Genomic DNA, 115,343 nt, shown 5'->3' with positions numbered 1-115,343 from the left:
ACTCCGGCACCAGACCCAGCTGGATCGAGCCCTTGAGCATCAGCATCAGGCGATTCTTGTGTGGCTGGCACACGCCCGTGAGGCTGTTGAAGCTGATGTTGCCAGGGCGGTAGAGATTGACCCGGACCCCAAGCTCTCGCGCCCGTTCGAGGATGCGCTCGCCAACCCATTTGGACAGGTTGTAGCCGTTCTTGATGTAGATGGGGGGTGTCGGTGCGGCCGGCAACTCAAGCACTCGGCCGTCGGCGGATATCGTGCTGGAGGCCGAGAGCGTCGAGACGAAATTGAAGATTTTTTTGCTGCGTCCTTCGCACAGGCGCAAACATTCGAAAATCGGCTCGACGTTGTCCCTCGCCAGCGACTCGTAATCGAGGACGTGATTGACGTTGGCGGCGTTGTGCACCAGCGCGCCAAATTCTCGATCCAGGCGCTGATAAACCTCTGCTGCCAAACCGAGTTCCGGTCGTGTGATATCGGCCGCGTGAACCCGTACCCGGCTCATATCCAGGTGCTCCAGATGGTTCTCCCGCAGCGCCTGGGCAAAGCGCTCGTCCGCCGATTGCCCATTGCCGTCGCGCACCAGGCAGGCGACCTCGCTGGCCCCCCAGGCCAGCAACGCCTCGACGATGTGTACACCGACAAAACTGTTGGCGCCTGTGACGATCACCTTGTGCACATCGCCCATGCGACTGATGGGCAGAGGCTGAATATCCAGTTCGCGGAAGGCATCGCGCAGGGCCTGTTCGCTCAGCACTTCTTCGCTGCCGGAGCCGCGTACCAGTGTCGCCAGTTTCGTGATGGTGGGCAGTTCGATGAAGCGGTTGATCGAGATGCTGCGCCCGAACTCTTCACGCAGTCGCAGGAGCATGCGCGATAGCAGGATCGAGTGCCCGCCCAGATTGAAGAAGCTTTCGTCGGTGGGAATGTCGCTCGCCGGCAGCTCCAGCAACTCGGCCCAGATGTTCAGCAGCAGGGTTTCATCGGCATTGACGGGCAGGCGCCGTGGAGGGTTATCGGTGACGCTCACCGGCAGCTCCAGCAACGCCTTGCGGTCGACCTTTCCGTTGCTGGCGTAAGGCATGCTTGCCAGTTCCGTCCATGCAGCGGGGTGCATGTAGTCCGGCAGGTGCTGTGCCGCGTGGGCCTTCAACGCCTGGCGAGCGGCGCCTGGGAGGTCTTCCCGGGGTTGGGCAAGGAAGGCCAGAATCCGTCGCTGGCTATCAACGACCACGGCAACCTGGCGGTACAACCGGCTGTCGCGCAGGCAGCGCTCAATCTCTTCCGGCTCGACCCGGAAGCCGCGAATCTTCACCTGATTATCACGCCGACCGCACAACTCGATCCCTTCATCTGTCCACTTCGCCATGTCCCCGGTGCGATAGACGCGCAGGGACTGGCCATCAGGCAAGTTCAGGTCCAGATAACGCTCAGCGGTTTGCTGCGGGTTGTTCAGGTAGCCCAGGCACACGCCCGGGCCAGCGATGTACAACTCACCGACAGTCTGCTCGGCCACCGGTTGAAAGTCATCATCGAGAATAAACACCTGACTATTGGCGATCGGCGCACCCAGCGAGCGGTTGTTGTCGCCTGCCTGAAGCCGCCGCGCGGTAATCAGTACCGTGGCTTCGGTGGGCCCGTAGAGGTTGTAGAGCTTGCCCTGACGGCTCAGTTGTTCGATGACCCACGGCTCGCACACATCGCCGCCGGTCATCACACGGTCCAGGCACTGCAACTGCTCCAGCGGCAGGATGCTCAACAAGGCAGGCGGTAAAAAGGCGTGGCTCAGTTGCCGATGACGAATCAGCTCCACCAGTTGCAGTGGATCGCGGCGTTGGTCCTCGTCGGGCACGATCAGCTCGGCGCCTTGCAACAGGGTCGGGAAGATGTCGATCAGCGATGAGTCGAAACTCAATGAAGAAAATTGCAGCACCCGGCTATGGCTGGTCAGCTGCACATAGTCGGCGTACCAATGGGTGAAGTGCGTGAGGTTGGCCTGGCTGAGCAACACGCCCTTCGGGTGACCGGTGGTGCCTGAGGTGTAGAGCGCCATGCAGGGTGCATCGGGGTCGGGGCGTTGGTGCATCAAGGGTTGAGTGAGATCCACGTCGCGGTAGTCGATACTCCCGATGTCCAGCCCCGGCATCTCCCTCGCCAGGGGATGCTCGCCATCATGCAGCAGCAACACCGCACCGGCGTTCGCCAGAATGTACTGCTGACGTTGCAGTGGATGGCTCGGTTCCAGCGGCAGGTACACTGCGCCGCTGCCCAGGATCGCCAGGATTCCGGCATACAGCGCGCTGCATTTGGGCAGGCAGATCCCGACGACTACCGGACCTTGATGCTGATCCAGCAGCGGTCGCAAACGTTGCTGGATGGCGCGGCTGTAGGCGTACAACTGGCGATAGTCGAGCGTTGTGCCGGCAATGCTCAAGGCCGGACGGTCGGCGCTCTGGATGCACTGTTGTTCCAGCCGCTCGATCATTGGCGTTTGCGCGAGTTGCTGCAGTCGTGGGTCGGCGGTGGCATTGAGGCGATGCACGAACGCGAGGCTGTCCAGGAACCGCAGGTTCTCGATGCGCTCGTAGCGGGCAGGTGCGGCGGGTTCGGCGTGTCGGAAATAGTCGGCATCCCGCGAGTAGCGGCTGACCAGCAGCGCCACGTGCTCAACCAGTGCTGTCATGGCCTGCATACGCAACGCCTGGCCGTTACCCGACGGCTCATCGGCAATGGGTACACGACTCAGCAGCGTTGAGCCATGGCAGCACAACAGGTCCAGCGAAGGCAGGCCTGACGCCTGTGGCATGCCGAGCCCCAATTGAAATGTCAGCCGTGGCGCCTGAGCAGTGAACTGAAGCGACGTGCCATCGTCGATCAGCAGATCCACAGGCCCAGGCATTTCGTCGAGTGCGGATACCCACGTCAGTGAATGACCGTGTTGTTCGAGTTCCAGCGCCAGGTTGGTCATGGCCTGGCTTTGTCCGTTGAGCAAGATGTCGAGACGTCTCATGGTGGGCTCCTCGTCAAACCAGGTAGTCGCTGAGGGCGGTTTGTACGCACGGCGATTCGAGCAGTGAACTGCTGTGGAAAAACCGCACAATGTTGGCCACCAGCGGGTGATGGCGATTGATCGGGAAGGCCAGTGCCGACATTTCGTTCTTGAGTGCGTGGCGCGCCGCGTCGTTGGTCTGCAGTGCGTCGATCAAGCGGAAGTCGAAGGATTTCTGGATGTCGTTGGTCAGGTAATGGCCAATGAACACCGGCAGGATCTGCGCGATGCAATGGCGGTCGTCTGCACTAGCCGTATGCCAGTAAATGCGTACCAGTCGTGCCCAAAAACCGGAATGGCGCCCCTCGTCCAGCAAGTGATCGGCCATCAGGCCCTTGATCGATTGCTTGACCGTGTCGTCCTTGGCGAACGCGGCAACATCGCCGGTCACTGTGTTTTCGGCGATGGCCACGCAGATCAGTTCTACAGCGCTGCGCAGGTGCTCCGGTGCGAGTGCCACGGCCACCGGTATCGCTCGGCTCAGTTCGATCTCATCCGGCAATTCAATGGGGGTGATGCCGGTCAACGCGATGGTCTGCTGCATGAAATCCATCGCCACCAGTGCGTGGTAATCCTCGTCCACCACGACAGTCATGGCGTCGTAGCGGCAGGCGAACGGGAACTCGACCGCGAAGCGATTCTTGGCGATGCTGCGGGCGGTCTTGTCGACGATCTCGGTTTCGAAAATCACCACATCGTTGATGAACTTGTAGAGCGTCTGCACCAGGGCGAAGTCGCGCAGCTGCGGACATTCGCGCAGAAAGGTTTCGCTCAGCACCAGCGGTTGACGGCTCAAGGGGTAGATCAGTTTGTCGTCGTTCTCCAGCACGCGTCGCGGGCGTGTGCGGATGGTCGCGCGACTTTCCCAGGCGTCGGCGAAGGATTGGTAGTCGACGGCGTTCATGCGCTCACCTCCACGACCGATTCGTTGATGCTCAGGCGCAGTCCGTCCCACAGGGCAATACGACTTTCCACGGCAGCGATGGCGCTGGCATACACGTCCTCCTGCCGTTGCGGGTCGCCATCGACCAGTCGCGACAGGAGCTTTTCCGCTGCCGGGCCGTGGTCCTCGGAATCGACTTCAATGTGCCGTTCGAGGTAGTAACGGAAGGTCGGCGCCTGTTCGGTGCCGATGCCCCAATCGTCGAGGATGCGCTGGAACATCTGCGGGATAACGCTCTCGCGACCGTGCAGAAACGCCGCCGCAACACAGTGACCCGGTGCATGCAGTGCGGTGTGCAGCGTATGGCGAACGAAATGTGCAGCCGCCGGGTCGACATTGATGCATTTCAAGGCCAGGTCGTAACTCACGCCTTCCTGTTGCAAGGCCACGAAGCGTTCGATGGCATCGGTGCAGGCGCCGACTTCGCGCATTGCATCCAGATACAACTCGAAGTGGCTGTAATGACCCTGGGCCGGGCGATCATCCGACTCCTCACCCAGCACGATCTCGTTGATCAACCGAGCGGCCTGGGGATCCTGCGGCGGCAGCCAGGGCAGTCGCACGCAAGTCAGCTCCTGTTGCAGGCGCTTGGTCAGTGACATGAAGTCCCATACGGCAAAAACGTGGGTTTCCATGAAGCGTCTCAGGACCGGCAGCGAATGTATTTCAGAGAAAATCGGGTGTTCGCCAAGTTCGGCTTTTATTTGAATAAGACGTTCTTTAGTTGGTTTCATGGATGGGCCTGTAAGTGATTCGGGGTGAGAAGTAATCAAGCACTTAAGTTCGCTTAAAGTTTTTCAGGGCGAACGGGTACCTCAAACGAATTGATCTTTTTCAGTGCTGGATATGCCGTGTAACTGAGGTGCTGCTGCCGCTTGTGGTTGGCAGCGAAGAAAAACTAATACACATATAAAGTGTCAATCAAGTTGTTTTGGTATTATTTTGATATTCAACTTTTTCGAAGTTGATAAGTTCCAATAAAACTTTCCATGTTGGTTTTATTTTGGCGTAGTTACTCCTTCCGGCTTATATAAGTCAGAATTGAATAAAGAGTGAATGCCTCACTCGAAGTAACTTTTTAGTTGGCGTCGTTGGGGGATGTCTGAGGGGGTGGAAGTGGGTCGTGATTGGTGCCGATCCTTCCGTTCCCGTGATGAGGCTCCTTCCTTCGCTTCTGGGGATGGGGACTACGCCATTCGCACGGAACGTCCCCGGTTTTATTGTGTCCTTGGCACCCAGAGTGGGCGCAAATGGAGGCGGCCGCCAATACCGAGACAGCATGCAATCGTTGCTATGGCCAGGTTTGCAGGCGGCGAGGCGTTGGAGCGTGATATAGCGCCGCGAGGGTGGTGTGGTTTGGGCGCAGGGGATTTGTAATCAAATTATTCGTGGGGCACATTCGGGGAAATGTGCATCAGGCGAGGCAAGCACCTTCGGTGCGCCTCGCCTGGACTTGCCGCTACGAGTTACCTGGACGTGTTCTTGGCCCGGACTTCAGGGCTGTTGAGGTAGCGCGTAATGACCTCGACCGCTCGGTTCAGGTGGTGTTCGAGCAGCTTCACGGAGCGTTCGACGTCCCGGTCTTCGGCGGCCCGTAACAATGCCTGGTGGTCGTCCTGGGACAGTTTGCCCAGGCCCATGGCTTCCAGGTTGAAACGCAAGAACCGCTCTTCCTCGATCAGGCCGTCTTCGACCAGTCTCAACAGCCGGCGATTGGGTGCCCGGCTGTAAAGCACCATGTGGAACAGGCGATTGAGCCGGCCGATTTCGGTGTAGTCGCTTTCCATTTCGAGTTCATCGATGTAACGGGCAGCCTGTTCGAGATCTTCGTCCTGGAGCAGTGGCACCGAGAGACGCAAGGCTTCGGACTCCAGCAGGATGCGCAGCGCGTAGGTTTCCACGGCGTCGCCCTGGATCAGCGGCGCGACCACGGCGCCCTTGTGGGCAACCACATTGAGCAACGATTGTGCTTCGAGCTGGCGCAAGGCTTCGCGTACGGGCATGCGGCTGACGCCGAACAGGTCGGCGAGGTCTTGCTGGCGCAGGGCCGCGCCGCAAGGAATGCGCCCGTCGAGTATGGCCGCGCGCAGGGTTTCTTCGATCACCGACCGTGCCAGATGCGCGGGAATGGGCCCGTTGACCTTGATACTGCTTAGAGGGTTGGGCTTTTGTGTCACTAAACGCACCCTGAATGACGGAATATTTTTTGGATCCAAATGACACTAGTAACTGCCTGACGGCTTGTCAAACAAGCGAACGAGTGCCTTTCTTGCAGTTTAGCGCGCCGCCAATGATCTCACCGTGCCATTGTCTTTTTCCGGTCTAACCTTCACCATTCGAACGACTCCCTCCTGCCTACCCAGGATGCCTCGCATTGGCGGCAAGTTTAACGATCCCCCGGATTTTACGCTGGCTGTGCGGCGCATTGCTGCTGGCTGGCGTGATGTTGGGCAGTTTGAGTGCCGATTGGGATTTTTCCCTGATCAGCCGGCGGGCGCAGGCATTGTACGGACCTTTGGGAGAAGGTCAGCAGCGCATTAATGATTGGCAATACTTGTTGGCCAGTCAGAAGCAGATCGGCGAGTTGGAACAACTCAATGTGGTCAATCGCTTCTTCAACAAACAGCTGCGATATGTCGAAGACATCGATCTGTGGCATGAAGTCGACTACTGGGAAACCCCGATCGAAGCCCTCTGGAAAGGCGCCGGCGACTGTGAAGACTACGCTATTGCCAAGTACTTCAGCCTGCGTCACCTCGGTGTAGCCAGTGAAAAGCTGCGCATTACCTACGTCAAGGCACTGACCCAGAACCGCGCGCACATGGTGCTGACCTACTACTCGAGTCCGGAAGCCGAGCCTCTGGTGCTCGATAGCCTGATTGATGCAATCAAGCCCGCCAGCCAGCGAAAGGATTTGCTGCCGGTCTACTCTTTCAATGCAGAAGGGTTGTGGCTACCGGGTACCAAGGGCAACAAAAAGGTCGGCGATACCAAGCGTCTTTCGCGCTGGCAGGATGTGTTGAAGAAAATGCAGGCCGAAGGATTCCCGGTCGAGACGACTAATTAGGAGCAGGTGCTCAGATGTCTTTGTTCAAACAGCTGTTGATTGCTATCTGTCTGTTCCTGGTGGTCGCCTTCACCGGCAGTTTCATGGTCAGCCTGGAGAGCTCGCGCACTCAGTATGTCAACCAGTTGCGCTCCCATGCTCAGGACGCGGCGACGGCGCTGGCGCTTTCCCTGACACCGAATATCGACGACCCGGCGATGGTCGAGTTGCTGGTCAGCTCGATTTTCGACAGCGGTTACTACGCGAGCATCCGCGTGGTCGATCTGAAGACCGACCAGGCCCTGGTTGAGCGCACGGGCATTCCGGCGGTCAACAACGTTCCGGACTGGTTCGTCAAACTGATCGGCCTGGAGCCCGCCGGTGGTGACGCGATCGTCAGCCGTGGCTGGGAGCAGGCTGCCCGGGTCGAGGTGGTCAGCCACCCGATGTTCGCACTGGCCAAGTTGTGGCAAAGCGCTTTGGGCAGCCTGAGCTGGTTGCTGCTATGCGGCGCGGTCAGTGCGGTACTCGGCGCGCTGTTGCTGCGTCAGCAATTGAGACCGCTGGATTACATGGTCAAGCAATCCCACGCCATCGCCCGGCGGGAATTCCTCAGCCTGCCGGAACTGCCGCGCACTCCCGAACTTCGCCGGGTCGTACAGGCCATGAACCAGATGGTCGAGAAGCTCAAGGCGCTGTTTCAGGAGCAGGCGGAGCGTAGTGAAAAACTGCGGGTCGAGTCCTATCAGGACTCGTTGACCGGGTTGGCCAACAGGCGTTATTTCGAGATGCAGCTGAATGCGCGGGTGAGCAACCCGGAGCAGGCCAGTTCTGGTTATCTGCTGCTATTGCGGGTCAAGGATCTTGCCGGCCTCAATCAGCGTCTCGGTGGCCAGCGCACCGATGACGTGCTCAAAGCCGTCGGCGAGCAACTGTCTCGCGAGTGCGCCAAATATCCGGAAACCCAGAACCTGGTCACTCGTATCCGCGGTGGCGAATTTGCCGTGCTGGCGCCGGGGCTGGTGCGCGAAGAAGCGCTGCAACTGGCACAAAACCTCGACAGTGCCTTGGCCAGTCTGCACGCTACCGGCGCCACTGATGTGGCTGCCGTGGCGTCTATCGGCCTGGCACCTTTTGCTCACGGCGACTCGCCGCAAACCGTGCTCAGCCTCGGTGATCAGGCGCTGGCGCAGGCCGAAGGCCAGGGCGAGCAGAACTGGGCCTGTATCGAACACAGCCTCTCGGCCAGTGTCGGCGACGATCACCACGCCTGGCATCGAATGCTTGACCAGGCGCTGACACAGCGGCGCTTCGAACTGTATTTCCAGCCGGTAGTGGCTGCCCAGGACACGCAACTGGTACTGCATTACAAAGTGTTGTCGCGACTGCTCGACGAACAGGGCCAGACCATCCCCGCCGGGCGTTTTCTGCCTTGGCTGGAGCGCTTCGGCTGGACGGCGCGCCTGGATCGGCTGATGCTCGAACGGGTGTTGGAGCAAATGAGCGAGCATGAGGAGTCGCTGGCGCTGAATCTGTCATCGGCTACCCTGGGCGACCCGCAGGCGCAAAACAAAATCTTCGAGATACTGCGTGCGCATTCCAATTTCGGCCCGCGCCTGACCCTGGAGATTGGCGAAGAGCAACTGCCTGACCAGGCGGTACTGGAGCAGTTGACCCGGCGCCTGCGCGAACTCGGCTTCTCACTGAGCCTGCAACGTTTTGGCGGACGCTTCAGCATGATCGGCAACCTGGCACGGCTGGGGCTGGCGTACCTGAAGATCGATGGCAGCTACATTCGTTCGATCGATCTGGAGAGTGACAAACGCCTGTTCATCGAGGCGATCCAGCGCGCGGCACACAGCATTGATTTGCCGCTGATTGCCGAGCGGGTCGAGACTGAAGGCGAGTTGTCGGTGATTCGCGAGATGGGGATATACGGCGTTCAGGGCCAGTTGTTCGGCGAGCCCAAGCCCTGGGGCTGATTTGATCGCTCCCACGTAGCGCGCGGGAATGATCGGAGGGGCGCGTCAGATCAGTCCGGTCTCTTCATCATCGATCAATTGGCTCAAGCCACCCAAGGCTTCACGGGCCTGGTTTCGATCCATGAGTTTAGCCTGGGCCGCCGCCGGCAGGTCGGTGACGCGGATCACGCCTTTCTGGGTCAGCACCTGAATCAAGTCATCGAGTACCCGGATCATTTCCAGGTCACTTTGCTTGAGCTGTTTGAGGCTGTTCTCCACCGCAGCGTTGGCAAACCAGGTCTGGATTTCATGATTGTCGGCCGGCAGCGTTTCCGTGGCCTCGGCATAGGCGGCGGGTTCCACGCGTACCAACAGGCCCTGCGCATCGCGTTGCACGTAAAACATTGAGCATCCCTCAGAATTGAACCAGCGTCGTGCTGTCAGCAGCATAGGTCAACCGCATGCCAGTATGTGGCGCAGCGACGGAATCGTCACCGGGCAGTGGACGCAAACGTGACGGCCGCCCCATAAGGAACGGCCGTTTTCGTGCATCAGCTGTTGTTGTGATCGATTTTGATGGTCGGGTCGCTACCGGCAATCAGGTTGTGCAGGTTGGCGCTTGACCAGTTATTGCCTTCCAGCTTGATCGTCACGTCCGGCGTGGCCGCTGCGGCGTTGCCCGAGTTGAACTGGCCGGTCGAGCTGACTTGCAGCGACGACACGCCATCGACCGTGGTGATCTTCAGGAAGTTGTCGATGGTACTGCCGGTTTCGCCCTGCAACAGATCGCGCAGGTCGATCCGGTCACCTTCGCCGGCCTTGAAGTCCTTGATCACGTCGCTGCCGGTGTCGCCCGCTTTCCAGACGAAGGTGTCACCACCGGAACCACCGATCAGGATGTCGTTGCCCTGTCCGCCCATCAACGTGTCGTTGCCGGTGCCGCCGAGCAGGCTGTCATTGCCCTTGCCGCCGTCGAGGGTGTCGCTTCCGCCCGAGCCGAACAGGATGTCATTGCCCGCACCGCCCAGCAGGGTATCGTTGCCGTCATGGGCACCGGACACATCGAACGCGGTGTAATGCTCAGTGATGTACTGGTGCACGTTGCTGGTGGTGACTTTGCTGACGTCCACGCCGGATTGCTGCGCCACGAAGGCTTGTATCGCCTGGTAACCCTCGCCGGCAATGCCGTTGAAGCTCACCAGATCGCCGAACAGAAGGTCGTTGCCGTCGCCACCGCTGACGGTATCGTTGCCCGGCATTGTCGCTTCGGTGTGGCCGATGATCGAGTTGGCCAGATCCTTCGGATCGATGTTGGTTTGCGGCGTGGTATCCGAGTCGTACGGCTTCAGGTCGTTGAGGCTCACGTCGCTGTTAAGACCAATGGCCTCGACATTCGACAGCTTGCTCAGCAGTGTGAAGCTGCTGGTGGAGTTGCTGATGGTGTCCCCGTCGGTGCTGTTGCCGTCGCCGTCACGACCCGAGAACTCGTAAGTGCCGTCGCCCTGGGCATGCAGATAGCCGAAGTCCTTGGAGGACCAGCTACTTCCATTGCCGTTGCCATTGCCATTGCCATTGCCGTTGTTGCCGTTGCTGGTCTTGGTCCAGACCGTCACGTAGCCCGAGGCGCTAATGTCGATCTGGTGCGTGCTGTCGGGGACCAGGCTGATCGCTTTACCCAACTGATAGTTGCTGGTGGTGACCAGGCTATCGAGTGTTGTGCTGCCATACAGGGTCGGGTTGGTCGACTCGCCGCTCTGGTAGTAAGTCGGCTTGCCGTCAGTAATGAAGTACGTGAGGTTCTTCGCCCCGGTGTTGGCCACGGCGTCCGCACTCTGGAACCAGTTGGCCGTGGTTTTGAACACGTCCTCGTAGTTGGTGCCGCCGCCGGATGACATCGAGTCCAGGATCGTCTTCAACTGAGTCAGCGCATTCGGGTCTTTGAGGTTCACCGACACCGACTTGTTGACCTGGGTGTCGAAGTCCACCAGGAAGATGTTCACCGTACCCGAGTTGCTGCCCAGGCTTTGCTTTAGTGTGTTGAACACAGACGTCAGCGAGTCCTTGGCCGAGTTGATCGACGAGGAACTCATACTGCCGGAACTGTCGACCATGAACGCGATGTTGTAGTTGGTGCCTGGCACCACGGTCAGGCCGCCGATGTCGGCGACGATGATGTCGTTGCCGTCGGTGCCGGTGACCGTGTCATTGGCCGCCGTGGCAGTGACGGCGTTGTAGACCGCCGGATACACAGTCACAGGAATTTGCGAAGTGCTGCTGGCCGAACCACCCAGGGCCTCAGTGGAGGTCGAAGTCACGGTCAGGTTGAACTGGCCGTTGTAATACGATGGTGGCGTTACGCTCAGAGAGCCTAGGCTCCAGCCCGTCACGTTGGCCTCGCCACTGGTCGCAGTGACCGTGAAGGTATGTCCCGCGCCGTCGGTGAGCACCGAGCCGGTCGGCATGCCGCTGATCTTCAGGCTCAGGCTTTCCGAGCCATCGGTGTCGGTCAGCGCGGTCGTGATAGCGGACAATTTCACACTGCTGCCTTCGGCGCCGGTGTTGAGTTTGTAGCCGTCGTAGTAGCCCTCGCCATTGCTGCCGTGCAAGTCGGACACGGTCACGCCGGCATTCACCAGATCCGTCACGCCCGTGTAAATCGGTACGCCGGCACTGCTCAGGTCGATCGGCGTGCTGCCATTGACCGACAGGTTGACGTCATAGTTACCCGGGCCGCTCTGGTTGTGGTGGTAGATGTCCAGGGTGTAGTAGCCGCTGGTGGTCGGGGTGAACGAACCATTGAGGTTGCCGCCCGCGCCCCAGGTGATCGCGGCGACGTTCTTGCCGCCGATGGTCACCAACAGGCTGTCATCGCCAACACCGCTGAAGGTGTAGGTCTTGCCGGCTTCGAGGTAGATCAGGCCCGAGGTTTTCGACGCCGTACCGGCGGTCACGTTAGCGTCGGACTGCACGTTGGTCACGGTGCCTTTGGAGTTTGCTGTGCCAGCGGCGTCGATCACGTTTTTCAGCGTGGTCGAGTCCGCGCCGTTGCCGCTGGTACCCAGGCCCGACAGACCGGTCCAGACTTCCTTGATCAATCCGGTGGACTTCACGCTATTGTCGGCAACGCTCAGGGTCGGGGCATCCGCCACCGGGGTGATGCCGATCTTGATCGTGCCGGTGTTGCCCAGTGCCTGGCCGTCGGTTGGCTGGAACTGGAGTTGCGCGTAATCAGCCTTTTGATCGCCAGTGCCGGGGCCATAACCGTTCGCGCCCGACTCGTTGGCATCCGGCATGAAGCGCAGTTTGCCAGCGTCGATGTCGGCTTTGCTGAAGGTCTGGTTGGCGGCGACATCTTTCCAGGTCGAACTGTCCAGATACTGCAGTTTGCCCTCGCCCGGCAGCTGGGTGATTTTCACGCCCAGGCCGGTGGCGGGGCTGTCGACGTCGCTGACGCCGAAGGTCGACCAGCCGAGAATCAGCGGCGTGTCTTCGGTGCCGGTGACGTTGACCGGTGCTGCGACCGGTGCGTCATTGACCGCCACCACATTGACCGTGGTGGTCGCGGTGTTGGAGTAATTGCTGCCATCGGTCACCTTCACGGTGATGGTCCGCGGTACGGTGCTTGGGTCTTCACTGTTGTTGGTGAAGGTGATGTTCTTGATGCGCTGAATGTAATCGGCCAGCGTCGCAGTACCGGTCAAGGTCAGTGTGATCGTGCCAGTCTGGTCATTGCTGTTGATGATGATGCCGTTGACGCTGTTGCCCAGGTTCAGCGCATCGCCTGGCTGACGGTTGGTCAGCACGACGGTTGCACCGGTCAGCATGGTGCTGTCCGGATCGGTGATGCTCAGGTCGAGATCGCCGATCGACACGCCAGGACCGGCGGTGTTCTCGGTGAACGTCACCTTGTAATCGGCCCCGGTAGCGCCGCTGGAGTTGTTGGCGTCGAGGTCCAGCACTGGCGGTGCATCGTTGTCGATGATCGAAGTGCTGACGCTGCCATTGGACGAACTGATCGCCAGATTCTCGAAGTTGCCACCAGTGACCGAATCGATCTTGACCACGAAGTTTTCGGTGCCTTCGGTGATCTTGTCATCGATGGTCGCGACGTTGAAGTTGGCACTGCTGGCGCCCGCCGGGATCTTCACGGTGTACACGCCGGTGAAGTCCGAACCGTCGGCAGCGGTACCGCTGTAGACGATTTTCAGCGTCACTTCGGTCTGGGCCGGGTTGGTCAGGCTGACGGTATAACTCGCCGCCTGGCCTTCGGTTACCGAAGTGCTGCCGCTGATGCTGGCAGTGGTGGTGTCCTGGAAGTCACTGACGCTGGTCGACACTGGCGTCTTGTCCATGCCGAGGGCTTCAAGGTTGCCGCCGCTGGCGGCCTTGATCGATTCGGTAACGGTTGGCGCGCCGATGTAGACATCGTTGCCCACGGTGACCGGCAGGCTGCCGGAGCTCTGGCCGACGGCGATGGTGATCAACTTGCCGCTGTCCAGCGTGACGGTGACCGGCGTGTCGTGTGCAGTGACAGGGATGCCATTCTTGTCGGTGATGGTCGCGGTATACGTGATCGTACCGTTCTCGCTCACCGATGGGGTCGCAGTCAATTTCACGGTGGTGGCGTCGTTGACGTCGGTAACTGTGGTGTTCACCGGGGTCTTGATCGGGTTGATCGCTTCAAGGTTACCGCCGGCCGCGTCCTTGATGGATTCGGTGACAGTGGTTGGACCTTTGTAGACGTCGTTGCCGACGGTGACCGGCAGGGTGCCGGAGCTTTGGCCGACGGCGATGGTAATGACCTTGCCGCTGTCGAGGGTCACGGTGACCGGCGTGTTGTGTGCGGTCACCGGGGCACCGTTCTTGTCGGTCAGGGTGGCGGTGTAAGTGATGGTGCCGTTCTCGTCCACGCTCGGGGTGGCGGTCAGGGTCACGGTGGTGCTGTCGTTGACGTCGTTGACCGTGGTGTTCACCGGGGCTTTCACCGGGTTGATCGCTTCCAGGTTGCCGCCGTCGGCCGATTTAATCGACTCAGTAACGGTGGTTGGACCTTTGTAGACGTCGTTGCCGACGGTGACCGGCAGGCTGCCGGAGCTCTGGCCGACCGCGATGGTGATCACCTTGCCGCTGTCGAGGGTGACGGTGACCGGCGTGTTGTGTGCGGTCACCGGGGCACCGTTCTTGTCGGTCAGGGTGGCGGTGTAAGTGATGGTGCCGTTCTCGTCCACGCTCGGGGTGGCGGTCAGGGTCACGGTGGTGCTGTCGTTGACGTCGTTGACCGTGGTGTTCACCGGGGTTTTCACCGGGTTGATCGCTTCCAGGTTGCCGCCGTCGGCCGATTTAATCGACTCAGTAACGGTGGTTGGACCTTTGTAAACGTCATTGCCCACCGTGACCGGCAAGGAGCCGGAGCTCTGGCCGACGGCGATGGTAATCACCTTGCCGCTGTCGAGGGTGACGGTGACTGGCGTGTTATGCGCGGTCACCGGTTGGCCCTGGGCATCGGTCAGGGTGGCGGTGTAGGTGATGGTGCCGTTTTCGTCCACGCTCGGGGTGGCGCTCAGGGTTACGGTGGTGCTGTCGTTGACGTCGGTGACCGTGGTGCTGACCGGGGTTTTCACCGGGTTGATCGCTTCGAGGTTGCCACCCACTGCATCCTTGATGGATTCGCTGACAGTGGTTGGCCCCTTGTAAACGTCGTTGCCGACGGTGACCGGCAGGCTGCCGGAGCTTTGGCCGACGGCGATGGTGATGACCTTGCCGCTGTCCAGGGTCACGGTGACCGGACCGTTCTGCGCGGTCACCGGTTTGCCCTGGGTATCGGTTAGGGTCGCGGTGTAGGTGATGGTGCCGTTTTCGTCCACGCTCGGGGTGGCGGTCAGGGTCACGGTAGTGGAGTCGTTGACGTCGTTGACCGTGGTGGTCACTGGCGTTTTCACCGGATTGATCGCTTCGAGGTTGCCACCGTCGGCCGATTTAATCGACTCAGTAACGGTGGTTGGCCCTTTGTAAGCGTCGTTGCCGACGGTCACCGGCAGGCTGCCGGAGCTCTGGCCTTCGGCGATGGTGATGACCTTGCCGCTGTCGAGGGTCACGGTGACCGGACCGTTCTGCGCGGTGACCGGTTGGCCCTGGGCATCGGTCAGGGTCGCGGTGTAGGTGATGGTGCCGTTTTCGTCCACGCTCGGGGTGGCGGTCAGGGTCACGGTAGTGGAGTCGTTGACGTCGTTGACCGTGGTGGTCACTGGCGTTTTCACCGGATTGATCGCTTCGAGGTTGCCACCGTCGGCCGATTTAATCGACTCAGTAACGGTGGTTGGCCCTTTGTAAGCGTCGTTGCCGACGGTCACCGGCAGGCTGCCGGAGCTCTGGCCTTCGGCGATGGTGATGACCTTGCCGCTGTCGAGGGTCACGGTGACCGGACCGTTCTGCGCGGTGACCGGTTGGCCTTGGGCATCGGTCAGCGTCGCGGTGTAAGTGATGGTGCCGTTTTCGTCCACGCTCGGGGTGGCGCTCAGGGTCACGGTGGTGGTGTCGTTGACATCGGTGACCGTGGTTTCTACCGGGGTCTTCACCGGGTTGATCGCTTCGAGATTGCCACCCACCGCGTCCTTGATGGATTCGCTGACGGTGGTCGGCCCTTGGTAGACGTCATTGCCGACGGTGACCGGCAGGCTGCCGGAACTCTGGCCTTCGGCGATGGTGATGACCTTGCCGCTGTCGAGGGTGACGGTGACGGGACCGTTCTGCGCGGTCACCGCGGCGCCGTTCTTGTCGGTCAGGGTGGCGGTGTAGGTGATGGTGCCGTTCTCGTCCACGCTCGGCGTGGCGGTCAGGGTCACCGTGGTGCTGTCGTTGACGTCGTTGACCGTAGTGGTGACCGGGGTCTTCACCGGGTTGATCGCTTCGAGGTTGCCGCCCGTTGCGTCCTTGATGGATTCGCTGACGGTGGTCGGGCCTTGGTAGACGTCGTTGCCGACGGTGACCGGCAGGCTGCCGGCGCTCTGGCCTTCGGCGATGGTGATCACCTTGCCGCTGTCGAGGGTGACGGTGACGGGACCGTTCTGCGCAGTGACCGGTTGGCCCTGGGCATCGGTCAAGGTCGCGGTGTAGGTGATGGTGCCGTTCTCGTCCACGCTCGGCGTCGCGGTCAGGGTCACCGTGGTGCTGTCGTTGACGTCGGTAACCGTAGTGGTGACCGGGGTCTTGATCGGGTTGATCATTTCCAGATTGCCGCCGTCGGCCGATTTAATCGACTCGGTAACGGTGGTTGGACCTTGGTAGACGTCGTTGCCGACGGTCACCGGCAGGCTGCCGGAACTCTGGCCTTCGGCGATGGTGATCACTTTGCCGCTGTCGAGGGTGACGGTGACCGGGCCGTTCTGCGCGGTGACCGGTTGGCCCTGGGCATCGGTCAGGGTCGCGGTGTAAGTGATGGTGCCGTTTTCGCTCACTGATGGGGTGGCGGTCAAGGTCACGGTGGTGGTGTCGTTGACGTCGGTAACCGTGGTGCTGACCGGCGTTTTCACCGGGTTGATCGCTTCCAGGTTGCCACCCACCGCGTCCTTGATGGATTCGCTGACGGTGGTCGGCCCTTGGTAGACGTCATTGCCGACGGTGACCGGCAGGCTGCCGGAACTCTGGCCTTCGGCGATGGTGATGACCTTGCCGCTGTCGAGGGTGACGGTGACGGGACCGTTCTGCGCGGTCACCGCGGCGCCGTTCTTGTCGGTCAGGGTGGCGGTGTAGGTGATGGTGCCGTTCTCGTCCACGCTCGGCGTGGCGGTCAGGGTCACCGTGGTGCTGTCGTTGACGTCGTTGACCGTAGTGGTGACCGGGGTCTTCACCGGGTTGATCGCTTCGAGGTTGCCGCCCGTTGCGTCCTTGATGGATTCGCTGACGGTGGTCGGGCCTTGGTAGACGTCGTTGCCCACCGTCACCGGCAGGCTGCCGGAACTCTGGCCTTCGGCGATGGTGATCACTTTGCCGCTGTCGAGGGTGACGGTCACCGGGCCGTTCTGCGCAGTGACCGGTTGGCCCTGGGCATCGGTCAAGGTCGCGGTGTAGGTGATGGTGCCGTTCTCGTCCACGCTCGGCGTGGCGGTCAGGGTCACCGTGGTGCTGTCGTTGACGTCATTGACCGTGGTTTCCACCGGGGTCTTGATCGGGTTGATCACTTCCAGATTGCCGCCGTCGGCCGATTTAATCGACTCGGTAACGGTGGTTGGCCCTTGGTAGACGTCGTTGCCGACGGTGACTGGCAGGCTGCCGGAACTCTGGCCTTCGGCGATGGTGATCACTTTGCCGCTGTCCAACGTCACGGTGACCGGACCGTTCTGCGCGGTGACCGGTTGGCCCTGGGCATCGGTCAAGGTGGCGGTGTAGGTGATGGTGCCGTTCTCGTCCACGCTCGGGGTCGCGGTCAAGGTCACGGTGGTAGTGTCGTTGACGTCATTGACCGTGGTGGTCACTGGCGTTGTGTTGGGCGACACCAACTCCAGGTTGCCACCTACGGCGTCCTTGATGGATTCGGTGACGGTGGTTGGCCCCTTGTACACGTCGTTGCCGACGGTGACTGGCAAGCTGCCGGAACTCTGGCCTTCGGCGATGGTGATCACCTTGCCGCTGTCCAACGTCACGGTCACCGGACCGTTCTGCGCAGTGACCGGTTGGCCCTGGGCATCGGTCAAGGTCGCGGTGTAGGTGATGGTGCCGTTTTCATCCACGCTCGGCGTGGCGGTCAAGGTCACGGTGGTGGTGTCATTGACGTCGTTGACCGTGGTGGTCACTGGCGTGGTGTTGGGCGACACCAACTCCAGGTTGCCACCTACGGCGTCCTTGATGGATTCGCTGACAGTGGTCGGACCTTTGTAGACGTCATTGCCCACCGTCACCGGCAGGCTGCCGGCGCTCTGGCCTTCGGCGATGGTGATGACCTTGCCGCTGTCGAGGGTGACGGTGACGGGACCGTTCTGCGCGGTCACCGCGGCGCCGTTCTTGTCGGTCAGGGTGGCGGTGTAGGTGATGGTGCCGTTTTCATCCACGCTCGGCGTCGCGGTCAAGGTCACGGTGGTGTTGTCGTTGACGTCGTTGACCGTGGTGCTGACCGGCGTTTTCACCGGGTTGATCGCTTCCAGGTTGCCACCCACAGCGTCCTTGATGGATTCGCTGACGGTGGTTGGCCCCTTGTACACGTCGTTGCCGACGGTGACTGGCAAGCTGCCGGAACTCTGGCCTTCGGCGATGGTGATCACCTTGCCGCTGTCCAACGTCACGGTCACCGGACCGTTCTGCGCAGTGACCGGTTGGCCCTGGGCATCGGTCAAGGTCGCGGTGTAGGTGATGGTGCCGTTCTCGTCCACGCTCGGCGTCGCGGTCAAGGTCACGGTGGTAGTGTCGTTGACGTCATTGACCGTGGTGGTCACTGGCGTTGTGTTTGGCGACACCAACTCCAGGTTGCCACCTACGGCGTCCTTGATGGATTCGGTGACGGTGGTCGGACCTTTGTAAACGTCGTTGCCCACGGTCACCGGCAGGGTGCCGGAGCTTTGGCCGACGGCGATGGTGATGACCTTGCCGCTGTCGAGGGTGACGGTGACCGGCGTGCTGTGCGCGGTCACCGCGGCGCCGTTTTTGTCGGTCAGTGTGGCGGTGTAGGTGATGGTGCCGTTTTCGTCCACGCTCGGCGTGGCAGTCAGGGTCACGGTGGTGCTGTCGTTGACGTCGTTGACCGTGGTGGTCACTGGCGTGGTGTTGGGCGACACCAACTCCAGGTTGCCACCCACTGCGTCCTTGATGGATTCGGTGACGGTGGTCGGACCTTGGTAGACGTCATTGCCGACCGTGACCGGCAGGCTACCGGAACTCTGACCTTCGGCGATGGTGATGACCTTGCCGCTGTCCAACGTCACGGTGACCGGACCGTTCTGCGCGGTGACCGGTTGGCCCTGGGCATCGGTCAGGGTGGCGGTGTAAGTGATGGTGCCGTTCTCGTCCACGCTCGGCGTCGCGGTCAAGGTCACGGTGGTAGTGTCGTTGACGTCATTGACCGTGGTGGTCACTGGCGTGGTGTTGGGCGACACCAACTCCAGGTTGCCACCCACTGCGTCCTTGATGGATTCGGTGACGGTGGTCGGACCTTGGTAGACGTCATTGCCGACCGTGACCGGCAGGCTACCGGAACTCTGACCTTCGGCGATGGTGATGACCTTGCCGCTGTCCAACGTCACGGTGACCGGACCGTTCTGCGCGGTGACCGGTTGGCCCTGGGCATCGGTCAGGGTGGCGGTGTAAGTGATGGTGCCGTTCTCGTCCACGCTCGGCGTCGCGGTCAAGGTCACGGTGGTAGTGTCGTTGACGTCATTGACCGTGGTGGTCACTGGCGTGGTGTTGGGCGACACCAACTCCAGGTTGCCACCTACGGCGTCCTTGATGGATTCGGTGACGGTGGTCGGACCTTGGTAGACGTCGTTGCCGACGGTGACTGGCAGGCTGCCGGAACTCTGACCTTCGGCGATGGTGATGACCTTGCCGCTGTCCAACGTCACGGTGACCGGACCGTTCTGCGCGGTGACCGGTTGGCCCTGGGCATCGGTCAAGGTGGCGGTGTAGGTGATGGTGCCGTTCTCGTCCACGCTCGGCGTGGCGGTCAGGGTCACCGTGGTGCTGTCGATCGAGTCAGTGATGGACGTCACTGCCGGCTCTTTACTCAGCACCAGGTTTTCGAAGTTGCCGCCAGTGGTACCGGTGATGCTGGTGCTGACGGTGCTGCCATTGACATAGACGTCATTGGTCGGGGTCTCGACCACCACCGTGCCGCTGGTCTTGCCCGCTTCGATGGTAATGACCGAGCCGTTGCTCAAGGTCACGGTCATCGGCGTGCCGGCCGGGTTGGTCAGGGTCGCGGTGTAGGTGATCTGGCCGCCTTCGGTGATGTTACCGGTGGCAGTCAGGGTCAGCCCGGTGCTGTCCACGGAGTCGGTGATGCTGGTCACGGCCGGCGCGGTGTTCGGCACCAGGTTTTCGAAGTTGCCGCCAGTGGTACCGGTGATGGTGGTGCTGACGGTGCTGCCGTTGACATAGGCGTCATTGGCCGGGGTCTCGACCACGACGCTGCCAGTGGTCTTGCCGGCTTCAATGGTAATGACAGAGCCGTTGCTCAAGGTCACGGTCATTGGCGTGCCGGCCGGGTTGGTCAGGGTCGCGGTGTAGGTGATCTGCCCGCCTTCGGTGATGTTACCGGTGGCAGTCAGGGTCAGCCCGGTGCTGTCCACGGAGTCGGTAATGGTGGTCACGGCCGGCGCGGTGTTCGGCACCAGGTTTTCGAAATTGCCGCCAGTGGCGCCGGTGATGGTGGTGCTGACGGTGCTGCCGTTGACATAGACGTCATTGGCCGGGGTCTCGACCACGACGCTGCCAGTAGTCTTGCCGGCTTCGATGGTAATGACCGAGCCGTTGCTCAAGGTCACGGTCATCGGCGTGCCGGCCGGGTTGGTCAGGGTCGCGGTGTAGGTGATCTGCCCGCCTTCGGTGATGTTGCCGGTGGCGCTCAGGGTCAGCCCGGTGCTGTCCACGGAATCGGTGATGCTGGTCACGGCCGGCGCGGTGCTTGGCACCAGGTTTTCGAAGTTGCCGCCAGTTGTACCAGTGATGGTGGTACTGACGGTGCTGCCGTTCACATAGACGTCATTGGCCGGGGTCTCGACCACGACGCTGCCGCTGGTCTTGCCGGCTTCGATGGTGATGACCGAGCCATTGGACAGGGTCACGGTCACCGGTGTTTGCGCCGGGTTGGTCAGGGTCGCGGTGTAGGTGATCTGCCCACCTTCGGTGATGTTGCCGGTGGCGCTCAGTATCAGCCCGGTGCTGTCCACGGAATCGGTAACGGTGGTCACGGCCGGCGCGGTGCTTGGCACCAGGTTTTCGAAGTTGCCGCCAGTGGTGCCGGTGATGGTGGTGCTGACAGTGCTGCCGTTCACATAGACGTCATTGGCCGGGGTCTCGACCACGACGCTGCCGCTGGTCTTGCCGGCTTCGATGGTAATGACCGAGCCGTTGGACAGGGTGACCGTCACCGGCGTTTGCGCCGGGTTGTTCAGGGTCGCCGTATAGGTGATCTGGCCACCTTCGGTGACGGTGTTGCCGGCCGTCAGGGTGACCGTGGTGGTGTCGACGGTATCGGTGACCTGGGTCACGGCCGGGGTAGTCGGTGGCGTAACTGTGATACCGCTGCCGCCGCTGGTGCCGGTGACGGTCATTTCGATCTGGGTCGCGTCGTTATAAACAGTGTCGTTCGGGACCAATGGCACGTTGACGGTGCCGGTGGTCGAGCCCGCGGGAATCACGATCACCGCGCCGTTGGACAGCGTGACAGTCAGGTCGGTCAGCGGTGCCTGGGTCAGTGTCGCGGTATACACCAGCACGCCACCGGCCTCGGTGATGGTTGGCGTGGCGCTAAGGCTCAGGGTCGACTCACTTGGAGTGTTGGTGTTGGTGTTGGTGTTGGTGTTGGTGTTGGCGTTGGCGGCGGCGGTCTGGCCGCCAGTAGTGTCCTGAGCTATTTGCGCAGCAGAATTGATGCCCGCAGTCGGGAAGCCAATGGTTGGGTCGACGCGGCCAGCGGTGGCGTCGAGCACCACGAAACTGTGACTACCACCCGCGGCACCACCAGAGCCGGCCGCCGTCGGACCCGCAGCGGTGGCTTCAAGGTCTTTGGTCGGGTCGGCACCGGCGGCAATGGCTTGTTGCAGCTCTTCAACGGACGGTGCGGCTTGCGCGGTGGCGGCCGCCAGATCACTGCCGGAGTCCGGGGCGTGCGCGCTCCACTGAGTGTCACGGCCCAGATCGAGGGTACGGCCATCGGCCAGCTCCAGGGACACGGCGCCGGAAAGGCCAGTGTCGATCTGGTCACCGGCGAACAGTTTGTCGCCTTCAACGAGAACGCGGCGGATGCCCTCGGGGGACACCACGAAAACCTGACCGACAATGCTTTTGACGATGGCAACAACACTGCTCATTGAAGACTCTCCGGGGTGTCACGTTCAGTTGACTTCCATGGACCTGATGGCATCTGTCGGCGCCGACCAGTCTGGACGTACATTGCAAAATAGATGCACAAATTTGACGCATCAATTCGTCAATATATTGGCTTTATTTATTTTCGTTATTAACTTTATGCCAAACTATTGACCTTCTTCGAGCCATCCTAAACAATCGTCCCAGTAATGTCACATTGATATTTCAGCTGTGACTCGTCCTCGGTATGTGATCCAGTTCCGCTTTTTGAACTTTCCGACATACGGTCATTCCGCTTGCCATCTTCCGACGCAGCACGTTCTTTTGCTGCGATTCAAGACAAGAAGTCCTGGGAAATTCCTACAATGCGTCCGCCTTTGTTCATGGCTATACCTTTCGCCCTCGCCACGTCTTTCGTCCAGGCACAGTCCTTGCCAGACGCCATGCAACAAGCGCTGGATGTCCATCCGGAGGTCCAGGCAGGCGTCAATAGTCGATTGGCTGCGGACTATCAGTTGAAGGCTGCGAAAGGTGGATACCTGCCACGGGTCGACCTGCTAGGCGGTTATGGTCGTGAGGGCACCGACAGCGTGACTACACGAACGAACGGCAGCAGCAACCACTGGGAAACCCTGAATCGCAGTGAGTCGAGTCTGCGTCTGACCCAAATGGTTTTTGACGGTTTTGCGACGTCCAGCGAAGTAGGGCGTCAACAAGCCGCCGTCAACTCCCGCGCCTATTCGCTGTTAAGTACTTCCGAGCGTACCGGGCTGACCGTGGCCCAGGTCTATCTCGACGTGCTGACTCGTCGCGAGTTCGTGCGTCTGGCCGAGGACAACCTCAAGAGCCACCAACGCATATACGACCAGATCCAGCTGCGCACCCAGCGTGGTGTCGGCAGCGGCGCCGACCTCGATCAGGCGGAGGCGCGGATGGCCCAGGCGCGCAACAATCTGATCACCGAGCAGACCAACCTGGCTGACGCCGAAACCAACTACCTCTCCGCTGTTGGCCAGATGCCGGACCAACTTGAGCGCCCGGCGAGTTTCCTGGCGCTGATGCCGGCCAATCTGAATGAAGCCCGCGCGCAGATGCTGGAAAACAGCCCGATCCTGCGCTCGGCCGAATCCGATATCGCCGCTGCCGAGAAGCAGTACGACACGGCCAAGTCGACTTTCTACCCACGCTTCGATGCTGAGTTGGGTCGCACCGCGGACAACGACATTGATGGTCAGAACGGCCACAACAACGAATGGCAAGCCATGCTGCGCATGCGCTTCAACCTGTATTCCGGTGGCAGCAACAAGGCCGATCTGGAGTCCAAGGCCTACCTGTCGAACCAGGCGCTGGATATCCGTAACAACGCCCTGCGCCAATTGAATGAAGAGCTGGGCCTGGCCTGGAACGCCTTGAACAATGCCAACGCGCAGGTGCCGATCGCCCAGCAGTACGTCGACCACAGCACCGCCGTACGTACCGCTTACCAGCGTCAGTTCAGCCTCGGCGAGCGCACCCTGCTTGACTTGCTCGACAGCGAGAACGAACTGTTCACCTCTTCTCGCCGTCTGGCGGAGATCAAGAACGTTCAGTTATTTACTCAGTACCGAATCAAGGCGACCATGGGCGAGTTGCTCAAGAGCCAGGGAGTGGTCGCACCATTGGCATCCGTTGTGCAGAACGACGTGAAGCCCAAGGTCCAATTGCCCGGTATGAACTGAGCAGGTCCTTCATCGTTCAATTGTCAGCCAAGAGTGCCGAGCGTGGAATCAGAAGTCAGTCGGGTTCAACTCATTCATGATCCGCGCGCGTTGCATGACGATCCGTTGCTGGATGGTCTGCTCGCTCTTTGCATGCTGCACCAGAAGCCTGCCAGCGCGGCAATGCTGACCACTGGCCTGCCGCTCCCCGAGCAACGCTTGAGTGCCGAATTGCTGCCTCGCGCAGCAGCTCGCGCGGGGCTGCAAGGCCGGGTGCTGCAACGCAAGCTGGAGAACATTCCGGCGATTGCCATGCCGGCATTGTTGCTGCTCAAGGACGGTCGCAGTGCCGTCCTGCTTGGCTGGCAAGGCGAAGATCAGGTACGGGTGCTGCTCAGCGAAAGCGATGGCGGTGAGTCCTTGGTCAGCCGTGAGCTGTTGGCCGACGACTACACCGGCAAGGTCTTTTTCGCCCAGCCCCAGCACAAATTCGACGTCAATCACGGCACGCTGATTCCGCGTGCGCGTTCGTGGTTCCGCGATACCCTCAAACGTTCGCGCTGGTTGTACGCCGACGCCATCGCCGCCAGTTTCCTGATCAACATCATCGCCATGGCCGCGCCGCTGTTCGTGATGAACGTCTACGACCGCGTCGTGCCGAACCAGGCCGAAGCGACGCTATGGGTCCTGGCGCTTGGCATCACTGGCGCCTACCTCTTCGACCTGATCCTGAAAAGCCTGCGCAGTCTGTGCCTGGATCTGGCCGGCAAGAAAACCGACCTGATTATCTCGGCCACGCTGTTCGAACGCATCGTCGGCATGGCGATGAAATACCGGCCGGCACGGGTCGGCAGCTTTGCCCAGAACATCCACGAATTCCAGAGCCTGCGCGATTTCCTCGCCTCGCTGACCCTCACCAGCCTGATCGACCTGCCATTCACTATTTTGATTTTTATCGTCATCGCGATCCTTGGCGGGCATCTGGTGTGGATACCGGTGCTGGCGTTCCCGATTGCCCTGGCCATCGGCTATGCCTTGCAGAAACCCCTGGTGGCGACGATGGAACGAACCATGGCGCTGGGGGCCGAGCGTCAATCGAGCCTGATCGAAACCCTGGCCGGCCTGGATGCGGTGAAGGTCAACAACGCCGAAAGTGAACGCCAGTATCAGTGGGAACAGACCATCGGCACCCTCAGTCGCCTTGAGTTGCGAGTGAAAATGCTGTCCGGCCTGGCGATGAATATCACCCTGCTGATCCAGCAACTGGCCGGGGTGATCATGATCGTCTTCGGCGTGTACCAGATCATCGACGGCCACCTGAGCATGGGCGGCCTGATTGCCTGCTACATGCTCAGTGGCCGTGCGCTCAGCCCGCTGGCGTCACTGTCCGGGCTGCTGACCCGCTATCAGCAGGCACGGGTGACCATGACCTCGGTCGACCAAATGATGGAGCTGCCCCAGGAGCGCAACTTCGAAGAGCGTCCGCTCAGCCGCAAGGTGCTGCAGGGCGCCATTGAGTGCCGTCAACTCAACTTCACCTACCCGCAACAGCAGAACCTGGCGCTGAAGAACATCAGCCTGTCGATTCGTCCCGGTGAGAAAGTCGGCATCATTGGCCGAAGCGGTTCGGGCAAGAGTTCGCTGGCGAAACTGCTGGTGGGGCTGTATCAGCCGGATGATGGTTCGTTGTTGGTCGATGGTGTGGATATCCGCCAGATCGACGTCAGCGAACTGCGCTACAACATCGGCTACGTACCCCAGGACATTCAGTTGCTCGCGGGCACCTTGCGCGACAACCTGGTTTCCGGTGCGCGGTATGTCGAGGACGAACTGGTGCTGCAAGCGGCAGAGTTGGCCGGTGTCCACGAGTATGCGCGCCTGCATCCGCAGGGTTATGAGCTGCAAGTGGGTGAGCGCGGGCAGAACCTCTCCGGCGGTCAACGGCAAAACGTCGCCCTGGCCCGTGCGTTATTGCTCAACCCGCCGATCCTGCTGCTCGACGAACCGACCAGTGCCATGGATAACACCGGTGAAGAGCGCCTCAAGCAGCGCCTGGCAGCGGTGATCGAAAACAAGACCATGGTGCTGGTGACGCACCGGGCTTCGCTGTTGTCGCTGGTTGAACGACTGATCGTGATCGACCGCGGGCAGATTCTTGCCGACGGCCCGAAAGCTGCGGTGATGGAAGCGTTGAAGAAGGGGCAGATCAGTGTTGCTTAAGTCGGGTAAGGATTCGATCCGTCGCTACTTCAAAGGCTCTGCTTCGCTGCAGGGCCAGCCGCTGCCGGAGGTCAACAAGGCGCTGATCGAGGATGCGCCGCGTGTGGTGCGGCTGACGATCTGGGCGATCATCGCGTTCTTTGTGTTCCTGATGCTCTGGGCCAACTTCGCGGTCATCGACGAAGTGACTAAGGGCGATGGCAAGGCGATTCCATCGTCGAAGATCCAGAAAATCCAGAACCTTGAAGGCGGTATCGTTTCCGAGCTGTTCGTCAAGGAAGGCCAGATCGTCGAAGCCGGCGCACCGCTGATTCGTCTGGATGACACGCGGTTCGCTTCGAACGTGGGTGAAACGGAAGCCGATCGGTTGTCGATGGTGCTTCGGGTCGAGCGCTTGAGCGCCGAGGTTGACGACCGCCCGCTGAACTTCCCCGAGGATGTACTCAAGGCTGTACCGGGTCAGGCCAAGAGCGAAGAGTCGCTGTATATAAGCCGCCGCCAGCAGTTGCACGACGAGATTGGCGGCTTGCAGGAGCAGTTGATCCAGCGCCAGCAAGAACTGCGTGAGTTCACCTCCAAACAGGCGCAGTACCGCCAGCAATTGGGCTTTCAGCGTCAGGAAATCAACATGTCCGAGCCGTTGGTGGCCCAGGGCGCAGTATCGCCAGTGGAGGTCCTGCGCCTCAGGCGTGCCGAAGCGGAGACCCGTGGCCAGCTCGACGCCACCACCCTGGCTATTCCGCGAGCCGAATCGGCAATCAAGGAAGTACAGCGCAAGATCGACGAAACTCGTGGCAAGTTCCGCAGTGACGCCCTGACCCAGCTCAATGAAGCACGCACTGACCTGAACAAGGCCGAGGCCACCGGCAAGGCCCTGGAAGACCGGGTCAGCCGGACGCTGGTCACTTCGCCGGTGCGGGGTATCGTCAACAAGTTGCTGGTCAATACCATCGGCGGGGTTATCCAGCCAGGCAGCGACCTGGTGGAAATCGTGCCACTGGACGACACCTTGCTGGTCGAGGCGAAGATCCGTCCGCAGGACATCGCGTTCCTGCATCCGGGGCAGGAAGCGACGGTGAAGTTTACCGCCTATGACTACACCATCTACGGCGGGCTGAAGGCCAAGCTGGAGCAGATCGGTGCCGACACCATCACCGATGAAGACAAGAAAACCACCTACTACGTGATCAAGCTGCGCACCGACCGCAGCCACTTGGGCACCGACGAAAAACCCTTGCTGATCATTCCGGGGATGGTGGCGTCCGTGGACATCATCACCGGCAAGAAGACCGTACTCAGCTACCTGCTCAAACCGATCATCCGCGCTCGGGCCGAGGCGCTGCACGAGCGCTAGATCTTCAGTGGATTCACTGACGCCATCGCGGGCAAGCCCGCGATGGCGTCAGTCAAAATCCCAAAAATATGTCAGTAAGTGACAAATAACGTCACGCCGCAATCCACCCAGTCCCTTTTCAATCGCCATATCGTTATTCGTTAACGGTATTTAAATTTCAATTCTTATATCTATAAAGTCAATCTCCTGCGTACCTGTCGACCAATCGGCGCGCCGCACGACACGAACCAACACGGGATCTCCGTGAGTTTCTGATCGACGCGCGCGCCTTTGAGCGTGCCGTGCGTGGGAGTGATTTATGTCTGCAGCTTCAGCTTCGCCAAGCATCGCGCCACAATTCTTTGAAATCCGTCCGTTCAGCGGAGCGGTGGGCGCGGAGATCATCGGTCTCGACCTGTCCCGCCCGCTCAATGATGACGATTTTGCCCGCATTCACCGTGCGCACCTGGACCATCATGTGGTGGTGTTCCGCGACCAGCGCATCACCCCAGAACAGCACATCGACTTCAGTCGTCGTTTTGGCGTGTTGCAGATCCATGTGCTCAAGCAGTTCCTGCTGACAGGGCATCCGGAAATCCTCATCGTTTCCAACATCGTCGAAAACGGGCAGAACATCGGCCTGGGTGACGCCGGCAAGTTCTGGCATTCCGATCTCTCCTACAAACAACTGCCGAGCCTGGGCTCGATGCTGCATGCCCAGGAGCTGCCATCGGAGGGCGGCGACACGCTGTTCGCAGACATGCACAAAGCCTGGAACAGTCTGCCCGAAGCGCTACGCAATGCAGTTGAAGGGCGCTCGGCGGCGCACTCCTATACGGCGCGTTACAGCGAGACCAAATTCGAAGGCAACTGGCGCCCGACCCTGACTCCGGAGCAGCTCGCCCAGGTCGCCGAAGTGGTGCACCCGGTCGTGCGTACCCACCCGGAAAACGGTCGCAAGGCCTTGTTCGTCAGCGAGGGCTTCACCACCCGCATCGTTGGCCTGCCGGAGGATGAGAGCCAACAACTGCTGGCCGAGCTCTACGCCCACAGCGTGCTGCCGCAAAACATCTACCGCCATCAATGGCAGCCCCATGACCTGGTGTTCTGGGACAACCGTTCGCTGATCCACCTAGCCGCCGGATGCCCCAGTCATCTGCGCCGCAAGCTGTTTCGCACCACCATCCAGGGCGATGCGCCTTTCTGATTTGTCGGAGATCTGATCATGTCCAAACGTCTTCCATTTGCACCGCTGGCTGCGGCCATCGGCCTGGGTTTCAGCCTGATCGCCGGCAGCCTGGTGGCGCCGCCCGTGGCTCATGCCGAAGGTGAAATCCGCATCGCCGAACAGTTCGGCATCGTTTACCTGCTGCTCAATGTGGTGCGCGATCAGAACCTGATCGAGAAATACGGCAAGCAGGAAGGCATCGACATCAAGGTCGACTGGACCCAGCTCTCGGGCGGCGCGGCGGTCAACGACGCGTTGCTCGCAGGCTCGATCGACATTGCCGGCGCCGGCGTCGGTCCGTTGCTGACCATCTGGGACCGCACCCACGGCAAGCAGAACGTCAAGGCCGTGGCCTCCCTCGGCAACTTTCCGTACTACCTGGTGAGCAATAATCCCAAGGTCAAAACCATCGCTGACTTCACCGAGAAGGACCGCATCGCGGTACCGGCGGTGGGTGTGTCGGTGCAGTCGCGCTTCCTGCAATACGCGGCGGCCAAACAGTGGGGCGACAAGGAGTTCAATCGCCTCGACAAGTACACCATCGCCGTCCCACATCCTGATGCCACGGCTGCGCTGGTGGCCGGCGGCACCGAGCTGAGCGGGCACTTTTCCAACCCACCGTTCCAGGATCAGGAGCTGGTCAATCCCAACGTTCACGTGGTGCTGAACACCTATGACCTGCTCGGTCCGAACTCGCCGACGGTGCTGTTCGCCACCGAGAAATTCCGCAACGAGAACCCGAAAACCTACAAGGCATTTATCGATGCGCTGACCGAAGCGGCGCAATTCGCGCAGAACGACAAGGGCGCGGCAGCCGACACCTACATCCGCGTCACCAAGGCCAGGATCGACCGCGCCGCGTTGCTGAAAATCATCGACAACCCGCAGTTCGAATTCAGCGTCACGCCGAAAAATACTTATCCGTTGGCCGAGTTCCTGTACCGCGTTGGCGCGATCAAAAACAAACCGGATTCGTGGAAGGACTACTTCTTCCAGGACGCCAAGCCACTGCAAGGGAGCTGACCGGGATGAATGCCCCTTTGCAAGACCACACGGTCAGCAAGTCGATCGCGGCAGCCCAGGCGCTGCTGTCGGTCGATAACGTCAGTCTGGAATACCGCACGCCGCAACGCGTGGTACGGGCGACCCATCAAGTGAGTTTCGAAGTGGATCCGGCGGATCGTTTTGTCCTGCTCGGTCCGTCCGGTTGCGGCAAGTCGACGTTGCTCAAGGCCGCTGCCGGCTTCATCCAGCCTGTCGAGGGCGAGATCCGTCTGCAGGGGCAGCGCGTCGATGCACCGGGGCCTGACCGAATTGTGGTGTTCCAGGAGTTCGATCAACTGCCACCGTGGAAAACGGTAAAACAGAACGTGATGTTCCCACTGCTGGCTTCCCGAACCCTGAAGAAAAAAGAAGCTGAAGAGCGAGCGCTGCACTATCTGGAAAAAGTCGGCCTGGCGGCGTTTGCCGATGCCTACCCGCACACCTTGTCCGGTGGCATGAAGGCTCGGGTCGCCATCGCCCGGGCGCTGGCAATGCAGCCGAAAATCCTCCTGATGGACGAACCCTTCGCCGCCCTCGACGCCCTGACCCGGCGCAAGATGCAGGAGGAGCTGCTGCTGCTCTGGGAGGAGGTGCGTTTCACCCTGCTGTTCGTCACGCACTCCATCGAAGAGGCGCTGGTGGTGGGCAACCGCATCCTGTTGTTGTCACCGCATCCGGGCCGGGTGCGGGCCGAAGTCCACAGCCATCAATACGATTTGCACAGTCTGGGTGGCGTGGCGTTCCAGGAATCGGCACGGCGCATCCATCGGTTGTTGTTCGATGAAGGTGATGCGGCGAACGCTGAGCGTGAGCTGGATTTCGCCGACATCCGCATCGCTTATTGAGACAGGTGAGAGGAGGGCCCGATGAGCCATTTATCATCCCCGCGTGAAGAATTCGAAACCGTATTGCCGCCACTGACCAGCGTGCCGCTGGAACGCGAACTGCCTCTCGGCCAACGCCTGTGGCAACAGGGCTGGCTGCGCAAAAGCCTGATCCTGATTTTGCTTGCCGTGTTGTGGGAAGCGGTTGCCCGTTATCAGAACAACGACTTGCTGCTGCCGAGCTTTGTGCAAACCGCTCACGCGTTGTCTGACGGCCTGCTCAGCGGAGAATTGCTGGGCAAGGTATGGATTTCCCTGGTGGTGCTGCTCAAGGGCTACCTGATCGGCATCGTCCTGGCGTTTGCCCTGACTACGCTGGCGGTGTCGACTCAGTTCGGTCGCGACCTGCTGAGTACCCTGACTTCCATGTTCAACCCGTTGCCGGCCATCGCGTTGTTGCCGCTGGCGCTGTTGTGGTTTGGCCTGGGGCAGAACAGCCTGATTTTCGTGCTGGTGCATTCGGTACTCTGGGCCTTGGCGCTGAACACCTACGCCGGGTTCCTCGGGGTCTCGGAAACCCTGCGCATGGCCGGGCGCAACTACGGCCTCAAAGGCATGCGTTTCGTGTTGTTCATCCTGATTCCGGCAGCGCTGCCATCGATCCTTGCCGGCCTGAAGATCGGCTGGGCGTTTGCCTGGCGTACGCTGATTGCCGCCGAGTTGGTGTTTGGTGCTACCAGTGGCAAGGGCGGACTGGGCTGGTACATCTTTCAGAATCGCAATGAGTTGTACACGGACAAGGTATTTGCCGGGTTGGCGGTGGTGATCCTGATTGGATTGCTGGTGGAGAATCTGGTGTTCGATTCGTTGGAGCGAGTGACGGTCAGGCGGTGGGGGATGGTTCGTTGACTGTCTGATTGTGTGAAGTCCGCGCCGGTCTCTTCGCGGGCAAGCCCGCTCGCACAGTGTCTGAATGAAGTTTGCTAGCATTGCGTCTGAATCAATAAAAATCAGGCTTGAGTGCTTTCCATGCAACTACCAGACATGAACCTGTTGGTCGCCCTCGACGCCTTACTCGACGAGGGCAGTGTGGTGGGCGCCGCGCGGCGGATGAACCTGAGCCCGGCGGCCATGAGCCGGACGTTGACGCGCATTCGGGAAGCCATTGGCGATCCGATCCTGGTGCGCGCCGGCCGTGGCCTGGTGCCAACCCCCAAGGCACTGGAATTGCGCGAGCAGGTGCGCAGTGTGGTGGAGCAGGCCGGGTTGCTGTTTCGTTCGGCCGATGCGGTGGAACTGGGTTCGCTGCGGCGGCGTTTCAGTATTCGGGCCAACGACTTTTTTGTCGGCGTCTACGGCGGCAGGCTGTTCGACACCCTTGACCGGCAGGCGCCGCACTGCGAATTGCGTTTCGTCCCCGAAGGCGATGGCGATGATGAGGCGTTGCGCGAAGGGCGGATCGATCTGAGCATCAGCAACACCCGGCCGCTGACCCCCGAAGTGAAGATCCAGAACCTGTTTTCCACCCACTTCGTTGGCCTGGTGCGTGAGGATCATCCGCTGTTGGACGAAGAGATCACGGCAGAGCGCTATGCGGGTTATTCCCATATCAGTATGTCCCGGCGTGGCATTGCCCGAGGCCCGATCGATACCGCGCTCAATGCCCTGGGGCTGGAGCGGCGGGTGGCGGTGATCGCGCCAAGCTTTCATGCGGCAATGTTTGCCTTGCCCGATTCCGACCTGATTCTGCCGGTGCCCAAGGAGGCCTTGCTGAGTGTGCGGCGGCTGGGATTGAAACTGCGCTCGTTCGACCTGCCGATTCCTTTGCCGACGCTGATGTTGACCCAGGCCTGGCACCCGCGCTTCGACAAGGATCCGGCTCACCGCTGGTTGCGTGAAACGCTGAAAACCTGCTGCGATGAGACGTGGCTGGCTGCGCAGCCTGACTGAGGTGAACGCAATTCCCCCCTGTAGGAGCGAGCTTGCTCGCGAAAAACCCGAGAACACCGCGGGGCACCTGCCAGCCAGCGTTATCGTTGACGTCCATCGCGAGCAAGCTCGCTCCTACAGGGGGTAGGGGTTTTGTATCGTTGCGTCTGGCGCACTTATAACCTGCCGATAAGTTGATTTTCGTCAGGCATCACGCTTCCTAGAATGCTTCGGTATTTCCACTCCGGAGCTTGCAGTTCATGACCTCCCTTACGGCCTCGGCACCTGTCGCCGCGGTCAGCACGGCAATCGCTCCACCCGTCTTCGGCCCGCGGATCATCATCGGCCTGGTGGGCGTGTTGCTGGCAGTGCTGGTGTCGGGCCTGAACGAGATGGTGACCAAAGTCGCCCTGGCCGACATCCGCGGTGCGTTGGCCATCGGCTACGACGAAGGCACCTGGCTGGTCGCCTGTTACACCGCGACCTCAGTGGCGGCCATGGCTTTTGCGCCATGGTGTGCGGTGACGTTCTCGTTGCGGCGTTTCACCCTGTGCGCCATCAGCCTGTTCACCCTGTTGGGTGCGTTGTGCCCCTTCGCCCCGAATTACGAAAGCCTGTTGTTGCTGCGCACCCTGCAAGGCCTGGCGGGCGGTGCATTGCCTCCCATGCTGATGACCGTGGCCCTGCGATTTCTGCCTGCCAACGTGAAGCTGTATGGCCTGGCCGGTTATGCCCTGACCGCGACGTTCGGCCCGGGCCTGGGTACGCCATTGGCCGGGTTGTGGACCGAGTATGTCGGCTGGCAATGGACCTTCTGGCAAATCATCGCCCCGTGCCTGATTGCCATGGCTGCGGTGGCGTATGGCTTACCCCAAGACCCGCTGCGCCTGGAGCGCTTCAAGTCCTTCAACTGGCGCGGTGTGCTGCTGGGTTTTCCCGCCATCTGCATGTTGGTGATCGGCATTCTGCAGGGCAGTCGCCTGGACTGGTTCGAGTCGAACCTGATCTGCGGATTGCTCGGTGGCGGGCTGTTGTTGCTGGTGCTGTTCTTGATCGGCGAGTGGTCGCAGCCGATGCCGTTTTTCAAGATGCAGATGCTCGGCATCCGTAACCTGTCTTTCGCCCTGCTGACCCTGGCGGGAGTGCTGGTGGTGTTGCAGGCGGTGATCATTATTCCGTCCGGCTACCTGGCGCAGGTCCAGGGTTATCGCCCGGTGCAGACCGCGCCGATCATGCTGCTGGCGGCATTACCGCAATTGATTGCGCTGCCGTTGGTGGCGGCGCTGTGCAACTTTCGCTGGGTCGATTGCCGCTGGGTGTTGGGCCTTGGCTTGAGCATGCTGGCGTTGTCGTGCGTCGGCGGCTCGCAACTGACCTCTGCGTGGATTCGCGACGATTTCTATGTGCTGCAATGGCTGCAGATTTTCGGTCAGCCCATGGCGGTGTTGCCGTTGCTGATGCTGTCCACCGGCAGCATCAACCCGATGCAAGGGCCGTTCGCATCGGCCTGGTTCAACACCGTCAAAGGCCTGTCGGCGGTCATCGCCACCGGGGTGATCGAGGCGTTGACCACGGCACGCCTGCATTTTCACTCGACCATGCTGGTCGATCGTCTCGGCAACTCACCGTTGGCCGAACGCGACAGCGCAAGTCTCGCTCATCGTCTGCATGAGCAAGCGGTGGTGCTCACTTCCTCTGATCTTTACCTGTGCATGGCCGGTATCGCCGTGACCTTGATCCTGCTGATTTTCTGGCTGCCGACGCGGATCTATCCACCGCGCGCACCGACCTGAATGCTCCACTGAAACAGAAGGTTTTTATGAACACTCAAGCAAAGCAGAAAGTCGCGGTTGCCATGACCGCCGCATTGGCCGTCGGTGTGTTGCTGTACCTGGCGATGCCCGGCCTGTTCGGCAAGCGTACCCAACAGAACACCAACGATGCGTATGTCTCGGCGGATTTCACCCTGGTAGTGCCGCGGGTCGCCGGGTTTATCCAGCAAGTGCTGGTTGAGGACAACCAGCAGGTCAAGGCCGGGCAGTTGCTGGCACTGATCGATGACCGGGATTTGCGCGCAGCCGCCCAGGCTGCCGACGCCGAAACGCTGGTGGCCAGGGCGCAACTGCAAAACGCCCGGGCGACCCTGGAGCGCCAGGCGTCGGTAATTGCCCAGGCGCAATCCTCGGTGGTTTCGGCCAAGGCGGAAATGGCGTTTGCCGAGCATGAATTGAACCGCTACAACCACCTCGCCGGGGTCGGCGCCGGCACGGTACAAAATGCGCAACAGGCGCAAACGCGCATCGACCAGGCCTCTGCGCGGCTGGCCAATGCCACCGCGGTACTGGCGGCGGAGCGCAAGCAAGTGGAGATCCTCACGGCCCAGCGCGACGCCGCCGAAGGTGGCCTGAAACGGGCGCAAGCGAAGCTGGAAATGGCCAGCTACGAGTTGTCCTATACGAGGATCGTCGCGCCACAGGACGGTATGGTCGGCGAGCGTGCGGTGCGGGTCGGCGCCTACGTCACGCCGGGCAGCAAAATCCTCGCGGTAGTGCCGCTGGCGCAGGCTTATGTGATGGCCAATTTCCAGGAAACCCAACTGACGGATGTGCAGCCGGGGCAGGCTGTGCAAGTGCGCGTTGACAGCCTGGGCGGTGCGGCACTCAACGGTCGTGTCGAAAGCATTGCACCGGCCACCGGGGTGACGTTCGCCGCGGTCAAACCGGATAACGCCACCGGAAACTTCACCAAGGTGGTGCAGCGGATACCGGTGAAGATCGTGCTGGAGCCGGGACAGTTGCTGGCCGAGCGATTGCGGGTGGGGATGTCGGTGGAGGCGAGTATTGATACGGCCACCGCCAAGGCGAAGGAGGTTGTTCAGCGATGAAGATTTTCGTTGATCGTGCTGACGCCTTCGCGAGCAAGCCCGCTCCCACAGGGGAATGCGTTTCAATGTGGGAGCGGGCTTGCTCGCGAAGAGGGCAGTGGCAGCAACTGACTTTCAGTGCCGTGCTTGTCATGAGTCTCGGCGGCTGCACCGTCGGCCCCAATTTCCAAAAGCCCGAAACCACCGAAGTCGCCGAATGGGCCAAACCAGGTAAGCCTGCCGCCAGCCAAGCCATCGCCGAAACGATGAACAAGCGCTGGTGGGACGTGTTCAACGATCCGAAACTCTCGACCCTCACGCAACGCGCCCTGACCGACAACCTCGACTTGAAGCTCGCCAGCAGCCGCTTGCAGCAAAGCCGTGCCGTTCGCCAGGTGATCACCGCCAACCGCTATCCGAATACCGCCGTCACGGGAAGCTACGCCCGAAAACGTAACAGCAGTGAAGGCCTGAGCGACCCGTCAGGGCACAACGGCCAATCCGCGTTCAACCTGTGGGATGCCGGCTTTTCTGCCTCCTGGGAGCTGGATTTCTGGGGCCGGGTGCGTCGGGAAACCGAAGCCGCCGACGCCAATCTGGAAGTCGCCGAGAACGACCGACGCGATGTGCTGCTGTCGGTGCTGGCCGAAACCGCCCAGGACTACATTCAACTGCGTGGCGTGCAGAACACCCGGCTCGTCACTGAACAGAATCTCGACGTCGCCCGCCATAGCCTGAAGCTTTCGCAACTGCGCCTGGCCGACGGCGTCGCGACGGATCTGGATGTCGCCGAAGCCGCCGCACAGGTGGCGGCCATCGAATCGCGCCTGCCCGCACTGGAGCAGCGCCAGTGGCAACTGATCAACGCCTTGAGTCTGTTGATGGGCGAGCCGCCTCAGGCATTGGCGGCGGAGTTATCCACAGATGCGCCCGTGCCACAAACCCCGCGACAAGTCGCCATTGGCTTGCCCTCGCAGCTGGCTGAACGTCGTCCGGACATTCGCCAGGCCGAAGCACGGCTGCATGCCACCACGGCCAGCATTGGCGTGGCCAAGGGCGATTTCTATCCGCGAATCACCCTGTCGGGGAACATCGGTTCCCAGGCCATGCAACTGAGTGATTTCGGTTCCTGGGGTTCGCGTTCGTTCGGGATCGGCCCGCAATTGAGCTTGCCGTTGTTCGACGGCGGCCGCTTGCGTGGCGTGCTCGATTTGCGTGAAGCACAACAACAGGAAGCGGCTATCGCCTATCAGCAAACCGTGCTGCGTGCCTGGCATGAAATCGATGACCAACTGACCGCCTACAACGCCAGTCAGTTGCGCCGCGACAGCCTGGCCGAGGCCGTACGCCAGAACCGCATTGCGCTGGACACCGCGCAACAGCAGTACGTTGAGGGCGTGGTGGATTTTGTCACCGTACTCACCGTGCAAGGGGCGTTGCTGGCCACGCAGGAGCAGTGGGTCGAGAGTTCGACTGGCGTGTCGCTGGCGGCCGTCGGGTTGTACAAGGCGTTGGGTGGAGGTTGGGAGTCGGTGTATCCCTTGACCGGGACGGCGCAGCGTTAAAACGCAGGCAATGATGGCCATCTGCTTGACGCTTATCGCCGCTGTCTTAGACTCCGGTAATCCGAAAGGGAGTACGGTCATGCGGATTTTCTGTGTGTTGGGGTTGGGATTGCTCTTCGCCATGAGCGTTGCCCAGGCGCAAACGCCTGTGGCAGATGACCCGCTTGCGCAAATGGATGCGGGCACCAGCGCCGCAACCAGCACCGAGGCCCGCGGTGTGTTGCGCGCCCGGGATCAGGCCGTACTGGCCAGCGAGGTGCCTGGGCGGATTGTCGAATTGCCGTTCAGCGAGGGGGAATCGTTCAAGAAGGGCGATACCCTGGCGCGGTTCGATTGCTCGGCCTATCAGGCGCAACTCAATGCCGCTCAAGCGGCCAGCCGTGGCGCGGGTGAAGAGCTGGCGCACAACCGGCAACTGGCCGCGCTGAATTCGGTCGGGCGTTTCGAAGTGGCACGCGCCGAGGCCAAAGTCAGCGAAACCCAGGCGCAGTCCCAGGTGTATCAAGTGCAGGTCAAGCGTTGCAGCGTGCTGGCGCCGTTTGATGGCCAGGTCGTCGAGCGCAAGGTACAGCGCTATGAAAGCGTACCTGCCGGCGCCCCCTTGCTGGACGTGGTCGATAATCGCACCCTGGAAATCCATCTGCTGGTGCCCTCGCGCTGGATGGCCCGACTCAAGCCCGGCCAGACCTTCAGTTTTGTTCCCGATGAAACCGGCAAGCCGCTGGATGCGACCGTCAAGCGCCTGGGCGCACGAATCGATGAAGGCAGCCAGACCCTGCTACTGGTGGCCAGCGTACCCAACGCCAGCGGGTTGCTGGCGGGGATGAGTGGCACTGCGCATTTTGCGGAGTTCAAGTGAACGCGCCGGTGAGCGGCGGTGCCGAACAGGTGTTCGCGCGTTTTCTTGATATTGAGCGCCAGACCCGCGCAGCCCGGACGCCCGTCCAGTTGGCCTACAGCCTGGTCAATGATGGCCAGGCACTGTTTGGCTTTCGCCATGCGGCACTGTTGATCGCCGGGAAGGTGCAGGCCGTGACCGGTGTCAGCACGGTGGAGCCGAATTCACCGTTTGTAGCCTTCGTCGAGCAGGCAGTGGCGCAGCTGTTCAAACGCGAACAGCTGCAGCAGGCGCGGGTCATTGCCGCCGATGTCCTCGGCGAGTCGCTGCGGGCTGAATGGCAAAGCCTGTCGGCGGCGCAGGTGTTCTGGCTGCCGCTGATCGATCGTCAGGGCGAGGTGTTCGGTGGGTTGTGGCTGGCCCGGGACGTTGTGTGGAACCCTGGCGAACAGGTGCTGCTGGCGCAACTGGGTGATACCTACAGCCACGCCTGGCAGGCGCTGCAACCGCGCAAGCCCTGGCGCCTGCGCTGGACGCGCAAACGCCGGGGCTTGCTGGTTGCAGTGCTATTGCTCGGGCTGTTGATCCCGGTGCGCCAGTCCGTATTGGCACCGGCCGAAGTGGTGCCGCTGGGCGGTCGGGTGGTGGCGGCGCCGCTGGACGGTGTCATTGCCGAGTTCCTGGTCAAGCCCAATCAAACGGTGAAGTCCGGCGAATTGCTGCTGCGCTTCGAAAGCACCACCCTCAAGGCTCAGGCCGATGTCGCCGAACGTGCCCTCGGGGTTGCCGAGGCGGAACTCAAGGCCAACTCCCAGCGCTCGTTTGCCGATGCCGAGTCCAGCTCGAAACTGGATTTTCTGGCTGCCCGGGTCGAACAGAAGCGCGCCGAGCGTGACTACGCCCGTGAACTGCTCAAGCGCAGCGAAGTGCGCGCTGAGCGCGATGGTATTGCGGTATTTGCCGATGCCGAACGCTGGACCGGCAAGCCGGTGCAGACCGGCGAGCGACTGATGGAAATCGCCGATCCGGCTCAGGCGCAATTGCGTATCGAGCTGGCCGTGGGGGACGCGATCTCTCTGGAGCCCGGCGCTGAAGTCGCATTGTTCCTCGACAGTGACCCGCTGCAACGGCACCTGGCCAGGCTCGAACGTTCGGCTTACGAAGCGCAACCCACGGCGGGCGGGCAGTTGGCCTATCGCCTGGATGCGAATTTCGAAGCACCACCCCCGCGCATCGGTTTGCGCGGCACGGCGAAAATCTTCGGTGACCGGGCGCCGCTGGCGTTGTACCTGCTGCGTCGACCGCTGGCCGGCTTGCGCCAGAGCGTGGGCCTGTAAATGAACCTGCCCGGCCTGCGTGCCGATCTGCAGCTGTCCCCGGCAGCGCCAGCGCTGGACGGCGCACCCTGCTGGACGCTGGCCGATCCGGTGCGGGGGCGTTACTTCAAGCTCGGTACGACGGCGATGCGTTTGTTGCGTCACTGGTCGCTGGGCGAGCCCGAGCAGGTCCTGCAAGCGGCCAATCGTGAGCCGGGGCTGGCGCTGATCGGTGCGGATCTGGAGCAGTTGCTGGTGTTTTTGCGCAGTCATGACCTGATTACCGCCCTCGATCCCGAGCAGCGTGCCAGTTACAGCTTTAAAGCGGCTGCCCAGCGCCAGAGCCTGTGGCAAATGTTGCTGCACCAGTACCTGTTTTTTCGTATTCCGCTGTGGCGTCCCGAACGTTTTCTCAATCGTGCCTGGCCACTGCTGGAGCGCGTTGGCCCGCGAGCGCTGCGCTACGGGTTGCCCGCAGTGCTGGGGTTGGGGGTGTTTCTGGTGTCGCGGGACTGGCAGCGATTTATCGCGACGTTTCCGCATCTGTTCAGCCTTGGCGGCGCAATGGCGTTTGGCGTGGCCCTGTTCTTCGCCAAGCTCTGCCACGAGTTCGGTCACGCGTTCATGGCCAAGCGCGCCGGGTGCCGGGTGCAGAGCATGGGCGTGGCGTTCATGGTGCTGCTGCCGATGTTCTATACCGATGTCAGCGATGCCTGGCGGATCAATGATCGCAAGGCCCGGTTGCTGATTGGCGTCGGCGGTGTGCTGGCCGAGTTGCTGTTGGCGAGCATGGCCTTGCTGACATGGTCGTTTCTGCCCGACGGTCCCGCCCGCACCGCAGCGTTCATGCTCGCCAGTGCTACGTGGATCACGACACTGGTGGTCAATCTCAACCCGTTCATGCGCTTTGACGGTTATTTTTTACTCAGCGATTTCTGGCAGGTCGATAACCTGCAAGGGCGAGCGTTTGCCTTGTGCCGCTGGCGTCTGCGCGAGTTTTTGTTCGGCTATGGCGCAGCGGCGCCGGAGCCTTGGTCGTCGACCATGCAACGGCGTTTGCTGATCTGGGGGTATGGCTCATGGTTGTGGCGCGCGGCACTGTTTTTCGGGATCGCTCTGGCGGTCTATCACCTGTTCTTCAAAGTGTTGGGGATCTTCCTGATGCTGGTGGAACTGGTCTGGTTCATCTTTCTACCCATCATGAGTGAATGGCGCCAGTGGTGGGGTCGCCGCGAGCAGGCACATGGGCCGCGTGTGCTGCTCAGCGGCCTGGTGTTGCTCGGGCTGTTGCTGGTGCTCATCCTGCCGTGGCGCAGTGCCGTCGAGGTGCCGGCCATGCTGGAAGCGGGTCGGGTCAGCACCTTGCATGCGCCGGTAGCAGCACGGATCAAGGCCGTGAATGTGCATGACGGGCAGTCGGTGGCGCAGGGTGATGTCCTGATAGAACTGGAGTCGCCGGATCTCGATTCGCGCCAGGCCATTGCGCGCCGGGAAATCGAGATTCAGCAATTGCAAATGCGTCGTCAGGCCAGCCGCAGCGAAACGGCTGCCGATGCCGCAATTGTCGAGCAGCGCCTGGCCGAAGCGGTCGCCGAGTACCGTGGGCTGGCGGCTCAGCGCGAGCGATTGCTATTGCGTGCCCCCCATGCCGGCACGGTGCGTGATCTGCTGGCGCAATGGACGGTGGGTCGCTGGCTGTCCACTCGGGAGCCGCTGGCCCGGGTGGTCGAGGAGGGCGTGCGCTTGCGCGGCTATCTGGCCGAGGCCGAACTCTGGCGCGTGGCGCCGGGGGCCATCGGACGGTTTATCGCGGATGATCCGATGCATCCGGCGATTGCAGTGCAACTGAGCGAAATCGATACCAACGGTGCGGCGTTTGTCGATCAGGAGGCACTGACCTCTGATCACCACGGACCGATTGCCGTGCGTCGCGATCAGCATCAACGGGCCGAGCCGGTACAGGCACAGTACGGCGCGCGGTTGACCGCGCTTGATGAGCCCCTGGCGCCCGTGCAGCCATTACGCGGCGTGGCGGTGTTGCAAGGCCGTGGTGAGTCGGTGCTGGGCGTTGCCTGGCGACGCATGGCGGCGCTGGGTGTCAGGGAAAGCGGTTTTTAGATCGACCGATCTCTCGTCGCCGCAGGTCGTTTCGTCAACGGGCCAGCATCGACGATGCTCGGGCTGAAGGTCTAAAGTGAACCGCAAGTAAACTGTCACTGAGCGTTGCAAGGGGAAGCAATGGAGGCGCGCAGAGAAACGCCGATGGGCGACACGCAGGGACCGCACGCAAACCCTGGTTTCGTCAGGGGCGCGCAACCGATGATTCGTTGGGCGCGGGAGCATTGGCTGGTGCCGATCCTGATACTGGCGGCGCTGGTGCGCTTCTACGATCTGACCGCGGCTGCGATCTGGGGCGACGAGGGTTCCAGCCTGTTGCTGGCGCGCTATTCATTGCCGGATATCTGGCTTCATGCGGCCTACGACGTGCATCCGCCGCTGTATTTCATGCTGTTGCACAGCTGGATGGCGGTCTTCGGCGACGGCATTTTTTCGATCCGCTGCCTCAGCGCCCTGCCGGGCATCGCCTCGGTCGGGCTCGGCGTGTGGCTGGTGGATCGACTGGCTACCCGCCGCGCCGCGATACTCGCCGGCTTCCTGCTGGCGCTGCTGCCCACGGCGGTTCGTTACAGCCAGGAAGTGCGCATGTATTCGCTGTTGGGGCTGTGGTTGCTCGGGGCGACGATTGCCCTGGTGTACTGGATCCGCAAACCGCAACGCCGACGTTATCTGCTGATCTACGTCCTGCTCATGAGCGCGGCGTTCTACACCCATTACTTCACTGCGCTATGCGTGCTTTGCCATTGGTTGTACCTGGGCATCGTCCGCGTGCAGCCGGGGTATCGCCTGCGGCATATCCAGCGCGGCGACTGGTGGCTGGCGAACCTGGCCATTGTCGTGCTGTACCTGCCGTGGTTACCGGGGCTGGTCGATCTGTTGCAGCACATTGATCAACTCAAGGCCAATGGTGATGTCGGCTGGGAAACGCCGGTTACCTTCAGTTCCCTGCCGTCCATGGTGTGGTCGCTGTTGACCCAGGACGATGGCGAAAACCTGTTGCCGCTGGTGTTTGCCACCCTGCCGCTGGCCATGCCGATATTGGCCGGGGTGGCGCTGGTGCGAGACCGAAGTGTGTTCCGGGGCAGCGCGTTGCTGGCGGTCTACACCTTCGTTCCGGTGTTGCTGGTGTTCGCGGTGTCGTTCATTTCACCGATGTTCATCGAACGCTATCTCACCGCCTATGCCCTGGGCCTGCCCATGCTGGCGGCGTTGGCGATCGATCGCCTGTACAACGGCTCCCGCGTGGTGGCGCTGACGGTGCTGGTGCTGTTTGTCGGTGTCGAACTGGTGGGCCTGAACAACAACGCCACGGTAGATATCCATGACCAGGTCAATGTCATGGTCGATGACGTTAACCAGCACTTCCAGCCCGGCGATCAAATCGTCACCAGCGACATGCTCTGGTACTTGAGCTACGTCTACTACAACCGTACCGATGCCAAGCCGTTGCTGTACACCCCGCCACATGTCGACGGAACCTCGAGTCGTCCGAATGACTATGGTTTCGGCACCCTGACGGCACCGGACGAGTACCTCGACAGCCTCGGCGATTTGCCCAAGGGCACCAGGCGTATCTGGTTGATCGGTACCGCCGACGTACCGGATGAGTTTGCCCCTGTGCCCGTTCAATGGCAGTTGGGCCATCAGGTAAAGGCCGGTGGCGTTCTCGCCAGACTGTACTTGTCCGCAGTGGCCGGGAAATAAGCTGCGTCGAAGCTAAAACGTTTCGTCTGTTCATCGGATGTTAAAAAAGCTGATTTCCAGTGCTATTGACTTCGAATTGATATCAAAATACCACTGGGCGAACACTTTCCCTTCGGCTACGCTTTGTCCTACAAAAGGAATTAACGTCAAGGTGAAGGGATTGCACCAATTTCACTTTATTTCCGGTTTGCCGCGCTCAGGTTCGACGCTGCTTTCTGCCATTCTTTTGCAGAATCCGCGTTTCCATGCCGGAATGACCAGCCCCGTCGGTTCCCTGTTTTCCGGTGTCCTGGACCAGTGCAGCGTGGGCAGCGAGTTCGGCGCGGTGATCGACACCGACATGCGCCGCCGCCTGTTGCGCGGTCTGTTTGATTCCTTCTACGCCGACAAGGCCGACAAACCGGTGGTGTTCGACACCAATCGCCTTTGGAGCGCGCGGCTGCCGGCCATCAACGATCTGTTTCCCAAGGCCAAGGTGATTGCCTGTGTGCGCAACGTCGCCTGGATCATGGACAGCATCGAGCGTCTTTACCGCGCCAATCCCTATGAAAACACCAAGCTCTTCGGCGATGCCATCGAGCGCAACACCGTCTACAGCCGTTGCGAAACCCTGGCCCAACGCAATCGCCTGGTGGGTTTTGCCTGGGCGGCACTCAAGGAAGCCTATTACGGCGAATATGCCGACTCCTTGCTGATCATCGACTATGACCTGCTGACCCAGGCACCGGAGCGGGTGCTGCGGCTGGTCTACGACTTTATCGACGAACCCTGGTTCGAGCACGACTTCGAGCACCTCGCGTACGACGCTCCGGAATTCGACCAGGCCCTCGGGGTGGCCGGCCTGCACAAGGTCAGACCCAAAGTTGCCGTACAGGCCCGGCGCACCATCCTGCCGCCGGACCTGTTCAAGCAATACTCAGACTTGTCCTTTTGGCTCGATGGCTCTGCCAGCGCCGCCAATGTCATTCGTATGAAGTCCGACGCCGCGAACATTTGATCGCGGCGTTTTTCATTGATGCATTACGTTAATTCGTTCGAATTCGGGTGAGCAGCATGTGGCGGACCATTTTTGGCGGGGCAAAGGCAAAGTCACGGGTGGCCGAAGGCCAACGGACGCCAGCAGCGCCCATGATCATGTCCCTTGAACCGCGCATGCTGTTCGACGGCGCCGTCGCCGCCACGGTCGCCGATACCGCCGCCCAGGCCGACAGCCATTCCACAGCCGATGCCGCCAAGACGCCGACTGCCGATCAACCGACGGCCAGCAAGGACACCCACGGCCAGGCCGATGCGACACCGGCGGCCAGCCCCGTTGCGGTGCCCGGGCAGAGCGTGATGTTCGTCGACTCCCGGGTGAAAGATGCCGACAGCCTGCTCAAAGGCGTCGCGCCCGGGACCCAGGTCGTGAAACTGGACGCGAGCAAGGATGGACTGCAGCAGATAGCCGACTACCTCGATCAGCATCAGGGCGTCAGCTCGGTGCAGATCATCGCCCACGGCAACGCTGGTGACCTGTGGCTGGGCGACAGCTATCTGTCGGCTGACAACGTCGCCGCCCGCAGCGCGGTGCTGGCGGAAATAGGCAAGGACATGAACGCTGGCGGCGACATCCTGATCTACGGCTGCTACACCGCCGAAGGCGAGCGTGGCCTGAGCTTTGTCGACTCGCTGGCGCAAATGACCGGCCGCGATGTAGCGGCTTCGAGCAACCGTACCGGCGTGGGCGGTGACTGGGATCTGGAAATCGTCACCGGCAACATTGAAAGCGCCAACGTCCTCTCGGCCACGGCCATGAGCGACTATCAGTGGGGCTTGGCCACCTGGACCGCCACCAACAACGCCAACACGGGCGTCGGCTCGTTGCGTGCCGCCCTCGCCTCGGCGCAGAGCGGCGATATCGTCACTTTCAGCACCGGCATGACGGTGCAGTTGACCTCCGAATTGCTGATCAACAAGAACGTCTACGTTGATGGCGACTTGAACAACGACGGTGTGGCGGATGTGACTCTCGATGGTCAGTACAAGACCCGAGTGATTGAAGTGGCGCCTGGCAGCACCGTGACGCTTGATGGCCTGGTGATCACCCGTGGCCTGGTCTCGGGTAATGGCGGCAACGGTGGCTACGGCGCCACGGGCGCGATGGCCGGGGGGATTTTCAACGCAGGGATTCTGACCCTGAAAAACGTTACCGTGACCTCCAACGCCGCATCCGGTGGCGGTGGCGGTGGCGGTGTCACCGGCGCTTTTTACGGCGGTGGCGGTGGTGGTGGCGGCGGCTTGGGCGGCCAGGGCGGCGGGCATGGCGGTTCGGCCGGGCCGGGTACCGGCACGTTGGGCGGCCAGGTGGGCAGCGGCGGTGTCGGTGGTTACGGCGGCGGTTATGACGCCACCCACATGGGCGGTCGCGGCGGTACCACCACTGGCGGTGCTGGCGGGGTGGGCGTTTCCTATTACAGCAACGGCGGTAACGGTGCGACGGCCACCAATGGCACGATTTCCATTGGCGGTGGCGGCGGCGGGGCCGGTTGGGACAAGGTAGGTGGCGCCGGCGGCAACGCGGCGGGCGGGATCTACAACGCCAGCAGCGGCACCATCACCGTCATTGGCACGTCGACCATCAGCAACAACATCGGCGCCGGTGGCGGCGGTGGCGGTGGCGGTGGCCAAGGCAGCAATGCCAGTAATGGCGGCATTGGCGGCCGGGGCGTCGGTGCGATCTGGAACAAAGGCACGCTGCTGATGACTGCCGCCAACTTCGCCGCCCTGGCCGGTAATGCCGCGGCCAGTGGTGCAGGCGGTACCGCGCAGGGTGGAGGTTCAACCGGCACCTCGCCGACCTCTTTCGCGACCATCTACAACGACGGTGGTGTACTCAACACCGCGTATGCACCACCGCCGACCGCGACCATCGTGGTTGCTGACACCACACTGAGCATCGGCGAAACGTCCTTGGTGACGATCACCTTTTCCGAGGCCGTGACCGGTTTCACCAACGCCGACCTGACCATCGCCAACGGTACGCTCACTGCAGTGAGCAGTAGTGACGGCGGCATCACCTGGACAGCAACCTTCACGCCGTCCGCCAGTATTTCCGATACGACCAACGTCATCACCCTGGACAACACCGGAGTGATAAACGGTCTGGGCACCGCCGGCGTCGGCACCACCAACTCCAATAATTACACGGTCGACACCGTACGCCCCACCGCGACCATCGTGGTGGCGGACAATGCGCTGAGAGTCGGCGAAACCTCGCTGGTGACCATCACCTTCAACGAAGCGGTCACCGGCCTCACCAACGCCGACCTGACGATTGCCAACGGTACGCTCACGGCGGTGAGCAGCAGTGATGGCGGCATCACCTGGACGGGGACCTTCACCCCGACCGCCAGCATCACCGATACGACCAATCTCATCACCCTGGACAACACCGGGGTCAGCGACCTGGCGGGCAATGCCGGGAGCGGCACCACCGATTCGAACAACTACGCTATCGATACCGTGCGCCCGACCGCGACCCTTGTGGTGGCCGATACCAGCTTGAGCATTGGTGAAACCTCGCTGGTGACCATCACGTTCAGCGAAGCGGTCAGCGGGTTCACCAATGCCGACCTGACGATTGCCAACGGTACGCTTACAGCGGTGAGCAGCAGCGATGGCGGCGTCACCTGGACCGCGACCTTCACCCCGACGGCCAGTGTCAATGACACGACCAACCTGATCACCCTGAACAATACCGGGGTCAGCGACCTGTCGGGCAACGCCGGCAGCGGCATCACCGATTCGAACAACTATGCGATTGATACGCTCCGTCCAACCGCCACCATCGTTGTGGCGGACACGGCGCTGAAAATCGGCGAAACCTCGCTGGTGACGATCACCTTCAGCGAGGCGGTGACCGGGTTCACCAATGCGGACCTGACCATTGCCAACGGTACACTCACGGCGGTGAGCAGCAGCGACGGCGGCATCACCTGGACGGCGATCTTCACCCCGAGCGCCAGCATCACCGACATGACCAACCTGATCACCCTGGACAACACCGGGGTCAGCGACCTGGCGGGCAACGCCGGCAGCGGCACCACCGATTCCAACAACTATGCGATCGACACCGTGCGCCCGACGGCCACCATCGTGGTCGCGGACACGGCGCTGAGAATCGGCGAAACCTCACTGGTGACCATCACCTTCTCCGAGGCGGTGAGCGGTTTCACCAACGCCGATCTGAACATCGCCAACGGCACACTCACTGCGGTGAGCAGCAGTGACGGCGGCATCACCTGGACCGCAACTTTCACGCCTTCGGCGAGCATCAACGACACCACCAACCTGATCACCCTGAACAACACCGGGGTCAGCGATCTGTCGGGTAACGCCGGCAGCGGCACCACCGACTCCAACAACTACGCCATCGACACCGTGCGCCCGACGGCCACCATCGTGGTCGCGGATACGACGCTGACCGCGGGCGAAACCTCGCTGGTGACCATTACCTTCAGCGAGGCGGTGAGCGGCTTCACCAACGCCGACCTGACGATTGCCAACGGTACGCTCACGGCGGTGAGCAGCAGCGATGGCGGCATCACCTGGACCGCGACCTTCACTCCGACCGCCAGCATCAATGACCCGACCAACCTGATCACCCTGAACAACACCGGGGTCAGCGATCTGGCGGGCAACTCCGGGAGCGGCACCACCAACTCGAACAACTACGTGATCGACACCGCCCCGCCAACCGCGACCATCGTGGTTGCCGACAACGCACTGAAAATCGGCGAAACGTCACTGGTGACCATCACCTTCGATCAGGCCGTAGCCGGTTTCACCAACGCCGACCTGACGATCGCCAACGGTACGCTCACCGCGGTGAGCAGCAGTGACGGCGGCATTACCTGGACGGCGACCTTCACCCCGACTGCCAGCATCACCGACGCGACCAACCTGATCACCCTGGACAACACCGGTGTGCAGGCTGTCGCCAGCGGTAACGTGGGCAGTGGCACCACCGACTCCAACAACTATGCCATCGACACCGTGCGCCCGACGGCCACCATCGTGGTCTCGGACACGGCGCTGAAAATCGGCGAAACCTCGCTGGTGACGATCACCTTCAGCGAGGCGGTGAGCGGCTTCACCAACGCCGACCTGACCATCGCCAACGGTACACTCACGGCGGTGAGCAGCAGCGACGGCGGCATCACCTGGACGGCGACCTTCACGCCTTCTGCGAGCATCTCCGACACGACCAACCTGATCACCCTGGACAACACAGGGATCAGCGACCTGGCGGGCAACGCCGGTAGCGGCACCACCGATTCCAATAACTTCGCCATCGACACGGTTCGACCCACCGCGACCATCGTCCTGGCAGACGCTACCCTGAGTGCAGGCGAAACCTCGCTGGTGACCATCACCTTCAGCGAAGCGGTGAGCGGCTTCACCAACGCCGACCTGAGCATCGCCAACGGTACGCTCACTGCAGTGAGCAGCAGTGACGGCGGCATCACCTGGACCGCCACCTTCACCCCGACCGTCGGCGTGAATGACTCAAGCAACCTGATCACCCTGAACAACACCGGGGTCAGCGATTTGGCGGGCAACACCGGCAGCGGCACCACCAACTCCGGCAACTACACCATCGATACGGTGCTGCCGACGGCAACCATCGTGGTAGCCGACAATGCATTGAAAATCGGTGAAACGTCGCTGGTGACCATTACCTTCAGCGAAGCGGTGAGCGGTTTCACCAACGCCGACCTGACCATCGCCAACGGTACACTCACTGCGGTGAGCAGCAGCGACGGCGGCATCACCTGGATTGCGACCTTCACCCCGACCAGCGCCATCACCGACACCAGCAACGTCATCACCCTGGATAACAGTGGTGTGCAAAATGGCTCGGGCAACGCCGGCAGCGGCACCACCGACTCCAACAACTATGCCATCGACACCGTGCGCCCGACGGCCACCGTCGTGGTTGCGGACTCGGCGCTGGCGGTGGGTCAGACATCGGTGGTGACCATCACCTTTTCCGAGGCGGTGACTGGCTTCAGCATTGCCGACCTGACCGTGAGCAACGGTACCCTGAGCAGTCTGAGCACCAGCGATAACATCACCTGGACCGCGACCCTGACACCGGCGGCGAGCATCACCGATGCAACCAACCTGATTACCCTGGACAACACCGGGGTGACCGATGGGGCCGGCAATACTGGCAGCGGCACCACCGACTCCAACAACTACGCCGTCGACAGCCAGCGTCCGACGGCCACCATCGTCCTGGCGGACGCGACCCTGAGTGCCGGCGAAACGTCGTTGGTGACCATCACCTTCTCCGAAGCGGTGAGCGGTTTCACCAACGCCGACCTGAGCATCGCCAACGGTACGCTCACCGCGGTGAGCAGCAGTGACGGCGGCATCACCTGGACCGCGACCTTCACCCCGACCGTCGGCGTGAATGATTCGAGCAATATCATCACCCTGAACAATACCGGTATCACCGACGTGGCCGGCAACACCGGGAGCGGCACCACCAACTCCGCCAACTACACCATCGATACGGTGCTGCCGACGGCGACCATCGTGATCGCCGACAATGCGTTGAAAATCGGTGAAATGTCGCTGGTGACCATTACCTTCAGCGAAGCGGTGAGCGGTTTCACCAATGCCGACCTGACCATCGCCAACGGCACCTTGACCTCCGTCAGCAGCGGCGACGGCGGCGTCACCTGGATCGCGACCTTCACCCCGACCAGCGCCATCACCGACACGACCAACTTGATCACCCTGGACAACACCGGTGTGCAAAATGGCTCGGGCAACGCCGGCAGCGGCACCACCGATTCCAACAACTATGCCATCGACACCGTGCGCCCGACGGCCACCATCGTGGTCGCGGACACGGCGCTGAGAATCGGTGAAACCTCGCTGGTGACCATCACCTTCAGCGAGGCAGTGAGCGGTTTCACCAATGCCGACCTGACCATCGCCAACGGTACGCTCACCGCGGTGAGCAGCAGCGACGGCGGCATCACCTGGACCGCAACCTTCACACCTTCCGCCAGCATCAACGACACGACCAACCTGATCACCCTGGACAACACGGGGATCAGCGACCTGTCGGGCAACGCCGTCAGTGGCACCACCGATTCCAATAACTACGCCATCGACACGCTCCGCCCCACCGCGACCATCGTCCTGGCGGACGGGACCCTGAGTGCCGACGAAACCTCGCTGGTGACCATCACCTTCTCCGAGGCGGTGACCGGTTTCGACAACAGTGACTTGAGCATCGCCAACGGCACGCTGAGCGCAGTCAGCAGCAGCGACGGCGGGATTACCTGGACCGCGACCTTCACCCCGACCGCCGGCGTGAATGACACGAGCAACATCATCACCCTGAACAATACCGGTGTGACCGATTTGGCCGGCAACACCGGCAGCGGCACCACCAACTCCGGCAACTACACCATCGATACGGTGCTGCCGACGGCGACCATCGTGGTGGCCGACAATGCATTGAAAATCGGTGAAACGTCGTTGGTGACCATTACCTTCAGCGAAGCGGTGAGCGGTTTCACTAATGCCGACCTGACCATTGCCAACGGCACCTTGACCTCCGTCAGCAGCAGCGACGGCGGCGTCACCTGGATCGCGACCTTCACCCCGACCAGCGCCATCACCGACACCAGCAACGTCATCACCCTGGATAACAGCGGTGTGCAAAATGGCTCGGGCAACGCCGGCAGCGGCACCACCGACTCCAACAACTACGCCATCGACACCCAGCGCCCGACCGCCACCATCGTGGTCGCCGACAATGCCCTGAACATCGGCGAAACCTCGCTGGTGACCATCACCTTCAGCGAAGCAGTGACCGGTTTCAGCAACGCCAACCTGACCATCGCCAATGGCACCTTGAGTGCGGTGAGCAGCAGCGACGGCGGCATCACCTGGACCGCCACCCTGACGCCGACGGCCAGCATCACCGATGCGACCAACCTGATCACTCTGGACAACACCGGGGTGGCCGATGCGGCCGGCAACACCGGCAGCGGCACCACCGATTCGAACAATTACGCGATCGACAACCAACGCCCGACCGCCACCATTGTCATGGCGGACACCGACCTGCATCCCGGCGAAACGACCCTGGTGACCATCACCTTCAGCGAAGCGGTCAGTGGTCTGGACAGTTCTGACCTGAGTGTTGCCAACGGCACCTTGAGCGGGTTGAGCAGCAGCGACGGTGGCGTTACCTGGACTGCGACTTTCACCCCGACGGCCGCGATCACCGACACCAGTAACCTCATCACCCTGGACAACAGCGGTGTCTCCGACGCGGCAGGCAACGCCGGGAGCGGAGTGACCGACTCGGCGAATTACCTGGTACAAACCAGCGTGCCGAGCGCCAGCATCGTGATCGCCGACACGGCACTCAAGGCCGGCCAAACGACCCTGGTGACCATCACCTTCAGTGAGGCGGTCAGCGGATTCAGCAACGCTGACCTGGCCATCACCAACGGTACATTGAGCAGCGTCAGCAGCAGCGACGGCGGGATCACCTGGACGGCGACCTTTACGCCAACCTCGGGCATTACTGACGCCAACAACCTGATCACCCTCGACAATAGCGGCGTGGCCAATGCGTCGGGCAACACGGGGTCTGGCACCACCGATTCGAGTAATCTTGCCATCGACACCGCGCTGCCGACCGCGACCATCGTGGTTGCCGACACAGCGCTGAGTACCGGCGAAACCTCATTGGTGACCATTACCTTCAGCGAAGCGGTGAGCGGTTTCGACAACAGTGACTTGACCATCGCCAACGGCACCCTGAGCAATGTCAGTTCCAGCGATGGCGGGACCACCTGGACCGCCACCTTCACCCCGACGGTCGACATCACCGACACCAGCAACACCATCGTGCTGAACACGGCAGGTGTACAGGATCTGGCCGGCAACGCCGGCAGCGGCACGGTCAACTCCAATACCTACGCCATTGACACCCAGATTCCGACCGCCACCATCGTGGTCGCCAATCCGAACCTGGGGGTGGGTCAGACTTCGCAGGTGACCATCACCTTCAACGAAGCGGTCAGCGGTTTTGATTTGTCCGACATCAGTATTGCCAACGGCACCTTGTCCGACCTGAGCAGCAGCGATGGCGGCAAGACCTGGACGGCGACCCTGACACCGGCCGCCAACGTCAATATCGCCAGCAACGTGATCAGCATCGACTATGCCGGTATCAGCGACATGGCCGGCAACAGCGGCAGCGGCGTGAGCCAATCCGACAATTTCACAATCAACACGCTGCCGCCGGTGGTGCCGCTGAACTCGGTGACGCTGCCTGATGTGCCCAACGTGCCGCTGCAACCGGCCATTTTCACGCCTCCGACGGGCAACCTCGGTTCACCGTTGACCTTCCAGCCGTTGTTCGAACAGCGGGTGATCGGCAATGGCATCCGGCCGTTGGGCGATATTTTCATGAATCACGGCGCATTGACCCCGAGTTTCATCGCACAGGTTTTCAGCGGCAATGACGGCGGTGGCGATGGTTCGGGGCATGGTTTCCTCGGTTTCGGCGGCGGCGACGGCGGTGTGTTCAGCACCAGCACGCTGTCGAGCCTGTTCAATCAGGACAGCGGTGCCGAGCGTGATTCGTTGAATGCCTTTGGCAGCCAGTCGATCAAGTCCGGCGATGTTTCCCAGGGCCTGCGCGGGGTGTTTGGCGCACCGACCCTGGGCCAGCAATTGCAACAGCTCAAAGACAACGAGAAGCAGCAGGTCGATAACCTGGCCGCCGCTTTGAAACTGGCCGGCATCAGCGAAATGCAGGCCTGATGAAAACCTCCACTTGTGATGCGGCACCCAGGGGCGATGCAAGGATGAAGAGAAGTCATAAGTTGTTTGGAGCCAGCCTGCTGGCACTGGCGATCAGCGGATGCGCCGTGACCAGTGAGCCGATCGAACGCAGTGTCAGTGAGCAGCGGGCCAAAAGTGACCTGCAAAGCATGTACAAGGGGCAGGAGCCTCTTGGCGGCCCGTTGACCCTGCACCAGGCCATGGCCCGTGCGGTGAAGTACAACCTCGAAGGCCGGTTGAAAATCATGGAAGAGGCTCTGGCCAAGCGTCAGCTCGACCTCGCCAGTTTCGACATGCTGCCGCGCATGGCGCTGGACGCCGGATACGTGGGCCGCAATAACGTCAACGCCTCCAGCAGCCAGAGTGTGCGCACCGGCACGCAGTCCCTGGAACCTTCGACCTCCCAGGACCGCGACCGTGACGTGGCGGACCTGACCATGGTCTGGAACGTGCTCGATTTCGGTGTCAGTTACATCAGCGCCAAGCAGCAAGGCGACCAGCGCCTGATCGTTCAGGAGCGTCGGCGCAAGGTGATCAACACCATCGTCCAGGACGTGCGCTCGGCGTACTGGCGGGCGATGGCTGCCGAGCGTCTGCTCACGCAGATCGACAGCCTCATGGCGCGGGTCGAAACCGCGCGCAACAACAGCCAGAGCATGAGCCAGCAACGCATTGGCGATCCGGTGCAGGCCCTCGGTTATCAGCGCTCGCTGATCGAAGCGACACGCCAACTGGAAGAGCAGCGTCGTGCGTTGTCGCTGGCGAAGACCGAGCTGGCGACCCTGATCAACCTGCCAATGGGCACGGAACTGACCCTGGCGACCGATAACGGTTATGAAATTCCCGAGCTCAAGGTCGATCTGGCCAGCCTCGAACAGGAAGCCCTGACCAGTCGCCCGGAACTGCGTGAACAGGACTATCAGAGCCGCATCAGCGCCGCCGAGACCCGCAAAGCCATGTTGCGCCTGCTGCCGGGCCTGGAGTTCTCCGCTGGCGGGCATTACGACAGCAACTCGTTCCTGGTGGAACAAGGCTGGGCCGACTACGGCGTCAAAGTCACCTGGAACCTGTTCAACGTGATCTCGGCGCCTGCGGCGATCGACGTGGCCAAGGCCGGTGAAGAAGTCGCCACCGCGCGCCGTCAGGCGATGTCGATTGCGGTGCTGGCGCAGCTGTATGTGGCCAATGCCAACTACCGCGAGGCGTTGCGCCAGTTCAAGACCAATCAGCAATTGTCGGACATCGACGGGCAAATCGTCGGTCAGTTGCGCAACCGTCACCAGGCAGAGGGCATCGGCGAACTGGATCTGATTCAGGGTGAGTTGAACACCTTGCAGGCCGATCTGCGTCGAGACCTGTCCTACGCCGACCTGCGCAACGCCTATGGGCAAATTTTCGCCAGTGCCGGCCTCGACCCGCTGCCGGATCAGGTGCAATCGACGCAAGTACAGTCCATCGCCACGGCCCTGGCGAACCGCGAAGCGGCCTGGGCGGCAGGCGATATTACGGTTCCGGTGACGCATGTCCCCGCGCGCTGACGTGAAGGCGCCGAGCGCCAGCATCAGCCGAGCCCAGCGCGAGCGGCGCAATGGTCATCGCGGCGCGGCGATACTGCTGACCGGCCTGCCGGCGGCGGGCAAGTCGACCCTCGCGCAAGCGCTGCACGCGGAGTTGTTTGCCCACGGACTGCAGAGCGTGGTGCTCGATGGTGACGGGTTGCGGGTGGGGCTCAATCGAGACCTGGGCTTCAGCGACAGCGATCGTCAGGAAAACATTCGCCGCGCCAGCGAACTGGCGTCGTTGCTCGTGGAAAACGGACAAATCGTGATCCTGGCGATGATCGCGCCCCTGGTGGAATTGCGCGATGTGTTCGCCCGGCGACTCGGTAACGATTACCGGGAGGTCTGGTGCAGCGCGACCCTGGCAGTGTGCGAGCAACGTGATCCGAAAGGTCACTATGCCCGCGCCCGGCGCGGTGAGTTGGCCGGGTTTACCGGGGTGTCTGCGCCATATCAGGCCCCGGTTGACGCGGCGCTGGTGCTCGATACCGGGACACAAACGGTCGAGGCCTGCCTTGATCGACTGTTGACCTGGCTCGGTGAATCCGCAGTACTGCCCAGGCCCTGAACCGGCCAGTGTTCAGGGTTTCGACGACAAGTCCGCCATGCCCTTGAGCAACTCGATCGGCAGCGGAAAGACGATGGTCGAGCTCTTGTCGCCGGCAATCGAACTCAGGGTCTGCATGTAGCGCAACTGCATGGCCCCCGGTTGGCGGCCAAGCATTTCGGCGGCCTGCATGAGTTTTTCCGAGGCCTGCAATTCACCTTCGGCGTGGATCACCTTGGCTCGCCGTTCCCGTTCGGCTTCGGCCTGCTTGGCGATGGCGCGGATCATCGATTCATTGAGGTCCACGTGTTTGATCTCGACGTTGGCGACCTTGATGCCCCAGGCGTCGGTCTGGGCGTCGAGCACTTGCTGGATGTCCAGGTTCAACCGTTCGCGTTCGGCCAACAGTTCGTCCAGTTCGTGTTTACCCAGTACCGCCCGCAGCGTGGTTTGCGCCAGTTGGCTGGTGGCGGCGAGGAAGTCCTCGACCTGGATGATTGCCTTCTGCGGATCGAGCACACGGAAATACAGCACCGCGTTGACCTTGACCGACACGTTGTCGCGGGTGATCACGTCTTGCGGCGGAACGTCCAGCACCACGGTCCGCAAATCGACCCTGACCATTTGCTGGACCACCGGGATCAGCAGGATCAGGCCGGGTCCCTTGACCTGCCAGAAGCGCCCGAGCTGGAACACCACGCCGCGCTCGTATTCGCGCAGGATGCGGAACGTCCCCCCCGCCAGTGCGATGATCAACAATAGCAGCGCGACAAGACCCAATTGCAAACCCATGACTATTCTCCGCCCGGCGCCGCGTCAGCCGCGGCCACTTGCAGCAGCAAACCCTTGCGCCCCACTACCCGCACCCATTGCCCGGGTTGCAGCGGCGTCGCGCTAAGCACTTGCCATCGTTCTCCTTGCAGATGCACCCAGCCGCCATAGGCATTGCCGGCCTGTATGGATGTCACCGCGGTCACGCTACCGACCAGCCCGGCATCACCGCTGACGGTGTGCCGTGGTCGGGTCTTCAGGGCGTGAATCACCAGGTAGACCAGCAACAGCGCGCTGACCAGTCCCAGGCCGATCATCAGCGGCTCGGGCACATCGGTATTGGTCAGGATCACTGCGCCGATCACGAACATCACGATGCCGCCCAGGCCGATCACGCCGTAATTGGGCAGGGCCGCCTCAGCGATCAGGAACGCGAGGCCGAAGGTGATCAGCCAGATCCCGATGGGGTTGGGCACCAGCAACACAACCGTGTCGGCGGCGCAGACTGATCCGCACAACGCCAACAGCAACGCAACGGCACAACAACGCGTGTTCACGTGACCCTCCGGGAGAGTCTTGGGGTGGCTCTGTAGACAGTTTAGTTGACCCGCCGGTTGTATGAATTTTGCTCAACTGTCGACGACGTCCGATGGGCGGAATTCCCGCCGGAACGCGCCATCGGGCCTAGACTTTCAGTACCGAAAGAAATGTTAACCATCGTCCGTCAGCGGTTGTTGCGGACACCGAGGTGCATCATGCGTATGGCAAGAACCGTGCAGCGAAGCCTGGAAAAGGCTCAATGCGAATATGACATCGTCAGCCACCCACACTCGGCCAGCAGCCTCGAAACGGCACGGGTCGCAGGTATTCCTGCCGAACGGGTGGCAAAATCGGTGATCCTCGACGATCACCATGGGCATTACTTGATGGCCGTACTGCCCGCCAGCCGTCACCTTGACCTGAGCAAAGTCCGCAGCAGCGGTGAGTGGCAGGTTTCCCGCGAAAGCAACCTGGCGCACCTGTTCGACGATTGCGAACGCGGCGCCGTACCGGCGCTGGGCGAGTCCTATGGCTTGGATGTGGTCATCGATCCGCTGCTGACCCGGCAGAAAGACATCTATCTGGAGGCCGGCAACCACGTCAACCTGGTGCGCATGGACGTGCCCGAGTTCCTGAAAATGGTGCCGCATGCCGAGGTGCGGGAGTTGAGTCATTGAGTTTTGTTTCGTCAATGCTGACGTCATCGCGGGCAAGCCCGCTCCCACACGGATCTGTGTCGATCACATAACCTGTAGGAGCGAGCCTGCTCGCGATGACCGCGCAGCGGTCCCTTAATCGGTTCGCAGGAGCTAGACATGGAAAACCCGACCCACAACCTTCCTTCGCTGTTCAAGCAACTCGGCCTGCCGGACGACGCCGAAAGCATCGATAAATTCATCGCCACCCATTCACCGCTCAAACCGGATCTGCACCTTGCGGATGCATTTTTCTGGAGCCCGAGCCAGGCGTGTCTCCTGCGTGACGAGATTCTCGATGACGCGGATTGGGCGGAGGTGGTGGATCAACTGGATGTGATGTTAAGAAAGGGGCGCAGCAGCTAACGAGTGGTGTGCTGGCGCGAGAATTGTTTCAAAACTTGACGAAAAATCCCCTCCAATGCGATATTGATAGTTAGCAAACTAACAGTGTGTGTTTTCCCTCGTGCCGAATAACCTCGACGTCCTCCAGATGAACATCAGCAGTGCCATGGTGGTGGCCGCCAGGCATTGGCGCAAAATCTGCCAGACCACGCTGGTCAACTATGGAATCTCCGAAGCCTGCGCCGTTCCGCTGTTGATGATCGGACGCCTGGGCGAGGGCGTGCGCCAGGTGACGGTGGCGCAAGCCGCGGGCATGGAGAGTCCGTCGCTGGTGCGCCTGCTCGATCAACTGTGCCATGCCGGTTACGTCTGCCGGACCGAAGATGCACAGGACCGCCGCGCCAAATGCCTGAGCCTGACCGAAACCGGTCGGGACCTGGTGCAGGCGGTCGAAGTGGAACTGGTGCGCCTGCGCCAGGAAGTACTTGAAGGCATTGACCAAAGTGACCTGGAAGCTACGCTGCGGGTACTGAGAGCATTTGAAGCGGCCACGCCGCCGTCGGTGGCCAACCCTTGAACGGATTTTTCTCTGGCATGCCCCCTGCGCGGGACTGGTTCTACGGGGTCCGTACCTTCGCCGCATCGATGATCGCGTTGTACATCGCCTTGCTCATGCAGATGCCCCGTCCGTACTGGGCGATGGCCACGGTGTACATCGTTTCCAATCCATTTCTCGGGCCGACCACTTCCAAGGCGCTGTACCGGGCAATCGGCACGTTTGTCGGCGCTGCTGCGGCGGTTTTGTTCGTGCCGATGTTCGTACAGAGCCCTTACGTGCTGGTAGTGGTGATTGGACTGTGGACCGGCACGCTGCTGTTTCTGTCCCTGCATTTGCGCACGGCCAACAACTACGCCTTGATGCTCGCCGGTTACACCTTGCCGTTGATCGCCCTGCCGGTGGTGAATAACCCGTTGGGGGTGTGGGACGTGGCCGAAGCACGGACCGAAGAAATCTTTCTGGGTATTGCCGTGGCGGCGGTGGTGGGTGCCATGTTCTGGCCCCGGCGTCTGGCGCCGGTGTTCAATGATTCGGTCAGCAAATGGTTTACTGATGCATCGACCTACAGCCTGCGCTTCCTCAGCCGCAACGTGCAGCCTGAAGAAGTCAGCGCGTTGCGGGCATCGATGGTCGCCACCTTCAACTCCCTGGAGTTGATGATCGGTCAGTTGCCCCACGAAGGCTCACGTCCGCAGACGGTGCGCAACACCAAGGAATTGCGCGGGCGGATGATTCACCTGCTGCCAGTGATCGATGCCCTCGACGACGCGCTTTACGCATTGGAACGGCGCACCCCCGAGCTTGTGGACAAGTTCGCGCCGTTGCTGACGGCCACCACCGAATGGCTTGGGCATAAAGATGCCGATCTCGACCGCTGGCAAGCCCTGAAGGATCAACTTGAGGCCCTGCAGCCTGCTCCCCAGGCACTGGATGACCGCAAGCAACTGCTGTTCTCCAACGCGATTTATCGCCTCGGCGAGTGGATCGATTTGTGGCAGGACTGCCGCAGCCTGCAATACGCCATCCTGTGCGAAAGCCAGGACAATTGGCGCGCGGTGTATCGGCATTGGCGGCTGGGACGGCTGAGCCCGTTTCTGGATCGCGGCCTGATGTTTTATTCCGCGGCGTCCACCGTGACCGCGATTATCGTCGCCTCGGTGCTGTGGATTCTGCTCGGCTGGACCGATGGCGGCAGCGCAGTGATCCTGGCGGCGGTGGCCTGTAGCTTCTTCGCCTCGATGGACGACCCGGCGCCGCAGATTTACCGGTTCTTTTTCTGGACGGCGATGTCGGTGGTGTTCGCCAGCCTTTATCTGTTTCTGGTGCTGCCCAACCTGCATGACTTTCCGATGCTGGTGCTGGCGTTTGCCGTGCCGTTCATTTGCGTCGGTACCCTGACGGTCAAACCGCAGTTTTACCTGGGCATGCTGCTGACCCTGGTCAACACTTCGTCCTTCATCAGCATTCAGGGTGCCTACGACGCGGACTTCCTCAGTTTCGCCAACTCCAACCTGGCCGGTCCCATGGGGTTGCTGTTCGCGTTCATCTGGACCCTGATCGCCCGGCCGTTCGGTGCCGAACTGGCAGCCAAGCGCCTGACCCGTTTCAGTTGGCGCGACATTGTCGGCCTCGCCGAGCCGGCCACGTTGTCTGAGCATCGACTGCTGGGCATACGGATGCTCGATCGGCTGATGCAGCATCTGCCACGCCTGGCCATGACCGGCCAGGACTCCGGCGTGGCGCTGCGCGAAGTGCGAGTGGCGCTGAATCTGTTGGACCTGCTCGCTTATACGCCGCGGATCCTCGGTGTTCCGCAGGTGCTGCTGCGCCAGGTGGTGGCCGAGGTTGGCGAGTACTTCAAGGCCTGCCTCAAGGCTGGTGAGCGCTTGCCGGCACCGAGCCCGTTGCTGATGACCCTCGATCGCACGCGTCGCGCCCTCAGCGGTGCCGGCGATGATGAAACCCGCCGGCATTTGCTGCACGCCCTGAGCGGCCTGCGCCTGGCCTTGTTGCCCGGCGTCGAATTCGTCGGTTCCGTCGAGCCCGAAGAACCGCTTCCCCATGGCATTGATGGAGCGCCCCTATGATCGGTGACCTGGATCTCAGCGGGGTGTTCCTGCCCACGCTGCTGGTGCTGATGGGCATTACGTATGTGTTTTACCTGTTGGTGCACGGGGTGCTGACGCGCCTGCACTTTTACCGTCTGGTCTGGCACCGGGCATTGTTCAACGTGGCCCTCTACGCCCTGCTGCTTGGCGCCGTGGACTCACTCAGTCGATACCTGATGACATGAAAAAACCGTTTCTAACCCTTGGTCGCGTGGTGTTGACCCTGCTGATCGTGAGCTTCGCCGTTGTCGTGGTCTGGCGCATGGTGATGTATTACATGTTCGCGCCCTGGACCCGCGACGGGCACATCCGTGCCGACATCGTGCAAATCGCCCCGGACGTTTCCGGGCTGATCCAGCAAGTGGAGGTGCGCGACAACCAGTTGGTCAAGCGCGGCCAGGTGCTGTTCAGCATCGATCCCGACCGCTTCAGGCTGGCCCTGCGCCAAGCGAAAGCGGCCGTCGCCGATCGCGAGGAAACCCTGGCCCAGGCCCAGCGTGAGGCCAAGCGAAACAAAGGCCTTGGTAACCTGGTGCCGGGTGAGCAACTGGAAGAAAGCCAATCGAAAGTGGCTCGTGCCCAAGTGGCGTTGATGGAAGCCCAGGTGGCGGTGGACAGCGCACAACTGAACCTCGATCGCTCGGTGATCCGCAGCCCGGTGGACGGCTACGTCAACGACCGTGCGCCACGGACCCAGGAGTTCGTCAGCGCCGGCCGGCCGGTGTTGTCGGTGGTCGACAGCAATTCGTTCCACATCGACGGCTATTTCGAAGAAACCAAGCTGAACGGCATCCATATCGGGCAGAGCGTCGACATCCGGGTGATCGGCGACAATGCGCGCCTGCGCGGGCATGTTGAGAGCATCGTTGCCGGTATCGAAGACCGTGATCGCACCAGCGGCAACAACCTGTTGCCCAACGTCAACCCGGCATTCAGTTGGGTGCGGCTGGCCCAGCGGATTCCGGTGCGCATCGCCTTCGATGACGTGCCGGACGACTTCCGCATGATCGCCGGGCGCACCGCCACGGTATCGATCATCGACGAGCAGAAACGGGAGCCGGCGCAATGAGCAAGGCCTCGGGTTTGGCGGTCGCCGGAATGGGTTTGCTGCTGTCGGCATGTCAGATGGTCGGGCCGGATTATCATCTGCCCGAAGAGGCGGCTGTCCATCGCCCAGACTTCCAGGGCGATCTGGCGGTCGATGGCAAACCGGTGGTTTCCGCACCGGTGCCGGCCGATTGGTGGCGTTTGTATCAGGACCCGCGACTCGACCAGTTGGTGCAGCAGGCCATGGCCTCCAACACCGATTTGCGCGTGGCGGCGGCCAGCCTGTCGCGGTCTCGTGCGCAGGTCGATGAGGCCGAAGCGGCGGGCGGCTGGAGCGGCGGCGTGCAAATGGGCGCCCAGCGCTTGCAGGAGTCTGGCCAAGCGTTCTTGATACCGGAAAAAGTGCCGGTGGCCAACATCGGCGATATCGGCATCAGCGCGTCTTACCAGTTCGACCTGTTCGGTACCTTGCAACGCGGTATCGAAGCGGCCAAGGCCAATGCCGATGCGACGCAGGCCGCCGCCGATACCGCACGCATCACTGTCGTGGCCGACGTGGTCCGGGCCTACACCCAAGTGTGCGCGGCCAATGAAGAGCGGGAAATTGCCCAGCACTCCCTCGACCTGCAAGCCCAGAGCACCACGCTGATCCAGCGTCTGCGCGATGCCGGGCGTGGCGACGAAACCCAGGTCACCCGCTCGCAAACCCAATTCAAATCCCTGCGCGCCGACATGCCGCGCTATGAAGCGTCGCGTCAGGCCGGTCTGTACCGCTTGTCGATGTTGCTGGCCAAGCCGGTGGACCAACTGCCGGCCGGCACCGCCACCTGCGACGAGCTGCCAAAAATCGCGCAACTGATTCCGGTGGGCGATGGCGCCGCGTTGCTCAAGCGTCGTCCCGATGTGCGGCAGGCCGAGCGGCGACTGGCAGCCGCGACGGCCGGTATTGGCGTCGCCACGGGTGAGCTGTACCCGAACATCAGCATCGGCGCGACCATCGGTACCGTCGGTATCCTGGACGATCTTGGCGATCCGTCTACCAACCGCTGGGGCTTCGGTCCGTCGCTGACCTGGAAGGTGCCGACCAACGGCGCCCGGGCGCGCATCCGCGAAGCCGAAGCGGTGACCCAGGCGACGCTGGCGCATTTCGATGGGGTGGTGCTCAACGCCATTCGCGAGACCCAGACCGGCCTCGCCCAGTACACCGCGTTACTGCAACGCCGCGATGCCCTGGCGGACGCCGAGCAATCGGCAAAACTGGCCGCCGACCAGACCCACCGCTTCTTCCAGGCCGGCCGCGCCTCGTTCCTGGCCGACCTGCAAGCCACGCGCACCTACATCGATGTCACGGCGCAACTGGCGGCCGCGAACACCCAGGTTGCCGCCAGCCAGATCGATTTGTTCCTCGCGCTGGGCGGCGGCTGGGAAAGCGGACGAACGCAAGCGTCGAACCCCGGCAAACCCTGAGGCCGTTGCTATGCTTTGAAGTGTTGGGAGGGCGCCCCGTGCAAAGCGCTCTTTCTTCGCACAAGGCTCGCGCAGGTCAGGGGGAAACCAATAATGAAAAACCCTTACGCTCTCGGTTTCTGGTGCGCCATCGTGGCGTTGGTGCTGCTGTCGGCCACCTATTTCTACGGCATCATGCTGGCCCACCAGATCGACAAGGCTCTGGTGTTCCTCGACAGTGCCGTCGCACTGATTGCCGTGATGTCCGTTGCGGCGGTGGCCTGGGCCTCGGTCCAGAATCAACGCATCAAGAAAAGACAACTCGAACAAGGCAAGACCCTGGTCCTGATCTGGGACACCAAGGTTGCGTTGCGCCGTGTCGAAACGGTGTTCGACCGTTATTTCTGGGGCAGTTACTGGCAACCGGGGCGCACGTTTCAGGAAGTCATGGGCGAATTGACCGGTACACCGCTGGAAAAAAGCCTCGATACCCTGAAAAAACAATGCGTGGCGCTGGACCGGCAAGTGGCTGACGACGGTCGGCACTGGCTCAACAATGCCCGGGAGCTGGCCGATGTCGCCACGGCCATGGCCCGCGAACGCTATCAACTGGACGTCTGCGATCCGCGCGCGGAAGTGACAGGCGGGGCGGTGATCAACCGCGACTTCGAAGTGCTGGTGTACACCTGGACGGCGCGGCTCAAAAGCTTTGATCATCAACTGGATGAGATTGAGGTCCAGTATTCCTGAGATCTCGATATTGGCTGTACCGACGCCTTCGCGAGCAAGTCGGATCGCCGCACCGCCGCTCCCACAGGAGTACACATTTCAATGTGGGAGCGGGCTTGCTCGCGAAGGCGATTGCATAGGCGCAAATAATCCCCAACCCTGTGAACAACCCCAAGACACTCCTTCACCTTTAATCATTGGGCCGTTCGTCGCGCCTGATGCTAATCTCCATTCCACTTTCAGCGCAGTCGAGCCGTAACCCGTCATGGGTTCAGGGAAGACGACCTCACTTTCAACAGCGGACATTGAACGGGTCATACATGAATAAATCAGCAGGCGTGCTACTGGGAATCGTTGTCGCCATCGGTGCCATCAGCGCAGGCGGAGCGTGGTTCACCAGCACCAGGCTCGAAGGTGTGTTGAACACCTCGATTGCCGACGCCAACAAGGAACTGCAAGCGGCCATGGTGGGTTCCAACGGTACCGCGTCGCTGGAACTGGTGTCGCTGGAACGTCATGTATTCAGCAGCACCGCGCACTATCGCCTCAAGGGCGAAGGTGAAATGTTCGGCGAAGCGCCGGTCGAGCTGCTGTTTGTCGATCACATCGAACACGGCCCGTTGCCGTTCTCGCGGCTGATGTCGCTGAAGTGGCTGCCGGTCCTGGCGACCAGTCACTACGAACTGGAAAAGACCCCGCTCACCGAGAAGTGGTTTGCCGCCGCCAAGGACAAATCCCCGCTGACCGGCGTGGTCAACATCGGTTATGACAACGCCACCAAGGGCACCCTCGAGTTGCAGCCGCTGGAGATGGCGCTGGATGACAAGTCGAGCATGAAGTTCTCCGGCTTGAGCATCGACGTCGACGCCAGCGCCAAGGCGCAGAAGGTCAAGGCCAACGGCTACATGGACAGCTTGAAGTTGACCACCGTTTCCGAAGACCAGGCACCGGTGCAGGTTGAATTGAACGGCCTGACCCTGGCCAGCAACCTGACAAAAAGTACCTACGGTTTCTACACCGGCGAGAACGTCCTTGAACTGGCCAGCGGCAAATCGACTTTTGGCGTCAAGCAATCGGTGCTGGACTTCAAGAAATTCGAGATGAAAAACCTGACTGAAGAGTCGGGCAGCAGCGCCTCCGGGCGCGCCGATTACAAGGTCGGCGAAGTGTCCCTGAACGGTAAGACCGTCGGTTCCGGTGCGCTGGCCATGAGCCTGAAGAACCTCGACATCCCGGCCACCCTGTCGTTGATGCAGGTTTACCAGAGCAAACTGCAGCCATATGAAAGGGCGGCGGCCGAAGCAACGGCGGCCGGTTTGCCTGTACCGGAGCTGAAACTGACCGAAGCCGAAGAGGCACTGCTCAAATCCAGCCTGGAAAAACTGCTGGCGGCCGGTCCGCGGGTGGCCCTGGAAAACCTGTCGTTCAACACCGCCAATGGTGAGAGCCGCGCCAACATGGTGCTCGACCTGACCAAGCCACAAGCCATCGACCTGCCGACCGATCAGTTGGTCAGGCAGTTGATCGCGCTGCTGGACTTCAAGCTGCAAGTGTCCAAACCCATGCTGGTCGATGTATTGACCGTGCAATCGCAAATCGACGGTCAGACCGACGCCAAGCTGATTGCCGACCAGGCCACCGCCACCGCAGACATGTTCAGCAGCATGGCGGTTGGCAGCCAACTGGCAAAACTGGATGGCAACAACATCGTCACCAATTTGCATTACTCCAACAACCAGGTGGACTTCAACGGCCAGAAAATGACCGTCGAAGAGTTTGCCGGTTTTGTGATGAGCAAGTTCGCGGATACTGGCGCCACCGAATAACGGCGACCGTTTACCCGGCAACGCCCGGCCTCTGCATTGCGCAGGCGTCGGGCGTTTTGCTGTCCGGCATCACGACGGAACGTCACGGATCAACCGCCATGCCTCCTCCCATGGCAACGGTTGTTTCATCCGCTCGGCGAGCATCGCCATGGTCCGGTCCATCTCGCAGGCCACGGCCGCCGACACCACGCCATTTGTTCCGAACAGGCCTATGAAGGGCGGATCGTAAGGGTCGCCCTTGAACTCGACTTCGTCCCAGGCCTCGCCGTGTCCGAGGTAGTCGTAGGTTTTACCGAAATGCCAGGTCCAGAAATACGGCACGTCGAGGTAATGCTCGTCACCGCCCAGCATATTGGCCGCCGCGATCCGCGCCTGCTGTTGGGCCAGTCGCCAGTGTTCGATGCGCAGGCGTTGGTTGTTCAGCGGGAACGTGGCGATGTCGCCAGCCGCCCAGAGGCCGTCGGTCACGCGCATTGTGCCGTCGACATTCAGCGAGTGATCCTGCGCTTTCGGCAGCCCGGTAAAGGCAGCGGTGGCTGGCGTGACGCCAACGCCGAGCAGCACCAGATCGGCCGGCAAGCGCTGGCCGTTGTCCAGGTGCACGGCTTCGACCTTGTCCGTCCCTTCGATCCGTGCCGCATTGCCCAGGGTATGAAACACGACGCCATTGGCTTCATGCCGCGCGCGAATGGCCTTGCCGATCGTGTCACCGAACTGCCTGGCAAACGGCACTTCGTGGCGGGCCAGCACGGTCACATTCAAGCCAAGCTGGCGCAGGGACGAGGCGGACTCCATGGCAATGAAACTGTCGCCAATGATCACGACCCGCTGGCCGGCGCTGGCGCTGTCCAGAATCTGCTGCGCATGGGCTTTGGAGCGTAAAACGAACACTTGCGGCAGGTCGGCGCCGGGCAGCGTCAGCGAGTTGGGTACACCGCCAGTGGCCAGCAGCGCGGCGTCATATGTCAGTGATTGGCCGTCAGTCAGCCGCAGCGTCCTGTTTGGCGCATCCAGGCTTGCCACTTCGCCTCGCAGGCGCTCGATCCTCTGCTCGCGGTAAAAGTCTTCGTCACGCAGCGGCGGGACTTCGCTCAGCGGCATCTCCCCGGCGATCACGTATTTGCTTAGCGCAGTGCGGTCATATCCGGCGTCGGCTTCGCGGTCGATCAACAGCAACCGGCCGCCGAAACCTTTCTCGCGCAACGCCGCAGCCGCCGCCGTGCCTGCCGCGCCAGCGCCGACAATGATGAAAGTCCGCGAATCGTCGGCCGGTGGCGTGTGGGCGTCCGGCATCGGCTGGTCGCCGACCCAGATGTCGCCGTCACGGACTTCCAGGGGGTAGCGCTTGAGGCTGTCCAGGGCTGGCGGTTCACTGAGACCGCCGTCCTCGATCCGAAACTGCGCCTTGTGCCACGGACAGGTCAGGCGCCCATGGCATATCGCCCCGTCTGCCAGCGGGGCTCCGGCATGAGGGCATTCGGCCTGATAAGCGCGCAGCTGCTCACCGGCCCGCAACAGCAGAATCTTGCTGCCCTGGACCTGCACTTCCAGGCCACGGTCTTCGGGCACATTGGCGACACGCGCAACGCGATGCAGAGTCATGATCGCTCTCCAGACAGACGTATCACTTATGAGTCTGGTACTTATCGCGAGGTTCAGCCAATTCCCCCTGCCAAGGCGCGAACGGTCCGGCTATAGTTTGCACGCCGACGACGGCCCAACACGCACAAGGTGCTCCGGTATGACCCGATTGACCTCAATCAACTCTTGGCTCGCGGCCGTAGCAGTCGCCTTTTGCGTGCAGTTCCCGGCGCAGGCACAGGAACGCTTCACCTTGAACATTCCCGGAGTCTCCGATGACCGTCTGTTCACGTCGGCCGCCGCCAGTGATTCCGCCGGCTGCGGCGGACACAACATTTCCCCGGCGTTGAACTGGAACGCCGGCCCGGCAGCCACCCAAAGCTATGCCATCGTCATGCACGACCCTGACGGCCAGAAGGGCCAGGGCATCGATCAGTGGGTGCATTACGGCATCAAGGCCGGCACTCACCAGATCCCGGCCGGCGCCGGGAGTAAACCCGGCCTCGAGGGCTTCGGCGGTATCAACAGCAAAAACACCACCGGCTACATCGGCCCGTGCCCACCCGTTGGCGACAGCGCGCACCACTACATCATCCAGATCTACGCTCTGGATCTGGCCCCGGACGCCTTGCCCGCCGGCCTGAGCCGTGCGCAGCTGCTGGAAAAAATCAAAGGCCACGTCCTGAGAAACAGCAGCGTGGTGCGGCGCTATCACCGCTAAAGGCTGATCGCCCCAGCGGATTTGCAGAAAACTGAAGTGCGCGGCATTCCGGGGATTTGGCATCCACCCCCGAAAGCGCGCACTATCAGGTCATAGCCGATGCGTTGGAGGATGCCGTGGCAAAAAAGATCGACCGCATCGCCCAAATGCTCAACTGCCCGCAAAAGGGTGAAGAACTGCGGCGAGCGATTACCGAGAGTCGCAAGGATTTTCTGCTGAATCAGCCGGAAGAAGACATTGTTGAAGACGACGACCTTGAAGAGGAGTTTTTCGAGGACGACGAAGACGATGACGAGTACGACGAGTTCGACTGGACAACAGAATGAAAAAAACCGCTTCGGCGGTTTTTTTTTGTGGGCCAGGACAGCAGCGGTCGGAGACTCGTTGACCGCCATGCAGAGAATGGCACACTATCAGGTACTTTTTTACGTACCTTTGGAGCCGCCATGGAGCAGCTACTTGCAAGCCGTTCGGTCAGCATCACCGAGCTCAAGCGCAGCCCGAGCACTGTAATCGAGCAAGCCGGTTCCGAGCCTGTTGCCGTGCTCAACCACAATCGTCCAGCCGCCTATCTTTTACCGCACGCGGCCTATCAACAGCTGCTGGATCGACTACACGCTGCCGAACTTCGTGAAGCCATTGCAGCGAGCCGCAACGATCCGCGTCCGGCCGTCGCTGCCGATACAATGTTTGCCGAGCTTGATGCGCTGATTGATGAGGTAGAAGCAGAGCAACACCGTCCATGAGGCAATTGCTTTTCTCTGCATTGGCACGGGACGATTTGCTGCAAGTCGCTCGTTTTATCGCCCGAGACAATCCTGAGCGGGCCCGGACGTTTGTGGGCGAGCTACGCATGCAATGCACACGATTGATCGAACAACCGAATCTGGGTGTTTCAAGAGACGATTGCGCCAAGGGATTGCGAATGCTTCCCCATGGCCGATATCTGATTTTCTACTGTTTGATGGACGACGAGATCAAGGTCGAACGCGTACTGCATAGCGCGAGAGACATTGGCCGGCTGTTTGAAAAAAACAGCATTGATCACTAGGCGCGAAGCTTTCAAACACCCACAAAAAAGCTCCAGACCCATAAGGCCTGAGGCCTTCTCGCTACAACGTATGGTGCACCAGGCGGGATTCGAACCCACCAATGGTAAAACACCCAGTATCTAGGAGGCTCAAAGCAGGACTGATGCGGCAGTGTCACACCTTGGTGGGGCTGGTTGATGTCCTATTACGGTATCCATCGACTCGACGAGAGGCAAGCCACAAAATTTGTATCTGCAGCGTTAAAGTTTCACCTGTTGCTATCCGATGTTACTCGTACACCCCCTTCATTCCATCTAGAGGCATCAATGCTGGTAATACTCGTTTACACCGCAATAGTTTTTTTGGTCGCGGGCGTTTGGGGCTTCTCTCGTCACAAGGCAGGGGTATGGGGTTGGGTGGATTGCCTGTATTACCCATTGGCAGCAATCGGGGTTATTTTGTTTTTTCACAACAACAGCGGCCAGCGGCAAGAAATCGAGGCGATACAGGATAAACAGTTACTGCAGCAGGAACTCGTTAGTGATATCGCCAATCAACCTCGTGTCCACATTGAAATCGGTTCGGCTCTATATACGGGCTATATCGCCTTGATAGGAACAATTCCAGGGTTAGCTGCCGTTTGCCCTGAAGCCAGCACATCAGCAGCCTGTGATGCGGCACAGAAGCTTTCACCGATGATCAAAAAATTCCTAAACACCGCCAATGCGAATGCTGACCTGCCGATAGAAAAACGCTTGCTAAGTACCTGCAATGCTGCGGAGTCGATGTTGCTGGAGCTTGAAGCTTCCGGTGAGTTACTGCCGTCTACATCTCGCGAGCTGATAGGAAACTACAAAGCGATTGCCCAAAAAAATTTAGGTTTGGGGGCGGCGTATGAAGTCGATCGTGTCAATGAGGTAATCAAAAACGAAAGTCAGTCTGAGCTGAAAAGTCTCGATCAGGGAGGCTATCTTAATTCTGAAGCTGGAGCCTTTGTTAGAGAGGTAATGAGTGTGCAGGTCAATAATGCGACGCTCATACTCAAAGGGCTGACACCTTGCTTAGCAACACGAAACAGTGAGCTGAAGCAATTGAACGAATGGACGGATAAAAAACTCACTACAGAGCAACGTATCCAGGAGATCAACCAAATTATTGAGAAAGCTAAGACCTTCGTTGATCTTGGGCTCTATAGTTTTCAGTTGAAATCATGGCCATTTTTTCTAGTGCTGGCCTTGGCGTTGAAATTTGGTAAGGCGGTTTTTGGAGTTAGCGAGCAGTGCAAAACCGCACTCCGGAAGCTCAAAATCCTTTGGGATCAAGGATCGCGTACCAAGTCAGATCAGGGGCAAGATCAGGCCTGATCTACTAGGCAGCGAGCCAAGTCCCTATCCCCTTATAAAAGTTTTTTGCCTGCTGTGTCAGCTGTTGAGTCGCGTAGTTCGGGCGGTTTTTTCGCCCTCTCTCAGCTTCAAGATTACCAGCGGTGATGAGGTATTCCTTGATGCAGTAGGCGGCCCACCATTGGGCGCTCCGGGGTTTTTCGATATGCACGGCAAGGTTGCTGTAGCGCTGCCTATAACCCTCAGCTAGCGCGCTCCTGAGAGCCTTCGAAACCTCATCTACTCTGCCATCCGGGATGCATAACGCTCCGTGAATATGGAGAGGATGATTTTCAGTGCTGCCGGTATGGTTGAATTCCAGGTTAAAGGCAAGATCAGTCTCGATGCCCAGCTTCGCCAAGCTACGTTTGATGATCTCAGCGAGGTAGTTAGCAGGGCCACGAGGAGCCGCTAAAGCAGCCTCAGCCGAATCATGATCCAGTCGGATGGTGATCGTTTTTGCTTCGGGCCTCTTGCAAAGCAGAAGGAGGCGAAAGAATTGCTTTATCTCCGGTGTGACAAATTTAGCCCAATCCAGTAGTTCGCCTTTCCCTTGATAGTCCTGCGCCAGCTTGTGAAGGAAGTCTGCTGTTTTCAACAGACCCTGTATCTGGTCATGGTCAAGGGTTGGATCTAGTTCACTAATAGCTACTAGGCGTTCGGAATGACTCAGTTGAAAAAGAGCTACAAGTCCCGCTTTTCCTGGCGTGGAGATCGATTGAGCACGCCATTTTGAGCGGCCTGGGTTTGCATTTACTCCAGCCTCAACTCGTTTTGGATGATGTGGAATGCTTTGCCCACCTGAAAATTTCACATTGTCACTGTCAGGCAGATCGGGCATGCGCGAGCTCAATAAGCCATATGAAGGCGTTCCCGCGAACAAACCGGCCTCGATAGGGGGATTCTTGGCAGAGGCCATGCTGATTTTTTCAAGCGCGCTTTCAGGTAATTCCTGAAAAGACTCAGCAATGAGCTGATCCAAGTCCGCGAAGGAATCATCCTGCTCCTCTATATGTTCAAACCAGTCCGTACCGAACAAGGCTCGGTATCTGCCCCTGTCAACAATACTTTCCGCATGGAGGCGATTGGCGCTTTCAAGCAGCCGCGCTTGGATTTCGAGAACCTCCCCTTCTTTGAATGGGCTCTGATGCTTAAAGGTCATGGCTGTCTCAATACCCGAGCTAGTTCGGGTCGATTTTCATTTTCGCGTTTCCCTGGATGCTGCCAGGGTGTTCAATACTTACACCGGTTTCTAAGGGTTTGACGATTGACCGGTCATGGACAGGTCATGTGTGAGTCAAAGCCTTCACAGATGATGTCGTCGTCTTGTTGATCTTGCTGCGCCAATCGCTTGCTTTCGAACCACCGCAAAGTTTCTTGCTCGTCTTCAATGCTATTGATGTCCCCATCACGCTCCGCTTCTTCCAGTCTCTGCTGTGCTCGCATCTCGGCGACATCGTTTTCGGTCATGATATGAATCTTGAGCTCCGGGAGCTCTTCGAAAGCCAGGGCTTGATTCAGCTTCTCTAAAGGCAGCGCACGTCGCGTTACATCCTGCGTTAGCTTCAGTGTCGTAGCTGCGGCAGCGAGCCCCCTGAAAACTGTCGGATCAGTTGGATCAAGGGTTTCAACCGCATTTGCGAGCTTCATCCTGAGTTGTTGAGTCAGCGCCAGCTCGTCGGTGACAAGGGACGCTACTGTCTGCTGCACAGCGTCGAGAGAAAATGCCGTTGTAAGTAGCTCTTCTCTGGCCTTTTCAATCAGCGCCTGAGTTCCGGCGCCAGCCACAGCATTGTGTTTTTTGAGAAGGCGCTGAGCTGTGCTGACACTGATCGCCAGTCGACCTGCAATTGCGGTGATGGTCCATCCAGCCTCTCTGAGGATTACAGCCTGAGCAGCTTGGTCAGGTGTTTTCTGGTTGCCTGCCATGATTGCTACCCCTGATAGCTGAATGAGAGTTTGATGGCGCAGGCTCGTTTCACCGCTGCGACGGAGATTCCAAATTGAGTAGCTGTTTCTTGAATGGTGGCTGAATTGGCTTTACGCCACGCATGTACGGCGGCGTCGTCGATCTTCTTTGGTGCGCCCAACTTCTGACCCATCGCACGAGCCCGAGTGATGCCCGCTAGCTGACGGGCTTTAATATTCGAACGCTCCAGCTCAGCGACAGCGGCCAACATGGTGAGCATTGCTTTCCCGATTGGGCTGGACAGATCGAAGCCTTCTCGCATTGAGACGACCGCTACGCCTTTGGCTTTCAGAGCTTCGACTGTTTCGAGCAGATCAATGGTGTCCCTTCCCAAACGATCAATTGCAGATACGATCAAGGTATCGCCCTTGCGAGCAAACTTGAAAAGCTCTGCAAAACCGGGACGTTGTATTGCCTTTGTTGCCCCGCTGGTGGCCTCGTCCGCGTACCAGTGTTCGACGTTGTGCAGCGCGGCAATCGAATGGCGCTGTGCCTCTGTGCTCTGATCTTCTGTACTGACTCGAACGTAAGCTAGGACTGTCATCGGATTGCGTCTCTCTTTAGCTCAAAAGTATGGCTCAGAATATAGGTGATGGCTCAGATAAAAACAACAGATTTGAGCCATCATGACGCTCAGGCTTTACGTTGCTTGCGTGGACTAGATTTGATGGCTCAAAAAGTACACTTTTTGAGCCATCATCATACTTTTGCCTTCTGATGTTATTGAGCAATTAATCTGAATGTGATAGATCGTCCTGGCGAGCTCACGGGGTATTCAAAATGAAACAGCAGCTTTTAGTACGATCTTTGCTAGTCGATCCGATGACAAAAAAGTATATCAAGGCAGTGGATGAGCAGAATTTTTCTGATTTCATTCAACTGCTTGCAAGGAAAGATGGAGATTCGCAACTGAGGGTTTTTGACTTCTCACCAGTCGTTGAGGCTGTTCACAGACGCATTGACGAGCAACTGAGTTTTAGAGAAGACGCGGAAGTTAATATAAAGAGAAAGAACGTTTTCAATGGTTGGAAGAGGTTAGTATCGCTTAGAAATAAAGACCTTCGTAATAGTACCGTGGTGCAGGTTTGCTCGGAGGCAGAGGATGCATTGAACTGGATGCATAAACGACTCCCAGGGCTTAAATCCACCTTTGTATGTGCTCGGGAAGGGTATGATTATCAAGCGAGTGAAAATAAGAAAAGTTCTACTCTCTTCAAGTTTTATGGTGAGGTTCAAGCGTTCATAGAGGTGTTGCTATGTAGCATGCATTCCACTTTTCTGGTGGATACTGAATATTTTAAGAAGGAAAGTGTATACATAAATCATTGCAGTGCGGTTAGGAAGCTTTTAGTTGATGCCTTGCACCGAGAGCTTAATTATAGTAATGGAGAATTTGACTGGAATAGTTTCATATATCAATGCGTTATGGAACCTCAACAAATAGGTATAAATGCCGATGCTCTCTTGCTGCAAGTTGGTTCTGATATGGACAGGCAGAGTGTTGAGCGAAAATTGGTTGGCTCTGAGAGGATAAGGGATTTTGATGATGGTTCCAGGGGGTATGTGGTTAGATGGCAGCCCATGTCGTCGGATAAAATCGAAAGCGTGAAGAGCTTGTCTCAGATGTTGCAAGAGATTGATGCTATTATCATTTTTTTGAATGATGTGCGACATGAAAACTTTCAGTTTGAGTCTGACGGACCAGGGCAGGATGGATTTGAGCAGGAACTTAGGCTTCTCTTGGATGTAAGAGTGGGTAATCTGCTTCGTTAGAGTCGTTCTATCTGGCCCGGTAGGCAATAATATACGGCGCCGGGCACTGCTAGGTTTCGGGTGTGCGTTTAGCTCTTTTTTACAACATATTTTTCCATTTTATTTAATCCGTGTTTTTCGCGGGTTTTTGTAGTGTCGGCTTTGATCTTTTGATCAAGGCGGCTTTCAAAGTTGGAATATGTAATGTATGAAAGAGCAATCGGAATAGTCAGCCATTCAAAAACGGCCTGCTTTTTTGTAGGTAGAATCCATTCCCATATTTCCCGATCTGTCCCTCTATGTCTCGAGAGTGCCCTGTGATATCCGGCTCTACGAGATAGGCCTCTGCGCCAGAGTCTCGGGCCATGTCAGCAAACGTATGACGAAAGCTAAGAAAATTCTTGCTGTCTGTTTTACCCCGAGCATCCCGTTCACGAATGCCACATCTATAAAGATATCCGCCAGACGTAGTGCTTTCACTTGGGAAGCGACAGAAGAAATATGTTGTATGGCCTTTCTCAGGAGGTGCTTGCAGAGCGAGCGTTCATCCGAACTATACAGAGATGCTGGAGCGGTCTGAAAAAACTGTACCTTGTACAACATCTGGCGACTGGCTAAAGCGCTAGATGTGAAAACGGCGGACCTTCTGACGGAGTGTGCCAATCCCATCAGTCTATTCGCTGAGCATTAAAACCCATGAGCCAATACTTTCTAGTCAGGACGAATCTAAAAAGATGCGCGGGAGACCCGCACCTGATATTTTTTCCTGGTGAGCGCTTTCCTTATGAGCGCACGACATGGACAGGAACGAAAAATGGCTTCAGTTGGGCAACGGGTGCACGCGGTACCTTCCTTGAGCAAAATTCTCCCGCCTGGAACAGAAGGAGGTAAAGAATTCGGAAGGATAGTAGGGCTTCTCTTGTTGAACGAAGCCAAACGCAACGACCACGAATTCAATCTTTTTGACGACGCCTCAGGTGACTTTGAAGGGCTGGATGGTTTTTCTCGGAACCAGAAGTCCGGCGAAGCGATAGGCTTCCAGTATAAATTTTTCCCTTCCCCACTCAGCGATGCCCATCGGCATGAGATAACTAATTCCCTGGTCAACGCAATCGAGCGAAATGATTCTTTAAACTTGACCAAATGGGTGTTGGTTACACCGGATGACCTTAAGAATTCGGGTGTCCGAAAAAACGGAGGAGATGTAGCCTGGTTTGAAAAACTCAAAGCAAAATACGAAGATGTTTTGCCAATAGAGCATATGGGACACAGCCGACTTCAAGACCTGTTTCTTCAAACGCATCACATTTGCCTACATTACTATCCGACACTCATCCCACATGGGCGGACCCTGCAAAAAGGGATCAAAGAGCTTAGAGCTCAATACAACAAAAACATGCAGCAGCGATATGGAAAGATTGAATTTGTTGGTATGTCAGTTTACAAGCAAGAGGCTCTGAGGCGAATTCCATTAGAAAATATATATATTCCACTTTCCGTAGTAGGCGAACGTCAGCCGGAGGAGACTGAAGATACACACAGGATCAATCCGCTAAATTTTCTAACACCAGGTTCCAAGACTGTAATATTAGGAGACCCAGGCTCGGGCAAGTCCACACTTTTAGGCTTTTTAGCCCTAGTGGGAACTAGTAAAGGCTTGCAGCGCCGCTGTCGATTCACTGCAGACGGGCGACTTACCATAGTAATTACGCTTAGGCGCTATGCAGATGAGCTTAAGAAAAACAGCAATCTATCTATGCTGGACTTCATACGTGATGTCGCGGAAGCTGATTTCAACCTAACAGGGCTTACGCTGAGCTTTTATGAATACTATTTGGAAAGTGCTCAAGCAATCGTACTTTTCGATGGGTTGGACGAATTACCAGGCCAAAACTTCAAAAATACTATAAGGCGCAGAATCGAGTCATTCACGGCCAATTACCCTGGAAACACAGTGGTCATTTCATCAAGGCTAGTAGGGTACGAAGCTGAGGTGAGATTTGACGAGTCTTACGAACACTACAGAGTTGCAAAGCTTCGTCTTGACGAGATCATGAAGTTTATTAGAGATTGGTATTCAGTCAGGGTAGCGGATGCAGCTGAACGAGATAGGAGCGCAAACGACCTAATCAAGGTTATGACCTCTCGGGAAAATGATTCAATCAGGGAGCTTGCCAGAAATCCCTTATTGCTAACCATTGTTGCTTTAGTCCATAGAATCGATGCAGTACTTCCAGATCAGAGGGTCGTGCTCTATCAAAAGTGTACGGAGACTCTGCTAAACACCTGGTACAAAGCGAAACGTAATGATGATGAGATCATCAAAGGCCGCATAGAGCAGCGGAACAGGGTGCGTGTAGAGGCGATTGCGTATTGGATGCATACCCGAAGCATGGGCTCAGAAGGGAGATCCGTTGCCGAACATCAAGAGTTACTAGAGTTCCTTGCCGATCACATAATTGAGCATGAGCATCTCAAAGATACGGACGAGGCCCAGGACCAAGCCGAAGAGTTCCTCCTATTCATTAAAAATTCGGCCGGACTATTAATTGAGGCTGGCGATGGTCTCTACAGCTTTATCCACCTCACTTTTCAAGAGTATCTATGCGCAACATATTTGCTCGCATTTGGTGAAACAAAAGGTGCTCAATCCATCTGGGAGGAGTTGAACGGCGCGCTTCTAAACCCTCGTTGGAGAGAGGTAGTTCGGCTGCTGATCGCTAGCTTAAAATCGGCTCCTGCGAAATCGTTTTATATCGACAAGCTAATCGAATCAGAGCATTCCAATCTGCGAGATACATCGCTATTGCTTAATGGTCTTCTACGTGACTCGATCGAGCCCGCCGAAGCTCGTGCAGAAGAAATATTTGCAATCGTAGTTAAAGCCTTGATGGCCTGCGATGAGGAGCAAGACATTGTTGATTTGAAACAATCTTTTGAAAGCTTGATCCTTAAGGACGCCAACTATCTGAACCGTGCCTTGCCCGCATGGAGTGACTGCTTTCACCGAGCAAGTAATAACGAAAAAATAGTATTGGTGTTAATTGGGCGACTGATTGGGCTTCCAAAGATAGAACGTACTGAATTAGAAAAGCTTGTGCTGACAGCTGAAAAGAAACTGTTGCTTGTAAATCTTATACACGGAATACAGTCAGAAAGCGGACCTTCGAATGTAATGGAAATATTGGCGAAAATCCAATCCATTTGGGCATCCCAAAATGCAGAGACGAATGCAGCATCGGCGGTTTGCGTTGGATTGGCAATGCTCCTCGATCCGACGGAAAGCTCTAAGCATATTTTTAACCGAGAATTATCTCTACTATTCACGTCAAACCATGGCCCCCATCATGATCATGGGCTAAATTTGGCGGCAATAGCCGGGGCCGCCACTGATCTTCACTCATCATTCGAACTTGCGCTGCACAATGCTCTTGGCCCCTCTGCGGGTCGTACAAAGAAGACAGTGAAAGGAATATTTTCGGCGACAGCAAAAGAATGGTTGTCTCGTAGAAATATCCGAGGAAAAACCATCGCCAAATTTTTCAAAGCTTTTGAGGATAATATCGATTCGAATAATGCGGTTCATTTTGGAGAAGAGCCAGATCATCCGCGCCGTAGAAGATCGCTCGATATCGTCGACATCCGGCAGGATCATCGCGGCCACATGAATACTAAAAAGGATCTATATTGGGAGCGCTTAAGTAAAACAGAAGTTGTTTCCCAATACATCCCACAAGCTCTAGAGCTGTCATTTGATATGAAGCTCACGCCCATCTGGAGAGAAGTTTTGAAACACTCGGTAAATGAGATTTTACCGATGGCATTCAGGAAATATTTCAATCCGGAAGAGTGGGCGTCACTCGCAGAGCGCCTCAAAGAAAATCAGCCTTCAGAAGACGACATTTACCACGCTGCCTGGCTTGTACTTTTCGATATTTGGGTGTTTCTGAGGCAAGGTTATCCTTCGGAAACCGACACCCCGCTCGCAGATATCCTGCGAAATGTTTCTACATCGTCCAATCCTACTATCATGCTAGCAGTCGCTCTTCGCAATTGCTTTGTAGGTTCGAATAATGCTGCCGTGCAGTTTTGCGATCTGATGTCGAATAACCTCGAAATTGCTTCTATTTTAGCGTCCATCGGGTGGCCGACCGATGAACAGATAGAAGACGTAACGGTTAAAGACCCGATACGGCGGCGGCCACGGGTTCCGATTGTTTAGCTGAGCGGTCACAGCCAAAGTGCGCCATCCAAGGATGGTTGGCGCCTCATACATGGAACAAGCTGGCTCTAAAGGGAGGAAATACGATGGCATCTAGACGGGTAGGGCGCGGGCGATTGCTGCCGCAGCGAGAATTGCTCAATCTAAAGGCTGCATCGATACTTGGTTAGCACTGAAGGCTTGAAAAACGCGTCCCTAAACCAGTATCTGTCTTCTTCAATTCTGAGATAGCCCGCTTATGTTTTTGGCAACTCAGAGGGATTAAGGCTGTGGGTGCTACGGTGCTCCTGGATGCACGGAGTGAGTATGTGTCCTAAGCGTTGTACAAAGTCCGCGTAGGTGATTTCCGAAAGATCTGGGGGAAACTGCACTGTATGCAGCACCCGATGCAGCTTTGAAAGCCAGTACCCCGATCCGTAATCGTCGGATTGGTTTTTATTTTTTTCCGCATGTCCGGTGTAAACAGGTATTAAGTGATCAGCCTCATCACTGGTATTTCGCAATAGATCAATGAAGGTATGTCGGAATGCATGAAGTCTCTTTGCGTCTGGTTTGCCATCCGGGAGCCGCTTTCGGATTCCGATGCTATAGAAATAGCCTCCATGGGTGGTACTCGGGCTCGGCATCCGAGTGAAAAAGGTGGTTGCGTTTCCTCCCCAACCTTTGATCTTTTGATAAGTGAGGCCATCCGAAAACAAATTTTTCCTGCCCTCTGTTCGTGCTTCAGCCACAAAGTCCAGGAAACCAACTCGAATAAGTTCATCATGGATCGGAATGAGTCGACTACTATGACTGTTTTTTAACGATTTCGTACCTTCTACAACAAGCCGAGCAAACCAGATGTTTGTGTTCGCTTCCTTCGCAATGTCAGATGTTTCGAGCTGGCAGAGCTCATTAAGTCGACCGCCCATGAAGAGGCCAAGAAGTGGAAGCCAGAATTGGTAGGGGAAGACGAGATTTGCCGATTCGCTGTTCGTTCCTTTGTAGATATAGCCGGAGAAAATTGCATCCAGCTCTTGGACGGTAAATGGCTTGTCCTTCCTCTCAATGCGCTCAGTTTCACTGATCCGGGGTACTTCGACTTTTGCTGGATCGACGTTTGTGTGACCTTTGGCATAAGCGAATTTATGCAACACGCTAAGCCGGATGATCATCTTTTCAATGGTTGGACCGCTAATCAGGTCGTCCCCTTGCGAGGCAAGGATCGATTCAATAGGTGAGTCCGGCGGCGGAATTTTTTTGCCGCGAAGGGCTTTGACCTGCTGAGTGAGTAGATACAGCTGATTGATATCAGCGAGCGTTAGAGAGCCAAACGGCCTGTTACCGCTCAGAATGGTAAGCCTGAGGGCGTGCCCCTGTTCATCAGCGTGGGCGCTGGCTGACTTTTTTCTGTTCAGGCGCTTGTCAGTCTCACGTAGAAGCAGCCAAAGCTCATACAGAGTAGGGCTTGGTGGTTTTGGCGCTATCGGTGCTGAGGCCGGGGCTGGCGTTGCTACGGTTGCGCCCGGTCTATTGAGCTGTTGCAGAGCTAGCTCATCTAATAGCTTCGGTAGAAGCTTCCGGAACTTTGTAAACGGGATTCCATTGCCGGCGGCAAAAATTTGATCTGCGAGGCCTTTCTGACTCTCTGGGATAGCCCGTTTTGTATTGCCGGTTAGCACTTCAGCTATGGCATTCCAGCGTTGTCGTATTTCGATTTTTTGCCAGTCTTCGTCTGAAAGGGCCGATACGGCGTTCTGCGCTGGTTCAGCCGGGTGGCTCGCCCACGCGCCAGCCGACTCAGCCTGCTCTATCTCATTAATGTAGAGCTCGTAATCTGCGTCTGTCGGAACGTAATCGTCTTTCCCTGCCACAGCTAGCACCCTATCAAAAGCAGCTTCGAAGCGTGCAGCGTATTGCCGGGCACGCTTAAGCGCTAGCCTGGCGCTGTCCGTTTTTAGCGAGCGTCGGATTTCCCTTTGTAAGGAAAAGGCAGTGCGAAGAGGTTTGGGGACCACTATGCGGAAGTAGTAGGTTTTATGTCTGTTGAGGGTGAGGAATGCGGGTTGGACTGGCATGGGCTGCACCGTTGCGATGCCCCACCTAAAAGCACGTCTCAGTGCCCCACCAGCCTTTCAGACCCTCTGTTTGTCGATAAATGTATACCGGACAAGCAGTTACAGAAAATGGTGCACCAGGCGGGATTCGAACCCACGACCCCTGCCTTCGGAGGGCAGTACTCTATCCAGCTGAGCTACTGGTGCAGCGGGCGCCATGATACTCATATGCATTGAAGGCGTCCATGCTGCTGAATCGCCTACGTTTATTACAAGCGTAACGCGCGCCTGCTACGTTGATCAGAAAAAACAGGCAAAAGCGTCGTTTTCGTTCTTTTTTTCGAACAGGCTATTGTCCTTTACCCCCTTTGATCCTAGGATTCGTTTGAGATTTCAAACGCTCTTGTCTGGGTGCTGAACCGCGCGAGTCCAATCCGTGCGCTATTTATGTGCTTCAGCCCGGTGAATGATTTCCCTGACGGCAGCCTATCGAGGCGCCTTTCTACAATCATAATTTGCTCCGCATTCATTGCGGTGCTGTTAAGGAAAGCCGACATGCAGCTTAAAGACACCCAGTTGTTCCGCCAGCAAGCCTTCATCGATGGCGCGTGGGTTGATGCGGACAATGGTCAGACGATCAAGGTCAACAACCCGGCAACGGGCGAAATTCTGGGCACCGTGCCGAAAATGGGCGCTGCCGAAACCCGCCGTGCGATCGAAGCTGCTGACAAGGCGCTGCCGGCCTGGCGTGCTCTGACCGCCAAGGAACGTGCGGGCAAACTGCGTCGCTGGTTCGAACTGATGATCGAGAACCAGGACGACCTGGCTCGCCTGATGACCCTGGAGCAAGGCAAGCCATTGGCCGAAGCCAAGGGCGAAATCGTTTACGCCGCTTCCTTCATCGAATGGTTCGCCGAAGAAGCCAAACGCATCTACGGTGACGTGATTCCGGGCCACCAGCCTGACAAGCGCCTGATCGTGATCAAGCAGCCAATCGGCGTGACCGCTGCAATCACCCCGTGGAACTTCCCGGCTGCAATGATCACCCGTAAAGCCGGCCCGGCCCTGGCCGCCGGTTGCACCATGGTGCTCAAGCCTGCTTCGCAAACCCCGTACTCCGCTTTCGCCCTGGCCGAGCTGGCCCAGCGTGCCGGCATCCCGGCTGGTGTGTTCAGCGTGGTTTCCGGCAGCGCCGGCGACATCGGTACCGAGCTGACCAGCAACCCGATCGTGCGCAAGCTGTCCTTCACCGGTTCGACCGAAATCGGTCGTCAACTGATGGCCGAATGCGCCAAGGACATCAAGAAAGTGTCCCTGGAACTGGGCGGCAACGCGCCGTTCATCGTGTTCGACGACGCGGACCTGGATAAGGCCGTCGAAGGCGCGATCATTTCCAAATACCGCAACAACGGCCAGACCTGCGTCTGCGCCAACCGTCTGTACATTCAGGGCGGTGTTTACGACGCATTCGCCGAGAAGCTCAAAGTGGCTGTGGCCAAACTGAAGATCGGCAACGGTCTGGAAGCAGGCACCACCACTGGCCCGCTGATCGACGAAAAAGCCGTGGCCAAGGTGCAAGAACACATCGCCGACGCTTTGAGCAAAGGCGCGACCGTGCTGGCTGGCGGCAAGCCGATGGAAGGCAACTTCTTCGAACCGACCATCCTGACCAACGTGCCGAACAACGCGGCCGTAGCCAAGGAAGAAACCTTCGGCCCACTGGCTCCACTGTTCCGCTTCAAAGACGAAGCCGATGTGATCGCGATGTCCAACGACACCGAGTTCGGTCTGGCCTCGTACTTCTATGCCCGCGACCTGGGTCGAGTGTTCCGTGTGGCTGAAGCCCTGGAATACGGCATGGTCGGCGTTAACACCGGTCTGATCTCCAACGAAGTCGCGCCGTTCGGCGGCATCAAGGCCTCGGGCCTTGGCCGTGAAGGCTCCAAGTACGGCATCGAAGATTACCTGGAAATCAAATACCTCTGCCTGGGCATCTAAGCCCGGAAAAAGGCATCGCTTCAAACGCAAAGGGCACGAGAGCGCTGTCCCTTTGCGTGTTTCAAACGAAATTTTCTCGGTGGCCGGGAACGCTGTGGCAGTCGATCATCGCATGCTACCGCTGTTGTTCCCCGCCGCTTAATCCTTGAACCACGCCGCCCGATGAGCGGTGAATGAGGAAAGTATGAGCAAGACTAACGCTGATTTGATGGCCCGCCGTACCGCTGCAGTTCCACGTGGTGTTGGCCAGATTCACCCGATCTTCGCCGATTCCGCGAAGAACGCTACCGTGACCGACGTTGAAGGTCGTGAGTTCATCGACTTCGCCGGCGGTATCGCCGTGCTGAATACCGGCCACGTGCACCCGAAAGTCATCGCCGCCGTGACCGAGCAGCTGAACAAGCTGACCCACACCTGCTTCCAGGTGCTGGCCTACGAGCCGTACGTAGAAGTGTGCGAAAAAATCAACGCCAAGGTGCCAGGTGATTTCGCCAAGAAAACCCTGCTGGTGACCACCGGTTCCGAAGCCGTTGAAAACTCCATCAAGATCGCCCGTGCCGCTACTGGCCGTGCCGGCGTGATCGCCTTCACCGGCGCTTACCACGGTCGCACCATGATGACCCTGGGCCTGACCGGTAAAGTCGTGCCTTACTCGGCCGGCATGGGCCTGATGCCAGGCGGTATCTTCCGCGCGCTGTACCCGAACGAACTGCACGGTGTGAGCATCGACGATTCGATCGCCAGCATCGAACGCATCTTCAAGAACGACGCCGAGCCGAAAGACATCGCCGCGATCATCATCGAGCCGGTTCAGGGCGAAGGTGGTTTCTACGTCGCACCGAAAGAATTCATGAAGCGTCTGCGTGCCCTGTGCGACCAGCACGGCATCCTGTTGATCGCTGACGAAGTACAGACTGGCGCTGGCCGTACCGGTACTTTCTTCGCCATGGAACAGATGGGCGTTGCTGCCGACCTGACCACTTTCGCCAAATCCATCGCTGGCGGCTTCCCGCTGGCCGGTGTGTGCGGCAAGGCCGAATACATGGACGCCATCGCTCCAGGCGGCTTGGGCGGCACCTACGCCGGTAGCCCGATCGCTTGCGCCGCGGCCCTGGCCGTGATGGAAGTGTTCGAAGAAGAGCACCTGCTGGATCGCTGCAAGGCTGTTGGCGAGCGTCTGGTAACCGGCCTGAAGGCCATCCAGGCCAAGTACCCGGTGATCGGTGAAGTTCGTGCCCTGGGCGCGATGATCGCAGTCGAGCTGTTCGAAGGCGGCGACAGCCACAAGCCGAACCCGACCGCCGTGGCAGCCGTTGTGGCCAAGGCTCGCGACAAGGGCCTGATCCTGCTGTCCTGCGGCACCTACGGCAACGTTCTGCGCGTCCTGGTGCCGCTGACCTCGCCGGACGAGCAACTGGACAAAGGCCTGGCGATCATCGAAGAGTGCTTCTCCGAGCTCTGATCACCCAGTGTGACCTGATCCACAAAAAACCCGCTTCGGCGGGTTTTTTCATGCCTCCTGGAACACATCCCGCGCATTAGCACTGTATCGAATGGCCAGCATTGGCTAAGGTTCCTGCATTGCCAGGGAGAGCTGTATGACAACCGTCATTTTACCCGCGGTTCCAAGAGTCCTGATCGCCGAGGCCGACCCCTGGTCCCGCGATCTGCTCAAGGAAGTGTTGTTGAACGTACGCTGCGATGCGCGGCTGGATTTGTGCGCCGATGGCCAGCAAGCGCTGGAGTTGTTGGCGGCCAACCCCTATGACCTGGTGATCGCCGACTGGGAGCTGCCGGGCGTCGATGGTCTGAATGTCCTGCGCAGTATCCGTCAGCGCAAACGCAATCCGCCTATGCCGTTCATTCTGATGAGCAGTCGCAGCGACAGTGCCAGCGTGCGCGAGGCCTTGCCGTTGGCGCCGGCCGCGTACCTGACCAAACCCCTGAACATGGAAAGCCTGACCCATCGGTTGCAGGGGTTACTGCTGCACTCTGGCGAAGAAGTTTCGTGCGAGGTGCCATCGCTGGCGCCGGGTATGACGTTGTCGGTGTATCTGGAGCGTCGACGCGAAATGGCCGACGGCGCGCCGCTGATGACTGACGTGCAAGTGGCGGTCAAACGCAGCCTCAATCCCAATGGCCTCGACCTGACGGTGCTGGAAGACGAAATTCGCACCGATCCGCAGGTCACGGCCGTGCTGATCGCCGCAGCCAACAGCGCGGCCCAGCACCACGGCGTCGCGGTGCAAACCCTGTCCCAGGCGCTGCATCGCCTCGGCACCGGGCAGAGCATGAACCTGATTCTCGGGCTGGCGCTCAAGCGCAGTGCCCGGCTCAACGATCAGCAATTGGCCGACTATGCCGAGCGTTACTGGGATTTGTCCCTGCATACCGCCGAATACGCCCGGACGCTGGCGCGCTTGCTCGATCTGGATCAGGAGCGCTGCTATTGCGCCGGCATGTTGCATTGTCTCGGCGATCTGGCGTTGTTGCGTTGTTTGCAGGAATGGAAACAGGCCGGCGGCGAGCTGGACGAGTGGGAGGAGGTGGGTGAAGCGCTGGCGGAATATGGCGCGGCCTATGGTTCGGCGCTGCGCACACGCTGGCGTCTGCCACTGGAGTTACGAGAGCTGATTGCCGCGGCCTACCAGCTCGGTGGCGGGGTTTATTCCCGCGAAGCGCTGGTGATGAACATGGCGGCGCAGATGGCGCGCCTGAGCGAGCATGAGGGCATCGAGGCGCTGGCCAAGAGCCGGACGGCGAGGTTGCTCAAGATCGGCTTGCCGGAGCTGATGCGGCTGCGCAAGAAATGAGGCTCATGCACACCCTTTGTAGGAGCGAGCTTGCTCGCGATGGTCGTCAACGATAACGCTGGAAACCTGGCACCCCGCGGTGCCCTCGGGTTCTTCGCGAGCGAGCTCGCTCCTACAGGGAGGGAGGGGGCGTCAGGCCGTGACAATCCGGTTCTTGCCCTCGCGCTTGGCCTGATACATCGCCGCATCCGCCCGGGAAAACAGGTTCTCCACGTTTTCGTCCGCGGCGGTCAGGCTGGTCAGGCCCTGGCTGACGGTGATGCCGAACGTCCGGCCTTCATGGTTGAAACTCAATTGCTGAATCTGCCGTTGCAGGCGTTCAGCCACTTGCAGGGCCATCTGTGGCGTGCACCCGGGAAACACCGCGGCGAACTCCTCACCGCCAATGCGCCCGAACAGATCACGACGGCGCAACGCTGCGCGGCCGCTTTCGGCAATGCGCTGCAACACGTTGTCGCCTTCCTGATGACCGTAGGTGTCATTGACCGTCTTGAAGTTATCAATGTCCAGCATCAGGAACGACAGCGGCTCGCCCTGCTGCCGGGCATGTGCGAACGCTCGGTGGGCACATTCGAAGAAATGACGGCGGTTGCTGCTCTGGGTCAGCGCATCGATGGTGGCCAGGCGATGCAGCTCGGTTTCCATTTGCTTCTTGTTGGTGATGTCTTCGGCGATGCCGACGATGATCACCGGTTGCCCCGGCTCGGCCTGGCGGTTGATGTAGCATTTGTCGCTTAGCCAGCGCACCTGGCCGTCGGCAGCGATGACTCGGTATTCGCGGTCTTCGACGGCGCCTTTGTCCAGCACTTCGGCAAGGCTGCGTTCGGCATGGTCCAGGTCGTCAGGGTGAATGCTGTCGCGCCATTGATTGCTGTCAGCCAGCAGTAGATCGGCCGAACGGCCAAAGATCCGTTCATAGGCGGGGCTGACGTAAAGCACCTTGCGGGTTTCCCAATCGAGTGCCCATAGCACCGCGTTGACGCTCGCCAGCAAGGTGTTGAGCAGTTGTTCGCGTTCGCTCAGGCGTGCGACTTCGCCTTGGGCATGCATCAGCGCTATCAGGGGCTGAGCGGCCTCGGGCCAATGGGACGGAGATGAGTCTTGCAGGTTTTTTGGGGCCATCGACGCAAATCTCAAAGGGCATGCCGCGTGTTCGATAGCGGCCAACACCAAACCCGCCGGGAATGGCGAAGTGTCTTTGAGATAGGGCTTTTCAGATGAAGTTCCCGCCTGGTGTGGCGAGGGAGCTTGCTCCCGCCGGGCGGTAGGGGCGACGGATTTTTGCAGTCACAAATCAATGTGGGAGCGGGCTTGCTCGCGAAGGCGGTGGGCCAGTCAATGAAGATGTCGACTGACTCACCGCCTTCGCGAGCAAGCCCGCTCCCACATTTTTTCAGACGGCGGCAGGGCGCAGGGAGTAGGTCTTCAACTGATCGGCGAAGTCGCGCAGGGATTGAATCCCGCTGGCTTCGGCCTCGTGTACCCAATCCTTGATGGCCGCCAGCATGTCGTGGCCATTTGAGCTGGTCTTGACCCAGATCTGCTGCAGGGCCAGGCGTTTTTCGTAAATTACCTTCAGCGCCTGGCTGTGCTCGAGCATGTTCTGGATGCGTACATGGTGTTTGTCGTCCAGCAGGCTGGTCTCGCGCGAAAGCAGGCGTTTGGCCCGGTGGAACTGGTGACGTACCGAGTGATCGACCTTTTCCAGCTCTTGCTTGACCAGTGGGCCGATCACCAATTTGCGGTACTGGGCCATGATCTGGAAGCGGTTGTTGAGGATCGCCATGGCGGTGTCCATGTCCAGGTTGCCCTTGCCTTCGACGCGGTGGGCAATCGGCGCAACCCGCTGAACCTTGGCCAGGCGCAGGAAGCTGAAGACTTGAATCCACGCCCAGCCGAGGTCGAATTCCCACTTCTTCACCGACAGTTTTGCCGAGTTAGGGTAAGTGTGATGGTTGTTATGCAGTTCTTCGCCGCCAATCAGGATGCCCCACGGCACCAGGTTGGTCGCCGCATCGCGGCATTCGAAGTTGCGGTAGCCGATGGCATGGCCCAGGCCATTGACCACGCCGGCGGCCCACACCGGGATCCACATCATCTGGATGGCCCAGATGGTGATGCCGATGGTGCCGAACAGCAGCAGGTCGATAACGCCCATGATCGCCACACCCAGCAGCGGGAAGCGGCTGTAGAGGTTGCGCTCGATCCAGTCTTCGGGGCAGTTCTTGCCGTAGATGCGCAACGTCTCGGGGTTTTCCGCTTCGGCGCGGTACAACTCGGCGCCTTTGCGCAGCACCGTGGACAAACCCTTGATGACCGGGCTGTGCGGGTCATCGACGGTTTCGCATTTGGCGTGATGCTTGCGGTGGATGGCGGTCCACTCGCGGGTGTTCTGCGCCGTGGTCAGCCACAGCCAGAAACGGAAGAAATGCTTAAGGCCCCCATTCAGCTCCAGGGAGCGATGGGCCGAGTAACGATGCAGATAGACCGTGACGGCAATGATCGTGATGTGGGTCATCAGCAGGGTGACTGCTACCAGTGCCCAGGGCGACAAGCCAAGAAAACCTTCGTACCACATAGGCTATAGGGCCCTCGATGAAAGAAAAAACAGCCGATGCATTATCACTAAGCCCACACAGAAAACCAGTCGCCCTTTCAGATAAGAGTGGCGGGATGTGTCTTCAAACTATAATTCCAACCTTTTTGTAGGGACATGGATCGCCGGATGTCTGCCACCTATCGCGATGCCTTGCGTGCAGCGCTGCTCTATCTGTTGCTTTCTGTGGTTTGGCTGCAGATCAGTGGCTATTTATTGAACAGTTTATTCGATAGCTCTGCCGAGCGACTGCGATGGCAACTGATCAACGGTTACGTTTGGGTGCTGTTCAGCGCCGGGTTGATCGTCATTGCCCGGGCGCGGCTGCTGCGGTGCCTGGGGATCGGCGCCACCTTGCACGAGCGCAATACCCACCGCGAGCGTCTGCGCCAGGCGGCCGCGGTGTTCGACTGCACCCGCGAGGGGGTGCTGGTCACCGATCGGGAAGGCGTGATCGTCCATGTGAACCGGGCTTTTATGGAAATCACCGGATACGGCTGTGAGGACGTACTGGGGCAGCGGCCCAATCTGTTCAAGTCCGGGCGACATTCCCCTGAGTTTTATCAGGCGATGTTTGCCGCACTCGCCAGTGTCGGGGAGTGGAGTAGTGAAATCTGGAACCGGCGCAAAAGCGGCGAGATTTACCCGCAATGGCAAACGATCCGCCTGATCCACGACGACCGTGGCCAGCCGAGCCAGTATGTGGCGGTGTTTTCCGATATCAGTGCAATCAAGAACTCCGAACACGAGTTGATGCACCTTGCGCACCACGATCCGCTGACCGACCTGCCGAACCGCCTGCTGTTCACCGACCGCGCCGAACAGGCCCTGGCCTCGGCGCAGGTCCACAAGCGTGGCTGCGCGCTACTGATGATCGATCTCGATCACTTCAAGATGATCAACGACAGCCTCGGGCACACCATCGGCGATCAATTGCTCAAGGCGGTGGCCGAGCGCCTGGGCGCCATGTTCGGCCCGGGCATCACCCTGGCGCGTTTGGGTGGGGATGAGTTCGCCGTACTCGCCGAAAGCTGTCCGCAACTGGTTCAGGCTGCTGCGTTGGCCCAGCGGATTATCGACGGCCTCAAGGAGCCGTTCCTCATTGATGGGCATCAGCTGTTCATCAACACCAGCATCGGCATCAGCCTGTTCCCCAGCGATGCCTTGAGCGTCGAGCAGCTGTTGCGTAATGCCGACTCTGCGCTATTCAAGGCCAAGAGCACGGGGCGCAATGATTATGCTTTGTACACCGAAGAGCTGACGGCCCACGCCCAGCAACGGGTCGAGATCGCCTTCGAGTTGCGCCGCGCCCTGGACCGGCAAGAGCTGCGGGTTTATTACCAGCCGGTTCACGACCTCAGGACCGGTCGCCTGATTGGCGTCGAGGCACTGGTGCGTTGGCAGCACCCGCAGCGGGGATTGGTGTCGCCAGCGGAATTCATCCCGGTGGCCGAGCGAACCGGTCTGATTGCTGAAATCGATGCCTGGGTCATGCAGCAGGCGTGCCGGCAGATGTGCCAGTGGCAGCAGGGTGGCGTAGTGCTGTCGTTCGTTGCGGTCAACGTATCTTCGCGCCTGTTCGCCCGTCGTGAGCTGTATCAGCAAGTGGCGCAGGTCCTGCGCGAAACCGGGCTGGAACCGGCGTGTCTGGAGCTGGAAGTGACCGAAAGCGCGGTGATGGAGGATCCGGAAGTCGCGCTTGAGCAAATGCATCGCCTGCGCGAGTTGGGTGTGCGTCTGGCCATCGACGACTTCGGCACGGGTTATTCATCGCTACTGCGGCTCAAGCGTCTGCCAGTGCAAAAGTTGAAAGTCGACCAGGGCTTCGTCGCTGGATTGCCGTGGGATGAGGATGATGCGGCGATCTCGCGGGTGATCATTGCGCTGGCTCAGAGCATGGGCATGCAGGTACATGCCGAGGGGATCGAGCAGGTCGAGCAGGCAGCTTTCCTTCTTGAGCAGGGATGTGATCTGGGGCAGGGCTATTGGTTCGGGCGGCCGGTGCCGGCGGAGCAGCTCGACTGGGCGCATGCGCCGGTAATCGTGTAGGAGCGAGCTCGCTCGCGATGAGTGTTAACGATGACAAGAGCTGCCTGAATGAACGCGGTGTCCCTGCCACCATCGCGAGCAAGCTCGCTCCTACAGGGGGGCGGGCTTCTGATGGGGGCAATCCCTCGCAAACCCTTGTCCCGCCAAATAATGTCTTCTGGTTATATAAACATTCTTAAATAGTCTTTTTAAGAATATCTACACCTCTCTAGTATTGCTCTCAAGCCGCAAGCAGTGCCGACACTGCGAGGCAACCTCTCAGTTGAAGGAGCAGCAATATGAGCGCATCCCTGCGTAGCGTCGACGGTCAAGACGAAGCCACCATCCTGCGTGAAATCCAGAGTGCCCTGCGCGACCTGCGCTTTGGTGCCGTGGAAATCACCGTGCACAACGCCCAGGTGGTGCAGATCGAGCGCAAGGAAAAATTCCGTTTGCAGCAGCCGGGCAACAAGCCGGGCTGAGGCGAACCAGACACCGCGATTTCCGATATCCCATAAAAAAGCCAACAAACCAAGAATTCCAGGAGCTTTCACCATGTCGTCGATTCGCCACTTCGCTTTGGCCGCCCTGGCCAGCGCCCTTTTTGCCGGTTCCGCGGTAGCCAAGGACTACGAGCTGCTCAACGTGTCGTACGACCCGACCCGCGAGCTGTACCAGGACTACAACGCCGAATTCATCAAGTTCTGGCAGAAGGACCATGCCGGCGACACCGTGAAGATCCAGCAATCCCACGGCGGTTCGGGCAAGCAAGGCCGGGCGGTGATCGACGGCCTGCGTGCCGACGTCGTAACCCTGGCCCTGGCCGGCGACATCGACGAAATCGCCAAGCTGGGCAAGAGCCTGCCGGCGGACTGGCAAAAGCGCCTGCCGGACGCAAGCACGCCTTACACCTCGACCATCGTGTTCCTGGTGCGCAAGGGCAACCCTAAAGGCATCAAGGACTGGGGTGACCTGGTCAAGAATGACGTCTCGGTGATCACGCCGAACCCGAAAACCTCCGGCGGTGCGCGCTGGAACTTCCTCGCGGCCTGGGCCTATGGCCTGAAAGCCAACGGTGGCGACGAAGCCAAGGCCAAGGAATATGTACAAACCCTGTTCAAGCACGTGCCAGTGCTGGATACCGGCGCTCGCGGTTCGACCATCACCTTCGTCAACAACGGTCAGGGCGACGTATTGCTGGCCTGGGAAAACGAAGCCTTCCTGGCGCTGAAAGAAGAAGGTGGCGCCGACAAGTTCGACATCGTCGTGCCTTCGCTGTCGATCCTCGCCGAGCCACCGGTGGCGGTGGTCGACAAGAACGCCGAGAAAAAGGGCAACGAGCAGATCGCCGAAGCCTACCTCAAGTACCTGTACAGCCCGGCCGGCCAGGAAATCGCGGCGAAGAATTTCTACCGTCCACGGGACAAGGATATTGCCGCCAAATACGCCCAACAGTTCCCGAAACTGGAGCTGGTGAGCATCGACAAGGACTTCGGTGGCTGGAAAGCCGCACAGCCGAAATTCTTCAATGACGGCGGCGTGTTCGACCAGATCTACCAGGCGCAGTAATCTTAAATAGCCATCAACGAGCCTGATGCCTGGGCTCGTAAGTGTGGGAGGGGGCTTGCTCGCGAAGGCGGTGTGTCAGGCGACGTAAATGTTGACTGATACGGCCTCTTCGCGAGCAAGCCCGCTCCCACATTGATGCGTTTAGCGGATCGCTTTTCAACCAAGGACTTTTATGTCGCGTCGTATCTCCCCCGTCATACCCGGCTTCGGGCTGACGCTGGGCTACACCTTGGTGTACCTCAGCCTGATTGTGCTCATACCACTGGCGGCGATGTTCGTGCATGCCGCTCAACTCACCTGGGATCAGTTCTGGGCAATCATTTCGGCGCCACGGGTGCTGGCCGCGTTGAAGCTCAGTTTCGGCACCGCCCTGTGTGCCGCGATCATCAACGGCATCATCGGCACGCTGCTGGCCTGGGTATTAGTGCGCTATACCTTCCCTGGACGCAAAGTCATCGACGCCATGATCGACCTGCCGTTCGCATTGCCCACGGCGGTGGCCGGTATTGCGCTGACAGCGTTGTACACCCCTACCGGCCTGGTTGGTCAGTTTGCAACGGATCTGGGTTTCAAGATCGCCTACACCCCCTTGGGCATCACCCTTGCCCTCACTTTTGTGACACTTCCATTCGTAGTACGTACCGTACAGCCAGTATTGGCCGATATTCCCCGTGAAGTGGAAGAAGCGGCAGCGTGCCTGGGTGCGAAACCCTTGCAGGTTTTCCGCCATATCCTGCTGCCCGCGCTGCTGCCCGCCTGGCTGACCGGCTTCGCGTTGGCCTTTGCCCGCGGGGTCGGCGAGTATGGTTCGGTGATTTTCATCGCCGGCAACATGCCGATGAAAACCGAGATCTTGCCGCTGCTGATCATGGTCAAACTCGACCAATACGATTACACCGGCGCTACGTCCATTGGTGTACTGATGCTGGTGGTTTCCTTCGTCCTGTTGCTGCTGATCAACTTGTTGCAGCGGCGCATCGAAACCCCATAAGGAGGCGCACCCATGTCCCAATCGTCTATTGCTGCCGCTTCCTCGAACGCTGCCCGCCGTGGCAGTGCGACCTCGCGGCGAATCCTGATCGGCCTTGGCTGGCTGATTTTTGCGCTGTTCCTGCTGCTGCCACTGTTCATCGTGGTGTCCCAGGGCCTGAAGCTCGGCCTCGGGGCGTTCTTCACCGCGATCTTTGAGCCGGACGCGCTGTCGGCCCTGAAACTCACGGTCATCGCCGTGCTGATTTCGGTGCCGCTGAACCTGGTGTTCGGCGTCAGCGCCGCCTGGTGCGTGAGCAAGTACTCGTTCCGCGGCAAGAGCATGCTGGTGACGCTGATCGACCTGCCGTTCTCGGTATCCCCGGTGATTGCGGGTCTGGTCTACGTGCTGATGTTCGGCGCCCAGGGGCTGTTCGGCCCGTGGTTGCAGGATCACGATATCCAGATCGTCTTCGCCTTGCCGGGCATCGTGTTGGCGACGATTTTCGTTACCGTGCCGTTCGTGGCCCGTGAACTGATCCCGCTGATGCAGGAACAAGGTACTCAGGAAGAGGAGGCTGCACGCCTGCTCGGCGCCAACGGCTGGCAGATGTTCTGGCACGTCACCGTGCCCAACATCAAATGGGGCCTGATCTACGGCGTGGTGTTGTGTACCGCGCGGGCCATGGGCGAGTTCGGTGCGGTGTCGGTGGTTTCCGGGCACATTCGCGGGGTGACCAACACCCTGCCGCTGCACGTCGAGATCCTCTACAACGAATACAACCACGTGGCCGCGTTCGCTGTGGCGAGCCTGTTGCTGATCCTGGCGCTCTTCATCCTGCTGGCCAAGCAGTGGAGCGAAAACCGTATTAACCGCCTGCGCGCCAGCGCCGCGGAGGAATGATTTCATGTCGATCGAAGTGCGTAACGTCAGCAAGAACTTCCACGCGTTCAAGGCGCTGGACAACATCAGCCTGGACATCCAGAGCGGCGAGCTCGTCGCGTTGCTCGGTCCGTCGGGCTGCGGCAAGACCACGCTGCTGCGGATCATCGCCGGCCTGGAAACCCCGGACCAGGGCAACATCGTGTTCCACGGTGAAGACGTTTCCGGCCATGACGTGCGGGATCGCAACGTCGGATTCGTGTTCCAGCACTACGCCTTGTTCCGCCACATGACGGTGTTCGACAACGTCGCGTTCGGCCTGCGCATGAAACCGAAAAACCAGCGCCCGAGCGAAAGCCAGATTGCAAGCAAAGTCCACGAACTGCTGAACATGGTGCAGCTGGACTGGCTGTCGGATCGCTACCCGGAACAACTCTCCGGCGGTCAGCGTCAGCGCATTGCACTGGCCCGCGCCCTGGCGGTGGAGCCGAAAGTGCTGCTGCTCGACGAACCTTTCGGCGCCCTCGACGCCAAGGTTCGCAAGGAACTGCGCCGCTGGCTGGCGCGGCTGCACGAAGACATCAACCTGACCTCGGTGTTCGTGACCCACGACCAGGAAGAAGCGATGGAAGTCGCCGACCGTATCGTGGTGATGAACAAGGGTGTGATCGAGCAGATCGGTTCACCGGGCGACGTCTACGAAAACCCGGCCAGCGATTTCGTCTATCACTTCCTCGGTGATTCGAACCGACTGCACCTGGGCGAAGACAAGCACGTGCTGTTCCGCCCGCACGAGGTGTCGCTGTCGCGCCATGAGCTGGAAGATCACCACGCGGCCGAGGTGCGGGATATCCGTCCGCTGGGCGCGACGACGCGGGTGACGCTGAAGGTTGAAGGGCAGAGCGATCTGATCGAGGCCGAAGTGGTCAAGGATCACGACAGCCTGATCGGGTTGGCGAAGGGCGAGACGTTGTTCTTCAAGCCGAAGGTCTGGCAGAAACTCGCCAACATCTAAAGCAAAAGCTTCGCGAGCAAGCCCGCTCCCACAGGGATCTGTGTCGTTCACAAAACCTGTGGGAGCGGGCTTGCTCGCGATGGCGATCTAGACTGCAGCACGCTTCGGATTGACCCGCACCCCACCCGCCCGCGCCTCGATCTGCTCTTTCAGCTCATGCCGCATTCCCAGCATGAATGCCAACTCCGCCACCACGAACAGCGGCCCGACAATCAACCCGGTCACGTCATCGACAAATGCCGGTTTGCGCCCTTCGTAGTGATGGCCGACAAACTGGATCGCCCAACCGATCACGAACATCGCCACGCCGCTGCCCAGCCACACCAGCGTGCTTTGCTGTGCCAGCGCATGACCGGCCCAGACGCTCAGCCCGAGCAACACGGTCATCAACACGCCCAGGCGCAACTCCAGACGCAGGTAAAACCACGCCGATGCCAGCGAGACGAGCACCGCCGGTGACAGCCATACGCCGCCCAGCGACCATTGCGGCCGAGACAGCAACACCGCGACGGCGACCACGATCAGCGGAATGCCGATAAAGTGCGATGCGATGTTGCGTGGGTCACGGTGGTAGGCGGCGTATTGACTGAGGTGGTCGACGAGGCTTTTCATTGTTGTTCTCCTGTGGGGTGACTGATCATGCCCCGGGGCCACTTCTCGCTCTGTCAGCCAGGCGACAATCTCTAGGAGTTTTCATGGATATGCAGGTTTGGCGTCCACGCCTGATGAGCGGTCAGTGGTTCAGCCATTTGCCTGTTTCCCTACAGGATAGTCTGCTGTCGGTGGCCAGGGTGCGGCGCTTGTCTGCGGGCCAGCGGCTGTTCAAGCGCGGCGATCCGCCCTGCGGCCTGTACGCGGTACTTGAAGGCGCGGTGCGCGTCGGTGCCGTGAGCGAGCAGGGCAAGGAAGCGTTGCTGAGCCTGGTGGAACCGCCACACTGGTTCGGTGAAATCTGCCTGTTCGATGGCCAGCCACGCACCCACGATGCGTACGGCGTGGGCCAGTGCACGCTGCTGCACATTCCCCAGAACACCTTGCTGGCACTGCTCGACGAGCATCCGCAGCACTGGCGGCAACTGGCGTTGCTGATGAGCCAGAAATTACGCATGACCTTCATCAACCTCGAACAATTGAGCCTGTTGCCGGCCCCGGCACGGCTGGCGCACCGTTTGTTGATGATCGCCGAAGGCTATGGCGAGACCATCCCTGCGCGCCGCGTTCTGCAACTGCCCCAGGAGCAACTTGCTTCAATGTTGTCGCTGTCGCGCCAGACCACCAACCAGATTCTCAAGGAACTGCAGGGACAGGGGATCATTGGGCTGAGTTACGGCGAAATTGAAATCCTCGACGCTGCCCGGTTACGGACACTGGCCACGATTTAACAGTTCACGCAGGCCCAATGTGGGAGCGGGCTTGCTCGCGAAGAGGCCGGATAAGGCAATCCACCTCCAGGATCTGTCACCGCAACCCATCCCGAAACTGCCCCGGTGTCATCCCCGTCCAGCGCTTGAACGCGCGACTGAAGCTGCTGGTGTCGGCAAACCCGAGCAGATAACTGATTTCGCTCAGCGACACCTGCGGGTCACGCAGGTGCAGCAGCGCGAGGTTTTCGCGGCTTTCGTTGAGCAGCGTATCGAACCGGCAGCCTTCATCCGCCAGGTGTCGTTGCAGGCTGCGCAGGCTCAGGTGCAGGGCCTTGGCGATGTGCTCGGCGCTGGGTTCGCCTTCGGGCAGTTGTTCTTCAATGGCGTCGCGGACCTTGCGCTCCCACGTCAGCGGCTTGAGTTGCGCCAGGGTTCGCTTGAGCACGGTTTCATTGTGTTCGGCCAGTTCCGGGTTGGCATCATCCAGGTGGCTGTCGAAGTCGATGAGGGAGAATTCCAGTCGATCCTCTTCGGCGCCGAAGTGCACGGGCGAGCGAAAGACTTTATGCCATTGGTGTGCGTCTGTCGGTTCCGGACGGCGCAGGTAGGTCGCCAGTGGCGCGTATTCGCGGCCCAGGCGATTGCGGCAGGTGCGCACGTAAATCGCCATGAACGCATCGATGGCTTCGAATGCCGGGGCCGGGTTGCCGGAAGGGATTTTCAGACGGAAACGGTAGCGATCCTCAGCGCGGGTCAGCTCCAGTTCCAGGGCGTCGCTGACCACTTGGTGATAACGCACGATGCGCTCGAACACCTCCCGTAAACTGCCGCTGGCCACCAGCGCATAACCCAGCGCATGGAAGGTGGTCGGGCTGACGAAGCGCGAAACCCGCAGGCCAATCGCCGGGTCGCCGCTGACCTGTACCGCCAACGCCCACAGCTGTGTGGTGCCTGACAGCGGGTATCGGGCGTTCGGGTCGTCCATCAACTGTGGATCGAGCCCCGCTTGATGGCACAGCGCGGTGCTGTCGATGCCCAGGGCATCGAGTTGCTTGCGCAGGGCGCGGGTCCAGCTGGCGAGTGAGGTCGGTTCGGTCATGCTGATTGGCGCTTCCGGTCAACAGGTTGGCGTTCTCGGCTACCGCGTTGCTAGGGTACGCAAGGCAGGATGCAACCATCAATAACCAGAGGATGGAAGCATGGACCGTACTTCTGCAAGCCCCCAACGACTGAATGCAGCCCAACGATCAGCCCATATCCGTGAAGTGGTGCTGGCCAGAGGCGTCGAATTGCGCGAGCAATACCCGATTCTCAAGCATCAGGACGCCCTCGGCGCAGGCATTCTGGCCTTCGCCCTGGCCGGTATGATCGGTTCGGCCGCGCTCTACCTGACCGGGCACATGGCCTGGTGGGCGTGCCTGCTGCTCAATGGGTTTTTCGCCTCGTTGACCCACGAGCTGGAGCACGACCTGATCCACAGCATGTACTTCCGCAAGCAGAAGGTGCCGCACAATCTGATGATGGGCCTGGTGTGGCTGGCAAGGCCAAGCACCATCAACCCGTGGATTCGCCGCCACCTGCACCTCAACCACCACAAGGTCTCCGGCTCCGAAGCCGACATGGAGGAACGCGCCATCACCAACGGCGAGCCATGGGGTTTCGCACGGTTCCTGATGATTGGCGACAACATCATGTCGTCATTCATCCGCATGCTGCGGGCCAAGAGCTGGGCCATGAAGTTCAGCATCATTCAGCGCACGCTGAAGGTCTACGCGCCGCTGGCGTTGATGCATTGGGGCGCGTGGTATGTGTTTCTCGGTTTCCACGCAGCGAATGGCGTGGCGCAACTGATGGGCGCACCGATCGAGTGGTCGGCGACGACGTTGTCGGTGATGCAGGTGATAGACATCGCGGCAGTCGTGATCATCGGCCCGAACGTGTTGCGCACGTTCTGCCTGCATTTCATCAGCTCGAACATGCATTACTACGGTGACATCGAGCCGGGGAACGTGATGCAGCAGTGCCAGGTGCTGAACGCACGGTGGCTGTGGCCGTTGCAGGCGTTCTGCTTCAACTTTGGCAGCAGCCACGGGATCCATCACTTTGTGGTGAAGGAACCGTTCTACATCCGCCAGCTCACCGTGCCGGTGGGGCACAAGGTGATGCGCGAGATGGGCGTGCGGTTCAATGATTTCGGCACGTTTGCGCGGGCCAACCGGTTTGAGCGCAAGGAAGAAGTGGTCGGGGACAAGGTGCGTACAGCTCAGGCTTAGTAGTCGTTTGAAAGGGCCTCTTCGCGGGCAAGCCCGCTCCCACAGGGTTTATCGGTGTGAATGAGATCCTCGCATCACACCGGCCATTGTGGGAGCGGGCTTGCTCGCGAAGGGGCCGGATCAGGCAATATCAATCCGGCTGAAACGGCGACTCACTCAAGATCACCCCGGTCTCATCCACATAGCGCTGCCAATGTTCGATCAAGGCACTGAGCCTCTGCGGTTGGCTCGACGCCAGGTCATGAATCTCCCCCGGATCGTTGCCCAGGTCATACAGCTGCCAGGTCGCCGGCCCCACCGGCCCCGGGATGTACACCGCCTTCCATTGCCCCTGTCGAATCGCCCGCCGACCGAACAGTTCCCACCCGGTAACGGTGTGTTCGTCATGCACCTGCGCGGTCTCGCCCGACAGGAACCCAAGCCACGACTTCCCGCGAACTTCCGCCACGGGTTTGCCGTGCCATTGCTTGCCCGGATGGCGCACGCCGGCCAGGTCGAGAATGGTCGGCGTGATGTCCATCACGGTGCCGAAACCGTGGCTGATCTGTCCCTTGAGCGGCAGCTGCGGGTAATGCACCAGCGCCGGTACGCGGATTCCGCCTTCGGTGGTGAAGGCCTTGAACAAGCGAGACGGCGCGGTCGCTACTTGCGCCCAATTCGGCCCGTACCAGACATAGGAATTGGCGCGGCCAATGTTGTCCAGGCTGTTGTCGTAATGCTGGTTGAGATAGGTCAGCAACTGCGGGCCGAATTTCGGGAACGCCTCCAGCAATGCCCCTTCGGCGCCGTTATCGGACATGAACAGGATGAAGGTGTTGTCCAGTTGCCCTTGCTGGCGCAGGTAGTCGACGACGCGGCCGATGTTCCAGTCCATGCGCTCGACCATTGCCGCATAAACCTCCATGGCACGAGCGGAGATCTGCCGTTGTTCGTCGCTCAGGGCATCCCACTGTGCACTCAGCTGGATCAGCGGATGGGGTTCGACATCGGCCTCGATCAGCCCCAGTTTTTTGAGCTTTTCCAGGCGCTCGAGTCGCAGCACTTCAGGGCCGGCGTCATAGCGTCCGCGGTATTTTTCCACCACGTCGGCCGGCGCCTGCAACGGCCAGTGGGGTGCGGAAAATGGCAGGTAGGCGAAGAACGGTCGGGTTTGGTCGCGCTCCTTGAGGTATTGCAGCAGCTTGTCGCCAAAGGCATCGGAAGAATAAAAATCCTTCGGCAGTTCATCGATGAATTGGTCGTCTTCGATGTACAGCGCCGGCGTCGATTTCAGCAGCCGTGGCGTCGTTTCATCGTAGGTCGGCTCGAAGCCGTAATGGTTGGCCGCGCCGGGCAACAGCGAAAACGAACGCTCGAAACCCCGGGCGTGGGGCGCCAGTTCTGCGGTCAGGCCCAGGTGCCATTTGCCGCTCATCAACGTCTGGTAGCCCGCCTCGCGCAGCAGCTCGGGCAGGGCGACCACGCGGTCGTTAAGGTGCCCTTCGTAACCCGGTTTACCGATCAGGTCCGGGGTCAGGGCTTCGGCCATGGTACCGATGCCGGCGATGTGGTGGTCGGTGCCGGTCAGCAGCATCGAACGGGTCGGCGAGCAGGTCGGTGCGGTGTGAAAGTCGGTCAGGCGCAGGCCATTGTTGGCCAGCGCGTCGAGGTTCGGCGTGCTGATTTCGCCGCCGAAGGCGCCGAGGTCGGAGAAGCCGAGGTCATCGGCCAGGATCACTAGAAAGTTGGGGCGTTGCGGCATCAAGAATTTCCTTTCTCAGTAGGCAATGAAGGACAGCGGCAGATCGCGGACCTGCACCGGCACCGGGGGCTGGTAGTGATCGTCGCTGGTGAGCTCGTGAAGCAGTTCTTCGCGCAATTGGTGGAAGTCGAAGCTGCTGCGCTGGCGCGGATGGGGCAGGGCAATGTCGACCACTTGCTTGATCCGGCCCGGACGAGGCTCCATCACCACCACGCGGTCGGCGAGGAAGATCGCTTCCTCGACATCGTGGGTGACCAGCACGGTGGTGATTTTTGCCCGCGCGCGGATCGCCAGCAGTTCGTCCTGCATCTGCTGGCGGGTCAGCGCATCGAGGGCGCCGAAGGGCTCGTCCAGCAGCAGAATCCGTGGGCTGGCTACCAGGCCGCGAGCAATGGCCACGCGTTGCGCCATGCCGCCGGAGAGCTGGTGCGGATAGGCGCGGGCGAAGTCGCCGAGGCCCACCAGTTCGATGAAGTCATGGATGCGCTTTTGCTTTTGCGCAGCGCTCAATGGTTCGTTGACCAGGCCCAGGCCGATGTTGTCGGCCACGCTCAGCCACGGGAACAAGCGGTGTTCCTGGAAGACGATGCCGCGCTCGCCGCCGATGCCCGTGACAGCTTTTCCGTCCACGCTGATCTGCCCGTGAAATTGCGTATCGAGGCCCACCAGCAGCCGCAGCAACGTGGATTTGCCGCAACCGCTGGAGCCGACGATGGCGACGAACTCGCCCTCGGCGATGTCCAGGTTGAATTCGCGAATGGCCTCCAGTTCGAAGCCATCGACGTCGAAGGTTTTGCCCACGTGATTGAAGCTGACAATCGGTGCGTTCATGCGTGTCTCCAGCGAGTGGCGCGGATTTCCAGGCGTTGGCCAATGAGATTGAGCAGGGCACCCGTGAGGCCCACCAGCAGCATGCCGGCCATGATCAGGTCCATGCGCAGCAGTTGCTGGGCGCCGATCATCTGGCTGCCGATGCCGCCGTTGGACGGCATGAAATATTCGGCGCCGATGGTGCCGAGCCAGGCGTAGATCAGGCTCAGCCTTAGCCCGGCGAAAATTCCCGGCGCGGCGCCCGGCAACACCAGTCGACCGAGGCGCTGACGCAGATTCAGGCGCAACACCTGCGCGGCCTCGTTCAATTGCGGTGACAGGTGGGCAACGCTGCGTTGGGTGGCGATAAACAGCGGGAAAAATGCGGCGAGGGCAACGAACACCCACTTGGCCAATTCGCCCAGGCCGAACCACGCGGTGAGCAACGGCACCCAGGCGAAAATGGCGATCTGGCGAATGGCGGCGAGGGTTGGGCCGAGCACCCGTTCACTGGTACGCGACAACCCCAGCAGCAGCCCCAATGCAAACCCCGACCCGCCACCGAGCAGCAACCCGCCAAGGGTTCGGCCCAGGCTCAGGGCCATGCCGCCAAGCAGTGTGCCGTCGAGCAAACCACTCCAAGTGGTCTGCAAGACCGCCAGCGGACTGACCAGAATGTTCGCGTCGATCCACTGCTGATCCGAGGCCAGTTGCCACAACGCCAGAAGCGCCAGTGGCAGCAGCCACGGTTGCAGGCGTTGCCAGCCTTGATAACGCGTTCCGCGACGGATTTCGGCGGTGGCGGGGTGCGGCCAGTGCACCAGTTTCCTGTCCAGCAGACCGATGCCGCGATCCATCGCCACACCGATCAAGCCGATCACCACAATGCACACGAATACGATGTCGAGCATGAACAACTGTCGTGCCCAGACCATCAGGTAACCGATGCCTTCGCTGGACGCGAGCAGTTCGACAGCGAGCAGCGAAGTCCAGCCGGCGGCCAGTGCGAGGCGCACACCGGCCATGAATGCCGGCAGTGCGGCAGGCAGCACCAGGCGTCGGATCAACAGGTGCCTGGGCAGGCGCAACACGGCGGCGGCTTCGCGCAGCCTTGGTTGCGCATCGCGCACGCCGACCAACGTATGCAGGGTCACCGGCACCACGATGGCCTTGATCAACACCACCAGCTTCAGCACTTCACCGATGCCGAAAAACACCATGAACAAAGGAATCCAGGCCAGGGTCGGGACTTGCGCCAACCCGGCGAAGGTTGGAAACACAAGGCGCTCCAGCCGACGACTGAAACCCAGTGCCGCACCCAAGACAGCGCCTGTGCTGATTCCTGCCAGCAAGCCCCGGAACAAGCGTTGCAGGCTGATCCACAAGTGGCTCCACAACTCGCCCCGGGACAATTCAACGGCGCTGCTCCAGACCAGAGACGGAGCCGGCAGGATTTGCTCGCTCATCCAGTGATTGCGGCTGGCGAGCCACCAGAGGCTGAACAGGAGAGTTGGCAACAACCATGGCAACAGCCGATGGTTCAGGCTCGGCCAGCGCTGCTTGCTTTCAAGCGACGGCGCGGGCAATGGCAGGCTGAGCAGAGAAACACGGGCCATGGGTGACCTCCGTTGTCGGGTTGCAATACAGGCCTGCCTTTTGTGGGAGCGGGCTTGCTCGCGAAAGCGGTGTATCAGGCAGCCATGAAGCGACTGACACTCCCTTTTCGCGAGCAAGCCCGCTCCCACAGGTTTCTAGGCGTATGCAAAATTGATCTATAAAAATTAAAATCAATGCTATTGAGAGATAAGCGAGACCATTTAAGGCCTCCATAAGCCACTGCATCCAATGCATTCGAAGAATATTTTTGATGCTGCCAAGGCATACGCCGCGGAGAGGTCCGCAGGCGTTGATATAGATCTAAATGGTCTAAAAATGTGAATTTATAGTATTTAAGTGTTGGTTCCACTTCAGCCTACTTTCGGCTCCTCAACGCCCGTTGCCCAAGGAGCCGCACCCATGAACCTTCCCTTCAAGCGTGTCATCAGTCTGTTCGCCGCACCGGCCCTGGCGGGTCTGCTGGCCTTCACGGCCAACGCCAGTGAGCTCAAGGAAATCCGCATCGCCGTGCCGGACCTGAGTGCCGGTACCCAGCACTCAGGTGGCGGTGTTGTGGACGTACTGCGCGATCAACAGATCTTCGAAAAGGCCTTTGCCGAACAGGGCATCAAGATTCAGTGGAGCTTCTTCAAGGGCGCCGGCCCGGTGATCAACGAGGCGTTCGCCAACGGTCAGGTGGACCTGGCCTACCTCGGCGACCTGGCAGCCATCATCGGCAAGTCCAACGGCCTGGATACGCGGTTGCTCAGCGCCTCGGCGCGCGGGGTCAAGCATTACCTCGGCGTGGTGCCGGGTTCGGGGATCAAGACCCTGCAAGACCTCAAGGGCAAGCGCGTGGCAATCTTCCGTGGCACCGCCAGCCAGTTGTCCTTCGATGCGGCGCTGGCCAGCCAGGGGTTGAGCGAGAAGGACGTGAAAGTCATCAACCTCGACTTCAACGCCGCGGTCGCGGCGCTGGCGGCGAAGCAGATCGATGCCTCGTGGGGCGGTTCCGGGCTCACGGCTTTGCAGGCCAAGGGGCTGGCCGAATTGCCACTCAATACCAAGGATCTGGAGGGTGCTGGCAGTGTGCAGGCGGTGTTGGTGGGCACCGGGAAGTTTGTCGACGAGCACCCGGAGGCGGTCGCCACACTGCTCAAGGCCCAACAGCAAGCGGTGACGTGGCTGACCCAGGAAGGCAACAAGGACGCCTACATCCAGCTGGTGTCGGGGCTGGCGAGTTATCCGGCGGTGATCCTCACGCAGGATCTGAAGGATCAGAAACTGAGCGAGGTATTTCCCTCCACGCTTGACCCGGTGTTCCTTGGCAAGTTGCAGGATGCGGTGGATCTGGCTTCGCAGCAGAAGCTGATTCGCAAGTCGTTCAAGGTCAGTGACTGGGTGGCGCCGCAGTTGGCGGCTGCGAAACTTTGAATTTTTGTCGTCAATGCGGACGCTTTCGCGAGCAAGTCGGATCGCCGCACCGCCGCTCCCACATTGGATTTGCGTCGTACACAAATCCAATGTGGGAGCGGGCTTGCTCGCGAAGGGGCCCTAAACCGCAACGCTGATCTGCTGCCTGTCCACCGCCACCAATGTCTCGATCATCGCCCGCGCCACCGGTGACAACCGGAACCCCGTGCGGCTGACAATCCCGCACCGCGCATTCATGCTCTCGATGTTCTGCGGCAGGTTGCGCCAGTGCAACAGCGCCAGCGACCCCTGGGCAACGTCCTCGATAAACGCCTCTTGCGTTCCCACGCCGATGGCGTTGGATTGCAGCACCACTTTCACCAGCGCCGGGAAATGTTCGGTCTCGATGGTGGGCGAAAAATCCACCCGGCCACTGAGGTTTGCCAGCAGTTTGCGAATGCCTGGCGGGATCTTCGTGGTCGCCAGCGGGTAATCGAACATGTCGTTGGTTGACAGGCTCTCCTTGGCCAGCAGCGGATGCCCGGGGCGGCAGAAAAACACGCCGCGCTTGGGCGTCAATGGCTGGGTCTGGAAGTTCGGATCGGACTCGAAATGGCGGATGTCGGCGATGAAGAATTCGATCTCTTCACGGCTCAGGGCACGGCTGAGTTTTTCCCAGTTATCCACCTCGAAACAGGTGCGCACTTTCGGGTGTGCATTGATGAATTGCGCCACCGCATCCGGTACCAGTTTCACCGCCGGCGCCGGGCCGCATCCAAAGCGCAGCTCACCGGCATCGAGCTTGGTCATCTGCGTCACTTCGGCACTGAGCAACGCCGCACCCTGCACCAGGCTGCGGGCGTGTTGCAGCACCACCAAGCCTTCGGGAGTGGGGCGCAAGTCCTTGTTGCCACGGTCCACCAGGACGCAGCCGAACTCCTGCTCCAGCCCCTGAATGCTGCGGCTGAAGGCCGGCTGGGTAATGCCCATGGCCTCGGCTGCGCGCACGAAACTGCGGTGTTCGTCGAGGGCGATGAAGTAACGCAACTGGCGAAGATCCATATGCTTTTCCGGCATCCTAAAAATAGCTCGAAGGCATTTGCGACGAGGGTTGACTGAGGTTTTAAATGCAACCTCTTATTCCGTCAACGAAGCATGTAGATATCTATTAGATCTAAATTGAATATAGATAGAGCAGTGTTTCGCGGCCGGTTCAACCGCAAGCAGTCTGATGAGGGTCTACCCATGAGCAATGCCGCTTTCGCAGTACAACCCACTGTTCACGCGCTTGAGATCCACCCGGTGGCCGGTCGCATCGGTGCCGAAATCCGTGGTGTACAGCTTTCGGGCGAGCTGGATGCCGCCACTGTTGAAGCCATTCAACAGGCGCTGCTGCAATACAAAGTGATCTTCTTCCGCGAGCAGACCCAACTCGACGATCAGCGCCAGGAAGCGTTCGCCCACCTGCTCGGCGAACCGGTGGCGCACCCGACCGTACCGGTGCGCGAAGGCACGCGTTTTCTGCTGGAACTGGACGGTGCCGAAGGCCAGCGAGCCAGCTCCTGGCACACCGACGTGACCTTCGTCGAGGCCTACCCCAAAGCCTCGATCCTGCGTTCGGTGGTGGCCCCGGCTTTCGGCGGCGACACCCTGTGGGCCAACACCGCCACCGCCTACGACGGGTTGTCGGCGGAGCTGCGTGAGCTGGCCGACAAACTGGTCGCCGTGCACAGCAACGAATACGACTACGCCGGTACCCGGCCGGACGTCTCGGCCGAGAAGCTGGAGCGTTATCGCAAGATCTTCACCTCGACCGTCTACGAGACCGAGCACCCGGTGGTTCGCGTGCACCCGGTCAGCGGCGAGAAGAGCCTGTTGCTGGGGCATTTCGTCAAACGCATCAAGGGCTATTCCCAGGCTGATTCGGCGCACCTGTTCGGCTTGCTGCAAAGCCACGTGATCCGCCAGGAAAACATTGTGCGCTGGCGCTGGAAGGCGGGCGATGTGGCGATCTGGGATAACCGCTCCACACAGCATTACGCGGTGGATGACTACGGGACTCAGGACCGGATCGTGCGCCGGGTGACGCTCAAGGGTGAAGTGCCGGTGGGTGTGAATGGGCAGGTCAGTCAGACGGTGAAAGGGCCGGATATCGGCGGCGTCTGAGCCGACGCCTTCGCGAGCAAGCCCGCTCCCACAGGGGATCTCCAGTGTTCACACGGTCAGTGTGGGAGCGGGCTTGCTCGCGAAGGCGGCCTTTCAAGCAATAAAGAATTTCTTTTGATCGGGAACCCCGCCTTATGAGTCCGTTGCACTTCGCTCAAACCTCGTCACACCAACGGCTCAAACGCCTGCCTTTGGCCCTGCTGCTGGCAGGCAGCGCCGGTTGGACCCAAGGCTATGCGGCCGACAGCACCACCCCTGAAACCCCCTCCGCAAAAACCGCCACGGCTGACAATACGCAACTGGAAACCGTGACGGTCACTACGCGCCGCCGCGAAGAAAGTTCGCAGGATGTGCCGACGCCCATGAGCGTGGTCAGCGGCCAGACGCTGGAAGTCCAGCGGGTCTATCGCATCCAGGATTTGCAGCAACTGGTGCCCAGCGTCAACGTCGCCTACATGCATGCGCGCCAGTCCAGCGTGTCGATCCGTGGCCTGGGCAACAACCCGGCCAGCGATGGCCTGGAAGGCAGCGTCGGGTTGTACCTCGACAACGTTTACCTCGGCCGGCCGGGCATGGCGGTGTTCGACCTGATGGACATCGAGCAGCTCGAAGTGCTGCGCGGTCCGCAAGGCACCTTGTTCGGCAAGAACACCACCGCCGGCGTGATCAACATCAGCACCCGTGCGCCGACCTTTACCCCGGAGCGCAGCATCGAATCGTCGGTGGGCGAGGATGGTTATTTCCAGACCAAGGGCACGATTTCCGGGCCGCTGAACGACGAGCTGGCCGGACGTTTTTCTGCGTATCGCACCCGCAGCGACGGCGACATCAAGAACGAATTCGACGGCCATGACCTCAACGGTGGCTCGCGCGACGGCTTTCGCGCCCAGTTGCTTTTCAAGCCGAACGAAGCGTTCAACCTGCGCTGGATCGGCGACTACAACGAAGAAGACTCCAGCGCCGGCACCCGTGTGTTGTTCAACACCGGGCCGACCATCAATGGCATCAACCTTTACCAGCGCCGGGCCAATGCGGCGGGCGCGACACTGGTTGACGGTACGCACCGCAAGGTCAACCTGAACAACGACCAGCACGTCACCGTGCACCAGGGCGGCACCTCGGTCGAGGCGAACTGGGCGCTGCCGAGTGACTTCACCCTGACGTCCATCAGCTCCTATCGCTGGTGGAACTTCACCCCGCGCAATGATGACGGCCTGAACGTGTCCGCCTTCTTCAACGCCGGCGTTTCGGTTGAGGACAAGCAGTATTCCCAGGAATTTCGCCTGGCGTCGCCCACCGGCGGATTCTTCGATTACGTGCTCGGCGCCTATTACTTCGGTTCCGACCTGGACAACAAATCCTTCACCTTCAACGGCCCGCAAGCGGACATCTGGAATGGCACCCCGAATGGTGCACTGAACAACGTCGACAGCATCGGCAATGGTCATATCGAAACCAACAGCTTCGCCCTTTTCGCCCAAGGCACCTGGCACCTGACCGAGCGCCTGGATTTCACCGCCGGCCTGCGCGGCACCTATGAGGAGAAAAACGCCCGGGTGACCCGTGATGCACCGGCCGGTGGTGTCGCGGTTACCGGTGCGGCGGCCGCGGCACGACGCGCTCGCGCAGGGGCCTTCGATTCCGGCGATCTGAACCAGTACAGCGCCAGTCCCTCGGGCCTGTTGAACCTCAGCTACCGCCTCACCGACGACCTGCTCACCTATGCCACGTTGTCCCATGGCGAAAAATCCGGTGGGGTCAATCTGGCTGTCGGTACGGCGCTTGTGGCTGGCCCCGATTCGCTGCTGATCGGTACCGAGCGCGCCAACAACGCCGAACTCGGTTTCAAGAGCACCCTGTGGGACCGTCGCCTGCTACTGAATGCCAACGTGTTCTGGACCCAGGTCAACGGCTATCAGACCAACGCCTTCGACGAGGTCAATCGTGTGCAGTTCCTGACCAACGCCGGCTCGGTGCGCTCCCGTGGCGTGGAACTGGAAAGCACCCTGATCCCGTTGCGCGGCCTGACGCTGAACATCAACGGCTCGTACAACGACGTCAGCTACCTCTCGTACAAGGATGCGCCGTGCCCGCCGGAAGTCAGCCTGGCGCCGGGCGCTCCAGCGTCCTGCGACCTCACCGGACACCAAGTGGTGGGTGCTTCGAAATGGATCGGCAACGCCAACGGCGAATACAAGTGGAACCTGAGCAACGGCTTCGAAGAGTACGTCACCGCCAGCTACGCGTTCCGCTCCAAAGCGGTGGGCACGGTGGAAGATTCCGACTTCGGCCAGATCCCGAGTTATGCGCTGGTCAACCTGTCCACCGGCCTGCGCGGCGACTTCAACCAGGGGCAGTGGGACGTTTCGTTGTGGCTGAAAAACGCCTTCGACAAAACCTACTACACGACGCTATGGGCGGCCGCGAACGGCGGTTATGAAGGCCTGCTCGGCACGCCACGAACGTTGGGCGTGACCGGCCGATACGACTTCTGACGGCGAAAAAGCATGCCTTGGATGAATATTTTCAATGCAGGCAAGGCATCGGTTTTTCGCCATCGGGCCAGAGCCCTTGGATAGCGGGCTCTGGCGCTGAGCGACGGGTTTTGTATATGCGTTATCGGTCTAAATAAATCATTAAAAATTACTTTAAGGACTAAGCGTTCCAGCCAATGATTTCTCCACCGGGATGTCGTCGGGGGGATGTTCACATGACGTTTCGGGTTATCCGCAAAGAGACCGCAGGGAGTGAAGCAATGGGCAATGTCCAGACCGCCGTCAGTGCACATGAAGTGCTGTGGCGCCAGGCACCCGGTGGTGAGTTGGTCGATCTCGGTCGACCGCACCGGGTGCCCTTGGGCCAGTTGCGTTTGCAGCGCGCGCCCAAGGGCATCTTGAGTCGACGGGAGACGATCCTGCTCGGTGTGTTGGCGTTGCTGGTGCATGGCGCGGTGATTTGCTGGGTCAATCAACAGCCGACCACGGTGTTGCCTGTCGTGCCGCCGCAGATTCCGCCGATGACCATCGAATTCTCGCGTCCGGCGCCACCGGTGGCTGAGCCTGCGCCACCGCAACCCGTGCAGCCAGTGGTTGAGCCGCCACCACCGGTGGAAGACGAACTGGCCGTGAAGCCACCTCCACCGAAGCCGGTGCCCAAGCCCAAAACAGTCGCCAAACCAGTACCGAAACCAGCACCAAAGGCTGTAGAGCAACCACCCGCGCCACCGCAACCGGCAGCGCCCGTCGCGGCCCCGTCAGCACCTGCACCGGCGGCGCCCGCGCCTGTGACACCGGCCTCCGCCACTGCCGGCTACTTGAAAAACCCGGCCCCGGAATACCCGTCGCTGGCCCAGCGTCGCGGTTGGGAAGGCACGGTGCTGTTGCGCGTGCATGTGTTGGCCAGCGGCAAGCCCGGCGAGATCCAGATCCAGAAAAGCAGCGGTCGCGATGCGCTGGACGAAGCAGCGCTGAACGCGGTGAAACGCTGGAGTTTCGTGCCAGCCAAACAAGGCGATGTCGCCCAGGACGGCTGGGTCAGCGTGCCCATCGATTTCAAGATTCATTAAACCGAAACCAAATTCGCGCGAAACGTTTACACGAGGAATACACCATGACGTTACTGGCATCTCCACTTGAATCCATCGAAAGCGCGGTGATCTGGCTGCTGGTGGTTTTTTCCGTCGCGACTTGGGGTCTGGCATTGCTCAAGGGCGTGCAGTTCGGACGCCTCAAGGCACAGGATCGGAAGTTTCACCAGCAGTTCTGGGCCGCTTCGAGTCTCGACTCGGCGGCCGAGCTGAGCGAAACCCGGCCCGGAGCGGCATCTCGGGTTGCGCAGGCCGGTTATGCGGCAATCCAGGTGGGTGAGGCGCCGCAGGCGGCGGACCTGAGCCAGGCGATCAATCATCAGGATCGTCTGGAACGTGCCTTGCGTCAGCAGATCGTGCGTGAGCGTCGATCGCTGGAAACCGGGTTGGCGGTGCTCGCGAGCATTGGCAGCACTTCGCCGTTCATTGGTTTGTTCGGCACGGTGTGGGGAATCATGGAAGCGTTGAAGGGCATCAGCGCGGCGGGCTCGGCAAGCCTGGAAACGGTCGCCGGGCCGATTGGCGCGGCACTGGTCGCCACTGGTGTGGGGATCGCCGTCGCGGTGCCGGCGGTGCTGGTTTACAACTATTTTTTGCGCCGTTTGAAATTGACGGCGGCGGACCTGGATGACTTCGCCCATGACTTCTACAGCCTGGCGCAGAAGAGTTCGTTCCGCGTGCTGATCCATCCGACGGCGCACAAGGTGGCAGCCCAGGGCAGCGTGCAGAAAGTGAAGGAGGCGTCCTGATATGGCCTTCTCCACGCAAGACACTGATGAAGTGCTCAGTGAGATCAACGTGACGCCGCTGGTGGATGTGATGCTGGTGTTGCTGGTGGTGTTCATCGTCACTGCACCGCTGCTGACCAACGCGATTCCGATCAACCTGCCCAAGACCGAGGCGGTGGCGCCGGTGGAGCAGAAAGACCCGTTGGTGGTGAGCATCGACGGTGCTGGCAAACTGTTTATCAACAAGGACGAGATACAGCCGGACTTGCTGGAATTCAACCTCAAGTCGGCGAAGGCCAGGGACCCCGAGGTGCGCGTGCAGTTGCAGGCGGACGATGGTGTGAATTACGGCGAAGTGGCGCGGGCCATGGCGTCGATCGAGCGGGCCGGGATTACCAAACTGTCGGTGATCACTGCGCGTTAACGGATTTTCGTTTTCCGGGGCCGTCTCCTTGGCAGGGTGCGGCCCCTTTTTTTTGCCTCGATTTTCGCAACGCCGCAGTACCCCTGTGGGAGCGGGCTTGCTCGCGAATGCAGAGTGTCAGACGACAAGGATGTTGGATCTGATGGCCCCTTCGCGAGCAAGCCCGCTCCCACATTAGGCCGAGTTTCATATGCCATATAGGTCTTAATAAATAGCTTCTTATTCCTTAACGAATATATCTCACCTCCCTATACTCGACCGGGAACAGACACGCAGGAGAGCTTCCCCATGCGCAACGAATCAATTCGCTACCTGATTGTGCCGGGTTGGCAAGGATCGCCAGAAGATCATTGGCAAAGCCACTGGCAGAACAGCCTGCCGAACAGCGCGCGGGTGGAGCAGGCCGACTGGCTGACGCCACGCCGTGAAGACTGGGTTGCGGCGCTGGCCGAGGCGATTGCCGCCGACAGCACGCCGGTCATCCTGATCGCCCATAGCCTGGGTTGCATCACCGTTGCTCACTGGGCGGCCACCGCGCCTGTGCAGTTTTTGCGTCAGGTGCGCGGTGCCTTGCTGGTCGCGCCGGCGGACGTCGAACGCCCGGCCTGCGCGCCGGCCTTGCGTAACTTCGCACCAATCCCGACGGACCTGCTGCCATTCCCGAGCCAGGTTGTCAGCTCTGACAATGACAGCGCCGTCAGCGCACCGCGAGCCCTGCAACTGGCGCGCAACTGGGGCGCCGAGGCGGGGATTCTGGCGGGGGCGGGGCATATCAACGTGAAGTCCGGTCACCAGCGCTGGGAGCAGGGTTTTGCCTATCTCTATCGCCTGCAAAACCGCATGGAACACCACGCCCTGCGCCGCGCTTGAATACTTTCTTTATTTAACGCCCCCGTCTCCCGGCGGTTTTGGGCGGGAGTCTGCCATGAGCTTTGAAACCTTCGGCCAGCCGCTGCTGACCTTTCCCGATGCTGAAAAAAGTCCCCTGAGCATCCGCGCCAAGGCGCTGGTGTTTGTCGATCCGCGTTCACGGCAATTACGCGAAGACCTTGAGCAACTGGCCACGCGTTCAGTGTCAGTGCTGATCCGCGGCGAAACCGGCACCGGCAAGGAATTGCTGGCCCGTCATATCCACCGCGCCAGTGATCGCGGCGGGTTATTCGTCTCAGTCAACTGCGGCGCCATCAGCCCGACCTACGCCGACGCCGAGCTGTTTGGCTACGCCGCGGGCAGCTACAGCGGTTCAGCGAGCAGTCGTGCCGGCTGGTTTGGTTCGGCCAACGGCGGCACGCTGTACCTGGACGAAATCGGCGACCTGCCGCTGCCGATCCAGATCAAACTGCTCGCCGCCCTGGAGAACCACGAAGTCACCCGCGTCGGCGCTCATCAGCCGAGCCCGGTGGACGTGCGCCTGGTGGCGGCCACCAGCATCGATCTGGCCCAGGCGGTTGCCGCCGGAAAATTCCATGAGCGGCTCTATCACTACCTCAGCGAAGGCCCGCTCGAACTGCCGGCACTGCGCGAGCGGGTGGGGGATATCCTCTCGCTGGCGGAGTACTTCCTCGGCATCTACAGCCAGCGCCTGGAGCTGCCGGTACCGCTGATCAGCGAGGCCGCGCAACGCGTGCTGGAACGCCACAGATGGCCGGGCAATACCCGGGAACTGGAAAACGTCATCCACTTTGCGCTGTTGGTGAGTACCGGCGACGAGATCTTGCCGGAGCATTTGAATTTGCCTGATGAAGGTCTGGGACAGATCGAACGGCAGCTCAAGCAGATTCTTGGCAACGGTTCCGATGCCGAAAAAGACGCCTTGAAACAAATACTTAAAGGCACCGGCCTCCTGTAGGAGCGAGCCTGCTCGCGATGGTCGTCAACGATGACGCGGGTTTCCTGAATGCCCGCGTTGTCCTGGCGACCATCGCGAGCGGGCTCGCTCCTACAGGGTAAGGTGCGGGTTAGAGCTGTATGAACAAAATGGAATATGAAGCTGAATAAACGTTATTGTTCGGGAATAAAAAATCCCGGTATTGTCCGCTTCACGCCAGCGATAGCACTTCACTGGCACTCTCATTTTCAAGCCGTCGCCACAAGCGACTGCGATTTTCGATAAGGACACTGCATGAAAAAGGTTCTGTTGTTCACCGCACTGGCGGCTGCCCTGACCGCGGGCCTGGCCCAGGCTGGCGAGAAACTGGTGGTTGCGGCAACCCCGGTTCCACACGCCGAGATTCTTGAGCTGATCAAGCCAACCCTCGCCAAAGAAGGCGTGGACCTGGAAATCAAAGTCTTCACCGACTACGTTCAGCCGAACGTGCAGGTCGACCAGAAGCGTCTGGACGCCAACTACTTCCAGACCCTGCCGTACCTCAAGAGCTTCAACGAAGGCAAAGGCACTCACCTGGAAACCGTGATCGGTGTGCACGTCGAACCTTTCGGCGGCTATTCGAAGAAAGTCAAAACCCTGGCTGAGCTCAAAGACGGCGCGACCATCGCCATCCCGAACGAAGGCAGCAACAGCGGCCGTGCCCTGATCCTGCTGCAGAAGGCTGGCCTGATCGAGCTCAAAGACCCGAAAAACGCCTTGGCCACGCCAAAAGACATCGCCAAGAACCCGCACAACTTTAAGTTCAAGGAGCTTGAATCGGCCATGCTGCCGCGCGTGCTGGACCAGGTCGACCTGGACATGATCAACACCAACTACGCGCTGGAAGCGGGTCTGAACCCGGCTAAAGACGCTCTGGTGATCGAAGGCGCCGATTCGCCTTACGTGAACTTCCTGGTGGCCCGTCCGGATAACAAGGACAGCGTTGCCATCCAGAAACTGGCCAAGGCCCTGACCAGCCCGGAAGTGAAAGCTTTCATCGAGAAGAAGTACAGCGGCGCGGTACTGCCGGCGTTCTGATTCGCGAAGCAAACCCCTTCAAGGTTTCAAACGCCGACGGCTGGCAATAGCGTCGGCGTTTTTTTTGCGTGTGCACATTGCGTGTGGGAGCGAGCCTGCTCGCGAAGAGGGAGTATCAGTCGACACGCAAGGGAAAACAGACGTCTTCCATCTCCCGGCAAATTACGCGCCGTTCAATCCGGCCAATACCATGCGGGTTCATCCAGCATGCGCTGGCCGACAATTGCGGTCTGGCCAAGATTTTTCTCCAGCACGATGCAGTTGCAGTCGGGGTCCTGCTGCAAGGCCGAAATCAACCGCCGGGCATGGGACACCACCCACACCTGGCACTGCCCGGAGGCGCGGATGATCAAGCGCGCCAGTGCCGGCAGCAGGTCCGGATGCAGGCTGGTTTCCGGTTCGTTCAGCACCATCAATGTCGGCGGCCGTGGCGTCAGCAGCGCCGCGACCAACAGCAAATAGCGCAACGTCCCGTCCGACAACTCGGCGGCCGACAGCGGCCGCAACAATCCTTCCTGAAAGAATTCGATGGCGAAGCGCCCACCCGGCAGTGGTTCGATGTGCAGTCGTGCACCGGGAAACGCGTCGCTGATCGCAGCCCGCAACGCCTCGGGATCACCTATTTCGATGATCGTCTGCAAGGCCGCCGCCAGATCGCGCCCGTCGTGATGCAGCACCGGCGTGCGGGTGCCCAGTTGCGGTTGACGGGCCGGCGCGTCGGCATCGCTGCGAAAGTGATCGTAAAAGCGCCAGCGACGGATGAACTCGCGCATCTCCAGCACTTCCGGGGAACTGCGCAGATTGCCGACCTGATCGAACAGGCTGTCGAACGTCGGTGTATGTTGCGCCAGCACGTCCCAGCGACGATCGGCGCGGGCACGGATCATCGGGCCTTCACGATCGACCAGCAGACTGGCCGGGCGATAGAACGCGCCTGCCCACAGGCATTCGCGTTTGATCTGCGGGTCGAGGCTGAAATAAGAAGGTATCGGCGTGCTGCACCCGGGCAGCATGAAATGGCCATTGGAATCGGGCAGGCCGAGGCTGATCGAGTAGCCGAAATCCTCTCCCGCAAACCCCAGGCGCAGGCGTTTGACGCCTTGGCGCACGCTGGGCTCGATGGCGACTTCGCCGGTGCGCATGCGCCGGGAGAGGGTTTCCGGGCCGGCCCAGAAGGTTGAATCCAGCCCGCCTTCACGGGCCAGGGCATTGACCACCCCGCCGTGGGCGGTTTCCGCCAGCAGGCGCAGCGCACGGTACAGGTTGGATTTGCCGCTGCCGTTGGGCCCGGTGATCAGATTCAGTCGGCCCAGCGGGATCACCAGTTTGTTGATCGAACGGTAATTGGCCACCGCGAGAGTGTTGAGCATATGGGTTCCTGAGAGGGTCGACCGGGACTCATTGTCAGGCATGCGCAGGCGTCTATGGCAAGTGTTTCAGGGGCAAGGCAGTGCGAATTCTTTCTTCATAAGACGCACGTGCAAGGTTGAAATCCTGTTCTAAGCTCTCTGTCGAGTTGTCCACAAAAAAGGCCAAGGAGTTTGCATGGCGGTTCCCGGACTGAAAGTACTAATGGCCTTGAGTGTCGTCACCCTGCTAACGGCGTGCGAGGAGAAAAAACCCGTGCAGGAATACCTGCCGCGGGTGTTCGTACAAATCGTCAAGCCAACGGATTACGCCGCCTCGGTCACCCTCACCGGCGATATCCAGGCGCGGGTACAGACGGAACTGTCTTTCCGTGTGGGCGGCAAGATCATCCAGCGCTCGGTTGACGTCGGTGATCGCGTGACCGCCAAGCAAGTGCTCGCCCGGCTCGATCCCAAGGATCTGCAGGCCAGTGTCGACTCGGCCCAGGCGCAAGTGGTCGCCGAACAGGCGCGGGTGAAGCAGAGTGCGGCGGCGTTCGTGCGTCAGCAAAAACTCTTGCCCAAGGGCTACACCAGTCAGAGCGAATATGATTCGGCCCAGGCTGCCTTGAACAGTAGCCAGAGTGCCTTGAGCGCTGCCCAGGCGCAGTTGGCCAATGCCAGGGATCAGTTGAGCTATACGGCGCTGGTCGCCGATGCGCCGGGGATCATTACCGAACGCCAGGCGGAAGTCGGTCAGGTGGTGCAGGCGACGATGCCGGTCTTCAGTCTGGCCCGGGACGGCGACCGGGATGCCGTGTTCAACGTCTATGAATCGCTGCTGGCCCATAAGCCGAAGGATCAGACCATTGTCCTGAGTCTGGTCGACAACCCCGCCATCAAAACCACTGGCACCGTACGTGAAGTCACCCCGTCGGTATCGGCGCAATCCGGCACCGTGCAGGTCAAGGTCGGCCTCGACAAACTGCCCGAGGGCATGCAATTGGGCTCGGTGGTGAGTGCCACGGCCAGGGGCTCGGGCAAGGCGGCCATCGAGCTGCCGTGGTCGGCGCTGACCAAGAACATCAGTAAACCTGCGGTCTGGATTGTCGACGACAAGGGCAAGGCCCAGTTGCATTCGGTGACGGTCGGCCGCTACCTGACCGGCAAGGTCATCATCAGCGACGGGTTGAAGGAAGGGGACAAAGTCATCGTCGCGGGCGGGCAGTTGTTGCACCCGGACATGGAAGTCGAGATTGCCGAAAACACCTACAAGGATCTGACCTGGGGAGCCAAGCCATGAAGCCTTTATGGGCGTTGTCCATCGGGCTGGTGCTGAGCGCCTGTTCCAAAAGCGAACCACCGCCGGCACCGGTACGGCCGGTGCTGTCGATCAAGGTCCAGACCTTGAATGAAGAGGACCTGGGCCGCTTCGCCGGCAGTATCCAGGCACGCTATGAAAGCAATACCGGGTTCCGCGTGGGCGGGCGAATCGCCAGTCGTAACGTCGATGTCGGCGCCGAGGTCGAGAAGGGGACGTTGCTCGCCACCCTCGATCCTTCCGATCAGCAGAACCAATTGCGTTCGGCTCAGGGTGATCTGTCGAAAATCCAGGCGCAACTGATCAACGCCAAGGCCACTGCCCAGCGTCAGCAAGCCTTGTTTGACCGTGGGGTTGGTGCGCAAGCGCAACTCGAC

The 115,343-nt window shown here is 59.9% G+C and carries 81 protein-coding genes and 1 tRNA gene (2 of these 82 running past the window's edge); 59 read left to right on the top strand and 23 right to left on the bottom strand.

From position 1 onward, the window contains the following. The 4 genes from ACEN8Q_RS22580 to ACEN8Q_RS22565 form a co-directional block, all read right to left on the bottom strand. Positions 1–3,007: the 5' portion of a non-ribosomal peptide synthetase gene (locus ACEN8Q_RS22580; protein ID WP_413703774.1), read on the bottom strand. It extends 404 nt beyond the left edge of the window; only the first 3,007 of its 3,411 coding nucleotides appear in the window; the start codon lies at positions 3,005–3,007; its stop codon lies off the left edge, out of view. Positions 3,008–3,020: 13 nt separating this feature from the next. Continuing rightward, the gene (locus ACEN8Q_RS22575) at positions 3,021–3,950 is read right to left on the bottom strand and encodes a diiron oxygenase (RefSeq protein WP_413428315.1); all 930 of its coding nucleotides are present in this window, start codon (positions 3,948–3,950) and stop codon (positions 3,021–3,023) included. Next, a complete protein-coding gene (locus tag ACEN8Q_RS22570; protein WP_413428316.1) occupies positions 3,947–4,723 on the bottom strand; it encodes a DUF3050 domain-containing protein in 777 nt (258 codons plus the stop codon). Before ACEN8Q_RS22570 ends, ACEN8Q_RS22575 begins: the two co-directional genes overlap by 4 nt. Positions 4,724–5,455: 732 nt before the next feature. Next, positions 5,456–6,166, bottom strand: coding sequence for a GntR family transcriptional regulator (locus ACEN8Q_RS22565; protein WP_413428317.1), 711 nt, complete (start codon positions 6,164–6,166; stop codon positions 5,456–5,458). A gap of 197 nt (positions 6,167–6,363) precedes the next feature. Here ACEN8Q_RS22565 and lapG point away from each other — a divergent pair, with 197 nt between their 5' ends. Both lapG and lapD read left to right on the top strand, forming a co-directional pair. Further along, positions 6,364–7,056, top strand: coding sequence for a cysteine protease LapG (lapG, locus tag ACEN8Q_RS22560; protein WP_413428318.1), 693 nt, complete (start codon positions 6,364–6,366; stop codon positions 7,054–7,056). A 14-nt stretch (positions 7,057–7,070) separates the two neighbouring features. Beyond that, on the top strand, positions 7,071–9,017 hold the full coding sequence (lapD, locus tag ACEN8Q_RS22555; RefSeq protein ID WP_413428319.1) for a cyclic di-GMP receptor LapD: 1,947 nt from the start codon (positions 7,071–7,073) through the stop codon (positions 9,015–9,017). A gap of 45 nt (positions 9,018–9,062) precedes the next feature. Here the strand turns inward: lapD and ACEN8Q_RS22550 are convergent, their stop codons facing one another. Then, on the bottom strand, positions 9,063–9,401 hold the full coding sequence (locus tag ACEN8Q_RS22550; RefSeq protein WP_057399111.1) for a hypothetical protein: 339 nt from the start codon (positions 9,399–9,401) through the stop codon (positions 9,063–9,065). 146 nt (positions 9,402–9,547) lie between these two features. Further along, a complete protein-coding gene (locus ACEN8Q_RS22545) occupies positions 9,548–22,012 on the bottom strand; it encodes a retention module-containing protein (RefSeq protein ID WP_413703773.1) in 12,465 nt (4,154 codons plus the stop codon). A 363-nt stretch (positions 22,013–22,375) separates the two neighbouring features. Here ACEN8Q_RS22545 and ACEN8Q_RS22540 point away from each other — a divergent pair, with 363 nt between their 5' ends. From ACEN8Q_RS22540 to cysC, 19 genes are all read left to right on the top strand, one after another. Next, positions 22,376–23,728, top strand: a complete 1,353-nt coding sequence (locus tag ACEN8Q_RS22540; RefSeq protein WP_413427723.1) for a TolC family outer membrane protein — start codon at positions 22,376–22,378, stop codon at positions 23,726–23,728. A gap of 42 nt (positions 23,729–23,770) precedes the next feature. Further along, complete coding sequence (locus ACEN8Q_RS22535) at positions 23,771–25,927, top strand: type I secretion system permease/ATPase (protein WP_413427724.1); 2,157 nt, start codon at positions 23,771–23,773, stop codon at positions 25,925–25,927. Further along, entirely contained in the window at positions 25,917–27,281 is a 1,365-nt protein-coding gene (locus ACEN8Q_RS22530; RefSeq protein WP_413427725.1) for an HlyD family type I secretion periplasmic adaptor subunit, read from the top strand. The genes ACEN8Q_RS22535 and ACEN8Q_RS22530 overlap by 11 nt, the downstream gene beginning before the upstream one ends. 298 nt (positions 27,282–27,579) lie before the next feature. Beyond that, positions 27,580–28,467, top strand: coding sequence for a TauD/TfdA dioxygenase family protein (locus ACEN8Q_RS22525; RefSeq protein WP_413703772.1), 888 nt, complete (start codon positions 27,580–27,582; stop codon positions 28,465–28,467). A gap of 18 nt (positions 28,468–28,485) precedes the next feature. Continuing rightward, entirely contained in the window at positions 28,486–29,511 is a 1,026-nt protein-coding gene (locus ACEN8Q_RS22520) for an ABC transporter substrate-binding protein (RefSeq protein WP_413427727.1), read from the top strand. Between the two features lie 5 nt (positions 29,512–29,516). After that, positions 29,517–30,377: an ABC transporter ATP-binding protein gene (locus ACEN8Q_RS22515; RefSeq protein WP_413427728.1), complete on the top strand. Its 861-nt coding sequence runs from the start codon at positions 29,517–29,519 to the stop codon at positions 30,375–30,377. A gap of 21 nt (positions 30,378–30,398) precedes the next feature. After that, positions 30,399–31,265 (top strand): ABC transporter permease, encoded by an 867-nt coding sequence (locus ACEN8Q_RS22510; RefSeq protein WP_413427729.1) that lies wholly within the window; start codon positions 30,399–30,401, stop codon positions 31,263–31,265. Positions 31,266–31,385: 120 nt separating this feature from the next. Next, positions 31,386–32,306, top strand: a complete 921-nt coding sequence (locus tag ACEN8Q_RS22505) for a LysR family transcriptional regulator (RefSeq protein ID WP_413427730.1) — start codon at positions 31,386–31,388, stop codon at positions 32,304–32,306. 239 nt (positions 32,307–32,545) lie between these two features. Then, positions 32,546–34,078, top strand: a complete 1,533-nt coding sequence (locus tag ACEN8Q_RS22500) for an MFS transporter (protein WP_413427731.1) — start codon at positions 32,546–32,548, stop codon at positions 34,076–34,078. A gap of 26 nt (positions 34,079–34,104) precedes the next feature. Then, on the top strand, positions 34,105–35,169 hold the full coding sequence (locus ACEN8Q_RS22495; protein WP_413703771.1) for an HlyD family secretion protein: 1,065 nt from the start codon (positions 34,105–34,107) through the stop codon (positions 35,167–35,169). Continuing rightward, entirely contained in the window at positions 35,166–36,713 is a 1,548-nt protein-coding gene (locus ACEN8Q_RS22490) for an efflux transporter outer membrane subunit (protein WP_413703770.1), read from the top strand. Before ACEN8Q_RS22495 ends, ACEN8Q_RS22490 begins: the two co-directional genes overlap by 4 nt. Positions 36,714–36,792: 79 nt before the next feature. Then, the gene (locus ACEN8Q_RS22485) at positions 36,793–37,572 is read left to right on the top strand and encodes an efflux RND transporter periplasmic adaptor subunit (protein ID WP_413703769.1); all 780 of its coding nucleotides are present in this window, start codon (positions 36,793–36,795) and stop codon (positions 37,570–37,572) included. Continuing rightward, positions 37,569–38,888 (top strand): efflux RND transporter periplasmic adaptor subunit, encoded by a 1,320-nt coding sequence (locus ACEN8Q_RS22480; protein WP_413427735.1) that lies wholly within the window; start codon positions 37,569–37,571, stop codon positions 38,886–38,888. Before ACEN8Q_RS22485 ends, ACEN8Q_RS22480 begins: the two co-directional genes overlap by 4 nt. After that, entirely contained in the window at positions 38,889–40,985 is a 2,097-nt protein-coding gene (locus ACEN8Q_RS22475) for a biotin/lipoyl-binding protein (RefSeq protein ID WP_413703768.1), read from the top strand. Between the two features lie 120 nt (positions 40,986–41,105). Beyond that, positions 41,106–42,689, top strand: coding sequence for a glycosyltransferase family 39 protein (locus tag ACEN8Q_RS22470; protein ID WP_413427736.1), 1,584 nt, complete (start codon positions 41,106–41,108; stop codon positions 42,687–42,689). A gap of 151 nt (positions 42,690–42,840) precedes the next feature. After that, positions 42,841–43,686 carry a sulfotransferase family protein gene (locus ACEN8Q_RS22465; protein ID WP_413703767.1) on the top strand — a complete coding sequence of 282 codons (846 nt, stop codon included), beginning with the start codon at positions 42,841–42,843 and terminating at the stop codon, positions 43,684–43,686. Between the two features lie 131 nt (positions 43,687–43,817). Beyond that, the gene (locus ACEN8Q_RS22460; RefSeq protein WP_413705516.1) at positions 43,818–52,535 is read left to right on the top strand and encodes an Ig-like domain-containing protein; all 8,718 of its coding nucleotides are present in this window, start codon (positions 43,818–43,820) and stop codon (positions 52,533–52,535) included. 44 nt (positions 52,536–52,579) lie between these two features. Then, positions 52,580–54,094, top strand: a complete 1,515-nt coding sequence (locus ACEN8Q_RS22455; protein ID WP_413427152.1) for a TolC family protein — start codon at positions 52,580–52,582, stop codon at positions 54,092–54,094. After that, positions 54,078–54,683: an adenylyl-sulfate kinase gene (cysC, locus tag ACEN8Q_RS22450; protein WP_413703766.1), complete on the top strand. Its 606-nt coding sequence runs from the start codon at positions 54,078–54,080 to the stop codon at positions 54,681–54,683. Before ACEN8Q_RS22455 ends, cysC begins: the two co-directional genes overlap by 17 nt. Before the next feature lie 12 nt (positions 54,684–54,695). On the opposite strand, the gene ACEN8Q_RS22445 is transcribed toward cysC, so the two are convergent. Continuing rightward, positions 54,696–55,454, bottom strand: a complete 759-nt coding sequence (locus ACEN8Q_RS22445) for a slipin family protein (RefSeq protein ID WP_413427156.1) — start codon at positions 55,452–55,454, stop codon at positions 54,696–54,698. A gap of 2 nt (positions 55,455–55,456) precedes the next feature. Then, positions 55,457–55,990: an NfeD family protein gene (locus ACEN8Q_RS22440; protein ID WP_413703765.1), complete on the bottom strand. Its 534-nt coding sequence runs from the start codon at positions 55,988–55,990 to the stop codon at positions 55,457–55,459. 198 nt (positions 55,991–56,188) lie between these two features. On the opposite strand from ACEN8Q_RS22440, the gene ACEN8Q_RS22435 reads away from it, so the two are divergent. From ACEN8Q_RS22435 to ACEN8Q_RS22395, 9 genes are all read left to right on the top strand, one after another. Next, entirely contained in the window at positions 56,189–56,650 is a 462-nt protein-coding gene (locus tag ACEN8Q_RS22435) for an aminoacyl-tRNA deacylase (protein ID WP_413427160.1), read from the top strand. A gap of 138 nt (positions 56,651–56,788) precedes the next feature. Beyond that, on the top strand, positions 56,789–57,034 hold the full coding sequence (locus tag ACEN8Q_RS22430; protein ID WP_413427162.1) for a DUF2789 domain-containing protein: 246 nt from the start codon (positions 56,789–56,791) through the stop codon (positions 57,032–57,034). A gap of 127 nt (positions 57,035–57,161) precedes the next feature. Beyond that, positions 57,162–57,590, top strand: a complete 429-nt coding sequence (locus tag ACEN8Q_RS22425) for a MarR family winged helix-turn-helix transcriptional regulator (RefSeq protein WP_413427164.1) — start codon at positions 57,162–57,164, stop codon at positions 57,588–57,590. After that, positions 57,587–59,659, top strand: a complete 2,073-nt coding sequence (locus ACEN8Q_RS22420; protein WP_413703764.1) for an FUSC family protein — start codon at positions 57,587–57,589, stop codon at positions 59,657–59,659. The genes ACEN8Q_RS22425 and ACEN8Q_RS22420 overlap by 4 nt, the downstream gene beginning before the upstream one ends. Continuing rightward, on the top strand, positions 59,656–59,865 hold the full coding sequence (locus ACEN8Q_RS22415; protein WP_413703763.1) for a DUF1656 domain-containing protein: 210 nt from the start codon (positions 59,656–59,658) through the stop codon (positions 59,863–59,865). The genes ACEN8Q_RS22420 and ACEN8Q_RS22415 overlap by 4 nt, the downstream gene beginning before the upstream one ends. Further along, positions 59,862–60,749, top strand: a complete 888-nt coding sequence (locus ACEN8Q_RS22410) for an efflux RND transporter periplasmic adaptor subunit (protein ID WP_413703762.1) — start codon at positions 59,862–59,864, stop codon at positions 60,747–60,749. Before ACEN8Q_RS22415 ends, ACEN8Q_RS22410 begins: the two co-directional genes overlap by 4 nt. Continuing rightward, complete coding sequence (locus ACEN8Q_RS22405; RefSeq protein WP_413703761.1) at positions 60,746–62,194, top strand: efflux transporter outer membrane subunit; 1,449 nt, start codon at positions 60,746–60,748, stop codon at positions 62,192–62,194. The genes ACEN8Q_RS22410 and ACEN8Q_RS22405 overlap by 4 nt, the downstream gene beginning before the upstream one ends. 93 nt (positions 62,195–62,287) lie before the next feature. Further along, positions 62,288–62,923 (top strand): NADH:ubiquinone oxidoreductase subunit N, encoded by a 636-nt coding sequence (locus ACEN8Q_RS22400; RefSeq protein ID WP_111286549.1) that lies wholly within the window; start codon positions 62,288–62,290, stop codon positions 62,921–62,923. A 299-nt stretch (positions 62,924–63,222) separates the two neighbouring features. Then, positions 63,223–64,728, top strand: coding sequence for a YdgA family protein (locus ACEN8Q_RS22395; protein WP_413427173.1), 1,506 nt, complete (start codon positions 63,223–63,225; stop codon positions 64,726–64,728). Positions 64,729–64,797: 69 nt separating this feature from the next. Here the strand turns inward: ACEN8Q_RS22395 and ACEN8Q_RS22390 are convergent, their stop codons facing one another. Beyond that, complete coding sequence (locus ACEN8Q_RS22390) at positions 64,798–66,330, bottom strand: FAD-dependent oxidoreductase (protein WP_413427175.1); 1,533 nt, start codon at positions 66,328–66,330, stop codon at positions 64,798–64,800. Between the two features lie 139 nt (positions 66,331–66,469). Between ACEN8Q_RS22390 and ACEN8Q_RS22385 the strand changes: the two genes are divergently transcribed. From ACEN8Q_RS22385 to ACEN8Q_RS22365, 5 genes are all read left to right on the top strand, one after another. Next, complete coding sequence (locus ACEN8Q_RS22385) at positions 66,470–67,030, top strand: YbhB/YbcL family Raf kinase inhibitor-like protein (RefSeq protein ID WP_413427177.1); 561 nt, start codon at positions 66,470–66,472, stop codon at positions 67,028–67,030. Between the two features lie 56 nt (positions 67,031–67,086). Further along, positions 67,087–67,356, top strand: coding sequence for a hypothetical protein (locus tag ACEN8Q_RS22380; protein WP_322617727.1), 270 nt, complete (start codon positions 67,087–67,089; stop codon positions 67,354–67,356). 120 nt (positions 67,357–67,476) lie between these two features. Continuing rightward, on the top strand, positions 67,477–67,776 hold the full coding sequence (locus tag ACEN8Q_RS22375; protein WP_090452422.1) for a type II toxin-antitoxin system Phd/YefM family antitoxin: 300 nt from the start codon (positions 67,477–67,479) through the stop codon (positions 67,774–67,776). Continuing rightward, a complete protein-coding gene (locus ACEN8Q_RS22370; RefSeq protein ID WP_413703760.1) occupies positions 67,773–68,081 on the top strand; it encodes a type II toxin-antitoxin system RelE/ParE family toxin in 309 nt (102 codons plus the stop codon). The genes ACEN8Q_RS22375 and ACEN8Q_RS22370 overlap by 4 nt, the downstream gene beginning before the upstream one ends. A 306-nt stretch (positions 68,082–68,387) precedes the next feature. Beyond that, positions 68,388–69,425, top strand: a complete 1,038-nt coding sequence (locus tag ACEN8Q_RS22365; RefSeq protein ID WP_413703759.1) for a hypothetical protein — start codon at positions 68,388–68,390, stop codon at positions 69,423–69,425. A gap of 4 nt (positions 69,426–69,429) precedes the next feature. On the opposite strand, the gene ACEN8Q_RS22360 is transcribed toward ACEN8Q_RS22365, so the two are convergent. The 3 genes from ACEN8Q_RS22360 to ACEN8Q_RS22350 form a co-directional block, all read right to left on the bottom strand. After that, positions 69,430–70,605 (bottom strand): hypothetical protein, encoded by a 1,176-nt coding sequence (locus tag ACEN8Q_RS22360; RefSeq protein WP_413703758.1) that lies wholly within the window; start codon positions 70,603–70,605, stop codon positions 69,430–69,432. 113 nt (positions 70,606–70,718) lie between these two features. Next, the gene (locus ACEN8Q_RS22355; protein WP_413703757.1) at positions 70,719–71,372 is read right to left on the bottom strand and encodes a helix-turn-helix domain-containing protein; all 654 of its coding nucleotides are present in this window, start codon (positions 71,370–71,372) and stop codon (positions 70,719–70,721) included. Positions 71,373–71,377: 5 nt separating this feature from the next. Next, complete coding sequence (locus ACEN8Q_RS22350; protein ID WP_413703756.1) at positions 71,378–71,956, bottom strand: recombinase family protein; 579 nt, start codon at positions 71,954–71,956, stop codon at positions 71,378–71,380. 236 nt (positions 71,957–72,192) lie between these two features. On the opposite strand from ACEN8Q_RS22350, the gene ACEN8Q_RS22345 reads away from it, so the two are divergent. Together ACEN8Q_RS22345 and ACEN8Q_RS22340 are read left to right on the top strand one after the other, a co-directional pair. After that, the gene (locus ACEN8Q_RS22345; protein ID WP_413703755.1) at positions 72,193–73,185 is read left to right on the top strand and encodes a hypothetical protein; all 993 of its coding nucleotides are present in this window, start codon (positions 72,193–72,195) and stop codon (positions 73,183–73,185) included. 832 nt (positions 73,186–74,017) lie between these two features. Continuing rightward, positions 74,018–77,386, top strand: coding sequence for an NACHT domain-containing protein (locus ACEN8Q_RS22340; protein WP_413703754.1), 3,369 nt, complete (start codon positions 74,018–74,020; stop codon positions 77,384–77,386). A gap of 236 nt (positions 77,387–77,622) precedes the next feature. On the opposite strand, the gene ACEN8Q_RS22335 is transcribed toward ACEN8Q_RS22340, so the two are convergent. Both ACEN8Q_RS22335 and ACEN8Q_RS22330 read right to left on the bottom strand, forming a co-directional pair. Beyond that, a complete protein-coding gene (locus ACEN8Q_RS22335; protein ID WP_413703753.1) occupies positions 77,623–79,443 on the bottom strand; it encodes a DUF6538 domain-containing protein in 1,821 nt (606 codons plus the stop codon). Between the two features lie 109 nt (positions 79,444–79,552). Continuing rightward, positions 79,553–79,629, bottom strand: a tRNA-Arg gene (locus tag ACEN8Q_RS22330). A gap of 348 nt (positions 79,630–79,977) precedes the next feature. Between ACEN8Q_RS22330 and gabD the strand changes: the two genes are divergently transcribed. The 3 genes from gabD to ACEN8Q_RS22315 all read left to right on the top strand — a co-directional run bounded on the left by gabD (position 79,978) and on the right by ACEN8Q_RS22315 (position 84,233). Beyond that, on the top strand, positions 79,978–81,420 hold the full coding sequence (gene gabD, locus ACEN8Q_RS22325; protein ID WP_413703752.1) for an NADP-dependent succinate-semialdehyde dehydrogenase: 1,443 nt from the start codon (positions 79,978–79,980) through the stop codon (positions 81,418–81,420). A 184-nt stretch (positions 81,421–81,604) separates the two neighbouring features. Beyond that, positions 81,605–82,882, top strand: a complete 1,278-nt coding sequence (gene gabT / locus ACEN8Q_RS22320) for a 4-aminobutyrate--2-oxoglutarate transaminase (protein ID WP_008019119.1) — start codon at positions 81,605–81,607, stop codon at positions 82,880–82,882. A gap of 136 nt (positions 82,883–83,018) precedes the next feature. Beyond that, the gene (locus ACEN8Q_RS22315; RefSeq protein WP_413703751.1) at positions 83,019–84,233 is read left to right on the top strand and encodes an HDOD domain-containing protein; all 1,215 of its coding nucleotides are present in this window, start codon (positions 83,019–83,021) and stop codon (positions 84,231–84,233) included. 132 nt (positions 84,234–84,365) lie between these two features. Here the strand turns inward: ACEN8Q_RS22315 and ACEN8Q_RS22310 are convergent, their stop codons facing one another. After that, positions 84,366–85,355, bottom strand: a complete 990-nt coding sequence (locus tag ACEN8Q_RS22310) for a diguanylate cyclase (protein WP_413703750.1) — start codon at positions 85,353–85,355, stop codon at positions 84,366–84,368. Between the two features lie 271 nt (positions 85,356–85,626). Continuing rightward, positions 85,627–86,811, bottom strand: coding sequence for a delta-9 fatty acid desaturase DesA (gene desA / locus ACEN8Q_RS22305; protein WP_008019116.1), 1,185 nt, complete (start codon positions 86,809–86,811; stop codon positions 85,627–85,629). Between the two features lie 147 nt (positions 86,812–86,958). Here desA and dibA point away from each other — a divergent pair, with 147 nt between their 5' ends. From dibA to ACEN8Q_RS22275, 6 genes are all read left to right on the top strand, one after another. Beyond that, positions 86,959–88,878 carry a phosphodiesterase DibA gene (gene dibA / locus ACEN8Q_RS22300; protein ID WP_413703749.1) on the top strand — a complete coding sequence of 640 codons (1,920 nt, stop codon included), beginning with the start codon at positions 86,959–86,961 and terminating at the stop codon, positions 88,876–88,878. A 278-nt stretch (positions 88,879–89,156) separates the two neighbouring features. Then, positions 89,157–89,339 carry a sulfur starvation response protein OscA gene (gene oscA / locus ACEN8Q_RS22295; protein WP_007975618.1) on the top strand — a complete coding sequence of 61 codons (183 nt, stop codon included), beginning with the start codon at positions 89,157–89,159 and terminating at the stop codon, positions 89,337–89,339. 73 nt (positions 89,340–89,412) lie between these two features. Further along, entirely contained in the window at positions 89,413–90,426 is a 1,014-nt protein-coding gene (locus ACEN8Q_RS22290) for a sulfate ABC transporter substrate-binding protein (protein ID WP_413703748.1), read from the top strand. A gap of 172 nt (positions 90,427–90,598) precedes the next feature. Next, positions 90,599–91,417 carry a sulfate ABC transporter permease subunit CysT gene (gene cysT, locus ACEN8Q_RS22285; RefSeq protein WP_008019110.1) on the top strand — a complete coding sequence of 273 codons (819 nt, stop codon included), beginning with the start codon at positions 90,599–90,601 and terminating at the stop codon, positions 91,415–91,417. Between the two features lie 12 nt (positions 91,418–91,429). Further along, positions 91,430–92,299 carry a sulfate ABC transporter permease subunit CysW gene (gene cysW / locus ACEN8Q_RS22280; protein WP_008019109.1) on the top strand — a complete coding sequence of 290 codons (870 nt, stop codon included), beginning with the start codon at positions 91,430–91,432 and terminating at the stop codon, positions 92,297–92,299. A 4-nt stretch (positions 92,300–92,303) separates the two neighbouring features. Further along, the gene (locus ACEN8Q_RS22275) at positions 92,304–93,293 is read left to right on the top strand and encodes a sulfate/molybdate ABC transporter ATP-binding protein (RefSeq protein WP_413428861.1); all 990 of its coding nucleotides are present in this window, start codon (positions 92,304–92,306) and stop codon (positions 93,291–93,293) included. 87 nt (positions 93,294–93,380) lie between these two features. Here the strand turns inward: ACEN8Q_RS22275 and ACEN8Q_RS22270 are convergent, their stop codons facing one another. After that, a complete protein-coding gene (locus tag ACEN8Q_RS22270; protein WP_413428389.1) occupies positions 93,381–93,905 on the bottom strand; it encodes a DUF962 domain-containing protein in 525 nt (174 codons plus the stop codon). An 83-nt stretch (positions 93,906–93,988) separates the two neighbouring features. Here ACEN8Q_RS22270 and ACEN8Q_RS22265 point away from each other — a divergent pair, with 83 nt between their 5' ends. Then, the gene (locus tag ACEN8Q_RS22265) at positions 93,989–94,675 is read left to right on the top strand and encodes a Crp/Fnr family transcriptional regulator (protein ID WP_413428388.1); all 687 of its coding nucleotides are present in this window, start codon (positions 93,989–93,991) and stop codon (positions 94,673–94,675) included. Between the two features lie 76 nt (positions 94,676–94,751). Here the strand turns inward: ACEN8Q_RS22265 and ACEN8Q_RS22260 are convergent, their stop codons facing one another. Beyond that, positions 94,752–95,756: an AraC family transcriptional regulator gene (locus tag ACEN8Q_RS22260; protein ID WP_413428387.1), complete on the bottom strand. Its 1,005-nt coding sequence runs from the start codon at positions 95,754–95,756 to the stop codon at positions 94,752–94,754. Between the two features lie 100 nt (positions 95,757–95,856). Here ACEN8Q_RS22260 and ACEN8Q_RS22255 point away from each other — a divergent pair, with 100 nt between their 5' ends. Next, a complete protein-coding gene (locus ACEN8Q_RS22255; protein ID WP_413703747.1) occupies positions 95,857–96,930 on the top strand; it encodes a fatty acid desaturase in 1,074 nt (357 codons plus the stop codon). Positions 96,931–97,060: 130 nt separating this feature from the next. On the opposite strand, the gene ACEN8Q_RS22250 is transcribed toward ACEN8Q_RS22255, so the two are convergent. Genes ACEN8Q_RS22250 through ACEN8Q_RS22240 form a run of 3 tightly spaced genes read right to left on the bottom strand, consistent with a single transcriptional unit; the run spans position 97,061 to position 101,097 of the window. Next, positions 97,061–98,671, bottom strand: coding sequence for an arylsulfatase (locus ACEN8Q_RS22250; RefSeq protein WP_413428385.1), 1,611 nt, complete (start codon positions 98,669–98,671; stop codon positions 97,061–97,063). Between the two features lie 15 nt (positions 98,672–98,686). Continuing rightward, complete coding sequence (locus ACEN8Q_RS22245; RefSeq protein ID WP_413703746.1) at positions 98,687–99,502, bottom strand: ABC transporter ATP-binding protein; 816 nt, start codon at positions 99,500–99,502, stop codon at positions 98,687–98,689. After that, complete coding sequence (locus ACEN8Q_RS22240; RefSeq protein ID WP_413703745.1) at positions 99,499–101,097, bottom strand: ABC transporter permease; 1,599 nt, start codon at positions 101,095–101,097, stop codon at positions 99,499–99,501. Before ACEN8Q_RS22240 ends, ACEN8Q_RS22245 begins: the two co-directional genes overlap by 4 nt. A 400-nt stretch (positions 101,098–101,497) precedes the next feature. Here ACEN8Q_RS22240 and ACEN8Q_RS22235 point away from each other — a divergent pair, with 400 nt between their 5' ends. After that, entirely contained in the window at positions 101,498–102,511 is a 1,014-nt protein-coding gene (locus ACEN8Q_RS22235; protein WP_413428382.1) for an ABC transporter substrate-binding protein, read from the top strand. Positions 102,512–102,631: 120 nt separating this feature from the next. Here ACEN8Q_RS22235 and ACEN8Q_RS22230 read toward each other — a convergent pair whose 3' ends face one another. Further along, entirely contained in the window at positions 102,632–103,552 is a 921-nt protein-coding gene (locus tag ACEN8Q_RS22230; RefSeq protein WP_413703744.1) for a LysR family transcriptional regulator, read from the bottom strand. 183 nt (positions 103,553–103,735) lie between these two features. Between ACEN8Q_RS22230 and ACEN8Q_RS22225 the strand changes: the two genes are divergently transcribed. The 8 genes from ACEN8Q_RS22225 (at position 103,736) to ACEN8Q_RS22190 (ending at position 112,299) form a co-directional block, all read left to right on the top strand. After that, positions 103,736–104,656, top strand: coding sequence for a TauD/TfdA dioxygenase family protein (locus ACEN8Q_RS22225; RefSeq protein ID WP_413428380.1), 921 nt, complete (start codon positions 103,736–103,738; stop codon positions 104,654–104,656). 134 nt (positions 104,657–104,790) lie between these two features. Then, positions 104,791–107,151: a TonB-dependent receptor gene (locus ACEN8Q_RS22220; protein ID WP_413428379.1), complete on the top strand. Its 2,361-nt coding sequence runs from the start codon at positions 104,791–104,793 to the stop codon at positions 107,149–107,151. A gap of 260 nt (positions 107,152–107,411) precedes the next feature. Beyond that, the gene (locus ACEN8Q_RS22215) at positions 107,412–108,221 is read left to right on the top strand and encodes an energy transducer TonB (protein WP_413703743.1); all 810 of its coding nucleotides are present in this window, start codon (positions 107,412–107,414) and stop codon (positions 108,219–108,221) included. 44 nt (positions 108,222–108,265) lie between these two features. After that, positions 108,266–108,991, top strand: coding sequence for a MotA/TolQ/ExbB proton channel family protein (locus tag ACEN8Q_RS22210; protein WP_413703742.1), 726 nt, complete (start codon positions 108,266–108,268; stop codon positions 108,989–108,991). Position 108,992: 1 nt separating this feature from the next. Further along, entirely contained in the window at positions 108,993–109,394 is a 402-nt protein-coding gene (locus ACEN8Q_RS22205) for an ExbD/TolR family protein (RefSeq protein ID WP_057399168.1), read from the top strand. 288 nt (positions 109,395–109,682) lie between these two features. Beyond that, the gene (locus tag ACEN8Q_RS22200; protein WP_057399169.1) at positions 109,683–110,264 is read left to right on the top strand and encodes an alpha/beta hydrolase; all 582 of its coding nucleotides are present in this window, start codon (positions 109,683–109,685) and stop codon (positions 110,262–110,264) included. A gap of 55 nt (positions 110,265–110,319) precedes the next feature. Next, positions 110,320–111,243, top strand: coding sequence for a sigma 54-interacting transcriptional regulator (locus ACEN8Q_RS22195; RefSeq protein WP_085717807.1), 924 nt, complete (start codon positions 110,320–110,322; stop codon positions 111,241–111,243). Between the two features lie 273 nt (positions 111,244–111,516). Continuing rightward, a complete protein-coding gene (locus ACEN8Q_RS22190; RefSeq protein WP_007972924.1) occupies positions 111,517–112,299 on the top strand; it encodes a MetQ/NlpA family ABC transporter substrate-binding protein in 783 nt (260 codons plus the stop codon). Between the two features lie 173 nt (positions 112,300–112,472). Here ACEN8Q_RS22190 and ACEN8Q_RS22185 read toward each other — a convergent pair whose 3' ends face one another. Continuing rightward, the gene (locus ACEN8Q_RS22185; RefSeq protein ID WP_413425081.1) at positions 112,473–113,669 is read right to left on the bottom strand and encodes an AAA family ATPase; all 1,197 of its coding nucleotides are present in this window, start codon (positions 113,667–113,669) and stop codon (positions 112,473–112,475) included. Between the two features lie 175 nt (positions 113,670–113,844). Between ACEN8Q_RS22185 and ACEN8Q_RS22180 the strand changes: the two genes are divergently transcribed. Together ACEN8Q_RS22180 and ACEN8Q_RS22175 are read left to right on the top strand one after the other, a co-directional pair. Further along, the gene (locus ACEN8Q_RS22180; protein WP_413425079.1) at positions 113,845–114,948 is read left to right on the top strand and encodes an efflux RND transporter periplasmic adaptor subunit; all 1,104 of its coding nucleotides are present in this window, start codon (positions 113,845–113,847) and stop codon (positions 114,946–114,948) included. Further along, positions 114,945–115,343, top strand: the 5' end (the start) of a protein-coding gene (locus ACEN8Q_RS22175; RefSeq protein ID WP_413425077.1) for an efflux RND transporter periplasmic adaptor subunit. The gene runs 666 nt beyond the window's last position; the window shows 399 of its 1,065 coding nt (coding positions 1–399); the start codon lies at positions 114,945–114,947; its stop codon lies beyond the right edge, outside the window. Before ACEN8Q_RS22180 ends, ACEN8Q_RS22175 begins: the two co-directional genes overlap by 4 nt.

Origin of the sequence: Pseudomonas sp. Pseusp16 (assembly GCF_047324915.1) — a bacterium.
Lineage (GTDB): Bacteria > Pseudomonadota > Gammaproteobacteria > Pseudomonadales > Pseudomonadaceae > Aquipseudomonas > Aquipseudomonas fluorescens_CD.
Note: the sequence above shows the minus strand (reverse complement) of the source record. Positions and strands in the feature narration are given on the sequence as shown.

Excerpts from the sequence above, each read along its gene's own strand:
- ACEN8Q_RS22575 (WP_413428315.1), bottom strand. The coding sequence starts at position 3,950 with ATGAACGCCGTCGACTACCAATCCTTCGCCGACGCCTGGGAAAGTCGC.
- ACEN8Q_RS22570 (WP_413428316.1), bottom strand. The coding sequence starts at position 4,723 with ATGAAACCAACTAAAGAACGTCTTATTCAAATAAAAGCCGAACTTGGC.
- lapD (WP_413428319.1), top strand. The coding sequence starts at position 7,071 with ATGTCTTTGTTCAAACAGCTGTTGATTGCTATCTGTCTGTTCCTGGTG.
- ACEN8Q_RS22550 (WP_057399111.1), bottom strand. The coding sequence starts at position 9,401 with ATGTTTTACGTGCAACGCGATGCGCAGGGCCTGTTGGTACGCGTGGAA.
- ACEN8Q_RS22545 (WP_413703773.1), bottom strand. The coding sequence starts at position 22,012 with ATGAGCAGTGTTGTTGCCATCGTCAAAAGCATTGTCGGTCAGGTTTTC.
- ACEN8Q_RS22540 (WP_413427723.1), top strand. The coding sequence starts at position 22,376 with ATGCGTCCGCCTTTGTTCATGGCTATACCTTTCGCCCTCGCCACGTCT.
- ACEN8Q_RS22525 (WP_413703772.1), top strand. The coding sequence starts at position 27,580 with ATGTCTGCAGCTTCAGCTTCGCCAAGCATCGCGCCACAATTCTTTGAA.
- ACEN8Q_RS22520 (WP_413427727.1), top strand. The coding sequence starts at position 28,486 with ATGTCCAAACGTCTTCCATTTGCACCGCTGGCTGCGGCCATCGGCCTG.
- ACEN8Q_RS22515 (WP_413427728.1), top strand. The coding sequence starts at position 29,517 with ATGAATGCCCCTTTGCAAGACCACACGGTCAGCAAGTCGATCGCGGCA.
- ACEN8Q_RS22510 (WP_413427729.1), top strand. The coding sequence starts at position 30,399 with ATGAGCCATTTATCATCCCCGCGTGAAGAATTCGAAACCGTATTGCCG.
- ACEN8Q_RS22505 (WP_413427730.1), top strand. The coding sequence starts at position 31,386 with ATGCAACTACCAGACATGAACCTGTTGGTCGCCCTCGACGCCTTACTC.
- ACEN8Q_RS22500 (WP_413427731.1), top strand. The coding sequence starts at position 32,546 with ATGACCTCCCTTACGGCCTCGGCACCTGTCGCCGCGGTCAGCACGGCA.
- ACEN8Q_RS22495 (WP_413703771.1), top strand. The coding sequence starts at position 34,105 with ATGAACACTCAAGCAAAGCAGAAAGTCGCGGTTGCCATGACCGCCGCA.
- ACEN8Q_RS22490 (WP_413703770.1), top strand. The coding sequence starts at position 35,166 with ATGAAGATTTTCGTTGATCGTGCTGACGCCTTCGCGAGCAAGCCCGCT.
- ACEN8Q_RS22485 (WP_413703769.1), top strand. The coding sequence starts at position 36,793 with ATGCGGATTTTCTGTGTGTTGGGGTTGGGATTGCTCTTCGCCATGAGC.
- ACEN8Q_RS22475 (WP_413703768.1), top strand. The coding sequence starts at position 38,889 with ATGAACCTGCCCGGCCTGCGTGCCGATCTGCAGCTGTCCCCGGCAGCG.
- ACEN8Q_RS22470 (WP_413427736.1), top strand. The coding sequence starts at position 41,106 with ATGGAGGCGCGCAGAGAAACGCCGATGGGCGACACGCAGGGACCGCAC.
- ACEN8Q_RS22460 (WP_413705516.1), top strand. The coding sequence starts at position 43,818 with ATGATCATGTCCCTTGAACCGCGCATGCTGTTCGACGGCGCCGTCGCC.
- ACEN8Q_RS22455 (WP_413427152.1), top strand. The coding sequence starts at position 52,580 with ATGAAGAGAAGTCATAAGTTGTTTGGAGCCAGCCTGCTGGCACTGGCG.
- cysC (WP_413703766.1), top strand. The coding sequence starts at position 54,078 with ATGTCCCCGCGCGCTGACGTGAAGGCGCCGAGCGCCAGCATCAGCCGA.
- ACEN8Q_RS22445 (WP_413427156.1), bottom strand. The coding sequence starts at position 55,454 with ATGGGTTTGCAATTGGGTCTTGTCGCGCTGCTATTGTTGATCATCGCA.
- ACEN8Q_RS22435 (WP_413427160.1), top strand. The coding sequence starts at position 56,189 with ATGCGTATGGCAAGAACCGTGCAGCGAAGCCTGGAAAAGGCTCAATGC.
- ACEN8Q_RS22430 (WP_413427162.1), top strand. The coding sequence starts at position 56,789 with ATGGAAAACCCGACCCACAACCTTCCTTCGCTGTTCAAGCAACTCGGC.
- ACEN8Q_RS22425 (WP_413427164.1), top strand. The coding sequence starts at position 57,162 with ATGAACATCAGCAGTGCCATGGTGGTGGCCGCCAGGCATTGGCGCAAA.
- ACEN8Q_RS22415 (WP_413703763.1), top strand. The coding sequence starts at position 59,656 with ATGATCGGTGACCTGGATCTCAGCGGGGTGTTCCTGCCCACGCTGCTG.
- ACEN8Q_RS22410 (WP_413703762.1), top strand. The coding sequence starts at position 59,862 with ATGAAAAAACCGTTTCTAACCCTTGGTCGCGTGGTGTTGACCCTGCTG.
- ACEN8Q_RS22405 (WP_413703761.1), top strand. The coding sequence starts at position 60,746 with ATGAGCAAGGCCTCGGGTTTGGCGGTCGCCGGAATGGGTTTGCTGCTG.
- ACEN8Q_RS22400 (WP_111286549.1), top strand. The coding sequence starts at position 62,288 with ATGAAAAACCCTTACGCTCTCGGTTTCTGGTGCGCCATCGTGGCGTTG.
- ACEN8Q_RS22395 (WP_413427173.1), top strand. The coding sequence starts at position 63,223 with ATGAATAAATCAGCAGGCGTGCTACTGGGAATCGTTGTCGCCATCGGT.
- ACEN8Q_RS22390 (WP_413427175.1), bottom strand. The coding sequence starts at position 66,330 with ATGACTCTGCATCGCGTTGCGCGTGTCGCCAATGTGCCCGAAGACCGT.
- ACEN8Q_RS22385 (WP_413427177.1), top strand. The coding sequence starts at position 66,470 with ATGACCCGATTGACCTCAATCAACTCTTGGCTCGCGGCCGTAGCAGTC.
- ACEN8Q_RS22375 (WP_090452422.1), top strand. The coding sequence starts at position 67,477 with ATGGAGCAGCTACTTGCAAGCCGTTCGGTCAGCATCACCGAGCTCAAG.
- ACEN8Q_RS22370 (WP_413703760.1), top strand. The coding sequence starts at position 67,773 with ATGAGGCAATTGCTTTTCTCTGCATTGGCACGGGACGATTTGCTGCAA.
- ACEN8Q_RS22365 (WP_413703759.1), top strand. The coding sequence starts at position 68,388 with ATGCTGGTAATACTCGTTTACACCGCAATAGTTTTTTTGGTCGCGGGC.
- ACEN8Q_RS22360 (WP_413703758.1), bottom strand. The coding sequence starts at position 70,605 with ATGACCTTTAAGCATCAGAGCCCATTCAAAGAAGGGGAGGTTCTCGAA.
- ACEN8Q_RS22355 (WP_413703757.1), bottom strand. The coding sequence starts at position 71,372 with ATGGCAGGCAACCAGAAAACACCTGACCAAGCTGCTCAGGCTGTAATC.
- ACEN8Q_RS22350 (WP_413703756.1), bottom strand. The coding sequence starts at position 71,956 with ATGACAGTCCTAGCTTACGTTCGAGTCAGTACAGAAGATCAGAGCACA.
- ACEN8Q_RS22345 (WP_413703755.1), top strand. The coding sequence starts at position 72,193 with ATGAAACAGCAGCTTTTAGTACGATCTTTGCTAGTCGATCCGATGACA.
- ACEN8Q_RS22335 (WP_413703753.1), bottom strand. The coding sequence starts at position 79,443 with ATGCCAGTCCAACCCGCATTCCTCACCCTCAACAGACATAAAACCTAC.
- gabD (WP_413703752.1), top strand. The coding sequence starts at position 79,978 with ATGCAGCTTAAAGACACCCAGTTGTTCCGCCAGCAAGCCTTCATCGAT.
- gabT (WP_008019119.1), top strand. The coding sequence starts at position 81,605 with ATGAGCAAGACTAACGCTGATTTGATGGCCCGCCGTACCGCTGCAGTT.
- ACEN8Q_RS22315 (WP_413703751.1), top strand. The coding sequence starts at position 83,019 with ATGACAACCGTCATTTTACCCGCGGTTCCAAGAGTCCTGATCGCCGAG.
- ACEN8Q_RS22310 (WP_413703750.1), bottom strand. The coding sequence starts at position 85,355 with ATGGCCCCAAAAAACCTGCAAGACTCATCTCCGTCCCATTGGCCCGAG.
- desA (WP_008019116.1), bottom strand. The coding sequence starts at position 86,811 with ATGTGGTACGAAGGTTTTCTTGGCTTGTCGCCCTGGGCACTGGTAGCA.
- dibA (WP_413703749.1), top strand. The coding sequence starts at position 86,959 with ATGTCTGCCACCTATCGCGATGCCTTGCGTGCAGCGCTGCTCTATCTG.
- oscA (WP_007975618.1), top strand. The coding sequence starts at position 89,157 with ATGAGCGCATCCCTGCGTAGCGTCGACGGTCAAGACGAAGCCACCATC.
- ACEN8Q_RS22290 (WP_413703748.1), top strand. The coding sequence starts at position 89,413 with ATGTCGTCGATTCGCCACTTCGCTTTGGCCGCCCTGGCCAGCGCCCTT.
- cysT (WP_008019110.1), top strand. The coding sequence starts at position 90,599 with ATGTCGCGTCGTATCTCCCCCGTCATACCCGGCTTCGGGCTGACGCTG.
- cysW (WP_008019109.1), top strand. The coding sequence starts at position 91,430 with ATGTCCCAATCGTCTATTGCTGCCGCTTCCTCGAACGCTGCCCGCCGT.
- ACEN8Q_RS22275 (WP_413428861.1), top strand. The coding sequence starts at position 92,304 with ATGTCGATCGAAGTGCGTAACGTCAGCAAGAACTTCCACGCGTTCAAG.
- ACEN8Q_RS22270 (WP_413428389.1), bottom strand. The coding sequence starts at position 93,905 with ATGAAAAGCCTCGTCGACCACCTCAGTCAATACGCCGCCTACCACCGT.
- ACEN8Q_RS22265 (WP_413428388.1), top strand. The coding sequence starts at position 93,989 with ATGGATATGCAGGTTTGGCGTCCACGCCTGATGAGCGGTCAGTGGTTC.
- ACEN8Q_RS22260 (WP_413428387.1), bottom strand. The coding sequence starts at position 95,756 with ATGACCGAACCGACCTCACTCGCCAGCTGGACCCGCGCCCTGCGCAAG.
- ACEN8Q_RS22255 (WP_413703747.1), top strand. The coding sequence starts at position 95,857 with ATGGACCGTACTTCTGCAAGCCCCCAACGACTGAATGCAGCCCAACGA.
- ACEN8Q_RS22250 (WP_413428385.1), bottom strand. The coding sequence starts at position 98,671 with ATGCCGCAACGCCCCAACTTTCTAGTGATCCTGGCCGATGACCTCGGC.
- ACEN8Q_RS22245 (WP_413703746.1), bottom strand. The coding sequence starts at position 99,502 with ATGAACGCACCGATTGTCAGCTTCAATCACGTGGGCAAAACCTTCGAC.
- ACEN8Q_RS22240 (WP_413703745.1), bottom strand. The coding sequence starts at position 101,097 with ATGGCCCGTGTTTCTCTGCTCAGCCTGCCATTGCCCGCGCCGTCGCTT.
- ACEN8Q_RS22235 (WP_413428382.1), top strand. The coding sequence starts at position 101,498 with ATGAACCTTCCCTTCAAGCGTGTCATCAGTCTGTTCGCCGCACCGGCC.
- ACEN8Q_RS22230 (WP_413703744.1), bottom strand. The coding sequence starts at position 103,552 with ATGGATCTTCGCCAGTTGCGTTACTTCATCGCCCTCGACGAACACCGC.
- ACEN8Q_RS22225 (WP_413428380.1), top strand. The coding sequence starts at position 103,736 with ATGAGCAATGCCGCTTTCGCAGTACAACCCACTGTTCACGCGCTTGAG.
- ACEN8Q_RS22220 (WP_413428379.1), top strand. The coding sequence starts at position 104,791 with ATGAGTCCGTTGCACTTCGCTCAAACCTCGTCACACCAACGGCTCAAA.
- ACEN8Q_RS22215 (WP_413703743.1), top strand. The coding sequence starts at position 107,412 with ATGGGCAATGTCCAGACCGCCGTCAGTGCACATGAAGTGCTGTGGCGC.
- ACEN8Q_RS22210 (WP_413703742.1), top strand. The coding sequence starts at position 108,266 with ATGACGTTACTGGCATCTCCACTTGAATCCATCGAAAGCGCGGTGATC.
- ACEN8Q_RS22205 (WP_057399168.1), top strand. The coding sequence starts at position 108,993 with ATGGCCTTCTCCACGCAAGACACTGATGAAGTGCTCAGTGAGATCAAC.
- ACEN8Q_RS22200 (WP_057399169.1), top strand. The coding sequence starts at position 109,683 with ATGCGCAACGAATCAATTCGCTACCTGATTGTGCCGGGTTGGCAAGGA.
- ACEN8Q_RS22195 (WP_085717807.1), top strand. The coding sequence starts at position 110,320 with ATGAGCTTTGAAACCTTCGGCCAGCCGCTGCTGACCTTTCCCGATGCT.
- ACEN8Q_RS22190 (WP_007972924.1), top strand. The coding sequence starts at position 111,517 with ATGAAAAAGGTTCTGTTGTTCACCGCACTGGCGGCTGCCCTGACCGCG.
- ACEN8Q_RS22185 (WP_413425081.1), bottom strand. The coding sequence starts at position 113,669 with ATGCTCAACACTCTCGCGGTGGCCAATTACCGTTCGATCAACAAACTG.
- ACEN8Q_RS22180 (WP_413425079.1), top strand. The coding sequence starts at position 113,845 with ATGGCGGTTCCCGGACTGAAAGTACTAATGGCCTTGAGTGTCGTCACC.